This window comes from Megasphaera vaginalis (ex Bordigoni et al. 2020) (assembly GCF_900240295.1).
In the GTDB taxonomy this organism is placed as follows: domain Bacteria; phylum Bacillota; class Negativicutes; order Veillonellales; family Megasphaeraceae; genus Megasphaera; species Megasphaera vaginalis.
Map to the genome: position 1 here is coordinate 54290 of NZ_OEQB01000006.1, position 88571 is coordinate 142860.

An 88571-nucleotide genomic window follows, 5' to 3' on the forward strand; every position below is an offset into this window, starting at 1 on the left:
GCCGTTTGCCTTGTAGCTGATGCGGCAGGTCCCTCCATCGCAATGGAGCAGGCTTTTGCCGCTGCCGATAATCCGATGCTTAAGGCACGGCGGATTTTAGAAATCAATCCGCACCATGATCTTTTCAGCCGCTTGCAGCATTTGCATGAAGGCGGTAAAGATACCGACGGTTTCCGCGATTACTGTGGTCTCCTTTACGATCAGGCCCTGCTCCTGGAAGGGATCATGCCCGATGATCCCGTTGCCTTCGCCAACAAGGTGGCGGCCATGATGGCTAAATAATAAACGCGCACCCTCTTTTCTATAACATAGAAAAATCCCCGACAGAAATACGGTAGCAGTATTTCTGTCGGGGATTTTTGGCAAACAGTTGAATGTAGTAGTATGACAGTTCTATTTCTTTTGTAAAATCGTATACTTATTTACTGTTTCCTCGGACGTGTCGCCCGGTCCTGCCGTCGTTATTCCCCATTGTTGCAGGAATAAGGCCGGTGTTATCGGCTTTTGCGCCTCTCTGACAAGGGTGCTGCCCGGCGTTGTCGTTGCTCCTTCAATAGCTATCATGGGCATGACGTTTTTTGCATTCCAACTCAGCCCGTGTGGTTTCAGCTTTTCGAGGTCCGCGGCCGGTGCCGTTGCATAAATTTTTTTGTCGCTGTAAAAGACGGCTGATGTCCGATAAAAGCCGTCAAAGCAGATCGGCCCGGCCGTTGTGTCCATGACGCGCAGTTGCGCGCCGATTTCTTTGCCCGATTGGCGCAGCATGATCGTCGGAGCGAACAGTAAGGTCAAGGCGATGTAGATTGCAAAGCAGGAGGCGCCGACCGCCTTGACCGGCACGGCGGCATCTTTCCAGAGGACGGCGGACAAGATGGCGAAGGAGAACAGGGCCGGAAAAGTATACGTAGAATATTTGGTGGCGACTAATTCGAAAAAGATCAATATGACTGCCATATAGATTAGGAGCAGTCGGGTAATATCGGCGGCTTTCCGGAACTGCAGGTCATGGCGTTTCCATTTTTTATATAACGAAACGGGCAGAATAAAGCTCCACGGCAAAAACCCGACGGCATAAACGATCAGGTAAAAGTACCACTTATTTTGTCCGGGATGCTCCGAGACGGTCGCCCTGAGGACGTTGTGCACACCCAGGAAGTTTATCAGAAAATCGGCGCCGTGCAGGCAATACATCGTGCCGTACCAGAGACCGGTGAGGCTGAAAAAGAGCATCATGCCCGAAAAGAAATGAAGGCGCATGAATTCGTGCAGGTCCTTTTTGAGAAAGAGGAAGACCAAGGCGGCGAAGCCGGGCAGAAAAAGGCCGATCGGGCCCTTGGTCAAGGTCGCCAAGGCGGCGAACAGATAACAGCCGTAGTAGTAACGGGAGTTTTCCTTATAGCCCAAGTAAAAAAAGGCGATGGCGGCACTCGTGAAGAGGAAAAGAGAGGCGTCTGTAATGACGGCTTTGGAAAGCAGAAAAAATTCCGTACTCGTGCCCAAGATAACGGCGGCCCGCCAAGCGGTCTTTGCGTCGTAGGCGCGATTGGCGAACCAATATGTGAACAGAAGGGAAAGCGTTCCCATGACGGCTGAAGGAAAACGGGCGGCGAATTCATTGAAGCCGAAGAGCTTGAAGGACAATGCCAACTCCCAGTAGTAAAAAATCGGTTTATCATACCAGTAACGACCAAAAATTTGTGGAGAAATCCAATCGCCTGACTGGACCATTTCTTTTGCCGTTAAGGCGTAATTCGATTCTGACGTGTCGGTGACAGCTAGCAGATTGTTGCCCAGCAGATACAAAAAAAGAGCGAAAAAGAGCAAAACGAGATAAGGATGTTCTTGTCGTAAACGCTTCATGGGAAACCTTCTTTCACTGCGTGATGTAATGAGCATACCTGGCCTCATTAAAGAAAGGTGTACGAAAAGTTAAATAAACTTTAAACTATCTTTCCGCAGCCGGACAGATTCGCGCATACGCCGAAAAGGAGGAGGTGTACATATGTTCGCTCTTATGGTATGATACAGGTACATTTCATTGATAATTATTATTTTTTATAGCAGGGGTAAAAATGGATGTAGCAGGGCATAATAAAGATTACGACGACAGCCGCCGTTTTCGCGTCGTCGCGCCGTATGAGGCGATGGGAGACCAGCCGGAAGCCGTCCGGTCGCTGGCCCGGGGCGTGGCAACCGGGCAATGGGCGCAGGTCTTGCTCGGCGCTACAGGTACGGGGAAGACGTTTACGATGGCCAAGGTTATTGAAGCTGTTCAGAAGCCGACGCTGGTCATTGCGCATAACAAAACGCTGGCGGCGCAGCTTTGCAGTGAATTCAAAGCTTTCTTTCCCGACAACGAGGTCGGATATTTTGTCAGCTATTATGACTACTATCAGCCGGAGGCGTATATTGCCACGACGGATACCTATATTGAAAAAGATGCGTCCATTAATGATGAGATTGATAAGCTGCGCCATTCGGCAACAATGAGCCTCTTTGAACGGCGCGACGTCATTATCGTCGCTTCCGTTTCCTGCATCTATGGCTTAGGTGACCCGGAAGATTACAGTGATCTCGTCGTGTCGCTTCGCCTGGGACAGGAAAAGGGACAAGCAGAGATTCTTCGTAAGCTCGTCGATATTCAATACACGCGGAATGACATGGAACTGCGCCGCGGCACGTTTCGCGTTCACGGCGACACGATCGAGATTTTTCCGGCCGCGTTTGACAGTTCCGTCATTCGCGTCGAAATGTTCGGCGATGAAATCGACAGGCTGACGGAAGTCGACGTGCTGACCGGAGAGGTGTTGGCGGAACGCAAGCACGTCGCCATTTATCCGGCCAGTCATTATGTGACGACAAAGGAAAAGATGGAGAGGGCCATCGGCACGATCAGCCGTGAATTGGAAGAGCAGCTGAAACTGCTGAAAGAGGCCGGCCGTCTGCTGGAAGCGCAGCGGCTGGAACAGCGGACGCGGTACGATATGGAAATGATGGAAGAAATGGGATATTGTTCGGGAATCGAAAATTATTCACGCCATTTGTCGGGCCGTCAGGCCGGAGAAGCGCCTTATACGTTGCTCGATTACTTTCCCGACGATTTCCTGATCATGATTGACGAATCGCATGTGACGCTGCCGCAGTTGCGGGCTATGTACGCCGGTGACCGTTCCCGCAAGACGTCGTTGATTGAATACGGATTTCGCCTGCCGTCGGCTCTCGATAACAGGCCGCTGAATTTCGATGAATTTGTCGAACGGATCAATCAGATTATCTATGTCAGCGCCACGCCCGGCGACTACGAAATGGACGTGCAGACGAATTTGGCGCAGCAGATTATCCGACCTACGGGGCTGTTGGATCCCTTGGTGGAAGTGCGACCGATTGCCGGCCAGATGGATGATTTACTCGGCGAGATACGCCGGCGGATGGAACGCCATGAACGGGTCCTGGTAACGACGCTGACCAAAAAGATGGCAGAAGATTTGACCGATTATTTAAAGGAAATGGGAATTCTCGTCCGCTATCTTCATTCCGATATTGCGACGATTGAACGGGCCGAGATCATCCGCGATCTGCGCGCCGGTGTTTTCGATGTTCTCGTCGGCATCAATTTACTGCGTGAAGGGCTCGATATGCCGGAAGTTTCTCTCGTCGCCATTCTCGATGCCGATAAAGAAGGTTTTTTGCGTTCCGACACGTCGCTGATTCAGACGATGGGGCGCGCCGCGCGTAATGCCAACGGTCAGGTTATTATGTACGCCGACGTCGTTACGGGATCGATGGCGCGTGCCATGGAAGAGACGCAGCGGCGGCGTGAAGTGCAGGCGGCGTATAACGAAGCGCACGGCATTACGCCGCAGTCTATTCGCAAAGACGTCGTTGATCTGATCGAACTGACAAAGGTAGCGGAAGACAGAAGCGCCTATGAAGGGGAAGGCGAGGGATTGACGAAAGAGGCGCTCCATAAAGTTATCCATACCTTGACGGAACAGATGAAGCAGGCTTCGAAAACTCTGGAATTTGAAAAGGCCGCGCAGCTGCGCGACCGCTTGGGAGAACTGCGACAACAGCTTTCGGCGCTGGCTTGTGACGATACGCTGCCGAAGGAATTGCAAGGTGAAGATATGCCGCAGGCGAAGTTTGTCCGTAAAGTACGCCGTCCCGACCGCAGGCGCCTGAAGACGACTGCCGATAAAGGCGGAAAAGGGAGTAGACAACAGTGATGCCAACTGATAAATATATTGAGATAAAAGGCGCCAGACAGCATAATTTAAAAAACATAGATGTCAAATTGCCGCGCGATAGTTTTGTCGTTTTTACGGGATTGTCGGGATCGGGAAAATCGTCGCTGGCTTTCGATACGATTTACGCCGAAGGGCAGCGACGCTACGTCGAATCCCTTTCCGCCTATGCCAGGCAGTTTTTGGGGCAAATGGATAAACCTGACGTCGATTATATTGAAGGGTTGTCGCCGGCGATTTCCATTGACCAGAAGACGACGAGTCGCAATCCCCGTTCGACAGTCGGCACGGTGACGGAGATTTACGACTACTTGCGGCTTCTTTACGCCCGTGCCGGTGAAGCCTTTTGTCCGCACTGCGGCAAGCCGATCCGGCAGCAGTCGATTGAGCAGATGGCCGATGCCGTCCTGGCGCTCGGCGACGGAGAGAAGGTCATGATTATGGCGCCCGTTGTAGATGGCCGCAAGGGGACGCACCAGAAGGTGCTGTCCCGGCTGGTCAAAGACGGCTATGTCCGTGTCCGCGTTGACGGCGCCATGTATCTGCTTTCCGACGACATTCCGATGGAAAAGAACAAGAAGCATACGATAGAAGTCGTCGTGGACCGTCTGGTCGTCAAAGAACAAATCGTATCGCGCCTTACGGACTCTCTGGAGACGGCGGCCAGGTTGGGCGACGGTATTGTGCGCGTCTATCGGTTGGAAACGCAGGAGGTACTGACGTACAGTCAGCATTTTGCCTGCCCTGACTGCCATATCAGCCTGCCCGAAATCGAGCCGCACCTTTTTTCTTTCAACAGTCCCTTCGGCGCCTGCCCCGCCTGTTCCGGCATCGGCAGCACGAGAGAAATCGACGAATCCCTTGTCATTCCTGACCGGAACAAGACTTTTGCAGAGGGGGCCGTGGCGGCGTTGAGCAGTAACCCCAACGCCTGGTTCATGAGGCAGCTCGGCGGCCTGCTGAAGCCGCAGGGATTCGGTCTGGACAATTCCTTTTCCGATTTACCCGGTGCGTTGCAGGAAAAGGTCCTTTGGGGTTCTGACGATCCCTGCGTATTTGAATATGAAAACATGCGCGGTGAAGTGAAAACATTTACGACGCCCTTTGAAGGTGTCATGCCGATGATCAGACGGCGTTACCGGGAGGCGTCCTCCGATATGATGCGTGATCAATTCGAGCAGTTCATGACGGTGAAGCCCTGTTCGGTCTGCCACGGCGCCCGGCTTAAACCGGAAGCGCTGGCTATCAAGATCGGCGGTATCAATATTCAGCAACTGACGGACATGACTGTCCGTGAAATGATCGCATTTTTTGAGACGGTACAGCTGACGGAAAGACAACAACTCATTGCCAAGCAGGTTTTAAAGGAGATCAGGGGGCGTCTGCAATTTCTGCAAACTGTCGGTTTGGAGTACTTGACGCTGTCCCGGACGGCAGGTACCTTGTCCGGCGGGGAAGCGCAGCGTATACGGCTGGCCACACAAATCGGTTCAGGTCTCGTCGGCGTTCTGTACATTCTCGATGAACCGTCAATCGGTCTGCACCAGCGGGATAATGAAAAACTGCTTCAGGCCTTGCGGCATCTGCGCGATATCGGCAATACGCTGATTGTCGTCGAACATGATGAAGATACGATGCGCGCTGCCGACTATATTTTGGATATCGGTCCCGCAGCCGGTGAACATGGCGGTCAGATCGTTGCTCAAGGTACGGCTGACGACATCATGGCCTGCCGGGAGTCCCTGACAGGCCAGTATCTTTCCGGCGCGAAATATGTGCCGCTGCCGCAGCGGCGTTGTCCCGGCAACGGGATGACAATCGATATTATCGGCGCCGCAGAGCATAACCTGAAAAATATTGACGTTTCTTTTCCTCTCGGTACGCTGACTGTCGTTACGGGCGTTTCCGGTTCGGGGAAATCGACCCTTGTCAATGAAATCCTGTACAAGGGCATGGCGGAGGCCGTCTACGGGACGCCTCACCGTCCCGGCAAGTTCAAATCCTTGCAGGGAACGGAACATATTGACAAACTCATTAATATCGATCAGTCGCCGATCGGCAGGACGCCTCGGTCGAATCCGGCCACGTATACGGGTGTCTTCGATTTTATTCGCCAACTTTACAGTCAGACGGCAGAAGCCAAGATCAGGGGATACAAGGCCGGCCGTTTCAGTTTTAATATCAAAGGCGGCCGCTGTGAAGCCTGTCACGGCGACGGCATTATTCGCATAGAAATGAATTTTTTGCCTGATGTTTATGTGCCTTGCGAAGTTTGCCGCGGCGCGCGCTACAACAGGGAAACGCTGGAAGTGAAATACAAGGGGAAAACGATTGCCGACGTGTTGAATATGACCGTTGATGACGCTTGCGAGTTTTTCGCCAATTTGCCACGTATCCTGAACAAGTTGCAGACCTTGCAGGAAGTGGGGCTCGGCTATATTCGGTTAGGTCAGCCTGCGACGACGTTGTCAGGCGGCGAGGCGCAGCGTGTCAAGTTGGCGACGGAGCTGTCGAAACGGAGTACGGGACGGACGCTCTATATTCTTGACGAACCGACAACGGGGCTGCACGCGGCGGATATCCACCGGCTGATGACGGTACTCCGGCTGCTTGTTGACGGCGGCGACACGGTCGTCGTTATTGAGCATAACCTTGATGTCATTAAAACGGCCGATTATATTATCGACTTGGGGCCTGAAGGCGGCGACGGCGGCGGTACGGTCGTGGCCGTCGGTACGCCTGAACAGATCTGCCAGGCGGCGGCATCGTATACGGGAAAGTTTCTGCAACCCGTCCTGGAGCGGACGCGACGGTTGATGACCGAAGAGGCGCGCCATGGCGTTTAGTGAAGGCGTACTGGAAAAGGTACGGAATTTGACGACCGAACCCGGCGTTTACCTGTGGAAAGACGGACGGGGACGTATCCTGTACGTCGGTAAAGCGATCAATTTGCGCAACCGCGTCAAGAGCTATGTTCGCAACGATACCAACAGGGCCGTGAAGGTTGCGGCCATGCTCAGCCACGCCGTCGATTTGGAAACGATCGTCGTGGCGAACGAGATGGAGGCGCTGATTCTCGAGAATACGCTGATCAAAAAGCACCACCCCCGCTATAATATCATGCTGCGCGACGACAAGACCTATCCATATATCAAGGTGACGCTGCAAGAAGATTTTCCCCGCATGTTCATGACGCGCCGCGTCATGCGCGACGGCGCTCGGTATTTCGGACCTTACGCCGATGCCGGCGCCGTCCATCGCGTCTTGAAGGCGATGCAGGCGGCGCTTCGCCTCCGGACCTGCCGTTCCATGCGCGTGCAGCGGCCGTGTTTGCAATATCATTTGGGGCACTGCGATGCGCCTTGCGTCGGGTATATTTCCAAAGAAGCTTATCGCAAGCTTGCCCTGCGGGCTGTGGACGCGTTGGAAGGACGCAGTACGGAACTGCTGCTGCAGTTGCAGCGGCAAATGGAAGAGGCCGCCGAAAAAATGGAATTTGAGAAAGCCGCCATGTATCGCGATCAGGCGACGGCATTGAAGGTTATTCAATCCCAGCAGGATATCGTCACGCAAGGCGGGGATACGGATGTTATCGGGTTTGCCCGCTCGGCGGGACAGACTTGTGTGCAGATTTATACGATACGTGGCGGCAAGCTCATGGGACGGGAAACGTTCAGTCTGGAAAACAGCCTGGATGAAACCGACGCCGCATTGACGGAAGCGATTTTGGACCAGTACTATGTTGCCGGCGTTTTTGTACCGAAGGAAATCATCGTTCCCGCCGTCCGGGAACAGGCGGCTTACGAACATCGGCTGACCGGACAAAAGGGGCAGCATGTCACACTCGTCGTGCCGCAGCGGGGCATGAAGCGAAGATTACTGGAAATGGCGGAGAACAATGCCGCTGTGCTGATGGAACAGCGGCGGCTTCAGTGGCAACACGACCTCGATAAGACGAGCGGCGCCGTTGAAGCGTTGGCTCGCGCTCTTGATCTGCCGCAACTGCCGGAACGGATGGAGTGTTTTGATATTTCGCATATTCAGGGCAGCGAGACGGTGGCTTCCATGGTCGTCTTTGAAGGCGGCAGGCCGGCCAAAAGTGAATATCGCCGTTTTAAGCTGAAAACGGTGCAGGGAAAACCGGACGACTTCGCCGCTATGGCGGAGATCATGGCACGGCGTTACAGCGAAACGGATTGGCCCGAACCGGATCTGATCGTCATTGACGGCGGCAAGGGACAGCTGCATGCGGCCTTGCCGGTCATCCGCGGCGCCGGTGCGGCGGCGCCTGTCATCAGTTTGGCCAAGCGGATTGAAGAGGTCTTTGTTGAAGGCCGTTCCGATGCGATTATCTTTGATCACCACACACCGGAATTGCAGTTGCTTCAAGCTATCCGGGATGAAGCGCATCGTTTCGCCATTACCTATCACCGCAAACTGCGCGGCAAACGGAATCTCGTTTCCGTCCTGGATCACGTCGCCGGCATAGGGCCGAAACGGCGCAAGGCATTGTGGCAGGCTTTTGGGAGTCTTGACGAAATGAAAGCCGCTTCGCTCGAAGAATTGGCTGCCGTAGACGGCATGAATCGGCTTGCAGCGGAAAATGTGTATTACTTTTTTCGCCTCGGTACCGATGAGAAACGAAAAGCGACAAATCAAAAGTAACGTTTGTCAAGGTAATGATAAATAAGGTATAATTAAAAAGTATAGCTAAATCTATTCCATAAACGGGGAAAGGAGGGATTTACATGTCTGGTTCAGTCCAAACGACATTAGCTGATTCCGTTGCTTATGACGGCATCGGTCTTCATGCGGCGGCGGACGTGCATATGGTGCTGCGTCCTGCGGCGGCGGATACGGGCATTTGTTTCGTCCGTACCGACCTGCCCGGCAAGCCGTCTGTACCGGCACGGCTTGCCTGTGTAACGAACACGATGCGGGCGACGACCCTGGAACGGGGAGCGGCGAAGGTGTTTACAGTGGAACATCTCCTGTCGGCCTTGCAGGGATTGGGAATTGATAACTGCATCGTGGAAATGGATTCCGCCGAGCCGCCGGTCGGCGATGGCAGCAGCCGGGATTTCGTTGAGCTCATTCGACGGGCGGGCATTGCCTCCCTGACGGAGCCAAAACGGTACGCCGTCGTACGGCAGCAGCATATCATCCAGGAAGAGGACAAATTTGTCGCCGTTATTCCGTATGACGGATTTCGGATTACCTTTACATCTATCAATCCGCATCCCTTGCTGGGGCTCCAGTTTTTTGACGCAGAAGTCACGGAAGAATCCTATATCAGGGAAATCGCCTTTGCCCGTACGATCGCATTCACGCAGGAATTGGAAATGCTCCGGAAAATGGGGCTCGGCAAAGGCGGCACAATTGAGAACGTCGTTGTGTACGATGCGACGACATGTCTCTCCCGCGTGCGCAGCGGCGATGAACTCGTGCGACATAAAGTATTGGATGTCATCGGCGATTTGGCGTTGCTCGGCAGACCGCTCAAAGGGCATGTCATTGCCGTCAAATCAAGTCATAAATTGAATAATTTGCTGGCGCAGGCCATTGATGAAGAACTTGATCAGGAGGTATTGAAATGATTTTGGAAGTAACCGATATTATGGAAATTTTGCCGCATCGCTATCCCATGCTCTTAGTCGATCGGATCGTCGAATTGGAACCGATGAAATATGCCGTCGGCATCAAAAATGCGACTTTTAACGAGCTCTTCTTTCAAGGCCACTTTCCCGGCAAGCCCGTCATGCCCGGCGTCCTTCTGGCCGAAGCCATGGCGCAGGTCGGCGGCGTAGCCTTGCTGTATCCTGAAGAGAACCGCGGTCTCATCCCTTTCTTTACGGGGATCGACAAGTTGCGTTTCCGTCACCCCGTGCGGCCTGGCGACCAAGTCGTCATGCGTGCCGATATTGTTAAGATAAAGGGCATGATGGGAAAAGTCAAAGCGATAGGTAAGGTCGGCGATACGGTTTGTGCCGAAGGGGAATATCTTTTTGCGCTGATGCCTGGACAGGATTCGGAAGAATAGAAGTATTAAGCCGTATTTTTGTGAAATTCGGCTGATCTTGACGTATATATGGGATAATAATCTGATTTTGCGATCTCCTGGCAGGTATAAATGAACAGCTTGCAGGGAGTATAAGTATATACGAAATGGAAATTTTTGTTCTTTCCCATGGAAACAAAAAGTAAACGAGGAGTGACTTTAATGACCGAGGAAAAGGAAAGCCTGGTGCAGTGCATACATCCGACGGCTGTTATCGATCCGCAGGCGGAAATCGGTCCGGGCGTCAAGATCGGACCTTATGCCGTTATCGGACCTCATGTGAAGATAGGCAGGGGTACGGAGATTATGGCCCATGTGACGATCGACGGCTGGACGACGATTGGTGAGGAGTGCCGCTTTTTTCCGTCGGCATCTATTGGCTCCGAGCCGCAGGATCTGAAATATCATGGCGAGAAAAGCTTTGTCATCATCGGGGACAGATCGGTATTTCGTGAGTTTGTGACGGTCAGCAGCGCGACCGGTGAAGGCGAAGAAACGCGGATCGGCAGCGACTGTCTCTTTCAGGCATGTACGCATATTGCGCATAACTGTAACGTCGGCAATCATGTCATCATGAGCAATTGCGCCGGTCTGGCAGGACACGTTATCGTCGAAGATCGTGTCGTAATCGGCGGTATGGCAGGCGTTCATCAGTTTGTCAAAGTAGGCCGCAATTGCATGATCGGCGGTTTGGCGAAAGTCGTTCAGGATATTCCTCCTTTTGTCATTGCCGATGGGCAGCCGGCTCGTTGCATCGGCTTGAACAGCGTCGGCCTTTCCCGCGCCGGCATATCCGAAACGGTGCGGCGTGAATTGAAAAAAGCATTCCGCATTTTGTATCGTTCCGGGTTGAATCTGGGGCAAGCTATCACCGAGATGGAGCAGGAACTGGACAGTTATGAAGAGGTGGAGCATTTTCTGCGCTTTTTGCGCAATGCCGAACGAGGTATTTGCCGCGGCACAAAATGAGCGGAGCAGAAGGCTGGCAAGGCATTGTCTTGCCGGTCTTTTTTTGCTAAGGAAGGTTGCCGATACTGACAGATACGCAGTTTTTTTGTATAATGTAAAAGTAAATGCAAACTTTATTACATAAGGTGATAAAATGGAAAAGCTCGGTCTTTTAGCCGGTATCGGCAACCTTCCCGTCGAATTTATGCGCGCAGCCCAGACGACGGGGCATGAAGTAGTCGTCATTGCCGTTGTCGAAGGGACGGCGCCGGAACTGGAAAGGGAAGCGAATATATATTATAAGATCAATGTGGCCAAATTGGACAAGATCATTAAGACCATGAAAGGCGAAGGCGTTTCCAAAGTCACGATGATCGGCAAGGTGACGAAGGAAATACTGTTCCGAGGTCTGAAATTTCCCGATTTTCGGGCGATCAAATTATTGGCGGCTCTGCACAATCGCAAGGACGATACGATTATGTTGGCCATTGTTGATGAACTGGCCAAAGACGGGATTGAAATCGTCGATCAGACGGCCTATCTGAAACCGTTGTTGCCGCCGGTCGGAGTATTGACGAAACGCCGGCCGACAGCCGAAGAAGCTGAAGATATCCGTTTCGGCTTTGCGGCGGCTAAAGCTATCGGCGGACTCGATATCGGTCAGACCGTCGTCGTTAAGCAGAAGGCCGTTATGGCTGTCGAGGCGATTGAAGGGACTGACGCCTGCATCCGCCGCGGCGGCGAACTGGGACGAGGCAGAGCCGTCGTCGTCAAAGTCGCCAAGCCGAATCAGGACTGGCGTTTCGATGTGCCGGCTGTCGGCAGGACGACATTGCAGTCAATGTTGGAAAGCGGTTGTACCGTTTTGGCAATGGAGGCGGGGCGAACTCTTTTCGTCGAACAGGAAGCGGTGCTGTCTCTGGCGAATGAAAAAGGCGTCTGCATCTGTGCCGTCGACGGGACGTAGGAGCGGCGCAGATGAAAATTATGCTCTCTGCCGGAGAAGCTTCCGGCGATCTTCATGGCGCCAATCTGGCCAGCGCTTTAAAAAAACTGGAGCCGTCGGTTGAATTGATCGGCATGGGCGGCAGTCAGATGGCTGCGGCCGGTGTCGATATCCGTTACGATATCAAGAATCTCGGTTTTATCGGTATCGGTGAAATTATCAAAAAAATCCCCTTTTTCTTTCGGCTCCGTTCCTTCCTCGTCAAATTGATGGCGGAAGAAAGACCGGATGCCTTGGTCTGTATCGATTATCCCGGTTTTAACATGCGCCTGATCAAGAAGGCGAAAGCCGCCGGTATACCGGTCATTTATTACATCTTACCGACGATTTGGGCCTGGCAGAAGGGCCGCGGACCCGTTATTGCCAAATATACGGATCTGGCCGTATCCCTTTTTCCTTTTGAAGCGGATCTGTATCGGGCCATCGGAGCCAACGTTATCTATACGGGGCATCCGCTTTTAGACACCGTCCGCCCTGCGCTGACAAAAGCGGCGTCTTATGCGTATTTCGGTCTTTCTGCGGACAAGCCCGTCGTTCTCCTCATGCCGGGCAGCCGGATGCAGGAGGTGACTGGGCTGTTGCCGACGATGTTGGAAGGAGCGAAGCTGATCGCCGAAGCTGTCCCGGAGGTCCAGTTTATCATGCCGCGGGCTTCGACGATTGACGGCGGTATTTTGCGGGACCTCGTTGCGGCGAGCGGTCTGGCGGTACATATCGGAGAGGATCATACGTATGACATGATGCAGATCAGTAGCGCCGCTGTCGTGGCTTCCGGAACGGCAACCTTGGAGACGGCCTTGATGGCAGTGCCGACGTTGTTGGTTTACCGGATCGGAGCCTTGTCATATGCCTTGTCCAAGATACTGGTGCACATCGAAAGTATCGGTTTGCCCAATATTATTATGGGCCGCCGCATTATACCGGAGCTCTGGCAGGACGAAGTGACCGGTGAGAATATTGCCGCCGCCGTCGTTCCGCTATTGCAGCATGAGACGCAGCGGCAGACTGCCGTCAAGGCTTTGGCCGCAGTCAGAGCGGAAATGGGGGAAGGCGGCTCGATGGAACGAACTGCTGCCGCCATTTTACGATTCATAAAGGAGAAATCTCTGGATGGAACAATATAACAGCTGGCAAAGCTACAAAAGGCTGTTGGCCTTTGTTAAACCATATACCAAACGGCTGACTATCGCCGTTGTCTGTATGGCTTTTTCCGGCTTGAGCAACGTCGTCGTGCCGTGGCTGATCAAGGATGTTATTGACAAGGTCCTGGCAAACAAAGATGTATATACGCTGAACCTGATCGTCATCGGTATTTTGATTCTTTTTTTCCTGCGCGGTTTCTTCTATTTCGGACAGCGGTATTTAATGAGCTATGTCGGGCAGAAAATTGTCAATGATATCCGCGAAAAACTGTACCGTCACCTGCAAACCCTGTCGTTATCCTACTATGACAGGCGCAAGACGGGCGATATCATGAGCAATTTGACGAATGATGTCACGGCGCTGCAGACGGCGATTGCCGGGAATTTGATCTCTTTCGTTCAGGAAGCAGTCATTCTCATCGGCTCGCTGATCTCCATGGTTTATTTGTACTGGAAGTTGACACTGCTGACCTTGGTCATTGTTCCCCTCGTCGTCGTGACGATCAATTTTTTCGGCGGCCGTCTGCGCCGGGCTGGCCACGAGGTGCAGGGCAAGATGGCGGATATTACGTCGCTGTTGGAAGAAGCGATTTCGGGCATTCGGATTATCCGCTCCTTCAATCGTGAAGATTTTGAGATCAGGCGTTTTATGGTGCAGAATGACAATAATTTCTGGGCCCTGATGAAAACGACGAAGCTGACTTCCATGCTGACACCGTTCATCCAATTTTTTGCCGCCATTGCCGTCACCGGTATCATCTGGTACGGCGGCATGAGCGTTATTGAAGGGAAAATGACGGCAGGCGCGTTGATTGCTTTTTTGATTTATGCCATTAATTTAGCGAATCCGGTGCGGCGAATCAGTGAGATTTACGGTGATATCCAGAAATCCCTGGCAGCTGCCGACAGAGTCTTTGCAACGTTGGATACGACTGCCGACGTCAAGGAGAAGGAAAATGCCGTCACGCTGGCAACTGTACAGGGGCGAATCGAGTTCGATTGCGTATCTTTCGCTTATGATCAGGAGCACTTGGCGCTGAATCATTTCGATCTGTCCGTCGCACCGGGTGAAGTGGTTGCCCTGGTCGGGCCCAGCGGCGCCGGCAAGTCGACGGTAGCCAATTTGCTGCCGCGCTTTTATGATGTCACGGCCGGAGCCTTGCGGATCGACGGTATCGACGTCAGAGACGTCACGTTTTCATCGCTGCGCAATCAGATTGGTCTGGTGCCGCAGGAGACGATGCTTTTCAACGCCACGATACGGGAAAACATCCTTTACGGACGGCTTGACGCTGCCGCTGCGGAGGTCGTCGCCGCGGCAAAAGCTGCTAATGCGCATGAGTTCATTATGGAGTTGCCCGGCGGTTATGACGCCGTTGTCGGCGACCGCGGCAGCGCTCTTTCCGGCGGCCAGCGGCAGCGTATCGCTATTGCCAGAGCCATTTTAAAGAATCCGCGGATCCTGATTCTGGACGAAGCGACGTCGGCGCTAGATACGGAAAGCGAAAAAATCGTTCAGGCAGCTTTAGATCGACTGATGCAAGGGCGTACAGCCGTTGTCATCGCGCATCGCCTGAGTACGGTTCGCAATGCCGACAAAATTGTCGTTATCGATCATGGCCGTATTGCGGAAATGGGAACGCATGATGATTTGCTGGCGCGGCAAGGGCTGTACGCCAGCCTGTATGCCGTCCAGTTCAACAAAAGTACAGAGGAAGCAGTATGATATCTAATTTGAAAGCAAAGTCTCTTTACTGGCTTTATAATATGCTGTTGGTCATGTATTGGGCCTCGTTGATACCGGTACTGATTTACAGACTGGTCAAGGAAGAAGGCTTTTATCAGCGTATTAAACAGAGCATCGGTTATTTGCCCGCCGATTTGAAACAGAAAATCGCCAATCGTCAGGCGATCTGGATTCATGCGGCTTCTGTCGGCGAGATAGTGGCTGCCAGCCCGATTGTCCGGGAGATCCGGCGCGATCACCCGGAGGAGATTCTCATCGTATCCGTCGTTACGGCGACGGGGTTCCGCATGGCACACCAAATCATAGACAGCGCTGACGGGATTTTGTACTTTCCTCTCGATTTGCCGTATTTTACCAACAGAATATTGAATATCGTCAAACCGAAGGTTATCGTTTTGGTGGAGACGGAGATATGGCCCAATTTTCTGCGCATTGCGGCGCACAAGCATATTCCCGTCATGATGATGAACGGCCGCATCAGCGTGCGGAGCGCCAAACGATATCGCATCATCACGTTTTTTACGCGCCGTGTTTTGTCTACGATCCGCGTTTTTTGCATGCAGAGCCGGATCGATGCCGACTATATCATTTCTATCGGCGCGGCGGCGGAAAAGGTTGTTATCACGGGGAATACGAAATATGATCAGACCTACGGTATTGTGACGGCAGAAGAAAAGAAAAAACTGTTGCGCGAATTCGGGTTTCCCGACAACCCGTATCCGATCATGATTGCCGGTAGTACGCACAAAGGAGAGAACGGCGCTGTATACAAAGCTTTCAGCCGCGTGCGCGAGAATTTCCCTGAAGCGCGCCTGATTATTGCGCCGCGGTACGTATATCAGGCCGATATCATCCATGATGAAGGATTGCGGTATGGTATTTCCATGGCCAAGCGGAGCGATATGCAGAAGGGAAAGCTTCCGTCCGGACCGTATGACGGTATCCTGCTCGATACGATCGGCGAGTTGGGACGTGTGTACAGTTTAGGCGATCTGATTTTTGTCGGCGGCAGCCTGGTTCGTGTCGGCGGTCATAATATTCTGGAACCGGCAGCGCACGGCAAACCGATCGTCGTCGGTCCGAATATGTTCAATTTTGTTGAAATATTCGAACTGTTGAGCAGTCGCGGCGCCTGTGTCATGGTGCAGAATGAAACGGAATTTATCGCAACCTGTCTCGATATCCTGACTGACAGGTTGCGGGCTGACCGGATGAAGGCCAGCTGTCTCTCCGTCGTCAGGGAGAATCAAGGTGCGACGGCTCGCAATTTACAAGAGCTACAACGGTTGTTAAGTGATCTGCAATTGTGGAGATGAAAAAAATGTCTGTGCAGCAATCAATAGCGGATTGGTATCTGTCCCTGATCAACGGGGCAAATCATACGATACCGGAAAAAGCGGTGTTAACACTGCTGGAGTTCGTTTCCAAGGTATATGAGCACGGTGTTCGGAAGCGGTATGCCGCCTATGTCTCGGGAAAACGGACAACGCAGTCTCTGCCTGTTCCGGTTATCAGTATCGGCAATATTACGATGGGCGGCACAGGAAAAACGCCGATGGCCTGCTGGATCGCCAAATGGTTGCAACGGGAACGGTACCGCCTCGCCGTTCTGAATCGGGGATATCGATCTGCCGGCGAAAAAAAAGGCGCCGTCGTCTCAGACGGCAGGCAAGTTTTCCTTACGCCTGAAGATGGCGGTGATGAAGCCTGCCTGTTGGCGAGAAGTCTGCCCGGCGTCCCCGTCCTGGTCGGTAAAAACCGAGGGCAAACCGGCAGCAAGGCGATTCGCGATTTTCATGCACAGGTTCTGTTGCTTGACGACGGATATCAGCATTGGCAGCTCGGCCGGAATTTGGACATCGTTCTGATAGACGGCACCGATCCTGTCGGTAACGGGGAAGTGCTGCCGCGCGGCAGCCTGCGGGAACCGTTGGAAGGATTGGAGCGCGCCGATATTTTCATCATCACGAAAGCCGATATTGCCGACGAGGAAGATAAAGAAAAAATTTATACCCTTTTGCGTCATTACAATCAGGAGGCCCCCATTGCCGAGGCCGTGCATAAACCGAAGTGGTGCGTGCCCTTTGCGGATTGGCTGCAGGGCAACGCAGCCGGCTCGCTTTCCGAAGATAGCGGCGTCGTGGCGTTGTCGGCTTTGGGAAATCCGACATCCTTTGAAGAAACGCTTCGGGAAATGGAGTATGAAGTGCGCCATACCGTGCGTTTTCCCGACCATCATCGGTACGGGTCCGACGACCTGCTGCAGGCCGCCGCTGTTGCTGCCGAAAAAAAAGCCGTCCTGGTAACGACGGAGAAAGATGCCGTAAAGATGGACGGAACCTTCATTATGGAACACGAAATCGAGCTGTACGTGCTCGGCATTGAAATCGAGATCATCGCCGGCCGTAAGGAATTGGAAAAACTATTGAAACGTACGATGGAGGATATGTCATGAAATTTATCTGCATCATTCCGGCACGTTACGCATCGACGCGCCTGCCGGGAAAGCCGTTGCTGGACATTGCCGGCAAACCGATGATTCAGCGTGTCTATGAACAGGCGAAACAGGCGGCGTGTCTTTCGGACGTCATCGTCGCGACAGATGCTCCGTCCGTCTATGATTGCGTCGTCTCATTCGGCGGCAAGGCTGTCATGACGCGCGAAGACCATACGAACGGAACCGATCGTCTGGCAGAGGCGATCGGACACTTTCCGGACGCCGACGTCATCGTCAACGTTCAGGGTGACGAGCCGCTGATCACGGCTGATGTAATCTCTTCATTGTGCCGTGCTTTTGAAGAGGATGCGTCCCTTACGATGGCAACGGTAGCGACACCGCTGGCCGAAGAGGAGTATGACGATGTCGGCGCCGTCAAAGTTGTCACCAACTGTTGCGGAGAAGCTCTCTACTTTTCCCGATCGCTGATTCCCTACGGCAGGAACCCCTATACGGCGGGAAGCAGACCATGTAAGCATATCGGTATTTATGCCTATGGACGCGATTTTTTGCTGAAATATGCAAACATGGCGCCAACGCCGTTAGAATCAGCTGAATCGCTGGAACAGTTGCGGGTTCTCGAAAATGGTTATAAGATTAAAGTGATCAAAACGGCGCATCGGTTTATCGGTATTGATACGCCGGAAGACTTACAGCGGATTCGAGCGTATTTTGCAAAGGAGAAAAAGGCATGAAAGGTGTACATATAGGCCGTATAAACGTCGGCCATGACGGCAAGCTGTTCGTAATGGCCGGGCCCTGCGTCATTGAAGGCCGTGAACGTACGTTGAAGATCGGCAAGGCGATGAAAGCGATTTGTGAAAATTTGGGATTGACCTATGTGTTTAAAGCTTCTTTCGACAAGGCGAACCGCTCTTCGCACACGTCATACAGGGGCCCCGGACTGGCTGAAGGGTTAAGCATACTGCAAGAAATCAAAGAGGAATTGCAGGTTCCCGTCGTCAGCGACATTCACGGAGCGGAACAGGCCAAGCCGGCGGCGGCGGTGCTTGATATTATTCAGATTCCCGCTTTTTTATGCCGCCAGACCGATCTCTTGGAAGCGGCGGCTGCAACGGGAAAATGTGTAAACGTTAAAAAAGGGCAATTCCTGGCGCCGGAAGATATGAAAAATGTTGTCGAAAAAATAAGGCATGGCGGCAATGAAAATATTCTGCTCACGGAACGAGGCGTGACGATGGGGTACCATAACCTGGTCGTCGACATGCGCAGTTTTCCGATCATGCGTTCTTTCGGCTATCCCGTCGTTTTCGACGCCACGCACAGCGTGCAGCTGCCCGGCGGCGCCGGTACGAAATCGGCAGGGCAGCGCCAGTATGTAGGAACTTTGGCGAGAGCTGCTGCCGGCGCCGGCATAGACGGTATTTTTATGGAGGTTCATGATAATCCGCAGGAAGCGCTCAGCGACGGGCCGAACATGCTCTATCTGACACAGGTGGAGGATTTGCTGCGTGATGTCATGGCCATCCATGCAATTGCGCAACAAAGTAAAGAAACGGCTGAAGAATGAGGTGGAAGTAGTGGATATATTAGAAGAAGCAAAAGAGGTTCTGCGCCAGGAAGCCAAGGGGATTGAAGCATTGATTCCGACGCTGAACCAAAGCTTTGTCAATGCAGTCAATCTGATTCTCGAAGCACAAGGGCGTGTCATTGTCACCGGAATGGGCAAGTCCGGTCATATTGCGAGAAAGGTTTCGGCGACGTTATCCAGTACCGGCACGCCGGCTCTTTTCCTTCATCCCGGTGAAGGCATTCACGGCGATCTGGGGATGGTTACGGGGCAAGATATTGTCATCGCTTTTTCCAACAGCGGTGAAACGATGGAAATTTTGAATATTCTGCCGTCGCTCAAGCGGATCGGGGCAAGACTGATTGCCGTCGTAGGGAGCCACAATTCGACATTGGCCAAAAATGCCGATGTCGTTCTCGACGCATCCGTTGAAAAGGAAGCCTGCCCCTTGGGATTGGCGCCGACGACAAGTACGACCGTTGCCCTGGCGTTGGGTGACGCTTTGGCTGTCGTTCTGCTTACGAGGCACCATTTTACGAAGGATCAGTTCGCCGTCTTTCATCCGGGCGGCGCATTAGGGCGCAAGCTCCTGCTCACTGTCGATAAAGTCATGCACCAGGGCAAGGACAATCCGTTGATTTCAGCAGACAGTACCGTCAAGGATGCCCTTTTCATGATGACGGAAAAAGGGCTTGGCGCCGTTTCCGTCATTGATGACGACGGCCGTCTGGCCGGTCTCGTAACGGACGGCGATGTGCGTCGCGGTCTGGAAACGGGGTCGAATTTCTTGCAATGGCCTGTCGATGCGATGATGACAAAAAATCCGCGGTGCATCACGCAGGGGAAATTAGCCGCCGAAGCACTGCATATCATGGAAAAAAATCAGCCGCGACCGATTACGGTTTTGCCCGTTGTCGATGATGACGGTAAGGCGGTCGGTATGGTACATGTAACCGATTTGCTTCGTCAGGGAGTCGTCTGATGGAAACGTGGCGGCATATTTCTTTGTTGGCCCTTGATGTGGATGGCGTATTGACGGACGGAACGATTTATTACGGTCCCGAAGGAGATGTCTTGAAAGGGTTTTCCGCCAGAGACGGCATGGGGATTTCCTTGGCCCGTGCCGCCGGTTTGAAAGTTGTTTTTCTTACGGGGCGGAAATCGCCGATGGTGGAACGCCGGGCGGCAGATCTGCATATTGATTACCTCGTTCAGGCAGCCGGCGACAAGTACGGTGCGTTGGCGAAGATACTGGTAAAAGAACGGTTGTCGTTCAATGACGTCGCTTATATGGGTGACGATCTGAATGATTTATCGCTTTTGTCGGGCGTTGCCTTTTCCGGTGCGCCTGCCGACGCCTGCGCTGAGGCAAGGGCAGCGGCGCAACTGGTTTCGACCCGTACCGGCGGGCACGGAGCGTTACGGGAGTTTGTCGAATATATCTTGAAAAAGCAAGCGCAGTGGGATGCCGTGCTGGAGCGATACCGTTCGGGATTTTCACCGTTGCGGCAGTAATGGAAGGGGAAGCGCTATCGTGTCAAATGGTTGGCAATATCATACCGTTCGAGCCATAGGAAAATTTGTTTGTCTCTTTTCGTATTCAACGATTATCTCCTGGGGCAGAGCGTTGAGGCCGCTCATCGGCAAGGTCCTGAAAAAGCAGCGGAAGCGCGGCGTTTTTCATATCATGCGCGGGTTGCGCTGCAGCGAGGAGCGGGCTAATGAAATTATTGACGAGTTGTTCCGCAACCTGGGACAATCGTTGATGGAAATATTGTATACGCCCCGATTGACAAGGGAAACTATTTCGGATTACGTCGTTCTCGATCATCCTGAACGATTAGAGGCGGCGCTGGCCGAGAATAAAGGCGTTATCGTATTGACCGGACACATTGGTAATTGGGAATGGATGGGTGCCGCTTTGGCGTTGTACGGCTATCCGACGACGACGATCGTAAAAAAACAACCCAATGACCAGGTAACGCGGTTTTTAAATGAAAACAGGGAGCGCATGGGATTGGAGGTCTTTGCCCGCGGCGGCAATGAAATGATCATTGCCGCTAGGGCGCTGAAGCGGAAAAAACTGCTCGGCTTTTTGGCGGATCAGGACGGCGGCTTCTATGGCGTTCCGCAGGTGTTTCTCGGCAAAATGGCTTCGACACCGCGTGGGCCGGCCATGTTTGCCAAACAGTTCAAGTCTCCTGTGGTCCCCGTCTTTGTCATTCACGATGAATCGCACCGTCACCGCGTCATTATCGGTGAAGCGCTGTATTACCGCGATACAGGCGACAAAGAAGCCGATATTGCGGCATTTACGAGGCAGCTGGCGGTTTTGACGGAGTCCTTTATTACGGATCATCCGACGGAATGGCTTTGGTTCCAGCATCGTTGGAGCACGGCTCCGGAAGAGATCGTCGCGCTGCAGAAGAAAGCGGAGGAACAGAACTGAATGATTGCGTACATGAAAAAAAATAAGATGCCCCTTCTTTTCGGCTGTACAATCATTTTGTTGGGACTTGCTTGGTATTTTCTGCTGGTGACGCCGTCGTCGGACGGAAATGAAAAGAAACCGGATCACCTCGTTGAGTTTCAGGGATCGGAACTGGAAGAACAGCAGGCAGGCCAACTGGTATGGCGTTTGACGGCAGAAAAAATTCAGATTGATACGGACACGAATACTGTTTATTTGACGAAGCCGCAGGCTGTTATTGTCGATGCGGATGGGACGGAAATCCACATTCATGCCGAAACGGGCATTGTCAGACGGAATGAGCAGGTTATTGAAATCAAACCGCCCGTTGCGGCGACAACTGACGCCAATGATGCATTGCAGACAGATGGCGCCGTATATTATAATATGAGCACACGTTTAATTTCAGGCGGCAAGGTTACGATCAACCGTCACGACGGGACAACGTTGGCCGGCGATGCGTTTGAAACGAATGCGGCACTTGATAACGTCACCTTGACAGGTCATGCCAAGGTAACGAAGGAAGAAGGGACAACATGAAAAGAAAGCTGCGCGATATTTACAAGGCAATAACGGCTGCCGCGTTCCTGACGGTGCCTTTGGTAGCCGCTTGGGCGGCGGGACCGTCTATTTCGGTTACGGCCGACAGGCTTTCCTATGACGGTAAGACGCAAGTCGCTACGGCGTCGGGCAATGTCGTCATCGTTCGCGATCAGACGACAATGACGGGGGATACGGCCGTTTATCACCTGAAAACGGCTGAAGCGGATGTAGAAGGAAACGTTGCGGTAGAGCAGCCGGACATGCATTTGACGGCCAATAAGCTGCATTCGACGAATCGCAACTACGTCGTTGCGACGGGGGACGTGAAAGGCGTTTACCAGGATAAAAAAGTAAACGGCGATCAAGTGGAATATTACTTGGACCAGGACCGCAGTGTCGTTACGGGGAACGGATATTTGGAAGCGCAAGGCTCACAGATGTGGGCGGATCATATTGACGGCTGGTTCAAGAGCATTAAAGCCGTCGGTACCGGCAATGTTCATATCGAATCGCCGCAAGAACGGCTGTCGGCATACAGCGATCAGGCGACGTATACGCAGACGCCGGGTGTTAATGATGGCGTTATCTATTTACAGGGGAATGTGCAGGCAAGTCAGAACGGCAGTTCCCTAGTTGGCGATAAGGTGCAGATTCGGCTGGCAGACCACTCTGCACAGACCATGAGCCGTTCTACGATCGTCATCGTTCCTAATGAATCGTAAGTCGGAGGAGTCGTCATGTTTATTCAGACCGACCAACTCGTAAAAACGTATAAAGAACGGCATGTTGTAGACGGCGTCAGTCTGCGCGTCGAACAAGGGCAGGTCGTCGGTCTGCTGGGGCCGAACGGAGCCGGTAAAACAACCACTTTTTACATGATCGTCGGCATCGAACATCCCAGCAAGGGAACGATCACGATTGACGGCCATGATATTACCGGTCTGCCTATCCACAAACGGGCTGCCTACGGGATCGGGTATTTGCCGCAGGAAGCCTCTATTTTTCGCAAGCTGACGGTGGAAGAAAATCTGTTGGCCATGTTACAGACGACGGAACTGAGTGAAAAAGAGCAGCGCGAAAAAGCGGCGGCGCTGATGGAAGAGTTTACGATTACCAGGCTGCGTGACCGACTGGGAATCCAACTTTCCGGCGGTGAAAGAAGACGCGTGGAAATTGCCCGGTGTCTCGTCATGGATCCCGCGTTTATTCTCCTTGATGAACCGTTTGCCGGGATCGACCCGTTGGCGGTCAATGACATCCAAGGTGTTATCGGCCATTTAAAAAAACGGGGAATCGGTGTTTTGATTACGGATCATAACGTGCGGGAAACATTAAGTATTGTCGATAAGGCGTATATTCTGAGTGAAGGAAAGATCCTTCTGGAAGGCGATCCGCAGATGATCGCCGAAAATCCGTTGGCAAGGAAATTTTATTTAGGTGAAAAATTTACGATGTAATGCAGACAGGATGGTAATATGCGCATATTAGACAAATACATATTAAAAGAATTTATCGGTCCTTTTTTGTTTGGCGTCTGTGCGTTTACCAGCGTTTTTGTCGGTACGGGGACGCTATACAGGATCGCCAATTTGATTAACCAATACGGCGCGTCTCTTTGGGCCGCGGCGCGGGTGCTGATCTTAGCCTTGCCGTCCATCGTCGTCGTGACTTTTCCCATGTCCGTGTTACTGGGCTCATTGATGGCCTTCGGCAGGCTTTCCGGATCCAGTGAAATCATCGTAATGCGTTCGGGAGGACAGAATTTTATTCGGTTGGCCATGCCCGTTTTTATTGCGGCGCTTATCATCTCGCTGGGAACGACGGCGTTTAATGAATATGTTGTGCCGAAAGCCAATAATGCGTATAATACGATCATTAACGAAGAGATTACAAAAAGCGTAGCGCCGGCGACGCAAGACCACATTATCTTGAAAAATATCAAGGGTTCCGATATTTCCAGCCTGATGTATGCCCGACAATATAATGCCGAGTCAAAGGAATTGCGGGACATTACGATTCAAGAATTTGAAAATGACGTGCTCATGCGTGTTGAAAAGGCAGATCGGGCCGATTGGGACGGCGAAAAGTGGGTCATGCATGAAGGTGTCATTTACGACGTTTCCGTCGGCCAGGAGGCGGCGCGGACGATGAAGTTCCGGAATCAGACCCTGCCGATTTCGCAGAAGCCCAATAAAATCAACGCCGCGCAGCAGTCTCCCGATGAATTGACAATTCGTGAGTTGCAGGAACAGATCAGGTTGTTGGAAGAAAATGACGTCAATACGAATAAAATGAAGGTGGAAATGTACAATCGTTTTTCCATGCCCCTTGCCAGTTTGGTCTGCGCTTTTGTCGGCGCGCCGCTGGGGCTTCAGAAGCAGCGCGGCAGCTCATCGATCGGATTCGGTATCAGCGTTGTCGTCATTTTTATTTATTATACGATCATGACCCTGGGGAATGCTTTGGGAAACGGCGGAAAAATACCTGCCGGGATAGCGGCTTTTCTGCCGGATATCATCTGCGGCATTGCCGGTATTTATTTGGTATATAAAAAGTCAAAATAATGAAGAAATGTAAGATGTATCATCTTTGCACAGAGGATACATCTTTTTTCGTATAAGGGAAGAGCTTTATTATCATACATAATTAATGTATAATAAAATGCAGACAGAGACGATCATTACGCAGATTGCATGTACAGGGGGTGTATCATGGCATACGGAATTACCATGCTTTTTGTCTTGGCCGTTATGGGGGGCGTTATTGCCTATTTGGGCGATAAAATCGGTTCCCGAGTCGGTAAGCGCAAGATCAAATTATTCGGGCTTCGCCCTAAATATACATCTATTCTGATCACCATTTTGACGGGCATCAGTATTTCCGCCGTGACGCTGGGCGTTATGTCCGTATTGTCGGAAAACGTCCGTATCGCTCTTTTCGGTATGGAACAGCTGCGGCAACAGCAAGCGGCGTTGGAAGAACAACGGGATCGCTTGTTATCGCAGGCGCAGTTGCTCGGCAGGGAGATGACGGAGAAGAATGAACTGCTAGCACAGAATGAGGCGCTGTTGGAATTGCAGGAAACCCAGTTGGACGGCGCCAACGAACAACTTCGCTTGACGCTGCTCGATCTGGATCAGGCACAGACGGCTCGTGATGATATGGGCAGGCAGCTTGATTTGGTGCAGGTCGCTTACGATGAAGCGACGCGGAATCTGACGAGTTCCCGTGAAGAGATCGCCGCGTTGGAGGAGACGAAAGCGCGTTTGACAAAAACGGTACAGGCCCTGGATGAACGGAATAAACTGCTGAATCAATCGGTGACGACGATCCGGGAGGGGACGGTTCTTTTCCGCGTCGGCGAAGTTCTTTCCAGCGCTGTTTTGCCGTCCGGCGAGAGTGAAGCGGCGACGCGTGAAAAGCTGAGCAGCGTTATGAATCAGATCAATACGGGAATTCGTCTCCATTTGGGGATAACCGACGATAAGGCCGTTTTATTGTACATTTCTCAGGAAGAGTTCGATGCTGTCGTCAAACAGTTGAGTCAGGCGGAAACGGGACAGAAACTCGTCCGCGTTACGGCTGCCGGCAATATTATTCTCGGCGAACCGGCATTGGTTCATGTGGCGGTGTATACGAACAATTTGATTTACCATCGCGGCGACGTCGTTTTTGAAGAACGAATCGACAGCAGTGAGATACAGGGACAAGCGGAATACCAGGTCATTCATTTCCTTCACAATGTCAATCAGAAAGCGCAGGCAGCCGGGTTGTTGCCGGATCCGCTGACAGGCAATGTAGGTGCTCTTACGGCGGCGAAAATGTTTGATACGATAGCGCGTATCAAGGGGGCTGAAGGACGGCATGTCATTCTTCGTGCCATCGCCGCCGCCGACGTTTATACGGCAGGGCCGCTAGATATTACGATCGACGTCGATTCGGAACGTTTTTGAGTGAGGGCTGGCAATGATATTGGCAATTGATCCGGGATCTGAGAAAACAGGCATTGCCGTCGTGGGAGACGACGGCGCATTGCTGCACAAAGAGATTGCAGCGACTGTAAAGTTGCGAGAGGTTTTTGACAGGATATATACAGGTTATCGTTTTACAGCTATGGTCATGGGCGACGGAACGAATCACAGACGGCTGCAGCCCGTGGCGGAGCAGTGGATTCACGACGGCGGACGGGAGATCGCTTTTGCCCTGGTGGACGAGAAATTTACAACTGTTGAAGGGCGCGCTCTTTATTGGAAATACACGCCGCGCCGCGGTTGGCGCCGCTTCTGGCCGCTGTCGTTGCAATACCCTCCGGAACCTGTCGACGATTTCGTGGCCTGGATTATCGGACTCCGTTATCTGCGGCAGAGGGGAGAGAAACTATGATTGCATATTTGCTCAGAGCCGTCGGCTTGGCTTTCGGCGCATTGATCTATACGATCGGTCTCGATGTGTTTTTGGTACCGAATCACGTCATTGACGGCGGCGTCGTCGGCCTTGCGCTGATGGCTGCGCACCTGATGGGCATCAGCTTCAGCGTTTTCATCGTTTTGCTGAATATACCGTTCTTCGTCATCGGCTACCATAAGATCGGCGTGCATTTTACGTTGGCGTCGCTCTTTGCCGTCCTGTGTCTGTCGTTGTGGAACAATTTTTTTCATTACGATCCGCTTACGGCGGATCCCTTCTTGTCCACGATTTTCGGCGGCATTATCATCGGTCTCGGCGTCGGCCTGATTATCCGTTGGGGCGGATCACTGGACGGTACGGAGATTATGGCTATCATTGCCGATAAACACATTCCCTTTTCCGTCGGTGAAATTATTATGTTTTTCAACCTCTTTATCCTAGGCAGTTCGGGATTCGTTTTTTCCTGGGACAGCGCAATGTATTCGCTGGTCGCCTATTTTATTGCGTACAAGATGATAGACGTCGTGACGAACGGGCTTGATGAAATGAAGGGGCTCTTCATCGTGACGTCCAAGAATGATGAAGTTTCCCGCTGTATCACCCAGGACCTGCATCGTGCCGTCACCTTGTTGTATGGTGAAGGCGCTTACAGCCGGCAGAAAACGTTGATTTTATACTGTGTCGTGTCCCGATTGGAGATCATGCAGCTCCGCAATGCGGTCAATCGGATTGATGAGAATGCGTTCATTTCCGTGTTTCCGATTCAGGAAGCGCAAGGCGGGCTTTTTCGACGGCGCAGTCATCCGTGATTCTCAGTTGACAGAATTCATATATTTGCTATTATAGAAAAGAATTACAAGTTATCATACTATATATAGATTAGCAGTATACCTGGTGGGATTTAGGAGGAATAAGATGGCACAGTTGAATTTTAATATTGAAGATGTATGCGGAACCTTGTCGGAGAATAAAGACGGCTGGCGTAAAGAGCTTACGTATATCAGTTGGAATAACCGGGCGCCCAAGTTTGACCTGCGCTCCTGGGATCCTGACTATCAGGCCATGACAAAGGGGATTACGTTGACGAAAGAAGAATTGATGAAGCTTCGGGACGTATTGAATGAAATTGATTTCGACGCCTATTGAGGAAGGGATGGGTATGCTGTTGGGAAGATTCTAAATCAGAATATTCGGACAGCATACTTTTTTTAGTATTCCTTGCCAAAGGGACAGAAACATTATATAATTCAATAATAACATGTACTATTAATACTTGGTCATAAACACAGGTGGTATGATGGTTCGCATAGCTCGGGACAAGCGGCACATGCTGTTGAAAAAACGAATAGAAGAGAATCCTTTCATCAACGATGAAGAATTGGCTGATGAATTCTCCGTCAGCATTGCGACTGTACGTCTCGATCGCATGGCCCTGGGGATTCCGGAGCTTCGCATCCGCATCAAACAACGGGCTGAAGCGGCGCAGCCGCGAAAGGACGCGTCAGCGGTCATGGGCGAGCTTGTCGACTGCACTGTCGGTAAAAATGCCATTTCCATTCTCACGGCGACGGAGGATATGGTTGATGAGGCGCGTATTGTGCGTTCGCAGTATTTATATACGCAGGCCAGTTCACTGACGCGGGCAGTACTGAACTTACCGCTTTGCATTGTTGCCGTAGGCAATATCAAATATAAACAGCCTGTAACCGTCGGCGATAAGCTGGTGGCGAAAGCGGAAGTCATCCGCCGGCGGGATCAAAAGCATTATGTGTGGGTGAAAATTCGCAAGAGCGCCAAAGAAGTTTTTCGCGCTAAGTTTATCATAGAGTCTTTAGATTAATGGGAGTTGGAAGGGTATGAAAATAGCTGTAGATGCTATGGGGGGCGATTACGCGCCGGAGCAGGTTGTTCTCGGTGCGATCGACGCCGTCGAATCGTATGACTATGATGTTGTTCTTGTCGGTGATGAAACGAAGATAAGACAAGTCTTGAAGAAGTACGGCGCGAAAGAAAGTGAGCGTCTCGCTGTCGTTCATGCCGGTGAAGTCATCGAAATGGGAGAACATCCGGCGCAGGCAATTCGCAAAAAGAAAGATGCTTCCATTGTTGTAGCGACTCGCTTGGTAAAAGAGGGCGTATGTGCTGCCGTCGTAGCACCCGGCAGTACCGGCGCCGCCGTTACGGCGGCCCTTTTGGGATTGGGGCGGATCAGGGGGATTGAACGGCCCTGTATCGCGACGCCGATTCCGTCGAAGAAGGGTATTACGGTTTTGCTGGACTCAGGAGCCAATTCGGACAGCAAGCCGAAGCACCTGGTGCAGGGCGCTATTATGGGGACGCATTATGCCAAGTATATTCTGGGAATTGGCGAACCGCGCGTCGGGCTTCTCAATATCGGTGAAGAGGCTTCAAAGGGCAACGAGCTTGCCCAGGCCACCTATCCCATGCTCGAGAAAGTAAAGACGATTTCTTTTTACGGCAATGTGGAGGGACGGGATATTACCGAGGGAAAGGTCGATGTCGTCGTTTGTGACGGCTTTGTCGGCAACGTAATACTTAAGTTTGCCGAAGGCATCGCCATGTTTATCATCCAGTTGGTCAAGGAGGCAATAAAACACGGCGGTTTTATCGCCAAGCTCGGCGCCTTGGCTGTTTATCCGGCCCTGAAAAAGCTGGGCAAACGCTTGGACTTTACAGAATACGGCGGCGCGCCTTTGTTGGGAGTCGACGGCAGTTTTATTATCTGCCACGGTTCATCGAAGGCGAAAACGATAAAACGTGCTGTACGTGTAGCCGGTGAACTTGTCGATCAGGATGTCGTCGGTCATATACGCAGCAGCATAGAAGAAGAAGGAGAACAATATGATAGTGAAAGCTAGACCAGCGGGTATTCTCGGGACAGGTCACTGTGTGCCCGATCAAGTTTGGACCAATAAAGATCTGGAAAAAATGATGGATACATCTGATGAATGGATTCGGTCGCGAACGGGCATCGGTGCACGGCATGTTGCTCCGTACGGCGTCAATACGTCGGATTTGGCCGTAGGCGCGGCCAGGGAAGCTTTGACGATGGCCGGAATCGCGCCGGAAGAGATCGATCTGATCATCGTCTGCACGTTGACGCCGAACCGTTCTACGCCGTCTACGGCTTGCCTGGTTCAGGCGGAGCTTCACGCTGTCAATGCGGCGGCATTTGATTTGGAAGCTGCCTGTTCGGGATTTGCATACGGATCGACAATTGCGTCTCAATTCATTGAAAACGGGTATTATGATACGATCCTCGTCATCGGAGCGGAAGTCCTTTCCCGCGTCATCAACTGGAAAGACCGTTCGACGTGCGTTCTTTTCGGAGACGGCGCCGGCGCCGCCGTTATCGGCAGAGTGCCTGAAGGTTACGGTATCCTCAGCAGCGCTATGGGCGCCGACGGAACCGGCGGGGACTTTTTGACGGTGCCGACAGGCGGGATTGAAACGCCCATTACGGATGCCATGCGTGAAGACGGTTCGGCTTATGCCGTCATGAACGGCCAGGAAGTGTATAAGTTTGCCGTCAAGGCCATGCCTCATGCCGCTGAACTGGCGCTGCAAAGGGCGGAACTGAAAAAGGAAGATATTGATGTTCTGGTTCCTCACCAGGCCAATATCCGAATTATCGAATCGGCGGCTAAGCGGCTGCATGTACCGATGGATAAGGTATATGTCAATATTGAACGTTATGCCAACACGTCGGGAGCCTCCATTCCCATCGCCTTGGACGAAGCCAATCGCAAGGGCATGATGAAGCGGGGCGATATCGTTTGTTTAGACGGATTCGGTGCCGGCCTTACCTGGGCCAGCATCATCATGAAATGGTATTGATGAGGTGACATGACTATGAAAACTGCATTCGTGTTTCCCGGACAAGGCGCGCAGAAGACAGGCATGCTGAAGGATCTGTATGAAGCCTATCCGTTGGTCAGGGAAGTCTTTGAAGAAGCCGATGATACGCTGGGGTTTTCTTTGACGCAACTTTGCTTTGAAGGTCCTGACGAAGAATTGATGAAGACCTTTAATACGCAGCCTGCTATTTTGACGGCCAGCACAGCTTGCTGCCGCGTTTTGATGCAGGAAGGGATCCGTCCCGACATCGTTGCCGGCCACAGTTTGGGCGAATATTCCGCTTTAGTTGCCGCCGGGGCCTTGTCTTTTGCCGACGCCGTCAAGACCGTTCGGCTGCGCGGTCAGTTCATGCAGGACGCCGTTCCCCTTGGTGAAGGGGCCATGGCTGCCATTCTTGGCCTTGACGATGATACGATCAAGGAAATTTGTCATACCGTTTCGCTGCAAGGCGGAGCCGTACAAGCCGTTAACTTCAATTGCCCCGGTCAGACCGTTATCGCCGGTGCGGCGAAGGCCGTGGAAACAGCGGCCGCCGAATTGAAAAAGGCCGGTGCGAAGCGCGCCGTCATGCTTTCTGTCAGTGCTCCTTTCCACAGTACGCTCATGGAGCCGGCTGCGAGGAGACTGGCAGAAGTACTTGAAGAAATTACGATTAATGACGCCGAGATTCCTGTTGTTGCCAACGTTAATGGCAGGGTTGAAACGGCGGCTGCCGAAATCAAGCAGAATCTTGTGGCTCAAGCGGCCAGTCCCGTGCTTTGGATCGACTGTACGCGGACTATGCGGCAGTGCGGCGCCGACGTCTTTGTTGAGGCCGGTCCGGGCAAGACGCTGTGCGGCTTTAACAAGAAAATTGACAAATCGATTCACAGTGAAAACGTAGAAGATATACCGTCCTTACAGAAAACGCTTGAATTTTTCCAGGGGGTCAGATAAAATGCTTTTAACAGGTAAAACTGCCGTTATTACCGGTGGTTCGCGCGGCATTGGCAGAGCTATTGCCGTTGCTCTCGCCAGGGAAGGCGCCAATGTCGCCGTCATCTATGCAGGAAATACGGCGGCGGCGGAAGAAACGGTCCGGCTCATTGAAGCGGCCGGGGCGAGAGCGGTGGCGCTGCAATGCGATGTGGCGCAAGAAGAGGCCGTTGCCGCAATGGTCAAGGCAGTCATGGAAGCTTTCGGCACTATCGATATTTTGGTCAATAACGCCGGCATTACGCGGGACGGACTGTTGATGCGCATGAAGCAGGCTGATTGGCAGGCTGTGATCAACACGAATTTGAACGGCATGTTCTATTGTGCAAAAGAAGTGACGAAAATCATGATGAAGAAGCGCAGCGGCGCTATCGTCAACCTTTCGTCCGTCGTCGGTCTTACGGGCAACGCGGGACAGGCGAATTATGCGGCTGCCAAAGCCGGCGTTATCGGTTTTACAAAATCCCTTGCCAAAGAATTGGCAAGCCGGAATATCCGGGCCAATGTTATTGCCCCCGGATTTATCGATACGGACATGACTGCGGTTCTGAGCGATGCCGCAAAAGACGATCTGAAACGATCCATTCCACTGGGGCGGGCCGCTCGGCCTGAAGAGGTGGCGGAAGCCGTTCTGTTCCTGGTTTCCGAAAAAGCCAGTTATATTACCGGCCAAGTCCTTAATGTAGACGGCGGCATGGTGATGTAAATATAACTAAACCAATTGAAAGGGGGTGAACGGAAATGAGCGAAGAAGTTACTTTTGAAAAAGTTAAAGGTATCGTTGTTGAACAGCTCGGTGTTGACGAAAAAGAAGTCAAGATGGAAGCTGCTTTTATCGATGATTTAGGCGCTGATTCCTTGGATATCGTTGAATTAATCATGGCTTTCGAAGAAGAATTCAATATCGAAATTCCCGATGATGTGGCGGAAAAGATCAAAACTGTAAAAGATACGGTGGATTACATCGAAAAAGAAAAAAAAGCATAAGCAAGACTGAATGCCGGCGGGGGAGAGTTCATTTCCCCCTGACGGCAATCTTGATTGGAGGAAAATATAGTGAAGCTGCCGGAGTTAAAAATAGGTAAGCTTATCGCAAAAGTACCGATCATCCAAGGCGGGATGGCCATTCGCCTGTCAACGGCGCCTTTGGCGGCAGCTGTTGCAAATGAAGGCGGTATAGGACTCATCGCCGCATCCGGTATGCCTTTCGATGAGTTGCGGTATGAAATTCAATTGGCCAAAAAAATGGCTCCTGACGGAATCATAGGTATTAATGTAATGGTAGCGGCTCGTGAGTTTAAGGGCCTGGTTGCCACTGCAATTGATGAAGGAATCGATCTGGTTGTCGCAGGCGCAGGCTTTTCCCGCGATATGTTCGCATGGGGAAAAGAATCGGGCACGCCTATTGTCCCGATTGTGTCATCAGCGAAACTGGCGAAAATATCCCAATCCCTGGGTGCGGCTGCGATTATTGTTGAAGGCGCGGAAGCAGGCGGGCATTTGGGAACCAATCGTTCGAGCCGTGATATTGTACCGGAAGTACGGGCTGTCGTCGACCTTCCCGTAATCGGCGCCGGCGGTGTACTGCACGGTGAAGACATTGCGGCCATGCTCCGTTTGGGAGCAAACGGCGTGCAGATGGGCAGTCGCTTTGCGGCGAGTGTGGAAGCGAATGGTTCGGACGAATTGAAAAAGGTCTATTTACGTGCGAATAACCCGGAAGATTTTATCCTGGTTCACAGTCCTGTCGGTCTTCCCGGACAGGCGATCCGCACTCCTTTTTCGGAAAAAATACTCATGGACAAGGCGCCGAAGCCCGTCGTCTGTGATTCCTGTCTGAAAAAATGCAGTCACAAATACTGCATTATTCGGGCGTTGACACGGGCGCAGCAGGGCGATGTCGAAACGGGACTCGTCTTTTCCGGTAAACGGATGCGCGAAATTCATGAGATTCTGTCTGTGAAGGAAATATTTGCCTATTTGAAACGTGAAATGGAAGAAATTCCTGACTGAGTACAGTGTGATGATGAAGTGATGAGGTGAACAGATTGGAAAAACGAGTAGTAATTACGGGGTTAGGCGTTATTTCTCCCGTCGGCAACGGCAAGGATGCGTTTTGGCAGTCCGTTTTGGCAGGACAAAGCGGCATCGGGCCGATTACCCATTTTGATGCAGCCGAATATACGGTGCGTATAGCCGGTGAAGTGAAAGATTTTACCATTACCGATTACGGCATTGACCGGAAGGAAGCGCGTCACATGGATTCCTATACGCAGTATGCCGTAGCTGCCGCCGCCTTGGCCTTGAAGGATGGCGCCATCGATTTGGCTCAGGAAGACCGGGATCGCATCGGTACGATCATCGGTTCAGGCATTGGCGGTATGGAAACGCTTCATAATCTTTATCAGGGACTTTTCGACAAAGGACCGTCCCGAGTCAATCCTTTCGTCGTACCGAAAATGATCGGGAATATGGCAGCCGGCCAGGTATCCATTACCTTTGGCCTGAACGGCCATTGTGCCGGTGTCGTTACGGCTTGCGCTACCGGCACGAATTCGATCGGCGACGCTTATCGCATGATTCAGCGCGGTGAATTGGACGCCGCCCTTGCCGGCGGTACGGAAGCCGCCGTTTCCCCCGGCGCCGTAGCAGGCTTTGCAGCGATGAAGGCGCTCAGTACGCGCAACGATGATCCGACGCATGCATCCCGGCCTTTTGATAAAGATCGTGATGGGTTCGTCATGGGCGAAGGGGCCGGCGTTATTCTGCTGGAAGAGTTGGAACATGCCAGAAAACGCGGCGCACATATTTACTGTGAACTTGGCGGTTATGGTAGCAATGCCGACGCCTATCACATTACGGCGCCCGCTCCGGAAGGTGTGCAGCAAGCCAAATGCATGGCGTTGGCTCTCGCCGATGCCGGTGTTTCTGCTGAGGCCGTTGATTATGTCAATGCGCACGGCACCTCGACACACCTTAATGATTTGAATGAATCCAAAGCGATTTGTACCGTTTTCGGCGACCATGCCAAGGAGATGCTCGTCAGCTCGACGAAGTCCATGACCGGTCATTTGTTGGGCGCCGCCGGTGCCATTGAAGCGATTGTCTGTGCGTTGACGATCGATAACGGTCGCGTTCATCCGACTGCTAATTTTATCGAAGGAGACGATGAAATCAAAGCGATGGGTCTCAACTATGTTCCTGGCCAGGCTGTTGCCGCCGATGTTCAGGTTGCCATTTCCAATTCTTTCGGTTTTGGCGGTCATAATGCGACACTCTTATTTAAAAAGTTCGCTGATGCGTAGAAACGTGCCGGTTCATGAAGGGTGAGAGAAAGCGACAATTGGAACGGTTTGTCCTTACGCTGGGACTGCCCCGTTTTCACGATTTGAATCTCCTTGATCGGGCATTGACGCATTCGTCATATGCCAATGAAAACAAGTTTCACCATATTTTTCATAACGAACGGCTGGAATTCTTAGGCGATGCCATTCTTGATCTGGTCGTTGGCGAGTATTTATACCGTCATTATCCGAATATGCCGGAGGGAGAGTTGTCCAAAGCCAGAGCCAGCGTTGTCAGTGAAACGCCGCTGGCTTCCGTCTGCTGTGATTTCCATATGGGCGATTACCTGCTTCTCGGCAAGGGAGAGGCGGCAACGGGCGGAAAAACGCGTCCGAGCATATTGGCAGACGCCTTTGAAGCCGTCGTCGGAGCGATCTATCTTGATTCTTCCTACCAGGCGGCGCAGACCTTTATTCTCTGTCGGCTGCGGCCTTATTTGCAGCTCGTCGATTCCGGTAATTACGGCAAAGATTATAAGACGCTCTTTCAGGAATTTGTGCAGCGCAAAGGAGAGCAGTCCATCGCGTATTTTCTGGATCATGAAGAGGGGCCGGATCATAACAAGACGTTTTATATGGCCGTTGCCGTCAACGGCCGTGTTCTTGGCAAAGGCGCCGGCAAGACGAAAAAAGATGCGGAACAACATGCTGCGCATGAAGCGTTGAAAACGTTGAACGCATTGGTGTAAATTAAGCGTATACAAGGACGCAGTACATTGTGCTGTGTCCTTTTTATTTACGTAAGTATTTTCAAGAAGGGCGGGAAATGATGAAGCTATCAATCATTCCGATTTTTATTCCCCATATCGGTTGTCCTTACCGCTGTGTCTTCTGTAATCAGTGGAAAATCACCGGCAGGCATACGGTTCCTGACGGTGCGGCAGTAGAACGGCTCATTCGCCGTTACGTCGAACACGATGCCGGCAGGCGGCGTTGGGAAGTTGCTTTTTACGGCGGCAGCTTTACGGCGATGCCGGCGGCGCTGCAGGAAGAACTCCTTCGTCCGGCGTATGCGGCACTGCAGAAGGGGATTATTGAGGGAATCCGCTGCTCGACGCGTCCGGACTGTATTACGGAAGCTGTGCTCGATCGTCTGGCGCAATATGGGCTGAAGACGGTCGAATTGGGCGTTCAATCGATGGATGACACCGTATTGCAGCGGGCCAAACGGGGACATACGGCCGCAGATGTCGGGCAGGCTACGGCTCTGCTGCGCCGGCGTCGGTTTGCCGTCGGTCATCAGTTGATGCCGGGACTGCCGGGAGAAAGTTGGCGGAGTCTGGTGTTGACGACGACGGCAATCTGTCGTCTGAAACCGGATTTTACCCGTATTTATCCTGTCGTTGTCATTGCGGATACGGAGCTGGCGGCGGCATACCGACAAGGAACTTATGTGCCGCTGACCGTTGCGGCAGGCGTCGAGCGGGCGGCTTACATGAAGCAGGCCTTTGCTGAGACCGGGATTCCCTGTATCCGTACGGGACTGCAGGCGACGGAGGAACTGGATGACGGCGTACAGGTTTTGGGCGGCGCCTATGCGCCGGCAATGGGGGAAATGGTGGACACGCTGCGTTACCGGCAGCAGCTTTTCGCTGTCCTTGACACCTTGACAAAAGGCGGAGAAATTACCGTTTCCTATGGCCGACGCGATACTTCCCGGGCAAGAGGATATAAGAACAGCACGAAAAGAGCGGCGGCGCACTATGGAACTGTCCGCTGGCAGGAAGACAACGGACTGCCGGAAGGCACGCTCCTCGTTACGACGCGGGAACACTGCTGGCAGATCATCGTCGGACAAGGGAAGGCGCTACAACGCTATTAAATGACGATCATGGCCGGATCCTCCCTTTGGTGACAGAACGTGCTATAATACGGATAAGGGGCGTTTATTGTATCCAAAAGGAGGCTTGTCATGCAGGAATTAATGGTCAAACCGACGCTGCTTCGGTTTGAAACGTGCAAGGAAATGGCAGACGCGTTGCTGATCGACGATAATGACGTCATGTTGACGAACCGCTATTTGTATGAACCGTTTTTTTCCAAGTTACATTTGCCGTGCCATGTCGTGTATCAAGAAGAATACGGCGCCGGCGAGCCGTCTGATGAGATGGCGGAGGCGATTTATGCCGATTTGCCGCACGCTGCAAAACGCATTATTGCCGTTGGCGGCGGTACGATTATTGATTTGGCGAAATTCTTTTCATTACGGACCGCTGTGCCGATCCTCGATCTTTACGACGGAAAGATTGTGCCCGAAAAAGGACGGGAACTGATCATCGTGCCGACGACTTGCGGTACCGGCAGTGAAGTGACCAATGTGGCCGTTCTGGCGCTGCAGAGCAGACAGACCAAAAAAGGGCTGGCGACGGATGCGTTTTATGCGGACTGCGCTGTCCTCGTGCCGGAATTGCTGCGAACGCTGCCGTATCGTGTGTTTGCAACAAGCTCCATTGACGCGTTGGTTCATGCCGTGGAATCCGCCTTGTCACCGAAGGCCTCTACGACGACGAAATTTTTCAGCTATCGAGCGATTGAAATGATCATTCAAGGCTATCTGCAGATTAGGGACCACGGAAGGGATGCGAGGATCCCGTTGCTGGCAGATTTTCTGTTGGCCAGCACCTATGCGGGCATCGCCTTCGGAAATGCCGGCTGCGCCGCCGTTCATGCCATGAGTTATCCGTTAGGCGCTACGTATCATGTGCCTCACGGCGAATCAAATTACGCCATGTTTACAGGCGTGATGAAGCATTATATGAACATTAAGTCGGATGGAGAAATTGCCGTTTTAAATGCTTTTATCGCCGCTTTGCTTACTGTATCTCCCGGCAATGTATATGAGGCATTGGCGGATTTGCTCGATCGGGTGCTGCCGAGAAAGCCCCTTCGGGAATACGGCGTGACGGAAGCGGATTTGCAGATTTTTACGGATGCCGTCGTCAATGACCAGAAACGCTTGACGGACAATAACTTTGTTCCGTTTACAAGAGATGAATATTACACGATTTACAAGGAACTGTTTTAAACGTTTCAGCAGATAAAAATTACTGGCAAAAGCGCAAAGGCGACGCCGAAGGAGATTTTTTCAGAACAGTGAGTCCGAAAGGACTGGCTGTTCTTTTTTTTAGGCAACATCCCCCATCGGATTACCGATAGGGGATGTTGGGATCGACGAACACAAGACCGGCGATTTCCGTAAGAGGGCCTACAGACCGGCATATGAAGAATACTGCAGTGCCTTTACAGAGATGAGAAAGATAAGCTGTACGGATATGTCATTCAGTCGTGTCTTCCGTGACGGCGTCTGTTTTTTTCTCCTTTCTTTCAAAACGTTGCCGTTTTCTGACGAATGTGGAGGCTGTCATATTCAGGCTTTTTGCTGCATCCCGAACATTTCCGTAGTAATTATACGCGTGATCTAAATAGTGACATTCTATTTTATCCAGCGTGTCTTTTAAATTTGACGTTTCCGGGAGGTGTAACGTATTTCCGAGGGCGGAAGTTTCTTCTTCATTATAGACATTCAATCCTGAATGGGAGTGAAGATGTAAATCATGGGGGGCTATTTCGTCTTTTGAACTGATGATGACGGCGCGTTCGATGATGTTTTTCAATTCACGGATATTTCCCGGCCAGTTATATTCGTGAAGTAATTGAATAGAGGTAGGTGTCAGTGTCTTTTTGAAGCTGTATTTTTTGTTCAAGTTTTCCAAGAAAAAATTGGCTAGCGGCGTAATATCCTTTTTTCGGACGCGCAAGGGCGGAATATAAATAGGAAAAACGGTCAATCTGTAATATAAATCTTCCCGGAATTTATTCATTTGCACCATTTCTTCCAAGTTTCTGTTCGTCGCGGCAATGATGCGGGTATTGATTTTTATCGGCGTTGTTCCGCCGACTCGGACGATTTCCTGTTCTTGTAATGCGCGTAATAATTTTACTTGCATGTCTTTTGGTAATTCTCCGACTTCGTCGAGAAATAAGGTGCCGTTATTGGCGAGTTCGAAAAGTCCCATTTTGCCATTTTTATTAGCGCCGGTAAAGGCCCCTTTTTCATAGCCGAACAGTTCACTCTCAATCAGGGCAGGCGGAATTGCACCGCAATTGATTTTGATGAAGCTGTTTTTTGAACGGATACTGTGTTGGTAGATATATTTAGCCATTACTTCTTTGCCGACGCCCGTTTCACCTAGCAGCATGACCGTCGTATCCATAGGCGCTACGCGCCGGGAAAGCAGAAGGACGGACAGGGACGCATCGTCGTAGACAATTAACTGTTCGGTGTTGGAGATTTCCTGCAGGTGGCTCAATTCCAAGCGCAGACGTTCCATTTTTGCCGTTTTTTCCATTACTTCCTGCTTTAAATTATAAATTTCCGTCAGATCACGGACATTCGTGACGATCATGATGAGCTGGCCCGATTTGTCGAGAATAGGGGAACTCGTAATCAGTGCCTGTTTTTTCGTTTTAAAGTATTGCTGCAGCGTAACAGGCTTTCTTGTTTTCATGACAATCAACGATCCCGATTGAGAAATGACCTTGTCTTTTACGAGATCAAGCATGTTTTTCCCAAGGAGATCTTCTTTTTTTAAGCCCGTAATGTCCGTATAGGCCTGATTCATTTTCAATACGTTTGCTTCTCCGTCTGTGATAAAAATACCGTCAAAGGAATGCTCTATAATGTCATTTAAACGTTCAGCAGCCTCGTTTACAGTGGAGAAAATAGAAATTTTTTTCATAGCAACCTCGTATATTCGTTGTTCTTATTATGTATTAGTATACTTCCTGTGATAAGAATTGGGAATATGCAGTTCTGTCCTGTATTTTGCGATGACCCGCCTGGAAACATTGGCGTTGAATTCCTTTGACAGCAACGATGCCAGCGTATTGTCGCCCAAAGGCTGTAATTTATTTTCTCCTTCGACCAGTGAGAGCAAGCGCTTTTTTATGGTGTAGGAAGAGAGTTCTCCTTTTATGCTATGTTGAAATAAGTGACGTAAAGGTACCGTTTTTGTCGGCAGTTGAATGTATTTATGTTTTATGGCTCTGCTGACGGTAGAACAGTGAAGCGACGTTTTTTCGGCAATATCGGCGAGGGTCATTGCCTTTAACGGTTCATGCTTGAGGATATAGTCATATTGCCAGTTGAAAATAGCCGTCGCTACGGAAAGCAACGTTTTTTTTCTGCGTTCCACGTTTGCGAGGAGAAAGGCACAGCGATAATAGCTGTCTTTAAAATAGCTTTTTAACTCCTTGTCCGTCGTCGTCCGCATCATTTCCAAATAATGCTTGTCCAGTGAATAAGCGCCGATCCAGCTATCATTTAACGTGATTTGGACGGAGCCAGTATCTTTCTGTACGATAATGTCAGGTATGATATAGTTCGTTTCCCCGTTGGTCAGGCCTGAAAGGGGATAGGGGTGCAATTCTTTTATGACGGCGACAAGTTGTTGAAGTTTCTGTTTTGACCAGGATAAGGTCCGCGCGAGATGTGTTGTATTGCCTTTCAGAATGTCCTGCCAATGGGCGCTGATTAACAGGGAGAGTTCCGGTGTCAATTTCTTTTTTCTGCGTAATTGCTCCAGCAGGCATTCGGTAACGGAAGCTGTACAAATTCCCGGCGGATTCAGGCTTTGTAAAATGGCGAGGCAAGAATCAAACAGTCCTTCCGGAAGCGGACAGCGTGCAAGGAAAGCCTTTTTTTCCAAAACAAGAAAACCGTCTTCGTCCACTAATTCCGCTAAGTAAGACAATAGCGTCCATTGTTGGGACGAATACAGCTGGGGATTCAATTGTTCCAAGATGTAGTTTTTTATTTTTTTCTCTTCAGGAGCCGCGAGAAAGTCCCAGATATCTGCAGTGTTGTCATGATTTTTGACGGGAGCCCTGTAGTCCATCAACGGATTTTCCCGGTACGCTTGTTGCAGGAAATCTTGCAATTCTTCATTTGACAAGCTGAGTAAATGGAGCGATTGCAGCTGATAGACGCGGAGTTGCTGTTCTTGCTGCTGCGCCTGAGAAAGGGCTATTTTGGTTGTCATCGGCTTGGTTAAAGTAAGTCTTTCAATACGGTATAGGCGATTTTTCCTGTCGTAGTTTTAGGAATGTCGGCCAGCTTACGTATTGTAATCGTTGCCGGATGTAAACCGGTTTTGGAGACCAAAAAGTCTTCCAGCGTATCGGCGGAAACGGCTGATTCGGCGACAAACAGGCAGAGGTTGTCATCGAATCCGGTACAGGCACATTCAAGGCGAGGATAAGCGTTTTTTATGATACTTTCGATTTCGTCAAGATTTACCCGTTTTCCTTGTATTTTCAGAAATCGTTTTTTTCTTCCTGCAATATAGTAAAATCCGTCTTCATCTTTGTAGGCAATATCTCCGGTTAACAATCTTCCGTGACGTTGGTCGCCCAGAGCAAGGTCGGAACGGCACTGGGCATAGCCCAAGGTGACATTGGGGCCTTCGTAACAGAGTTCACCACGTACATGGGGCTGCGTGATTTCCGTTTTTTCGTCCTCCATAATCCGAAACGTTCCGCCGGGAATCGGGATGCCGATGCTGCCGATTTTGGATAAACTGTACGGGTGCGGCAAGTAGGACATGCGCGCCGTAGCTTCCGTTTGCCCGTACATGACGATGAAACGCTTGTTGGTCTTATAGGCGAAGCTGGCGAATTCTTTGTGTAGCCTGGCGGATAATTTTCCGCCAGCTTGAATCATCAAGGTCAAATCCGGCAAATGCATGTTGCAGAAGTGAAGGCGATTCAGGCATTCATAGGTAAAGGGAACACCGGCCAGGGAGGTGACGTGAAAGTCTTTGCAGAAATCCCAAAACGAAGGGTCAAATACGGTGTCTTCTGTCAAGTATTCCGCAGCGCCTACGAGGAGATGGCTGTTCAATACGGATAGGCCGAAGGTATAGTGCAGCGGTAAGGTGGACACGGGACGATCCGCTTCGGTCAAGCACAGATAGGCGGCAATAGAGGCGGCATTGGCTTGTATGTTCGCGTAGCTTTGCCGCACGAGCTTCGGGCTTCCCGTACTCCCGGACGTAGTGAGCAGCAGAGCCAAATCGGGATGAAGAACAAGCGGTGTCGATGCATAGGAAAAAACGCCGTAATCCTCAAGGGAATAGAGGGGCTGTGTGTCGGTCGGACAGATGGGGCGAAAAATATAGTGCGGCTCATATCGGTGCAGCAATTGCGCGTATAAGTTCTTTTCCAAGGCGGCGTCCAGCAACAAAGGAACAATTCCGTTTTGGAGACAGCAAAGATAGGATAACGCCGCCGCCGGTCGGTTGTGACAGATGACAAAGGCCAAGGAGCGCGGCCGTAAGACGGTTTTTAGATTTTGGGCATGACGGTACCAGTCTTGATAGGTGTAGTTATTTCCGGCATTATCGACAAAAAGAGTATGAGCTGCAAATTCGGGGTTCATGTCAAAAAAATTCATAACGCAGACCTCCTTATGAAATATTGCGCGATAAATATTCTATCATTTGGATGCCGTCCCAAAAAATGTCGAATTCTGCCGCTTCTCCCAGACTGACGATGCGATCGCCGCCTGCGGCCCCTTGGCGGCGTATTTCGGCGCGCAGTGTATCTTTATCAATACCCAACGTTGTAACGGTTTGCACTTTTTTATCTAAGAAAGGCACGATGTCGGTAAATGAAGAAAGGGAAATCTGGAAAAATTGTCCGTATGCAAGTGCCAGTAGCGCAATGTTGTCAGGTATCGCCGTTAAAGAATACACGTACAGCCTATTTGTATACCACTGGATGTCACTTAGTTCAGGACACGTTGTTGCCAGCTCCCAGAGACGGGTATATTTGCGGCTAACCTTGATTGGCGCCAGATCATATTGCACGGCCTCTTTGGCGACTGCTTGCCACCAGCGGTTGAGGATATCGTCGCGCTGTGCGGATACGTCTCCTGTCCAGACGATGAGGCGCGGGCTGGAACAGGCATTTTGATCCATTTCATAGGTATCGTTATAGAAAAGATGGGCCTGTTGTTGCAATTCATCGGCTGACAGCGACTGAAGTGTCGGAAGATCCAAGACGGCCATTGAATAACGGTCGGCAAAAGCTAAATCAATAGCCTGCGGCGGAAGCGGCGATGTACGGATTTCCTGAATGGCAGCATCACCGCCCCAAATGATCCGGCCGTCGCAATGTAAGGAAATGGCATCTGTTATCGTCTTTTCTTTGTCATAGGCAATGAAGGCGTTATGTTTTGCCAGTTCGGAAAACGGTTCCGTTTCCCAGAGCGTTGCCATCATGGCGAGGATCGGCGTCAGTTCGGCGCGTGCCCTGTCGGAGATGCGTACAATGTTATTGTTGCCGCTTAATAAGGAAACGATAAAGCTGTAAATTGCCATTAAAGGGACATTTGCCGGAGCGATGTGAAAAATCATACCCCGTCCTAAGCGAGAAGAAACGTTCCCCGTCCGGTTTTTGAAGGACTGCAGGTGCTTGCGGCGGAGCCAAAAGGCGAGCGCTTTGGCTTCCCTGTTGTTTGGCAGGGTTTCTTCCAAGGCGTCCTTGAAACGGTCAAGGAAGTACAATATTTTGGGGTCGAACGGAATTGTCGGACGCAGTCGGGCCGGAAAAGTACCAAGTAATATATTCGGCGTTGTATTAGTGAGCATCACTGCACCCCCTGATCTCAGCGGACGGAATACGGCCGTCAACTGAAAAATATTTGCCCTTGCGGCCGCAGGGACAGTCATCGTACCCTAATAATGTGCCCATGTCTTCCGTCAGGATGGAATGGCCGGGATAAGCCGTAGCCAACGGGGAGAGAACTTGAATGATCCCTTGCTTTCCGACTGGAAGAGGAGAAAAGTCGACGGGGTCCCGCATGATGACGTCGGAGAAATTACTGGCATGCAAATGGCCGTGACTGCACTCTACGTAAATAGAGCCGGTCTGTTCGGCCATGCCGTAGTAATTATGAACGCGTTCAATACCGTAGCGGCTCCGCAGACTTTCTTTAAATACCTGCGGCGAGACGGCCAGATCCTGCATCTTTTTCCAACCGCCGCCGTGAACGACGACAGCGTTGGAAAGATCAAAGGACACATGGCTGGCGGCCTTGTACAGGTACTGCCAGATCATAAATGTAAAGCCAAAAATCAGAAACGGCTCTTGGCCGTAATGGCAGAGAAAGGTTTGGATGGCGTCGGTGTTCATTTGTAACGATTCAGTCAAGGCAAAGCATTTCTTTTTGGCAAAAATGGAAAAGCCGAGGACTGCTGCGCCGCGGGCTGTAAAGCGGTCACGGTTACTGAGTATGGCCGGCGTATCGATGATCAGCATCGGCAGTCGGTTAGGTCCGAGGAGATCGCCGACAATCGCGTATAAGGCAAGCTGTTGATTCCGTGCGTTGGTTTCATCCAAATAAATTTGCGACACCTGTCCGGATGTTCCGGAAGAAACTACCGTTTTGAAGATTTTTTCATCGTCTATGCTTTTTAACGGCAGCGATTTAAACATGCGAATCGGGATCATAGGAATGGCAAAAAGCGTTTCTGCAGGAGTCGGTTTTTTTGGCAGCAACGTCGTTGCCCGTCTGTACGGTTGGCACCGGTTTTGGTGAAAAGCCGTCAGCCAGGTCATATAGGTCAGATAAAGCGCATCTTTTTTTTGCTGCGGCCAGGAATAGGGCGAATCTGCAAAAAGGGGATTATAATCCATAGTCTGTTTTCACCTTACTTGTCAGTAGAAAAGAGCTTCCGTGACCGGGATAGACCCACGTGTTTTCAGGAAGCTGACGCAGGAGAGGTTTTCCTTTCCGTTCGTAGGCCGCTGAATCACCGCCGGGCAGCCGGGTGATGACTTCTTCTCCCGGAATAAAGTAATCGCCGGTGAACAGATAAGTTTTGTCGGCCATAATGCAAATGCTGCCTGGCGTGTGGCCGGGAATACGCAACAATGAAAACTGATGAGCAGCCCAAGTAAATCGGTAGGAATCGGTAAATGTTATATCTGCGGGAGCACAGGTAAAACGGGGATATTTGGTCAGCACCTTGCCGTTGCTTTTGAAATAAAGATATGATTCCATCATGCGCGTCATGTTTGCCGTCGTACTTTGGAGACCGTCACTGCATGCCTTACTGCTGATGACGATAAGGGAATACTGCGCCCTCAATTGGTTTAAACCGGCAATGTGGTCACAGTGTTCGTGCGTTATGATGACATATTTCGGGCACAGCGTTTGTGAGATCAGCAAGGCTTGCAGAAGCGGAAAATTATTCGGATCGATGATCAAAGCTTCGCCGTCCTTGGCAATAACATAGCCGTTGCTGCCGGTTAGAGGATCGACAAGGCAGTGCAGTACGGCATCAGGGAAGAAGCGCATCAAATATCGACTCCGTAGTTTCTTAAGATTACCATGCCCTTTTCGTAGGAACTGAAAGCGAGAACATCAGGGGTATCCATGGAAATATCGAACGTGTCTTCCATGTCTTCCATCAGCTGCATATGGCCCATTGAATCCCAGGTTTTGATGCTGCGATATTTCAGGCCCGGCAATTGTTCGGCAGTCAGTTTAAAGGCATCCATAAATAATTTATCGTATTTTTCTTTGTTGGTCATGAGTAACACCTGTCCTTTATTGGTTTAAATGGTATATGTGCGTAAATAAATTTTTCATTGCCAGTTGGCGGAAGGTACCTGTGATGATGATATCGCCATGCTGATTGCGGCATTCGCCGGATAAAGAGACGATATAATATCTTTTCTGTTCCTCTACTTTTTCCAATGTAATTGTGGCGGTAATGGTATCGTTCACATATGCAGGCTGCAAAAAGGTGATGTTTTCTTCCATCAGAATTGTTCCGTCACCTGGCAGCTGCATTCCCATCACGGAAGAAAGCAGACTGGCTGTCAGTACGCCGTGCAGAACAGGAGTCCCGAAACCGTATTGCGCGGCAAAGACAGGATCGGTATGCAGTTTTCCGAAATCTTCTGTCAGGCGTGCAAAGGCGGCCAGATCTCCGGCAGTGAATTGTTTCGTCATAGATGCCTGTGTACCGATAACAAGTTCTTTTTGCGTACGCTGGGAAGAAACGGCCGTTTCTTGTTGCAAAAATGAAACAACGGGAATAAAATCCTGAGGTCTGTGAATGATAAATATTCTCTTTATGTACACTAAGTTGCTATATGCAGCGCAAGCGGTGATGCAGCCACAAACGATAAGCCAGATATCACAGATGTTTTCAGGGGTCGCTTCATACGTGAATTCGTGATCGGGAAAAGCAGTTATCAGCTTTTTTACTTCCTTCGCCCGATCATACCGGCAATTGCAGCCGCCGCAGTATTTTATGCCGACTTTCATATTAAGGCCTCGAATGATGTGCCAATAAAGACTTGGCTTGAGAAATCAGATCATCGCTGACACCGGATACTAAGATGACATCACGGATCTGCGGCAAATACTCTTTAACTTTTGCAGCGATGATTTCTTCCGTTGTCAAGAGCGCTGACGGACAGGCGCTGCACCTGCCCGTTAAGCGGATGCGCAAAACGTGGTCCGTATAATCGACGACGGCAACATCTCCGTGGTGGTTGGCCAGAATCGGTCGGATCTGCCGTTCTAAAACGGTTTCAATATCATTGAGCGTAGGGGTCATAGCAGTCACTCCTTTCAAATAGATACTATCAAATTATATGTAAAAATCGTGCCAAAAACAAATAGGAGACAACTCGTATCATTACGATAAGATGGACTGTTTTGCGTCAAAATTGGTAATATTTACAAATAAAACGAGAAGAACAATCAAAATAAAGAGAGGGTAGAAAAAACGGAATATCATTGTTTCAAAAATGGAACAAAAGATAAACGTTTTATGTTCTAAAAATGCAACAGACGAATGTTGGTTGAAAAAAATATGGAAAAAATGGACTTCATCTTAACCAATTTGAATTCAAAATTTGAAATTATAAAATTCGGCCATGATGTATTTCGCAGATAACGATACGCATATTAATGATATATATTATGTAAATATTCAAGGAAGTTCCTGGAATCCCAATCGGTTGGCACAGTTTTTGCTAGTATAAAAAGTGAGCGCACTTCTGGTGTGAAATTTGGTATACTTTTACGTTTTTATTAGAGAGGATGATTTATTATGTTAATGACCGGAGAACAATATGTTGAAAGTATGAGAAAATTGAATTTGCAAGTGTACATGTTCGGCAAAAAGGTAGAGTGTCCGGTAGATGATCCGATTTTACGTCCGTCTTTGAATTCCGTGAAAATGACGTATGATCTGGCACAATTACCTGAATACCAGGATTTGATGACGGCTGTGTCACCTTACACGGGAGAACGGGTAAACCGGTTTACACATATTCATCAAAGTACGGAGGATTTGATGAATAAAGTAAAGATGCAGAGACTTCTGGGACAAAAAACGGCTGCATGTTTCCAGCGCTGCGTCGGTATGGACGCTTTTAATGCCGTTTATTCAACTACTTTTGATATTGATAAGAAATATGGCACGAAATACCATGAAAATTTTATGAATTTCCTGAAATATGTTCAGGAAAATGACCTTACCGTTGACGGCGCCATGACGGATCCGAAAGGTGATCGCGGCCTGGCCCCTCATGCACAAGCCGATCCGGACATGTTCCTTCATGTTGTGGAACGCCGCGATGACGGTATTGTCGTACGCGGTGCCAAAGCGCATCAGACCGGTTTCATCAATTCCCATGAAGTCATTGTCATGCCGACCATTTCCATGGGCGAAGATGATAAAGAGTATGCCGTGTCATTTGCTTGCCCGACCGATGAAAAAGGTATTTTCATGATTGTTGGCCGTCAGTCGTGCGACACGAGAAAATTGGAAGGCGCCGTTATGGATACGGGGAACCCCGAATTCGGCGGTACAGAAGCTCTGGTTATTTTTGATAACGTATTCATTCCGAATGATCGGATTTTCCTGAACGGCGAATTTGAATATGCCGGCGTTCTGGTTGAACGGTTTGCCGGATACCATCGCCAATCGTATGGCGGTTGCAAAGTTGGTGTAGGTGACGTTTTGATCGGTGCCGCTGCCGTTGCCGCCGATTATAACGGTTGCCCGAAAGCTTCTCACGTGAAAGATAAGATCATCGAAATGCAGCATCTGAATGAAACGCTCTTTGCTTGCGGTATTGCTTGTTCCGCCCTTGGGACGAAAACGGAATCAGGAAACTACCTGATCGATTTACTCCTGGCAAACGTTTGCAAACAGAATGTAACGAGATTCCCCTATGAAATCGTCCGTTTGGCGGAAGATATTGCCGGCGGTTTAATGGTCACGGCTCCGTCGGAAAAAGATTTAAAGGATCCGAAGATCGGACCGTATGTCGACAAGTATCTTCGCGGTGTCAACAGCGTGACGACCGAAAATCGTCTCAAGATTTTGCGCCTTATTGAAAATCTCTGCTTAGGAACGGCTGCCGTCGGTTATCGTACGGAATCCATGCACGGAGCCGGATCGCCGCAGGCTCAGCGGATCATGATTTCCCGTCAAGGCAATTTGAAGATGAAGAAAGAATTGGCCAAGTCGATTGCACAAATCAAGGAATAATATTGTCTCCTGTATATCATAAGTCGCAGCTGCAGTTCGTTCCTCCTCCGCTGCAGCTGCAGGCTCGCAGGAAATCAGAAAGAAGGTTGTTCGAGTGAAAGATTGGAAAGAAGTTTATGCCAGTAAGATCGTCACGGCTGACGAGGCGATAAGTCATGTTAAGTCAGGTGATAAGATCGCGCTTACCCATGCTTGCGGAGAATCCCAATGTCTTACGAACGCCCTGGTTGCGCAGGCTGATCGATTGGAAAACGTTGAAATCCTGCATATGGTGGCCATGGGAACGGCGCCATACTGCCAGCCGGGGATGGAAGCGCATTTTCGCCATAACGCCTTGTTTGTAGGCGGTTCGACCCGTAAGGCTGTCGAAGAAGGAAGAGCAGATTATACGCCCGTGTTTTTCCATGAAGTGCCTAAAATGTTCAGAAACAGAACCATTCCCGTTGACGTGGCTTTTTTGCAGTTGTCTCCACCTGATGAAGAAGGTAATTGCAGCTACGGTATTTCCGTTGACTATACCCAGGCCGCCGCAGAAGCGGCGACGTTGAAAATCGCGCAGATCAATTCCCATATGCCGTATACGTACGGAAACAGCATCAACGTTAAGGACATCGATTTTCTCATTCCTTGTGACGAAGAGCTGATTGAATTGCAGCCGCCCAAGATCGGGGAAACGGAAAAGAAGATCGGTGAATACGTGGCGTCCTTGATTCAAGACGGCGATACGTTGCAGTTGGGGATCGGCGCGATTCCGGATGCCGTGCTGTCTTTTTTGGGAGAAAAGAAAAATCTCGGTATCCATTCCGAAATGTTTTCGGACGGCGTTGTCGATTTGGCGGCTAAAGGTGTGATCACCAACAGCGAAAAGGAAATCGACAAAGGAAAATTCGTTGCTAATTTCCTGATGGGAACGAAGAAGCTGTACGATTTTGTCGACCACAATTGCGATGTCATTATCAAACCTGTCGATTATACGAACGATCCCTTTGTCGTTGCTCAATTGGATAACATTGTCTGCATTAACTCTGCATTGCAAGTGGATCTCATGGGACAAGCCAATGCGGAAATGATCGGCAGCCGCCAGTTCAGCGGCGTCGGCGGCCAAGTTGATTTTGTGCGCGGCGCTTCACGGGCCAGAAACGGCCGGGCCGTCATTGCCATGCCGTCTACGGCAGGTCATGGAAAGGTCTCGAAAATTTGCGCCTTTTTGGATCATGGCGCAGCGGTGACCACTTCACGGAATGATATTGATTATGTCGTTACGGAATTCGGTATTGCAGCGCTCAAGGGAAAGACCTTAAAACAGCGCGCCAGAGCCTTGATTAATATTGCTCATCCCGATTTTCGCGCAGATTTGATTACAGAATTTGAAAACAGGTTCCATTGTACATTTGAATAATTTGATTGCGTTTTTCGTAAAGAGATGCTACGGCAATTAATCTTTTGTACGTAATCGGAATTATTGATTGATTGCTGCAGTGTCTCTTTGTGTTTTATTTGACAGGCTTTATCACTCACTGTTATGGAGGTGGAGTTCATCATGTTTGGTCCCGTTTATAAAAGGAAAGAAGGGGAAATTCAACCGGGAATTAATTTACATCTTTTTAAGTTGACGTTCCGGTTGCCTTTCATCCATTATCGTTTTGAATGGCCCGACTATGTACAGGGGCTATTACTGTGTGCCGTATGTCTCGGCATCATCCCCGTGCTGCAGGAATATTTGGGCATGCCCTTTGAAGTGGCGATTACGATTGTTATCATGAACGGTTTTCTGTATTGTTGGCATGCTCACTTAGGTGACCCTGTCGTTCCCGGCTGGATTACTCCGGCTATCCCATTATTGCTCTTGTGGCTGCAATCGTTTCCGGCAGAAGGTGTGGAACGGATGCATGCACTGATCGCGTTTGAAATGGAATTGGGGATTGTTACCTTCCTCTTGGGAGCTACAGGGCTGGCGAAACGTGTCGTCGATATGGTTCCAGATGCGCTGAAGGCAGGTATCCTGATCGGTGCCGGTATTGCTGCTGTCCGTTTGGTATTCAATACGGGAGGCAGCTTTGATAAGTATCCATGGACCATTGCTATTGCCGTCGGCTTTGCTTTCTATCTGTCCTTCAGTAATCATTTTAAGAAAATCATGAAGTCCAACAAAGCATTCCAGATCATTTCGGATTTGGGGTTATTACCGGCTATGTTGTTGGCTGTCCTCATTGCGCCGATCGTAGGAGAATTGCCTTGGCCGACGATCGAATGGGGGTTTACGCATCCGCAATTTTATGAAGTCTTTACGCAATGGAGTCCCTTTGCCGATCGCATAGGGTTCCCGGCCATGAGCTACTATGTCGCAGCTATTCCGTTGGTCGTTGCCGTTTATGTCGTTTTGTTCGGCGAGTTGATCCAGGCCGACGCACTGATTGATGAAGCGCGTGAGTATCGCGACGGTGACGAAAATGTCCATTTCGACGCCAACAGGAACAATGTCATCGTCGGCGTCCGCAATACGCTGATGTCCCTTTTTGGCCCCGATATTTCCATGTGCGGACCGCTGTGGGCGGCAATGCAAGTCGTTATTTGCGAACGGTATAAACACGGACGTGATGCGATGGACAGTCTGATTGGCGGTGTCGCTTCATTCCGTTTGGGAACGTTTACCGGTTATTGGTTATCTCCGATCGTAAGCTTCGTTAAACCGGTCTTGCCGATTGCCTTGGCACTGACTATGTTGATTCAGGGATATGTTGCTGTCCGTGTCGGCGTCTTGAGAGCCAAGACGTTCAATGATTTGGGCGTAGCCGGCGTTATAGGCGGCGTGCTGGTTTCGCGCGGCGCGGCCTATGCTTTGTGCGTAGGGATCATCTTATGCATTCTGGTATACGGCAAAAACCTGTTTAAGCGCCAGTTGAGCAAATACAATTTAAAGAGCGATCCGTTGTTCAATATATCGGCCAAGAAGGAATTGGAACAGGAAGAAGCAGCAGGTAATCGATAAGGTTTTTTCCCGGAGGTCATAGGTATGCAGTATTATGGTGATTTATTAAGAAAATTAACGAATTCAAATACGACAGAGATTTGTGAGTTTTTTGTGAAAAAATGTATGATGAATGCGCGAAATCACGCTGCTAATGAAGGCATGAAACGCTTCTTTATGGTTTGTGCCGTATCGGCCAATGATGGGATCAAAGAATTGCTGGTCAAGAATGACTTGACCTTCAGCGGCTATTGGGCGCATCGGCGATATTTCGCCAAGGTGAAAGATGCGGTGCCGGTTGTCGTCAAATCTTACCTATCCTGCTTGCTGTTGGTATTGGCGGCCCAGAAGGAATTGATCCGGGAGAAAACCGGATTGAGTGAAGCGGAGTTACTCCACTGGTGGTGTACGATTTTCAAGTATACTGACGAAGATAAAGCTCATTTTGACAAGATAGTAAAAAAAGCGGGATTCGGTGAGGCCGGTGTGAAAAGTATTTTTTCCGAGTTAAATGAGATTTGTCATAGACAATTAAACGGCGGTATGGAGGAAAATATCCCGTGTACTGAGGAAAATCGGGATTTCCTTTTATACCGGGTCGGGGAAGATGCTTATCGGCTGACCTTGCGTCTTCGGGAATGGCCTGGCTTGCAGTCTTGACTGCGGAGGGGTAAGGCGGAACGGCTACGGATTCAGAAAAGAGGTTCAGATGACAATAGGATTGAAGGGCCCCGGATTGTATGTCCAGGGCGAAGGGGAATTGGACAAGCTGGGCAAATATGTCAAGAAAATGGGAACGAAGTTCTTGCTCATTTGTTCGCCCAACAATAAGAAAAGAGTCGGTTCTCGTATTGCCCGGTCGCTGCAGGAGGCGGGAAAAGAGCTCTCCTACTACGAGTTTGGCGGCGAGTGTTCAAAAGCGGCTATCGAAGCGGCGATGAACACAGCCGAAAGCGAAGGCTGTGATGCCGTTATCGGCGCCGGCGGCGGCAAGGCGATTGATACGGCAAAAGCGGTGGGCACGAACTTGGGCGGCATACCGGTCGTCATCGTTCCGACGATCGCTTCCAATGATTCTCCTTGCGCCGGCGTCGCTGTTATTTATAATGAAGAAGGCGCAGTGATCAAGGCGCTGATGATGAAACGCAATCCGGATATGGTTTTAGTCGATACCGGCGTCATTGCTGCAGCGCCGAAAAAGTATCTGGTTTCAGGAATGGGGGATGCGTTATCCACTTACTTTGAAGCCCGTGCCTGTTACCGCAGCGGCGCGAAAACGATGGCTCGCGGTACCTGTTCCATGACGGCGCTGACATTGGCGGAACTGTGTTATCAGACGTTATTGAAATATTCAGAAGAAACTTTGGCGGCAGTGGAACGTCATCAGGTTACAAACGCGTTGGAAGCGGTCGTTGAAGCTTGCGTGTATTTGAGCGGCGTCGGCTTTGAATGCGGCGGTTTAGCGGCTGCCCATGCCATTAATGACAGCTTGGTTTTCATGCCCCAAACGCATGCCAGTTCACATGGCGAAAAAGTAGCCTTCGGTTTGTTGGTGCAACTGCAATTGGAAAAAGCTCCGCAAGAGGAGTGGGATACTGTATTGCAATACATCCGTAAAGTAGGACTTCCAGCGTCTTTCGCCGATTTGGGCGTGTCTTCCGTCAGCGAGACGGAACTTAGACAGGTGGCTGAAGCAGCTTGTGCGCCTGCTCAATTTACTAAAAATGTCCGCCCGGACATTACGGCTGAAGAGGTGTATGAAGCACTGGTCAATGCCGACGCAGCCGGAAAGGGATAGGATGAACACAGCACCTGCTGTAGGCTATTGATTGCAGCAGGGCCCGTGTTCCGACAGGATCCTTTTCAACATAGGGGGGAACGTGTATGTTCACGTTAACAGATAAGGCAAGAGCGTATGTAACAAAACGGCATGCGGATATTATCATAACGCATTCCTTTGAGCCTGCCGGCGGTGGATGTTCCTGTGTCGGCGATCGTATTTGGGGTAGCTATATTCCTCAAATTACATTGGGTGAAGTGAAAAATGAGGCAAACTATCAGTGTGAAATTGTTGACGGCGTCCGTATTTGGTATACGGACAAGCTGACTGTCAAACAAGGGTATGATTCCATTCGAATTATTCTGCGTTCCGTCATCGTCAACTCCTGGTTGGAATTGGAAGGAGCACAGGGAATTTCTGTTACACCCGATAAGGGTACGTTGGATTAGCGGTTTGCCCATAAATTAAGTCTAAGGTAGTGGTTGGCGCTGTTCCCTTATATGGGGACAGCGCTTTTACATGCGTTTATGGTATTGAGTCGCAGTTATCTATGCCTTCTCTTCTGCGTAAAATGTGGTATAATAATCATAATTATGATTTAAGACCATATACTAATAGTTGGTTGTATGCTAGGCATATTGGAGGATTTTGAATGGCAAGAGTTAAGATCACGGAGACGGTCCTGCGCGACGGTCACCAATCAATCGCCGCAACACGCATGCGGATACAACAGATGCTGCCCGTTCTGGAGGCCATGGATGAAGTCGGTTACAATGCGTTGGAATGCTGGGGCGGCGCGACTTTTGATACGTGCATGCGTTTTCTTGGCGAAGATCCCTGGGAACGATTGCGGACGTTGAAAAAGTATGTAAAAAAGACGCCGCTGCAAATGCTTTTTCGGGGACAGAACGTGCTCGGATATCGTCATTATGCCGATGATCTGGTGTACGAGTTCGTCAATCGCGCCGTTGATAACGGGATCGACATTATCCGTGTTTTTGATGCCCTTAACGATCCGCGCAATATGGAAGCGGCGATTCGTGCGGCTAACGATACCAAGGCGGTACACGTACAGGGTGCCATGGTCTATACGATCAGTCCGATCCACACGATGGAGATGTTTACGAATGTGGCGATCGAATTGCAGGAAATGGGCGTCGATTCTCTTTGCATCAAGGACATGTCCGGACTCCTGTCGCCGTATGATGCGTATAACCTCGTGCGCATGTTGAAAAAAAATCTTCACGTTCCGATTGAATTGCATACGCATTGTACCTGCGGTTTTGGTGAAATGACGTACATGAAGGCTATTGAAGCCGGCGTGGATATTATCGACACGGCGTTGTCGCCCTTTGGCGAGGTGACCAGTCAGCCTGCAACGGAATCGATGGTCATGGCGTTGCAGAACAGCATTTATGATACCGGTATTGATACGGAACGGCTCTGGCCTTTGGCGGACCACTTCAAAACGGTGCGTAAGGAATTGGCTGATGAATTTAAGCTGACCATGCCGAGCCAGATTAATCCGGCTGTCCGCAAATACCAGATTCCGGGAGGCATGTTGACGAATTTATACAATCAATTAAAGGATCAGGGGCAGGAAGATCGTTTTGATGAGGTGCTGGCAGAAATGCCAAATGTGCGCCGCGATCTCGGGTATCCGCCGCTGGTTACGCCGACCAGCCAGATTACCGGTTCGGCGGCGGCGTTGAACGTCCTGTTCGGCCGTTATAAAATGATCACGAACGAAGTTCGTGATATTGTGCGCGGTAAATACGGCCGTGTACCCGGGACGATTACCGACGAGTTCCGCAAACTCTGCATCGGTGACGAGCCGGTAATCGACTACCGGCCTGCCGATGATTTGGAACCGGAATTAGATAAAGCAAGGCAGGCTTTGGCGGCAGAGGGATTTTCCGACGCTTCGCCGGAAGACGTTTTAAGTTTCGCTTTATTCCCAGAAGTCGCGCTGCCGTTTTTCAAGGAGCGCCGGCAGAAGCTGGCGGCAGATAACGGATAGCGGGATGGCTGAGAGAGACTGTATTTTGGTAAGAAAATGCAGTCTCTTTTTTTGATGAAGCGGCGGAGCCGGCGGAAAAGTCACGGAATGTTTGTATTGACAACGCATATTTGATACGATAACGATATACTGTATTGCAGGAGGCGTGATGGCAATGACAAAGGAAGAATTGGCTTTGGCGTATAAACATCAGGGGAATAATTGCTGCCAGTCCGTATTGTTGGCTTTTAAAGAGAAAACGGGATTGTCCGAGACGATTTTACAGCGACTCGGGTCCGGCTTCGGCGGCGGTATGGCGACGACGGAAGAAACGTGCGGCGCTCTTTGCGGCGCCGTGATGGTGGCGGGATTGGCGGCGACGGATAAACGTACGGCGAGGAAACGGGCACAGCAATTGCAGCGACGGTTTAAGGCCTTGTCCGGTGCGACGGTTTGCCGTGTCTTAAAAGGTATTGACAGCGGCCAACCGCTTTGCTCCTGCGAGGAATGTGTACGGTACGGCGTGCGTATCGTTGAAGAATTGGATGATACGCCGCAATAAGGTGGAGTTCCTGTTTCGACGAAGGAAGGACATGAGGTCGCGTACGGACAGGTCGTTCTCCCCGTTCCGCTTGCGTCCGACGCTGTTTCAGCATCTATTCCAAACAAAAAAAATACGCCTCCGGCATTGCTGCCGATGGCGTAATTACTGGTCGGAACGGCGAGATTTGAACTCGCGACCTCTTCCACCCCAAGGAAGCGCGCTACCAAGCTGCGCCACGTCCCGTTAACGTTATCATTTTACTTGATTTACTAGGTCTTGTCAAGTAGAAGCCCTTCGTTCCCGCCGTATTTTCCGCGATAACCGGGGAAGACCGTAAGGTGACGATACGCTCGAGGATCGGACCGACTTGGGGCGTGTGCCGGAACGTTGTCGATGGAGAATTTTCCTGTCAGCATACGTTCCTTTACATATCGTTTGTGATGCCGCTGCGCCGGTATCATGCGCACAGCCGGCGGAGAAAAAGCCGCGGCAGTGGCGTATGCGTTACCGTGTTTTACAGGACGGGAAAAGAAAGGCTGCAGGCAGTATTTTTTGTTGAAGGAGCAAGCAGATGAGACGGTTTGTACATTTACATAACCATACACAATACAGTCTTTTTGACGGCTTGACGCGCATTCCGGAAATGGTAGCCAAGGCCAAGGAACTGGAGATGCCGGCCGTAGCGATTACGGATCATGGCAACATGTACGGCGTCATTTCGTTGTACAAGGAAGCGAAGGCGCAGGGCATCAAGCCGCTTTTAGGCTGTGAAGTGTATATGACGCGCGGCAGTCGCTTTGAGCAGAAGGGAAAGGAACGGCTCTGCCACCTGATCTTGCTGGCCAAGACGAAAGAAGGCTACCAAAATCTTGTCAAGATCGTATCGAAGGGCTTTGTTGACGGGGAAAACAGCTATCATCGTCCTCGTGTGGACTATGATTTGCTGGAGCAGCACCATACGGGGCTTTTGGCGCTGAGCGCCTGCATTGAAGGGCAGATACAGCAGGAGATCCTCAATCATAACGAAGCCGGTGCCAGACGGGTGTTGGAACGGATGATCGCCATCTTCGGCAAAGATGATTTTTACTTGGAAGTCCAGAATCATGGCCTGCCTGAAGAGGCGACGGTTCGCAGCGTTTTCCGAAATTGGTCGGAGGAATACGGTGTGAAACTGGTGGCGACCAATGATTTTCACTACCTGAACAAGGAAGATGCAGCGGCGCAGGAAGTAAAACTTTGTATTTCTACGGCCAGCACGTTGGATGATCCGAATCATTTCCGCTTTGCCAATCAGGAGTTTTACATGAAAAGCGGCGATGAAATGGAACGGCTTTTTCCGGATTTGCCGGAAGCGTTGGATACGACTTTGGAGATTGCCGAAAAATGCAATGTCGAAATTAATTTTGACGAACGGCACCTGCCGCAGTTTCCCGTACCTCAAGGCGAGACGGATGAGACGTATTTGCGCAAGCTTTGCGAAGCGGCGCTGCCGGTCAGGTACAAGCCGGTTACGGCTGCAGTGCGTCAACGTCTTGATTATGAGTTGGGCGTTATCAGTGATATGGGATTTCCGTCATATTTTCTCATTGTCTGGGATTATGTCAAATATGCCCGGGATCACGCTATTCCCGTCGGACCCGGTCGCGGTTCGGCAGCCGGTTCCGTCGTCGCCTATTTGCTGGGGATCACAGGACTCGATCCGCTGCAATATGATCTTCTCTTCGAACGCTTTCTCAATCCGGAACGGGTGACCATGCCTGATATCGATATGGATTTCTGTTATGAAAACCGCAGTCGGATTATTGATTATGTGACGCGAAAATACGGCAAAGATCATGTGGCGCAGATCATCACCTTCGGTACGTTGGCGGCTCGGGCGGTTCTGCGGGATGTCGGCAGAGTCCTGAATATTCCCCTCAGTGAGGTCAACCGTATTATGAAAATGGTACCGAACGAGCTGGGAATCACATTGGACAAGGCGTTGAAAATCAGCAGGGAATTTCGGAATGAATACGAAACGAAGCCGGAAGTACAGCGCCTCGTCAATTTCGGCAAAGCGCTGGAAGGACTTGTGCGGCATTCTTCGACTCATGCCGCTGGTGTCGTGATTTCGGCGGCGCCTGTCGATGATTATGTGCCGATGCAGTATTCGAAAGAAGGCTATTTGACGACGCAGTACGATAAAGATATCATCGAGGAACTGGGCCTGTTGAAGATGGACTTTCTCGGTTTGCGGACGTTGACCGTTATCGGTGATACGGTCAAGCTCATCAAGCAGAGCCGTCATGTGGACTTGGATATCGACGCCCTTCCCCTTGATGATCAGGCAACGTGCGCCTTATTGACGGAAGGCGATACGGCCGGCGTCTTTCAAATGGAATCGACGGGAATTACCAATTTGGTAAAAGACCTGGCGCCGCAGCATTTTGAAGATATGATCCCGCTGGTGGCGCTCTATCGCCCGGGGCCGTTGGGCAGCGGCATGGTCGACGATTTTATCAAAGGCAGTCATGGAGAAAAAACGGTTACTTACCTGCACCCCCTTCTGGAACCGATTCTGCGTGATACGTACGGCGTCATCCTTTATCAGGAACAGGTCATGCAAATCGCTTCGGTTATGGGCGGCTTCAGTCTGGGGCAGGCCGACCTGCTGCGGCGGGCCATGGGCAAGAAGAAAGAGTATATTCTGAAGGCCCAGCGCGAAGCCTTTCTGGCGGGGACTGAAACCAAGGGGATTGATCAGGAGATTGCCAACAAGGTGTTCGATCTGATGATTTATTTCGCCGGTTACGGTTTCAATAAATCGCATTCCGCCGCCTATGCCTACGTAGCCTGGCAGACAGCGTATTTAAAGGCGCACTATCGGCCGGAGTTCATGGCGGCTACGATGACGAGCATGATCAATGACGTCAGCAAGATCAGCTACTACGTTGCCGAATGTCGCCGTCACGGCGTGGCGGTCCTGTCACCGGACGTTAATGCCAGTATGGCCATGTTTTCCGTCCAGGACGGAAATATCCGTTTCGGCTTGGCCGGTGTCAAGAGCGTCGGCGAACATGCGATCCAAACGATTATTGAAACGCGGACGAAAGGAGGCGCCTTCACGTCGCTCAGCGATTTTTGCAGCCGTGTCGACGCCCATGTCGTCAATCACCGGGCCATTGAGAGTTTGATCAAGTGCGGCGCCATGGATTCGTTCGGCAAAAAGCGGTCGCAGCTGATGGCCGTCATCGATCAGGCCATGTCGCTCGGCGCCATTTGCCAGAAGGATACGGCTTCGGGACAAATGGGACTCTTTGATACCGATGAGGTGGCGGCCGTAACGGAACTGGAATATCCTGATATCGATGAGTATCCGATGGACATGCGCCTGGCCATGGAAAAAGAATATGACGGCTTTTATTTCAGCGGTCACCCGTTGAATGCGTATGAAAAGGAAATGAAGGCGGTTACGCCGTTGGCCGCATTATATGCGGAAGACGGAGAGACTTATGACGGCAAGTCGATCAGTATCGGCGGCCTGGTTACGGCGCGGCGCCAGGTGCTGACGAAGCGCAATGAGCAGATGGCTATCCTTACTGTCGAAGATTTTACGCACGCCGTTACGGTCGTCGTCTTTCCGCGTGTTTATGAACGCTGTCTGAACATGACGACTGTCGACATGGCGGTTGCTGTTCGCGGCAAAGCGGATATTACCGATGATGCCGTGCAGATCGTTGCCGATGAGATCCGGCCGCTGGCGGCAGCGAAAGACGCGGCGCGGCAACTGCCGCACCGGCAGGCGCCTTTGCCCGGAACGGAATGGAAAGCAGGTGACGGAAGCAAATTGTTCATCAAGATTCCGGCGCATTTGGAACGGACGAATTTTGCCGAAGAGGTTGCCGGCGTTTTGCGTGAATACCCCGGCAGTGTGAAGGTGTATTTTCACTTTGCCGGCAGCCGACGGACGATCCTTGCCGATAAACAGTATTGGATCACGCCGGGACGGGATTTGCAGGAACGCCTATCGGGCATGCTGGGGAAGGGCGATGTCATCTTGCAGTGACGGCAGCGATTTGCCGGCAGCCATTGACGCAGTATGCCTTGCGAAAAACGTCGCCTGATTCTTGCAAAGCGGCGACGCTTATGCTATACTATATCAGCATAGGTTTTGAATGAGTGATGAGAAGAGGTGTGAGTGGTGAAGGAAGGAATCCATCCGAAGTACGGTAAAGCCGTTGTAACATGCGCATGCGGCAATACGTTTGAAACCGGTTCAACAGCATCTGAACTGCGCGTGGAAATTTGCTCGAAATGCCATCCGTTCTTTACGGGTCAGCAGCGTGCCCAGGCGGCCCGCGGCCGTATCGAACAGTTTAATAAACGTTATGGTAAAAAAGGCTAAACAGCTGAATAGCGGCAATACAAGTGGACGGCAGAGCAGCAATGCTCTGCTCTATTTGTATGCAGAAGGGATTTTTGTATGAAGAAACCGATATATGTAGGCGGCCAAGCCGTTATTGAAGGCGTAATGATGCGTGGCCCTGAATATATAGCGACTGCCGTGCGGACGCCGTCTGGAGAAATTACGGTGAAAAAGGATCCGATCCGTTCCGTCGGTGATCGCTTTCCGATCTTGAAGAAGCCTTTTCTGCGCGGCTCCGTAGCGTTGGGTGAATCGTTGGTGTACGGCATGCGCAGTTTATCATACTCGGCCCAGGCGTCTGGAGAAGAAGATGAGCAGATGAGCGATCGGCAGATGGCGCTTACCATGCTCTTTTCCGCTGCACTGGCCATCGTCTTTTTTGTCGTCGTTCCGACGTTCGGTGCAAAATTTATTCCCGGCGTTGCGTCGGATCCTTTTCGTCTGAACATCGTTGAAGGCGTTCTGCGATTGGTCGTTTTCCTGCTCTATATTTGGGGGATATCCCTGACCGGCGATATTCGCCGTGTTTTCGAATATCACGGCGCCGAGCATAAGACGATATGGGCATACGAGTCCGGCTTGGCGTTGACAGTAGAGAATGTACGTAAACAGAGTCGTCTGCATCCGCGATGCGGTACGAATTTTCTGCTGATTGTCATGGTCGTTTCCATCTTTGTCTTCGCATTCTTAGGCTGGCCGTCTTTGCCGGTGCGGATTCTGTCGCGCGTCGTACTGATGCCGGTTGTCGCCGGTATCAGCTATGAAATGATCCGCTTGGCAAGTCGTACGGAAAATCCGCTTGTCGCGGCTTTGTTCAAACCGGGCTTGTGGCTTCAGTACCTGACAACGCGCGAACCCCATGCCGACCAGATAGAAGTGGCGATCAGCGCGTTAGAAGCGGCGAAGCCGGCGGAAAAAGAAGTGACAGAAACGGCTTTTGCCGCAACAGTGCGGGAGCAATCGATCTGATATTTGAAAGTGAGGAACCGTTGGTGTTTATTGATAAGGTACGGGCAGTAGAAAATAAATTCATCGATTTGGAGCAGCGTATCAGTGATCCGTCCGTTATTGCCAGGCAAGATGAATGGCAGCGCCTGACACGTGAACATGCCGCATTGGCGCCTCTCGTCGCGGCTTTTCGCAAGTATAAGGAGGTAACGGCGGCGATTGACGGCGATAAGGATATTCTTGCCGACAATGGCAGTGATGAAGAACTGGCGGCAATGGCCAAGGAAGAACTGATCGCCCTTGAAAAAGAACGGGATGCGCTGGAAGACGAACTGCACATGCTCATGCTGCCGAAAGATCCGCATGACGATAAAAATGTTATTATGGAAATTCGCGGCGGCGCCGGCGGTGATGAAGCGGCGTTGTTTGCCGGCGATCTTTTCCGCATGTATTCGAAATATATTGAAAAGCAGAAGGGCTGGAAGGCGAGCATTATCAGTTCCAATGCGCCGGAGCTGGGGGGATTTAAGGAAGTCATCTTTTCCGTTGAAGGGAACGGTGTGTACGGTAAGCTGAAATACGAATCCGGCGTTCACCGCGTGCAGCGCGTCCCCGTTACGGAAGCGGGCGGCCGAATTCACACGTCGACGGCAACGGTTGCCGTTTTACCGGAAGCGGAAGATGTCGAGGTCGAACTGAATATGGATGACGTGAGAACGGATTATTTCCGTTCCAGCGGTGCCGGCGGCCAGCATGTCAACAAGACGTCTTCCGCTGTGCGTATGACGCATATTCCGACGGGGATTGTCGTCGAATGTCAGGATGAACGGTCACAGCTCGAAAACCGGGCGAAAGCGGTGCGAGTCTTGAAGGCGCGCCTGCTGGACAAAGCGCAACAGGAAGCGACTGCCGAAGTAACGGAAACGCGGCGCAGTCAGGTCGGTACCGGCGACCGCAGCGAACGGATCCGTACGTATAACTATCCGCAGGGAAGGGTAACGGATCACCGCGTTAACGTGACTCTCTATAAATTGGAAAGCGTGTTGAACGGTGAAATCGATGAATTCGTCCAAGCTTTGGCGGAAGCGCGTCGTGCCGAATTGATGAAAGAAGCCGAAGCCAATGACTGAGCTTTGGACGATCGGTGCTCTTTTGCAGTGGACACAGCGTTTTTTTGCCGCCAAAGGAATTGATACGGCCCGTCTTGATGCGGAGCTTCTTCTTGCCCATGTCCTTCAAAAAGAACGCATTTACTTATACGCCCATTATGATGAACCTTTGTCGACGGGAGAGTTGGCGGCTTACCGTGAACTGGTCAGGAAGCGGGGACAGCGGTTTTCCGTTGCTCATCTTCTCGGAACCAAGTCGTTTATGGGGCTCAAATTTTCCGTAACGGAAGATGTCCTTGTCCCGCGGCCGGAGACGGAGCTTCTCGTTGAAGCGGTTTTGGAACGGGAACCGCGTGACTCTACGGCGGCCGTTTTGGACATCGGCACGGGCAGCGGCGCCATTGTTCTCAGCATTTGTCACTATTTGCCGCAGGCAACGGGGCTCGGTGTCGATATTTCGGCGGCAGCGCTGGCCGTTGCCGCAAAAAACGGCGCCTCCCTTGATTTGCCGCAAGTACGATGGCAGGAAAGCGATTTAACGGCGGCAGTCGGCACGCAGACTTTCGATTGGATACTTTCCAATCCGCCGTATCTGACGGCCGGCGATATGGCGGCGTTGGAGCCGGAAGTGAGACACGATCCGCAATTGGCGCTTTTCGGCGGCCCTGACGGGCTCGCCTTTTATCGGCGCCTGGCGGCCGTCATGGCGGAGCACTTGAAACCCGGCGGCCATTGCGCCGTTGAAATCGGCAGCGGTCAGCGCCAGGCTGTTGCCGCTATTTTCGCCGCTGTCGGGAACTATTCCGAAGTGACGGTGATTCCCGATTACGGCGGTATCGAACGGGTTCTTATTTGGCAGCGAAAAGAGCGAATATGATGAAAAAGACGAAGATAGTACGCATTACAGATGTTGAACGGGATCGGGAGAGCCTAAACGAAGCAGGGCGAATTATTCGCGCCGGCGGCCTTGTCGTTTTTCCGACGGAAACCGTTTACGGTATCGGCGCAAACGGTCTTGACAGTGATGCCTGCCGCAGCATTTACACGGCCAAGGGACGTCCCAGCGACAATCCGCTGATCTTGACGGTGCCGGATAAAAAAGGGGTCATGCAAGTGGCCAGAGAGCTGCCGCCTCTCGCCGAAGCCTTGCTGGATCGATTTTGGCCGGGGCCGTTGACCGTTATTTTTCCGCGTCGGCCCAATGTGCCGGATGCAGCTACCGGCGGCTTAGATACGGTAGCGCTGCGCTGTCCTGATCACGCCGTTGCCCGGGCATTTTTGCGGAGTGCCGGTGTTCCCGTGGCCGGTCCCAGTGCCAATCTGTCAGGCCGGCCGAGCCCGACGACGGCGGCGGAAGCGGCGCATGACATGGAAGGTCGTGTAGATATGATTATTGACGGCGGTCCCTGTCATATCGGCGTGGAGTCGACGATTGTGGAATGTATCGATGAACGGACCGTGACGATTTTGCGGCCCGGCGGTGTCACGGCGGCCATGCTCGGTGAAGTGGCGGAACGGGTTTTGGTCGATACGGCGTTGAGCGGTACTGCCGGCGTACCGAAGGCGCCGGGGATGAAATACCGTCATTATGCGCCGGCAGCAGCGATGATCGTTTATGTCGGCAGCGGTGAAGCGGTGGCGGCGGCGATTGCGGCGCAGCGCCGGGAAACGGCGGGAAAGCGTATCGGTTACCTCGTCAGCAGTGAGACGGCGGCAGTCCTGCCGCAGGAGAACTGTTATATCTGGGGCAATCGGGGCGATAAAGCGGCGTTAGCCAATCAACTGTACGGCGGGCTTCTTTTCTTTGACTCCCACCCCGTCGACCTGATCCTGGCCGAAGGCGTCGATGAAGACGGACTGGGGGCGGCTATTATGAACCGCATGGGCAAGGCTGCCGGCGGTCATGTTGTCGTGCTGTAAACAAGATGGTATAATAAAATCAATCATCATAAAGGAGGCTCATCCTATGAAATTAGTCATCGGAAGCGATCACGGCGGTTTCAAGTTGAAGGAAGAGATCAAGACATTTCTGACGGAAGAAGGGATTGCCTTTACTGACTATGGTACGTTGACGCTGGACAGATGTGATTATCCGGAAATTGCCAAAAAAGTCGGCGAAGCCGTAGCCTGCGGAACATTTGACCGGGGAATTTTGCTTTGCGGTACCGGTATCGGTATCGGTATTGCCGCCAATAAAGTGTCCGGGATTCGTGCGGCTTTGTGCCATGACACCTTTTCGGCGGAATACTGTCGCCGCCATAACGATGCCAATATTCTCACGATGGGAGAACGGGTTATCGGGCCGGGACTGGCGAAAGAAATCGTTCGTATTTTTCTGAAAACCGGCTTTGACGGCGGCCGGCATGAAATGCGCGTCAATATGATTAAAGAGATGGACAAATAAACGGACAGGTGAAAAAGGAGTTTATACATGGAAGTACAAGTAATGAATCATCCGCTGATTCAGCATAAAGTAACGTTGATGCGCAAGGTGGAAACGGGATCGAAGGATTTTCGTGATTTGCTTGAAGAGATCACGATGCTCATGGGGTATGAAATTACCCGGGATCTGCCCCTTGAGGATGTTGAAATTCAAACGCCGATTACGAAAATGATCGGCAAACAGATCAGCGGCAAAAAACTGGGGATCGTTCCCGTTCTTCGCGCCGGTCTCGGTATGGTGCAGGGCATGCTCAATCTGATTCCGACGGCAAAGGTAGGACATATCGGTCTCTACCGCGATCCGGAAACGTTGGAACCTGTCGAGTATTACTGCAAGCTTCCCGATGTCGATAATCGTGATTTTATTATCGTCGATCCCATGTTGGCAACGGGCGGCAGCGCTTCGGCCGCCATTACGCTGTTGAAAAACAGGGGGATTCAGCATATTAAGCTGATGTGTCTTGTTGCCGCTCCGAAGGGCGTGCAGCGGATCAATAACGATCATCCTGACGTCAAAATCTTTGTGGCGGCCTTGGATGAAAAGCTTAATGAACACGGCTATATCGTTCCCGGCTTAGGTGACGCCGGTGATCGTATTTTCGGTACGAAGTAAGTTGGTGTAATCGCCAAAGCAGCACTGGAATCTGTAGATTTCAGTGCTGCTTTTATACTATATTTTATACTATATACGTTGGATCTTGGTGTGCAGGCAGAGACTGCCTGTTCGATCTGAAAACGGAAAGGGGGCGTCCCTTCTCCTTTTCGCAGATAGCGCGCGACCCCTTGTGTCTACTGGTATAGAAATAATGTATGCATACAATGTATAACTTGTCCGTTGTAGAGCTGTGACGCTATTTGATATAATGGAGACAAGAGTTGTGTTCTTTCGGGGACGTGCGAATATTAATGAGTAATGACGTGAAGGGAGGATGGTTATGTTGAAAAGACAGAAACAACTTACAGCGGCAGTCGGTATAGCGGCCTTTTTACTTGCGCCTCTCAGTGCAGGCGCCTTCGGGCTCGGCGGTATCATCGGCAGTATAGGCGGCACAGGCAGTACAAACGGCCATATTTCCGGGAAGGCGGTTCCTGCCGGTGATGTGCGTGCCGTTCCGCGAATTGACAACAGCGGTTCCGACGGCGGCGGCCGGTACGATCCTACGAGTTCGGAATGCGTGACGGGAACTGTCTATGATACGTCGGGCCGGGAAATGCCCCGTTGCCGCGTTGTCCTCATGGAGGGGAAAGGATCCAGCTATTTTGTGAAAGACGGCGTTGTTCATTCGACGGGGTTTTATGTCGCCGTAACGAACGACGACGGTTATTTTTCCATTCCCGTTAAGCCCGGATACAGTTATACTGTTGTTGCCTGGGACGGCAGCCTGATCGGTATTGCCCATACGGGCGCGCAGAAAGAGCCGCTTTCGGTAAAAATGAAAGATCAGGGCATGCAGGTTATGTTCAGTAAGTAAGACCGGCATTGCAGCCGGCAACGGTTCAGTTGACTGGGTGAATTTTGTATGGTTGGAAAGCCCCTGTCCGAAGAGATTATTCTCTTCGGACAGGGGCTTTTGACGTGCCGTTCATATTGCCTTCATGTCGGTTACGATATACGGCGTTTCCTGGTAAACCAGGTTCAACCAGTTATGATAGAAAAGGTGGGCGTAGCTGCACCAGATGAAGGATGGCGTTTCTTCCGTGTTATCATTTGGATAATAATTTTCCGGTATGGCAATCGGCAGTCCTTTCTGCTTATCACGAATATATTCGCTTTCCAATGTTCGCCTGTCGTATTCGAAATGACCGAGGACAAAAAAACGGCGATAGTTTTTCGTACCGATAATGTTGATGCCGTTTTTTGAATTGCGAGAGAGTACTTCCAGCTCCGGTCGATTGTAAACGGCAGTATCGTCAATTGCCGTATGCCGTGATTGGGGAATGAAGTAGCGATCGTCAAAGCCGCGCAGGAGAGGGTGGTTTTCGGCGGTCAGCTCATATTCATAAATCCCGAACAACTTTTCTGGCAGGCGTTGTTTGTCGATATGATAGTAATGATACAGCGCTGACTGAGCGCCCCAGCAGAAAGAGAGGGTAGAGAAGACATGCGTTTTTGCCCAGTCCAGATACCGGGTCATTTCCGGCCAATAATCAACGGCGGTGAAGTCAAGGGTTTCGACAGGCGCGCCGGTAATGATAAAACCGTCGTAGTAATCATTTTTGATGTCGGCGAAGACCAGGTAATTTTCTTCCAGATACGTATTGTCGACGTGAGAGGCGGCGTGTGTTGCCGTATAACAGAAATCGACTTCCACCTGTAGCGGTGAATCGCCTAAGAGTCGCAGCAGCTGAAACTCCGTTACCTCCTTCAGCGGCATCAGATTGAGGACGAGGATGCGGAGCGGGCGAATATCCTGGTGGACGGCTCGTCTGCGGCAAATTGTGCCGATCCCTTCGTGATGCAGTTTTTCCCTGGCGCTTAGTCCGTCTTTGATCGTAATCGGCATGGCTTTATTCCCCTCTCCGGTATTTTCTAAATCGCATCTAACGCTTGTTTTACATCGTCCAACAGGTCATCGATATTTTCGATGCCGACGGAGATACGAACCGTTCCCGGCGTAATGCCGCAGGCCTTCTGCGCCTCTGACGACAGCTGCTGATGCGTCGTCGACGCCGGATGGACGAGCAGTGATTTGGAGTCGCCTACGTTGGCGAGATCGGAAAATATCTCGGCCTTGTCGATAAAGGTACGAGCGGCATGGAAGCCGTCCTTCAGTTCAAAGGAAAAAATTGAGCCCGTTCCTTTCGGAAAATACTTGTCTGCCAGCGCTTTATACGGAGAAGACGGGAGCGAGGGGTAATTTACCTTGGCCACTTTCGGATGCTGATCCAGGAAGGCGGCGATTTTCCGGGCGTTTTCGACGTGACGTTCTACACGAAGCGATAAGGTTTCCGTTCCCTGGAGAAGGATCCAGGCGTTAAAAGGACTGATGCTGGGACCGAGATCGCGCAGCCCTTTGGCACGGATGCGGGTCACGAAGCCGGCATCCGGAATATCCTTGGCAAAGTTGACTCCGCCATAAGACGCGTCAGGAGAAGCGAGTTCCGGAAAACGTCCCGAGCCGGCCCAGTCGAAGGCTCCGTTTTCCACGATAACGCCGCCTAAACTCGTGCCGTGACCGCCGATAAACTTCGTTGCCGAATGGAGGACAACGTCAGCGCCGTGTTCCAACGGGCGGAAAAGATATGGCGTGGCGAAGGTATTGTCGACAGAAACGGGCAGGCCGTGTCGGTGCGCAATAGCGGCGATGGCTTCGAAATCGGGAATGTTGACGGCGGGATTGCCGAGGCTTTCGAGATATATCAGCTTGGTTTTAGCCGTGATGGCGCCTTCAAAGGATGTTGGCTGATCAGGATCGGCGAAATGCGTCGTAATGCCAAGATGCTTGAAGGTTTCCGTAAACAGTTCAATCGTACCGCCGTATAACGTCGGGGCGGCGATGAGTTCGTCACCGGCGCCGGCAAGGTTCAGGATGGCAAGCGAAATGGCGGCGGCACCGGTTGCCGTAGCCAAGGCGGCTGTGCCTCCTTCCAAGGCGGCAATGCGTTTTTCGAACACTTCCTGCGTCGGATTGGCGAGACGCGTGTAAATATAGCCCGGCTGCTTTAAGGCGAATTGATCTTCGCCGTCTTGTGTGTTTTTGAACACATACGACGTCGTCTGGTAAATGGGTACGGCGCGGGCGCCTGTCGTCGGATCGGCAGATTGACCTGCATGTTGCTGTAATGTTTCAAATCGGTACGTTTTGCTCATGATGAATTCCCCCTAGATATCGTTTTAACCAACAGAATAACCAGCTTAATAGAGGCAATAAAAAAACTTCCATCCCCTGTAGGGACGGAAGTACCGTGTTACCACCCAATTTCGCTCGCCCTTTACAAGGCAAGCCTCTTCAGGTACGCAGGCGAAAGCCTTTAATACCATAGCGCTGTAATGGGCGCACCCAGATAACTTAACGATTCGGTTATCCGCTCAGAGGCCATCTTCCACGAACTTCCCCGCTCTCCCTTGCACCGATATGGGAGCTCTCTGTGCCGATTCCGTTCATGTACTCTTCTCTTCATTGCCGGGCTATCAAGTTGTTGACGTAAGTCTAGCACGATATATTTTCCTTGTCAACAAAAAACTGTCGGCAAACAGACGGCGACATGCGGAAAGTAGGCCGGATCGGCGTGTGCCTTTTATGATACAGTAAATAAAAGAGTAGTCGCAAATTATTTTTGAAATACCTTTGACCGCAGCATTGAAATCGCTGAAAGGTAAAAAATCCTTGACAATGACAAGGCAAATCTATAAAATAAATTAGTAAGCTTTTCACTTGGACTCCACAGCCCCGGAGAAAGAGGACCTAAAGCTTAAGGTAGCGTTGTATTAGGGAGGAATTGCAAGCATGAAAACTACATTTATGGCTAATGCAGGCAACATCGAACGCAAGTGGTTTGTTGTTGATGCAGAAGGCCAGACATTAGGCCGTCTTGCTGCCGAAGTGGCTAAAGTTCTTCGGGGAAAACATAAACCAACATTTACCCCGCATGTTGATACCGGTGATTTCGTCATCGTCGTCAATGCAGATAAAGTTGTTTTGTCTGGTAAGAAATTGATTCAGAAGACTTATTTCCATCATTCCGGTTATCCCGGCGGATCCACGTTTACGCAAGCCGGCCAGATGTTGGAAAAATATCCGGAACGAGTTGTTGAAATGGCAATTCGCGGCATGTTGCCGAAAAATAAATTGGGTGAACAGATGTATCGCAAACTGAATGTGTACGCTGGTGCAGAACACCCGCATCAGGCTCAGAAACCTGAAGTTTTGACGTTGGATATTCGATAATACCGGGAGGAAGATTTCATGGCAGTAGCACAATACTACGGCACTGGCCGTAGAAAGACATCCGTTGCCAGAGTTCGTCTGGTTCCGGGTCAAGGAAACATTACAGTCAATAAGAAGGAATTGAATGAATATTTCGGTCGGAAGACGCTGGAATTGGTTATTAAGCAGCCTCTCGTATTGACAGGCGTAAGCGAACAGTATGATATTATTGCTGATGTCAAGGGCGGCGGCCCTTCCGGTCAGGCCGGTGCGATCCGTCACGGCATCAGCCGTGCTCTCTTGGAAGTCGACGGAGATTTTCGTCAGGCTTTGAAGAAAGCCGGTTTTCTGACTCGTGACCCACGCGAAAAAGAACGTCGTAAATACGGTTTGAAAAAAGCACGTAAGGCATCTCAGTTCTCGAAACGTTAAGAACATTACAACTTTATGCAAGTACAAAACCGCATTGACACTATGTCTATGCGGTTTCTTTGTTTTATAGTACTTATAAATTTGAGTAAAAATAAGTAAAAATTTAACTGTAATACACGAACAATATACTTACAGTATACAATTGATTCCGTCGATAAGCTGCGTCAGTGTCTTGTGCGTATATACACGGTGCGTAATATCTCTGCTCTTGTGACCAAGAATTAATTGTATTACTTTTTTATTAACCCCGGCATCATCAAGTAGTGTCGCACAAGTATGACGTCCGTCATGCGGCTTGTGATCCATAGCCCTCAAGATTGGCGATCGTTGCCATACATACATCCGCAGTCGGTCATAGTTTAACATCGGTTTACCATCCGAGCTGTTCATGACAAGATATTCGTTGCTGTCGTTATACCAGTCTTTGATAAAAGGACTAATCCGATTATGTATGGGGATGGCACGGTTAATACCTGCGGCTGTTTTCATTCCTCCCATCATATAGCTCTCGTTAAGATGTACGTCTTTTATTTTTATCTTGAGCAGCTCTGTCGGTCTCATGCCGGTATAGATATAAACGAGTGCAAAGCGAGCGCCGATGTCATCGATATGCTGCCATAGTAGATCAATTTCATTGCGAGTAAATGGTTTATGTACACGGCTTTCAACGGCTGGCGGCAGTTTTGTAAGCTTGGCATAATCGGTATTGCATATCTCGTGTATAATACAAAACTTGTATAGCTGACTGATTAATATCCGGATATTTTTCTTGGTTGAATATCCTAATTTACAAGTATCAATTACGTCCTGGATATGATACGCGCGGATATTGGTAAATTGCATATCATTTAATGCTGATGCGTGCTTAAATGCGGACGTATACGTATTAGGTACCGGATCATCTTTATATCGTTCCTGCGCCCATTTTTGATAAATATCAGCAAAAGTAAGTTTATGTGTTTCCAGGTCATACGGTGATTTATTATAGATCTGCAATGCTTCCAGCGCTTCCTGCCGTGTTTTGTAGTACCCAAGGTATTTGAATACTTGCTTGCCGTCGTCTGTCCAGTACACCGTTATTCGGGCGCCGTATGGTTTTCGTCGTTTGCCGGCTAGTTTTACGACAGAGCCATAACCGTTTGGTAATCGCATAAAAAAATCAGCTCCTTTATTGTAAATGAGGGGCTGATTTGTGATATACTTATAGCGTAATCAGCCCTTGGTTAGGTGGATTATATTGCCGGTGATATTGGTAGTATCTCCGGCGCTCTCCCTCATTCTGTTGGTAGCAGAGTGGGGGAGTTTTTTTTATTGTAAAATTACTTTATCGAATGATTCTATCTGTGTATTTGGACTACTATATAAATACTCTTTTTCTTTTCTCGTTATTCTTGCGGAATATTGTAGGGTATATGTATGGGCAGGTAAATCGCTATATATTTTAGCAATTTCATCACAATGATCATATGTGGTAATCCAGCGGTATGAATCCATTTCTCTAATGGCATTATATAAGAAAACATGATCATCATGTTTAAAGGAGTTTTTGTATAATAATTGCCCTTGCCTATAATACGGGGGGTCAAAAAAGGTAAATAAACACTTGGGAGATATGTTGAGTAATATATTATGAATTAATTCTTTGGCGTCTAACATATAAAGTCTAATCCGATCCCGTTGAGTAGAGATATCAGCAATCTTTTTGACTAGCGCCTCTTTGTTAAACCTGCAGTTAAGTTTATATTTAGAATTTTGTTCATACCCACCAATAGGGCCTCCTGTAATAATACCAGCTCTGTTTGTCCTATTCAAAAAGAGGGTAGAGAATGCCAACCTATAATCATATGTTTGATTTTCACGTAATTTGTCATATATGCTTTTTTGATTGATCCATTCAGTCATTGTAATGGGAGTTGTGAGGATGTCATGAATTAGACGTTCAGACTCATGTAAGACCGCATACCAAACTGAATATATAGCAACATCATAGTCATTTAAAATGATAGAATCTACTTTATTAGAAAGCAATAACTCCATGGATACTCCGGAACCGCCAGAAAAAGGCTCGCAGTATATCGTAGAGTTTAAGTCGTTAAGGTGGATTAAGTGTTCAACAAATTTAGCAAGCTGCGTTTTTCCCCCGGGATATCGCAATATAGATTTAGTTCTTGGCATAGCCACACCTCCTTTTAATAAGTGTAAATCATTATAAATGTTTTGGCCAATATAACTTTTATATAATTAATTTAAAGGGGGTAATGCCTTTTTCGCTCTGCGAGAGTTTATTAGTTCAAGTAATTCTGTTCGGAATGACAGGAATATTTGGGGATTTTCTTTTATGTATTGACGAAGAGCTTTTGTGTATAAGCGTTTATTTTCATCTTTCCAATTTTTAAACGGGCTGATAGAAAGACTATTTTTATCTGAAAGATTAGAACTAAATATGTGGAATCTTGTTAGATCCGATTTTATGGCATCTTTTTCTCTATCATTAAATAATTGATTGGCTCCATCTAAATAATAGATATAATAAACAATTCGACGCTCTAATGGGAATAGCTTATTATCCGGCTCTGGTATTTTTATAATATAATTACTGTCAATATTGGATTGAGAAGACAAATTTACATCTGGATCAACAACAATAATAGAGTCTTCTAATAATTTTTTGCCATTTTTTGATAACGATACTAATCCTTTCCAAGGTGTTCCCTCTGCTCCTGATATATTGGTTATAAATTCTAGATTATGACAAACTGTTGGTTTCAGAATAATTCTTAAAGCCTGTACAGCAACATCATCTTCACATATGATATTTATTTTATAAGGACTAGGAGTAGAGCTGTCATTATATGTTAGTTCCTTATAAATGGTATTAAATCCTGGATTGATCATAATATTAAAATTATGATCATCCCCGACTTGTTGAGTGCTTAAATTATTGATGACAATTTTTTCTAGAAAAGAAGTATCTTTCAATTGTAATCTCAAGCAATGGTCAATTAGGTAAAGAGAGTGTGTTGTGACAACTATTTGAACATGGGTGCGTTTACTCCAATCAAGAAAAAAGTCTATTAGTTGAATTTGGGCAGATGGGTGCAAAGATGCTTCGACTTCATCAATACACAACAATCCTTGTAAACAATCAGTATTGGTAGAATCCTTTTCAAAAGCGAGCATTTTGCAAAGAATAATTCCTAAGTTGTCTTCTCCTGATGAAATAGAGTTGAAGTCGTAATAACTGTTTAGAGGCGCTAAAGTGTTCTTACTTTTCCCGTCTGAAATAGCTTCTGAGTTTTCATAAGTGCTTCTTTGCATGATACGTTCATAAGATTTTGCGATCCACGCCTTGTCTTCCAGTGTGATTTCAATATCTGTTTTTTGAGCATTAGTGTCAATTATGGGAAATAGTCGTTTTAAATTAAGATAAGAAGTATTTAGTGAGAAATTTCCTTGTCCCTTCTCATTTGTTGCGCCTACGGTTAAACGATGCCTCTTTTCTGATTGACGGCGATATATGCGTACGGGTTCAGATATTTCTTCGTTTTTAATAGTGGTTCCTTGAATATAGTAAAGATATAATTCCGTATCTTTTTCTAAGCTTAATCGAAAAACATCCACCCAAGAGGTTTTTAACTCATTACCATACATATCTTTTGCATTATTAGGCGCGCTAAAAGGATGAGCAATTAGTCCTAAAATAGATGACTTCATTGTCCCATTTTTACCTGTTATAACAGTAAGATATTCACCTAATTTTAGAGTTCTCTTTGATAAACTGCGGAACCTATCAATATAGAGACCCGTTATATACTCGAATTTAACATCCTTGTTATTGACGTATCCATAGGACTTAGATGTTTTAGAGCGATCGTATTTATTAGTAGTAGATGTAACGTTCATAGAGGAATCTTCATTCATGTATGATGCCCTTTCCCTATAAAGTGGACGATAAGTGAACGATAAGTGAACGATAAATAAACAGCAAAACCCGTAAAAGTAGCGGATTTACAGAGGGTAATAAACGATAATTGCACGATAAATTTGAGCTTAGATTGATAAAAATAATTTCGCATGGAATAGCCTCTATTCTCTCTAGACAACGTGATAGAAGAACTCCATATCTTTCGTATCGTCTATAAATTCACTGCGACGAATCATTTCTTCAATGAGGGTTAATAAAAAAGAAGAGAACTACTAGGCATTGGCCATAGTAGTTCTCTTCGCATCATTAGTATGTGCGGGTAAACCGCTTATGGCCATATTATATAGTGGTTAGCTTAGCATGTCAAGGTTATAAGTAGTAATTATGTAATGCTTGACTTATTTTATCGAGTGTTTTTGAATCGACTCGAATGTTGTATAGTGGATCGAATCGATTTAACGGAAACTTAATTCGGATTTTGCTTAGTGTTCTTATTTGAGATGTGATGCCAATACTTTGTTTTTTAAATTTTTTTGATTCTCCTGCAATGACTTTCACGTTGTTCATGTTGCGAAGTATGCGATCTTGCATTTTCTTTAACTCATCGTCTGGGATATTACGTGATTCTTGTAGGGCAGTTTTCAGTGTCGCACTACCGTGAAAAATTGCACCTAATAAATCAAAAGAATCTTTTTTTAATGAAAATCCTTCCTTTGCGGCTTGGGTAAAAAGGCTTTCTATACGCTTGTTGTGGTCTCGCAAAAGGGTTTTAAAGGTTTTTATTCTGTGACGACGAATGCTTTTGGCTACCAGTAAATGACTACGAATTGCTTGATATATTTCATCGTCAAATAGAATGTCCGTTTTATAGTAATTATTATCTTTATAGCTTTTTATGGGTAATACAGATACAAGAGGATTGAATGTGTTAGAAGAGTGAAGCACTATTGCATAATGAAGTCCACCAAATTCAGAACCTAACGGTAAGCCAAAATCTATTTTTATAATAGAACCCCTTTTTAGAGAAATAAAACGCTGGTTATTCATCTGATGGAATTTCTTTTCATTTTTTAGTTTTGATAGTTGTTCAGATAGCCCATAATATAAGACCGCTGCCCGATGATAATCCAATTCTGTTTCATCCGTTAAATACTGGCGTTGATTACATGATAGTGTGGCTATGTTTGCAAGGAGAATTGGCTTATTTTGTATATTTTTTAGGTCAGTCTTTTTTCTTGTTTTATTATTATCTCCCATAAAGAACAGCTTCATTCCTTTCTAAAATGATCGTCTTAATTCAATAACTTTGCCAATAATCTTTACGGGGAGCTGCTGAATTTCTTCGTTTGTATAGAAGACCGGCAAGAAGGAAGAGACATTATCACCAATAAGTGTGATACCTGCAGAGGATTTTTTAATTCTTTTTACAGTTCCTTCTGCGCCATTAACTAATACGACAGCAATTTCATTTGATTCAACATCAGGTTGCTGACGAATAACTAAGACGTCACCTTCTGTAAAAGTTGGTTCCATAGAGTTTCCTTTGACTTTTAAACAAAAGAAGTCGCCGGTAGCAGCTAGTTCTGCAGAAATCTCCTCATAGTCAAGGATATCTTCGATAGCATCAATGGGTATACCGGCTATGACATATCCTAGTACAGGAATGCGAACGCCTTTTGCTGAATTTGATGCGGATAATTTGTTTTCAATTAAGTCTGATTTTTCAATGCCAAAGTATAGAGCTAATTGTTCAACTTTATTCATTCGTGGCATCTTAGTCCCGTTTATCCAAGTCGATACAGTGGATTTATTTAATTTTAAATCAACAACTAAGTCACTTTGTGTTTTGTGGTGTTTAGCGAGTTGATAGCTTAAATTTTTTGCAAATACTTTTTTAAAATCGTCTGACATAAGAATAACCTCCTTATAATCATGATATTACTTTAAGTAGATAAAAGTCAATACTAAAAATAAAATAGTTCACTTTAAGTATTGACACTCTACTAAAAGTAAACTATAATAAGCGTTGTAAGGGAGGTGAAAGCCAAATGCCGAGATTAAAAATATCACTAAAAGCCGCAAGATATAATGCAGGATTTTCTCAAGATGATGTTGCTAAAAAGATGAGAAAGTCTAAGTCAACCGTAAACAACTGGGAAAACGGAAAAACTGAAATTGATTACAATAATCTTGCGGCGTTGTGCAAATTATATTCGGTGACTATTGATGATATTATTTTGCCATTTTAGTTTACTTAAAGTAGACAATAAAAAGAGGTGAGAGGAATGGAAGATAAAGAAAAAGAACCCTGCGGGAACAGGGTCCGGATGACCGGGAAGAAGCAAATAACGCTTCGTCTGCCGGATGAGCTGTACGAAGCGTTGAGAGCGGAAGCGAAAAAAACAGGTATAAGTGTGAATGAATTGATCTTAATAAAAATTAATCCTTTGGAAGCGAATTTTTTGGATCACGAGCCATAATGTATCGCCTGAGAGCGTATTCAATTTCTTTGTTTACCGACCGACCATTTTCTTTGGCCAGCTGTTTCATCTTCGCCATTATCGCCTCGTCAATCCTTAGAGGATAAGGGTTTGCTTGTGCCATAATATCACACTCCTTTTAGATATCAAAATTATATCATTACACGACATCACTAACAAGATTCTAAAAGATATCAAATAGATATTTACAATGGGCGGAATACGACGTATAATATCTAACAGATAGTAAAAAGATATCAAAAAGGAGAGGAAAATGAAAGAATCTTTTTTGTTGCGAATGCCTGAAGAGATAAAGCGATGGCTTACTGATGAAGCAGTCCGCCGAGGATTATCACTGAATGGGTTAATTATGGCTATTTTAAGTGAGTATTGCAGACAGAGACAAGAAAAGGATACTGGTACATGAACCAAAGAGGGAAGGAGACAAGGAGAATGGAAGACAAAGAAAAAGAACCCTGCGGGAACAGGGCTCTGAAAATTATCCGTATGATTTTTACCGATTGTGCTAAGGTGTCAATGACTGATATGCAGCAAGCTACCCTATACCGTTTGTATTTTGTCATAGGATGGAGCGTTTTTATTGGGATTGTCCAAGTGTCAATTCTCATAGGTATTTGGGTATCAAGATACTAGCGAGGATGCTTACTGCACCGCATCGTGATGGCGACATACCTATCTGGTTTGCGATAACCTTCGTACCGATTTCAGTGATTATATCAGGAAAGGAAGGTACCTATGAAAATATCTATTGCTGAAGCAGCAAAACGCATGGGCAAGAGTATGCCGTTTGTCCGTATCGGGCTGCAAAGAGGGCTATTACCCTTTGGGGAAGCATTTAAAACGGACGAAAAGAATACCCGGTATAACTATCATATCAACGCTGCAAAATTTGAAAAGTATATGAGAGGAGAGTTATAAGTCATGCACTGTTGGTATTGCGGCAAGGAGCTAGAGCCGTATCAGTGGTGCTTTGTTGTAACTGCGACGGGCCGACTTGCTCCGGTTTGTAAAGATGATCGGACTTGCTGTCCGAAAAGTATTCAGGGGCATGGTGAGAAGCCTAGGCTAAAAAGGCAGCCTCGTAATAGTAAATTAAGAAAGGAGACTACAACATGAAATATCAAAAGATTCCGGCGTGGGTCAATCACGAAGCATCGTATCCGAGTATTCCGGACTGGGTTAATCAACTGCCGGCAGAGCAGGAAGCGGGGCACTAGGAGGCGAGCACATGACGAGCAAGGAAAAGCTGGCCATTGTATTGCAATTAATAAATGGGCTAAAAGCGAACGAATGGCGACGCATCAAAACCATTATTGACCGTCAATATGAAGAAAAGGCCACCAAGCTGGCACTTGATGACCTTTCCTGCGAATCCATAAAAAGATGGTTTGATATGGAATATTCAAAAAATTAATTATCTGGAGGCTAAAATGGAAAACTATATTTTTATTTGTCTAATGATTTTAGTTTCAACCATTATTAATGTTACCGTTGCAGGATGGTTGGCAGTAAAGATGGGAGAGTTTATGTGGGAAAAAATCCAAAAACTATAGGCAAATCTTTTTAAAGACATCTCCAAAAGGTGTAATAGAAAACGACCCACTGGAAACTTCCATACTACTGTAATTGTCTGGATGCTCTTGAACTATCTTTGTACCTTGTTTATATTCATCAAAAGCTTCGTAGGCCTTGTAAATAGTTTCGTCAACGAGGGATGAAATATGGCTCAACTCAACAATTCCAAGGCGGGATAAGTTATTGATAGAAATTGCATTGTTTTCGAAGTTAGTTTCTATCAAACCTGGAATGTAGATAATGTCTTTGCCTAGAGAAGTATAGGACTTACGATCATTGGCATATAGTCTGAATTCAGCCAATGGGCCTACTTTAGGTAATATTTTCAATAGTTTAGCGTCGTTGGCAGACATTTGCTTAATGATTTCTACAAAAGCAATATGAACTTTATCAGAACTTCGTGCATCGAATTCAGCTGCTATTAATTTAGCAAACATTTTTCGTACATCCGTTTTTTCTACGTAATATTTTGATGCCTCTAATGCAGGCCCGATAACACTAATGTCGGGATTATTATTAATTGAGTCGTTTGGGATTTTACTTACTTCATCATCGATGTCTTTTGCATAACGGCGAATATTCGCTTCAACAGTTTGCTTGAGTTTTTCATCCCATCTACCAAAGGTTGCTTGCCAAAGCAGATTTAGCGTTTTTGCAGGAGCGTCAGCTCCTTTGCTAGCGAGTGAGGTCAGAGCTGCTGTTGCTACTGATACGGTGATTGGATCCATTAGAATCTCTCCTTTTTTTTAAATAAACAGAATTAGAAGTTTATGAGCAAAAATTAATGCGCATAGTCATCACTCCCCTTCATGGTCATTATACCAGAACGGGAGAAGAAAGGAGGAAATCATGAATCAAGACATTTACAAGGGATTACCCCCAATTTTAACGGCTAAAGATGTGGCCGAATTCTTAAGGATTGGCATGAACCAGGCTTACGAAATCATTCATGAAATAGGTTTCCGGTATGGGCGTACCGTCCGGTGTACGAAAACTCAGTTGATTGGCTTCGTGGAAGGAGGTGGAAAAAACCATGAAGACGATGAAAATTTACGATCATGGGTTGACCAGGTCAAAGCGTAAGCCGCGTTTCCGGGCCGTCCGGAGTGCGATGGCCATCGTGGCCGCTTTCGGAGTCGGGCTGTATCTCGGTAGCACGACGCCCTGGTCCCAGGCCGAAACCATTGCGAACGACACAGCTATCATCCACGTCGTCGACACAGACGAAACGCTGTGGGAAATCGCCGGGCCTATCGCTGACAAGACCGGGCAGGACGTCCGCGAAGTAATTTATGAAATCCAAATCAATAATGATTTGGGCCCGGATCCGACACTGAAACCGGGGCAGCGGCTGGTCATCAGATACTAAAAAAAATGGCTGCTGCCGGCAAACGCCGACAACAGCCACATACCAAAATACTCAAATTTATTATACCAGATGGAGGTAACTTATGGAACTGCAAAATCAGAATAAAGAAAAAATTATTCATGCATTTGAAGAACTGACATTGTTTTTAATACAGGATGCAATGCATAGTTCTGTAACTACAATAAACCCTGATACCATCAGGGAAATCAGAGAAAATGTGGTACTAATTACCGCGCATCTTTAACGGTCGAGCATATTTCCCTAAACGCTTTAGATATTAACTGAATTCGTTCATCTGTTCGAGTTGTTTGATTGTGATTGTCAGTACATTGGTGAAAGTATCCTTTTTGAATCATTGCTATTACGATTTCCTTTGTTATTTCTTCCACGCTCATTAGGATCACCTCCTTATGAGTGTGATTATACCATAGAAAGGATGAAATATATGTCAGTAAAAATTAATAGTTTTGAAGTTGAAAATGTAAAACGAGTAAAGGCGGTTTCCATGGAATTAGCCCCAAATGGGTTAACGGTAATCGGGGGCCGGAACGGCCAAGGCAAAACGTCCGTCTTGGATGCCATAGCCTGGGCATTAGGCGGCGATAAATTCAAGCCGTCTAATGCGGCAAGAGATAGCAGCACGATCCCGCCTGAAATTCATATTGAACTTTCCAACGGCCTTATCGTCGAACGAAAGGGAGCGAAGAGCTCCCTTAAGGTCATTGACCCGACCGGTGAGAAAGCCGGACAAAAGCTCTTGGACAGCTTCATCGAGAAACTGGCTCTAGACTTGCCGAAGTTCATGGGTATGAACTCAAAAGATAAGGCTAATACATTACTGCAGATTATTGGCATTGGCGACGAATTGGCCGAACTCGACGCAAAAGAAGCACAGCGATATAACCGACGCCTTGAAATCGGCCGTATCGCAAAGCAGAAGAAATCCTACGCCGATGAGCTCGAGTATTATCCCGACGCTCCTGCAGAGCCGGTAAGTGCTTCGGATTTAATTAAGCAACAACAAGAAATTTTGGCGCAAAACGGCGAGAATCAACGTAAGCGTGAACAGTTAACTAAGATGACGGAAGAACACGAAACGCTTATCGCCCGGATTGCTCAGCTTAAAACCTCTTTAGAAGAAGCCCAGGCAAAGCAAGAGTCGCTGTTAGCCGATATGGAGACGGCTCAAAAAACAGTTAATGAGCTTATTGACGAAAGTACCGAAGAATTGGAAATGAATATTGCTCACGTTGATGAGATCAACCGTAAGGTGCGAGCCAACCAAGAAAAAGAAAAAGCCCAGGCCGAAGCCGATGAGTTGGCGGCTGAATATAACGGACTGACGGCAGAAATTGAAGCCGTCAAGGAAGCTAAGAACGATCTTCTTAACAAGGCTGATTTACCCCTTCCGGAACTTGGCGTAAAAGATGGCGAGCTTATTTACAAGGGGCAGCAATGGGACGGCATGAGCGGCGCCGAACAGCTCATGGTGGCTACAGCGATTATTCGTAAGCTAAACCCCGAGTGCGGATTTGTTCTCATGGATAAGCTCGAACAAATGGATCAGGAAACACTTAAAGAGTTCTCTGATTGGCTCACCCGCGAAGGACTTCAAGTTATTGCTACGAGAGTCGGAATGGATGATAGCTGCAGCATCATTATTGAAGACGGTTACATTAAAGACTCGACACCGCAGCCTGTAGAAGCAAAGAAATGGGAAGCCGGTAAATTCTAAAGGAGGTAGCTATGAAAATAATTACAGGAAAGCAAGAGCGATACCAGAAAGTCGTTGTATATGGTCCTGAAGGAATAGGGAAAAGTACATTTGCCGCACAATTCCCCGATCCCTTGTTTATCGATACAGAAGCAGGAACGGCTCATATGGATGTAGCCCGATTGGAACGGCCGACGTCTTGGGCGGTACTTATGGAATACGTTCAAGAGCTTACGAAAGACCACCAAGGATTTACAACCTTAGTCATCGACACTATCGACTGGGCGGAACAGCTTTGCGTACAGCACATTTGCTCGAAGTACCAGGTAAGCGGTATTGAAGATATCGGGTATGGCAAGGGATACGTCTATGAGAAGGAAGAATTCGGACGGCTGCTTAATAAGCTCCAGGATTTAATTGAAAGCGGGATGAACGTAGTTCTCACGGCACATGCTATGGTGCGAAAATTCGAACGGCCTGACCAACCCCCGTACGATCGGTACGAACTGAAGCTCAATAAAGCCGCCAGTCAAAAAATTTCCGACATGGTCAAAGAGTGGGCGGACATGCTACTTTTTGCCAACTACAAAGAGGAAGTTTTAAAAGTCGATAGCAAGGACGGTAACAGTAAGAAGGTCCGTGTCTCAGGCGGACAACGTGTGATGTATACAAGTCACCATCCGAATTGGGACGCTAAGAACCGGCACGGATTGAAGGAATGCTTACCCTTCGAATTTACTCAAATAGAAAATTGTATACCTAAAAATATTCAAAAATCGCAAGTTGAAGAGAAACCTGTAGAGGAAATGAAAACCCCTCCGAAAGAAGAAACGCCGAAAGCAGAACCTGTTGTAAAAGCCGAGCCTAAAAAGAAGGCTAAGGAAGACGACGGGATCCCGAAAGACCTGAAGAAGCTTATGGAAGCACGAAATATCACAGAAGCTGAAATACAAGCCGTTGTAGGAAGTAAAGGGTACTTCCCGGCTGATATGAGAATTAAAGACTACCCGAAAGAATTTATAGACGGTTGCTTAATTGCCGCATTCGACACTGTAGCTCAGGCGATAGAAGCAAACCGAGACGAAAATGTACCGTTTTAATAATAAGGAGGATAACGATCATGGCAGAAGAAAGAGCATTTAGTTGGGACGAAGAAATTGAAGCAGTGGAAAACGAGTTTGTCGACATACCCGCAGGAGATTATGACTTTAAGATTACCAACTTCGAGCGAGGCTACTTTGAAGGCAGCGAGAAAATGCCTGCATGCAACGAGGCGAAAATAACATACGAAGTAAACGTGAACGGCCAAAAAGGTCGCATTAAGCAGAACCTCTTCTTACACAGTAAATCACAATGGCAACTCACCGGATTTGCCCGTGCCATCGGACACATGAAGAAGGGCGATGACAAGTTCACGATCCGCTGGAATGAAGTCCTCGGATCTATCGGTCGCTTTAAGATTAAACTTCGGGAATATAACGGAAAGACTTACCCGAACGTCGACCGGTTCTACGACAAGGAAGAATCGGGTAAAGAGTGGACTCAAGGAGCCTTTTAATCGTGGGCATTGAGCTTCGTCCCTATCAGCAGGAGGCGGTCGACGCCGTCCTGCATGAATGGGACATAGGCCATAACAAAACATTACTCGTCTTGCCCACAGGATGCCATGCTATCGGAGAAAAAGTATTGTTAGCGGATGGAAATATAAAAAAGGTGGAAGATGTCCAGCTAAAAGATTGCCTATTGGGAAGCGATGGTACTCCCCGGCATATCCTTCAAATCATCCACGGAGAAGGATATTTGTATAAAATTTGCCCGGTAAAAGGCAAGCCTTTCGTTGTAGATGAAAATCATATGCTGACATTAAAACGAACCAAAGAATCGAATCATCCCGTATATCCAAGTGAAAAACATGGTGGTGAAATTATTGATGTTTCTGTAAAAGAATGGCTTACCTGGAGTAAATGGAAAAAACATATCCACAAACTGATTCGAGCAGACGCTATTACTTTCTATCATTCCCACCAAAACGATTACCCTATTGATCCTTATTTCTTGGGGATATTATTAGGGGATGGCGGGTTAAATGGTTCCTCTATCAGTATCACCACCATGGATGATGAAGTGGTGAAGGTCATTCACCAACAAGCGGAATTATTGGATTTGCGGATTCGTACAGAACCGGCTGGGAAGGCGACAACCTATATTTTTGCCAGTAAAAAAGCATACACTCGCTCCGCCTTTATTCGTTCTTTAAAAGATTTAGGCATGAGAGGAAAAACATCTGCTACAAAACAAGTACCTGATATCTATAAAACAGGCCCTATAGGGGTACGTCTTAACGTTATTGCTGGATTGTTAGATAGTGATGGCCACTTTACATATAACGGCTATGATTTTATTTCTAAATCCGAACGCCTTTCTAATGATTTGGCCTTTATGTGTAGATCGGTTGGGCTCGCGGCCTATGTTACACCCTGTAAAAAGGGGTGCAATAATTTTGTAGGAACATACTACCGGGTTAGTATTAGCGGGAACTGCGATAAAATCCCTATGAAAGTTCAGCGAAAAATGGCTACTTCACGAAAACAAAAGAAAAATGTTCTTGTTACTGGATTTACTGTAGAACCCATCGGAACAGGGGCATACATTGGATTTACTGTTGATGGAGACAACCGTTATTTATTAGATGATTTTACAATCACCCATAATTGTGGAAAGACTATTTGCTTCGCTAAGATTGCCGAATCTCAAGTACGAGTCGGTAATAGAGTTTTAATCCTGGCACATCGTGGAGAACTCCTGGAACAAGCAGCCGATAAAATAGCGAAAGCCACAGGCCTAAAATGTGCTGTAGAAAAAGCCGAGCAGACGGCTCTTCAATCTTGGTATCGAATTACCGTCGGCAGTGTTCAAACGCTTATGCGTGAGAAACGACTGTCTCAGTTTTCTCCTGATTACTACGACACGATCATTATCGATGAAGCTCATCATTCTATTTCAGATAGCTACCAGAACGTTTTAAACTACTTCTCTAACGCGAAAGTCCTGGGCGTTACGGCAACGCCTGACAGAAGCGATATGCGTAACCTCGGACAGATATACGACAGCTTAGCGTATGAATACAAACTTCCGCAAGCTATTAAAGCCGGATACCTCTCTCAAATCGTCGCACAGACCATCCCTCTGCAATTGGACATTGCACATGTCGGCATGGCGGCAGGCGATTACAAAGTAGGGGAACTCGGAACGGCTCTTGAGCCGTATCTTGATAAGATTGCAGAAGAAATGGTGACATACGCTAAAGACCGAAAGACCGTCGTATTCTTACCTCTTGTAGAAACGAGTAAGAAATTCTGCCGATATCTTCGTAAATACGGCTTTAAAGCCGCCGAAGTAAACGGCAATAGCCAAGATAGGGCAGAAGTCCTTAAAGACTTTGAGGACGGGAAATACGATGTTCTATGTAACAGTATGCTTCTGACTGAAGGCTGGGATTGTCCGTCGGTGGATTGCATTATCGTTCTGCGAGCAACCAAATCCCGAGCTTTATATAGCCAAATGGTAGGCCGTGGCACTCGATTACACGAAGGAAAAGAGAATGTATTGCTGCTTGATTTTTTATGGAACACGGAACGGCACGAGTTATGTCGACCGGCACATCTCATCAGTAAAGATGAAGACATCGCAAAGAAAATGACGGAAAAACTTGAAGACTCGGCGGTTCCGATTGATATTGAAGAACTCAAAAAAGAATCTGAATCGGATGTCGTGGCTGAACGGGAACAAGCCTTAGCTGAAAAGCTTAAGGAAATGAAAAAGCGCAAGCGTAAGCTTGTGGATCCGCTACAGTTTGAAATGTCCATACAGTCTGAAGACTTATCGGGATATGTGCCGTCGTTTGGTTATGAAATGGCGCCGCCGTCTGTAAAACAAATTCAAGCCCTTGAAAAATTCGGTATCTTTGCCGATGAGATTGAAAACGCTGGCAAGGCTTCACTTCTTCTAGACAGATTAAAGAAACGTCAGGATATGAGCCTGTCAAGGCCGAAACAAATACGCTTCCTGGAGTCCCGTGGTTTCCAGCACGTCGGGACATGGACGTTTGACCAGGCCTCTTCTATGATTGCCCGAATTTCCATGAATAATTGGAGAGTTCCGAATGGCGTAACGCCTGAAACCTATATCCCGGCGTAGTCCGATAAAGGAGATGAAAAAGCAATGCGTAAAATCAACTTAATACCTTTATTGGACTACATCGACCCCGCCTTTTGCGATTATCAGGAATGGCTGCAGGTCGGAATGGGGCTTAAAGAAGAAGGCTACGACATTAGCGACTGGAAATCCTGGAGTGCCAAAGACATCACTCGTTATCACGCCGGAGAATGTACGAAGAAATGGGCAACGTTCACAGGACACTATAACGGAAGTCCCGTTACGGGAGCTACTATCGTAAACATGGCCAAAGAAAACGGCTGGACCGTCGCACCCCATTTACCCGATCGGGCGTATGGATGGGATGATGAAATCATTGCCGACGAAGAAGTCATTATCGATAAGAACTGGGTGGAAGGCCGAGAAATTGAAGACCCCGGCGATAATTGGAATCCCGCCAAAGATTTAATTACTTATTTAGAGCTTCTCTATGACAGTTCCGATTACGTCGGCTACGTGACTGAATCTTGGGAACAGGACGGGAAATTCTTGCCGTCTAAGGGAAAATTTAAGCGTACAGCAGGGGAGCTTATTCACGCCTTATCAGAGTGTGACGGCGATATCGGGGCCGTCCTGGGCGATTATAATCCCGACGTAGGCGCTTGGATTCGCTTTAACCCTTTAGACGGCCGAGGAGTCCGTAATGAGAACGTGACGGAGTTTAAATACGCTTTGGTTGAATCGGACTGTATGCCCATCGACAAGCAAAACGAAATCATCCGTAAACTGGAGCTTCCTGTTACGTGCATGGTTTACAGCGGTGGCAAATCTGTTCACGCCATCGTTAAAGTAGACGCTGCCAATTACGACGAGTATCGCAAACGGGTCGATTATCTTTACAACATATGTCGTAAAAACGGCCTTGAAATAGACGTTCAGAATCGAAATCCGAGCCGCCTCAGTCGTATGCCCGGCGTTACTCGTAAGGATAAAAAGCAGTTCCTGGTTGATACGAATATCGGTAAAAGCAGTTTCGCCGAGTGGCAGACATGGATCGAATCGATTAACGATAATCTACCGGAGCCTGAAAGCCTTCGGGACTTCTGGAATAATCTGCCGCCGTTAGCCCCGCCGCTTATCGAAAACGTACTTCGTAAGGGTCACAAAATGCTATTGGCAGGACCGTCTAAATCGGGTAAGTCCTTTGCCCTTATAGAACTTGTTATCGCCATTGCCGAAGGGCGTAAATGGCTGAATTGGGATTGCTCCCAGGGACGGGTCCTCTATGTGAACTTGGAGCTTGACGCAGCTTCTTGCCTACATCGATTTAAAGACGTATATACGGAGCTTGGTTGGGAAGCCCGCAGCCTTTCTAATATCGATATATGGAATCTTAGAGGAAAGTCCCTACCTATGGATAAGCTCGCTCCGAAACTTATCAGGCGAGCCGTTAAGCAAGAGTACACGGCGATTATCATCGACCCGATTTATAAAGTCATTACGGGCGATGAAAACAGTGCTGAACAAATGGCTCATTTTTGCAATCAGTTTGACCGTATAGCGACGGAACTTAATTGCTCGGTCATTTATTGTCATCATCACTCCAAAGGCGCTCAAGGCGGTAAGCGAGCCATTGACAGAGCCTCAGGCTCAGGTGTGTTCGGTCGGGATGCTGACGCACTGCTTGATATGATTGAGATTGATGCTGAACAAGTCGGGTCCTCTCGTTCGGCTTGGCGTATTGAAGGAACGCTTCGTGAGTACGCTTCATTCAGGCCGGTAAATGTGTGGTTCGATTATCCCGTTCACCGTATCGACGACACGGGAACGCTTGAGACGATTAAGCTAGACGTCGAGATGAAGCTCAACGAGAAAGGACAACGGACTCGGCAAAAGCAACGGCAGTCCCGAATTCAGAATCTTGAGGCGGCATATAATGCGTGTCTCATCTCGGGCGAGGTAACCGTAGGAGATATGGCTGAATATCTTGATGTGAGCGTTAAGACTGTCGGTCGAGATATCGATAGTAGCGAAACCTTCCGAAGAGAGCAAGGAAAGGTATTTAAGAATGAATAAATATAAGTAAAAAACGCCGTATACGTATAAATATAATCGGACAAACATCGGACATTTCAACTATATATATAGAAATGTCCGACTGTATAAAAGTCCACAATTGCCATGGACGGACAAAGTGTTAAAAAAACGGCTTTAGCTTCGCCGTTTTTTCTTAACACACTTTGACCGCCTCAGGGCAATACGTGCCCTCGGCGTTTCCCTAGAAAGGAGTATGCAATGAAATTAAAGTTTTTCTTGCCGATGATAATCCCTTCGGCGACTCATCAAGAAAAGAAAATTATGGTAGTAAACGGTAAGCCTGTCGTGTATGAGCCTCAGAACGTAAAAGACGCCCGCCAGAAGTTTATGGCAGCCCTTGCCCCTTACGCTCCTAAAGCTCCGTTTGCGGGTCCTGTAAGGCTTTCGACGACGTGGATATATTTAGCGACTACTGCCCACCCTATAAAGAGCTGGAAAACAACAAAGCCCGATACGGACAATTTGGTGAAGCTCTTAAAAGACGTGATGACGGATTTGGGCTTTTGGACAGATGATGCTCTTGTCGCTTGTGAAGAAATTCAAAAATTTTACCTTGATAAGCCCGGACTTTATATCGAGATAGAGGAACTTACCAATGGCTAATCAAGAGGTCGTAAAACGAGCCAGAAGTGCTTTTAAGGAAATTCTAAATGAAATGGAACACCCCCAGTTTGATTTACTCAGACGTGATCCTGAAATTAAGAACCTCGTTGAACGCCTTGTCCGCAAAGTAGAAGAGGCCCGTAATCCGGAAAGCTGGCCGATTGAAGAATACCACGACGAGTTTGAAAAGTACCATCCGGAAGATCATCAGTTATGGATTTGGCTATTTCTCCGAGCTGCATTGATTAATCCGGAGTTCGCCGATGTACTTTGCTTTCTGCGCACTCGTGGGTGTCAATTAATCCCGGATAAAGAATTTGGATATGTGATTCGTCCTATTATTCATGCAGCATACGGATTTAAGTCTCAGGCTGAATACAATCAAATGAAAGAACCGCTGCAAGATTATAGTGATCAACTGGTATCGTTGTTGCGCGAAATGCGACTGAGAATGAAAAACGGTGGTTTATTGAATTCCAAGGAATTTGTGCAAGGTAGTTTAATGGATTATGTCGATAAAAATGGATAAAGGAATGATTCGATTGGCAAAAGCATACAAGGACCCGACGGCAGAGCTTGCCATCGGCAGAATCTGCAAGACGTAACGGACGAAAAAACTGCTTTTCAAGAAAGCCATATTGATACTGGCCGAAGTGTGCGGCTATCGGATTCGGGTGGAATTTCTACAGAAAGGGGAGAAATAATGACGGCTAAAGAGTACCTGAGCCGCATCCGGCGGCAGAACCAGATTGTTAAGCAGGTG

General features: G+C 48.9%; 92 protein-coding genes, 1 tRNA gene and 1 other annotated feature (1 of these 94 cut by a window edge). Of the genes, 72 read left to right on the forward strand and 21 right to left on the reverse strand.

Annotated elements, in window-relative coordinates:
- Positions 1–282: the final stretch of a molecular chaperone HtpG gene (htpG, locus tag C0977_RS08510; RefSeq protein WP_101913090.1), read on the forward strand. It extends 1674 nt beyond the left edge of the window; the window shows 282 of its 1956 coding nt (coding positions 1675–1956); the start codon falls outside the window, past its left edge; its stop codon occupies positions 280–282.
- A gap of 111 nt (positions 283–393) precedes the next feature.
- On the opposite strand, the gene C0977_RS08515 is transcribed toward htpG, so the two are convergent.
- Positions 394–1860, reverse strand: a complete 1467-nt coding sequence (locus C0977_RS08515) for an ArnT family glycosyltransferase (protein WP_101913091.1) — start codon at positions 1858–1860, stop codon at positions 394–396.
- 212 nt (positions 1861–2072) lie between these two features.
- Here C0977_RS08515 and uvrB point away from each other — a divergent pair, with 212 nt between their 5' ends.
- The 35 genes from uvrB to C0977_RS08690 all read left to right on the forward strand — a co-directional run bounded on the left by uvrB (position 2073) and on the right by C0977_RS08690 (position 37816).
- Entirely contained in the window at positions 2073–4226 is a 2154-nt protein-coding gene (gene uvrB, locus C0977_RS08520; RefSeq protein WP_101913092.1) for an excinuclease ABC subunit UvrB, read from the forward strand.
- Positions 4226–7090: an excinuclease ABC subunit UvrA gene (uvrA, locus tag C0977_RS08525; protein ID WP_101913093.1), complete on the forward strand. Its 2865-nt coding sequence runs from the start codon at positions 4226–4228 to the stop codon at positions 7088–7090. Before uvrB ends, uvrA begins: the two co-directional genes overlap by 1 nt.
- Positions 7080–8909, forward strand: coding sequence for an excinuclease ABC subunit UvrC (gene uvrC, locus C0977_RS08530; RefSeq protein WP_101913094.1), 1830 nt, complete (start codon positions 7080–7082; stop codon positions 8907–8909). Before uvrA ends, uvrC begins: the two co-directional genes overlap by 11 nt.
- An 83-nt stretch (positions 8910–8992) precedes the next feature.
- Complete coding sequence (lpxC, locus tag C0977_RS08535) at positions 8993–9841, forward strand: UDP-3-O-acyl-N-acetylglucosamine deacetylase (protein WP_023053394.1); 849 nt, start codon at positions 8993–8995, stop codon at positions 9839–9841.
- Positions 9838–10284, forward strand: coding sequence for a 3-hydroxyacyl-ACP dehydratase FabZ (fabZ, locus tag C0977_RS08540; RefSeq protein ID WP_023053385.1), 447 nt, complete (start codon positions 9838–9840; stop codon positions 10282–10284). The genes lpxC and fabZ overlap by 4 nt, the downstream gene beginning before the upstream one ends.
- Before the next feature lie 180 nt (positions 10285–10464).
- Positions 10465–11271 (forward strand): acyl-ACP--UDP-N-acetylglucosamine O-acyltransferase, encoded by an 807-nt coding sequence (gene lpxA, locus C0977_RS08545; RefSeq protein ID WP_101913095.1) that lies wholly within the window; start codon positions 10465–10467, stop codon positions 11269–11271.
- Positions 11272–11404: 133 nt separating this feature from the next.
- Complete coding sequence (locus C0977_RS08550) at positions 11405–12217, forward strand: LpxI family protein (RefSeq protein WP_023053388.1); 813 nt, start codon at positions 11405–11407, stop codon at positions 12215–12217.
- Between the two features lie 11 nt (positions 12218–12228).
- Positions 12229–13380, forward strand: a complete 1152-nt coding sequence (gene lpxB / locus C0977_RS08555; protein ID WP_101913096.1) for a lipid-A-disaccharide synthase — start codon at positions 12229–12231, stop codon at positions 13378–13380.
- Positions 13367–15124, forward strand: a complete 1758-nt coding sequence (locus C0977_RS08560) for an ABC transporter ATP-binding protein (protein WP_101913097.1) — start codon at positions 13367–13369, stop codon at positions 15122–15124. The genes lpxB and C0977_RS08560 overlap by 14 nt, the downstream gene beginning before the upstream one ends.
- Entirely contained in the window at positions 15121–16461 is a 1341-nt protein-coding gene (locus tag C0977_RS08565; RefSeq protein ID WP_200814255.1) for a 3-deoxy-D-manno-octulosonic acid transferase, read from the forward strand. The genes C0977_RS08560 and C0977_RS08565 overlap by 4 nt, the downstream gene beginning before the upstream one ends.
- 5 nt (positions 16462–16466) lie before the next feature.
- A complete protein-coding gene (gene lpxK, locus C0977_RS08570; protein ID WP_159459053.1) occupies positions 16467–17600 on the forward strand; it encodes a tetraacyldisaccharide 4'-kinase in 1134 nt (377 codons plus the stop codon).
- A complete protein-coding gene (gene kdsB, locus C0977_RS08575) occupies positions 17597–18337 on the forward strand; it encodes a 3-deoxy-manno-octulosonate cytidylyltransferase (RefSeq protein WP_101913099.1) in 741 nt (246 codons plus the stop codon). The genes lpxK and kdsB overlap by 4 nt, the downstream gene beginning before the upstream one ends.
- A complete protein-coding gene (gene kdsA, locus C0977_RS08580; protein WP_023053361.1) occupies positions 18334–19173 on the forward strand; it encodes a 3-deoxy-8-phosphooctulonate synthase in 840 nt (279 codons plus the stop codon). The genes kdsB and kdsA overlap by 4 nt, the downstream gene beginning before the upstream one ends.
- Before the next feature lie 10 nt (positions 19174–19183).
- Positions 19184–20155, forward strand: a complete 972-nt coding sequence (locus C0977_RS08585) for a KpsF/GutQ family sugar-phosphate isomerase (RefSeq protein ID WP_023053392.1) — start codon at positions 19184–19186, stop codon at positions 20153–20155.
- Positions 20155–20688 (forward strand): KdsC family phosphatase, encoded by a 534-nt coding sequence (locus C0977_RS08590; protein ID WP_023053366.1) that lies wholly within the window; start codon positions 20155–20157, stop codon positions 20686–20688. Before C0977_RS08585 ends, C0977_RS08590 begins: the two co-directional genes overlap by 1 nt.
- Before the next feature lie 19 nt (positions 20689–20707).
- Positions 20708–21622: a lysophospholipid acyltransferase family protein gene (locus tag C0977_RS08595; RefSeq protein WP_101913100.1), complete on the forward strand. Its 915-nt coding sequence runs from the start codon at positions 20708–20710 to the stop codon at positions 21620–21622.
- Positions 21623–22183, forward strand: coding sequence for an LPS export ABC transporter periplasmic protein LptC (gene lptC / locus C0977_RS08600; protein WP_101913101.1), 561 nt, complete (start codon positions 21623–21625; stop codon positions 22181–22183).
- Positions 22180–22908: an LptA/OstA family protein gene (locus C0977_RS08605; protein ID WP_101913102.1), complete on the forward strand. Its 729-nt coding sequence runs from the start codon at positions 22180–22182 to the stop codon at positions 22906–22908. The genes lptC and C0977_RS08605 overlap by 4 nt, the downstream gene beginning before the upstream one ends.
- 15 nt (positions 22909–22923) lie before the next feature.
- The gene (gene lptB / locus C0977_RS08610) at positions 22924–23643 is read left to right on the forward strand and encodes an LPS export ABC transporter ATP-binding protein (RefSeq protein ID WP_023053371.1); all 720 of its coding nucleotides are present in this window, start codon (positions 22924–22926) and stop codon (positions 23641–23643) included.
- 18 nt (positions 23644–23661) lie between these two features.
- The gene (locus C0977_RS08615) at positions 23662–24750 is read left to right on the forward strand and encodes an LptF/LptG family permease (RefSeq protein WP_023053373.1); all 1089 of its coding nucleotides are present in this window, start codon (positions 23662–23664) and stop codon (positions 24748–24750) included.
- 147 nt (positions 24751–24897) lie between these two features.
- On the forward strand, positions 24898–26139 hold the full coding sequence (locus tag C0977_RS08620) for a DUF3084 domain-containing protein (RefSeq protein ID WP_023053663.1): 1242 nt from the start codon (positions 24898–24900) through the stop codon (positions 26137–26139).
- Positions 26140–26152: 13 nt separating this feature from the next.
- The gene (locus C0977_RS08625; RefSeq protein WP_101913103.1) at positions 26153–26569 is read left to right on the forward strand and encodes a hypothetical protein; all 417 of its coding nucleotides are present in this window, start codon (positions 26153–26155) and stop codon (positions 26567–26569) included.
- Positions 26566–27402: a YitT family protein gene (locus C0977_RS08630; protein WP_101913104.1), complete on the forward strand. Its 837-nt coding sequence runs from the start codon at positions 26566–26568 to the stop codon at positions 27400–27402. Before C0977_RS08625 ends, C0977_RS08630 begins: the two co-directional genes overlap by 4 nt.
- A gap of 106 nt (positions 27403–27508) precedes the next feature.
- Complete coding sequence (locus C0977_RS08635; protein WP_023053707.1) at positions 27509–27739, forward strand: YdbC family protein; 231 nt, start codon at positions 27509–27511, stop codon at positions 27737–27739.
- 151 nt (positions 27740–27890) lie between these two features.
- Complete coding sequence (gene fapR / locus C0977_RS08640; protein WP_023053669.1) at positions 27891–28433, forward strand: transcription factor FapR; 543 nt, start codon at positions 27891–27893, stop codon at positions 28431–28433.
- Positions 28434–28449: 16 nt separating this feature from the next.
- Positions 28450–29472, forward strand: a complete 1023-nt coding sequence (plsX, locus tag C0977_RS08645) for a phosphate acyltransferase PlsX (RefSeq protein WP_101913105.1) — start codon at positions 28450–28452, stop codon at positions 29470–29472.
- Positions 29456–30451, forward strand: a complete 996-nt coding sequence (locus C0977_RS08650; RefSeq protein WP_023053705.1) for a beta-ketoacyl-ACP synthase III — start codon at positions 29456–29458, stop codon at positions 30449–30451. Before plsX ends, C0977_RS08650 begins: the two co-directional genes overlap by 17 nt.
- Before the next feature lie 15 nt (positions 30452–30466).
- On the forward strand, positions 30467–31408 hold the full coding sequence (gene fabD / locus C0977_RS08655) for an ACP S-malonyltransferase (protein WP_101913106.1): 942 nt from the start codon (positions 30467–30469) through the stop codon (positions 31406–31408).
- 1 nt (position 31409) lies between these two features.
- Entirely contained in the window at positions 31410–32153 is a 744-nt protein-coding gene (gene fabG, locus C0977_RS08660) for a 3-oxoacyl-[acyl-carrier-protein] reductase (RefSeq protein ID WP_101913107.1), read from the forward strand.
- Between the two features lie 35 nt (positions 32154–32188).
- Positions 32189–32434 carry an acyl carrier protein gene (locus C0977_RS08665; protein WP_023053709.1) on the forward strand — a complete coding sequence of 82 codons (246 nt, stop codon included), beginning with the start codon at positions 32189–32191 and terminating at the stop codon, positions 32432–32434.
- A 69-nt stretch (positions 32435–32503) separates the two neighbouring features.
- Positions 32504–33460 (forward strand): NAD(P)H-dependent flavin oxidoreductase, encoded by a 957-nt coding sequence (locus C0977_RS08670; protein WP_200814256.1) that lies wholly within the window; start codon positions 32504–32506, stop codon positions 33458–33460.
- 35 nt (positions 33461–33495) lie between these two features.
- On the forward strand, positions 33496–34752 hold the full coding sequence (gene fabF, locus C0977_RS08675; RefSeq protein WP_101913109.1) for a beta-ketoacyl-ACP synthase II: 1257 nt from the start codon (positions 33496–33498) through the stop codon (positions 34750–34752).
- Between the two features lie 14 nt (positions 34753–34766).
- Complete coding sequence (gene rnc, locus C0977_RS08680; RefSeq protein ID WP_101913110.1) at positions 34767–35480, forward strand: ribonuclease III; 714 nt, start codon at positions 34767–34769, stop codon at positions 35478–35480.
- 77 nt (positions 35481–35557) lie between these two features.
- Positions 35558–36613 (forward strand): elongator complex protein 3, encoded by a 1056-nt coding sequence (locus tag C0977_RS08685; RefSeq protein WP_234987626.1) that lies wholly within the window; start codon positions 35558–35560, stop codon positions 36611–36613.
- 90 nt (positions 36614–36703) lie between these two features.
- The gene (locus tag C0977_RS08690; RefSeq protein WP_101913111.1) at positions 36704–37816 is read left to right on the forward strand and encodes a 4-hydroxybutyrate dehydrogenase; all 1113 of its coding nucleotides are present in this window, start codon (positions 36704–36706) and stop codon (positions 37814–37816) included.
- Positions 37817–38066: 250 nt separating this feature from the next.
- On the opposite strand, the gene C0977_RS08695 is transcribed toward C0977_RS08690, so the two are convergent.
- Genes C0977_RS08695 through C0977_RS08735 form a run of 9 tightly spaced genes read right to left on the reverse strand, consistent with a single transcriptional unit; the run spans position 38067 to position 46427 of the window.
- Positions 38067–39530 carry a sigma-54 interaction domain-containing protein gene (locus C0977_RS08695; protein ID WP_023053661.1) on the reverse strand — a complete coding sequence of 488 codons (1464 nt, stop codon included), beginning with the start codon at positions 39528–39530 and terminating at the stop codon, positions 38067–38069.
- Positions 39531–39557: 27 nt separating this feature from the next.
- Complete coding sequence (rpoN, locus tag C0977_RS08700) at positions 39558–40832, reverse strand: RNA polymerase factor sigma-54 (RefSeq protein WP_101913112.1); 1275 nt, start codon at positions 40830–40832, stop codon at positions 39558–39560.
- An 8-nt stretch (positions 40833–40840) separates the two neighbouring features.
- On the reverse strand, positions 40841–42244 hold the full coding sequence (locus C0977_RS08705; RefSeq protein WP_101913113.1) for an AMP-binding protein: 1404 nt from the start codon (positions 42242–42244) through the stop codon (positions 40841–40843).
- 13 nt (positions 42245–42257) lie between these two features.
- Positions 42258–43442, reverse strand: a complete 1185-nt coding sequence (locus C0977_RS08710) for an acyl-CoA reductase (RefSeq protein ID WP_023053682.1) — start codon at positions 43440–43442, stop codon at positions 42258–42260.
- Complete coding sequence (locus tag C0977_RS08715) at positions 43432–44490, reverse strand: acyl-protein synthetase (RefSeq protein ID WP_101913114.1); 1059 nt, start codon at positions 44488–44490, stop codon at positions 43432–43434. The genes C0977_RS08710 and C0977_RS08715 overlap by 11 nt, the downstream gene beginning before the upstream one ends.
- Positions 44480–45154, reverse strand: coding sequence for an MBL fold metallo-hydrolase (locus tag C0977_RS08720; RefSeq protein ID WP_101913115.1), 675 nt, complete (start codon positions 45152–45154; stop codon positions 44480–44482). The genes C0977_RS08715 and C0977_RS08720 overlap by 11 nt, the downstream gene beginning before the upstream one ends.
- Entirely contained in the window at positions 45154–45390 is a 237-nt protein-coding gene (locus C0977_RS08725; protein ID WP_023053696.1) for a hypothetical protein, read from the reverse strand. Before C0977_RS08725 ends, C0977_RS08720 begins: the two co-directional genes overlap by 1 nt.
- 16 nt (positions 45391–45406) lie before the next feature.
- Complete coding sequence (locus C0977_RS08730) at positions 45407–46132, reverse strand: MaoC family dehydratase (protein ID WP_101913116.1); 726 nt, start codon at positions 46130–46132, stop codon at positions 45407–45409.
- 1 nt (position 46133) lies between these two features.
- Positions 46134–46427, reverse strand: a complete 294-nt coding sequence (locus C0977_RS08735; protein WP_023053677.1) for a NifU family protein — start codon at positions 46425–46427, stop codon at positions 46134–46136.
- A 498-nt stretch (positions 46428–46925) separates the two neighbouring features.
- Between C0977_RS08735 and C0977_RS08740 the strand changes: the two genes are divergently transcribed.
- The 8 genes from C0977_RS08740 to C0977_RS08775 all read left to right on the forward strand — a co-directional run bounded on the left by C0977_RS08740 (position 46926) and on the right by C0977_RS08775 (position 55683).
- A complete protein-coding gene (locus C0977_RS08740) occupies positions 46926–48374 on the forward strand; it encodes a 4-hydroxyphenylacetate 3-hydroxylase family protein (RefSeq protein WP_023053685.1) in 1449 nt (482 codons plus the stop codon).
- A 94-nt stretch (positions 48375–48468) separates the two neighbouring features.
- A complete protein-coding gene (locus tag C0977_RS08745; RefSeq protein ID WP_101913117.1) occupies positions 48469–49773 on the forward strand; it encodes an acetyl-CoA hydrolase/transferase family protein in 1305 nt (434 codons plus the stop codon).
- A gap of 141 nt (positions 49774–49914) precedes the next feature.
- Positions 49915–51363 carry a hypothetical protein gene (locus C0977_RS08750; protein ID WP_101913118.1) on the forward strand — a complete coding sequence of 483 codons (1449 nt, stop codon included), beginning with the start codon at positions 49915–49917 and terminating at the stop codon, positions 51361–51363.
- Positions 51364–51387: 24 nt separating this feature from the next.
- Positions 51388–52002 carry a hypothetical protein gene (locus C0977_RS08755; RefSeq protein ID WP_023053690.1) on the forward strand — a complete coding sequence of 205 codons (615 nt, stop codon included), beginning with the start codon at positions 51388–51390 and terminating at the stop codon, positions 52000–52002.
- 49 nt (positions 52003–52051) lie between these two features.
- Positions 52052–53140, forward strand: coding sequence for a glycerol dehydrogenase (locus tag C0977_RS08760; protein WP_101913119.1), 1089 nt, complete (start codon positions 52052–52054; stop codon positions 53138–53140).
- A gap of 86 nt (positions 53141–53226) precedes the next feature.
- Entirely contained in the window at positions 53227–53571 is a 345-nt protein-coding gene (locus C0977_RS08765) for a hypothetical protein (protein WP_023053684.1), read from the forward strand.
- Positions 53572–53774: 203 nt separating this feature from the next.
- On the forward strand, positions 53775–55142 hold the full coding sequence (locus C0977_RS08770) for a pyruvate carboxylase subunit B (RefSeq protein ID WP_023053689.1): 1368 nt from the start codon (positions 53775–53777) through the stop codon (positions 55140–55142).
- Positions 55143–55290: 148 nt separating this feature from the next.
- The gene (locus tag C0977_RS08775; RefSeq protein WP_101913120.1) at positions 55291–55683 is read left to right on the forward strand and encodes a C-GCAxxG-C-C family protein; all 393 of its coding nucleotides are present in this window, start codon (positions 55291–55293) and stop codon (positions 55681–55683) included.
- 148 nt (positions 55684–55831) lie between these two features.
- Here C0977_RS08775 and C0977_RS08780 read toward each other — a convergent pair.
- Positions 55832–55908 (reverse strand) — tRNA-Pro (locus C0977_RS08780).
- A gap of 328 nt (positions 55909–56236) precedes the next feature.
- On the opposite strand from C0977_RS08780, the gene C0977_RS08790 reads away from it, so the two are divergent.
- The 9 genes from C0977_RS08790 to C0977_RS08830 all read left to right on the forward strand — a co-directional run bounded on the left by C0977_RS08790 (position 56237) and on the right by C0977_RS08830 (position 66041).
- Positions 56237–59710, forward strand: a complete 3474-nt coding sequence (locus C0977_RS08790; protein WP_101913121.1) for a DNA polymerase III subunit alpha — start codon at positions 56237–56239, stop codon at positions 59708–59710.
- A 135-nt stretch (positions 59711–59845) separates the two neighbouring features.
- Positions 59846–60049, forward strand: coding sequence for a 50S ribosomal protein L31 (gene rpmE, locus C0977_RS08795; RefSeq protein WP_023053693.1), 204 nt, complete (start codon positions 59846–59848; stop codon positions 60047–60049).
- A gap of 78 nt (positions 60050–60127) precedes the next feature.
- The gene (locus C0977_RS08800; protein ID WP_101913122.1) at positions 60128–61039 is read left to right on the forward strand and encodes a DUF1385 domain-containing protein; all 912 of its coding nucleotides are present in this window, start codon (positions 60128–60130) and stop codon (positions 61037–61039) included.
- A gap of 23 nt (positions 61040–61062) precedes the next feature.
- Entirely contained in the window at positions 61063–62148 is a 1086-nt protein-coding gene (prfA, locus tag C0977_RS08805) for a peptide chain release factor 1 (protein ID WP_101913123.1), read from the forward strand.
- Positions 62141–63004 carry a peptide chain release factor N(5)-glutamine methyltransferase gene (gene prmC / locus C0977_RS08810; RefSeq protein WP_101913124.1) on the forward strand — a complete coding sequence of 288 codons (864 nt, stop codon included), beginning with the start codon at positions 62141–62143 and terminating at the stop codon, positions 63002–63004. The genes prfA and prmC overlap by 8 nt, the downstream gene beginning before the upstream one ends.
- On the forward strand, positions 63004–64047 hold the full coding sequence (locus tag C0977_RS08815) for an L-threonylcarbamoyladenylate synthase (RefSeq protein WP_101913125.1): 1044 nt from the start codon (positions 63004–63006) through the stop codon (positions 64045–64047). The genes prmC and C0977_RS08815 overlap by 1 nt, the downstream gene beginning before the upstream one ends.
- A 46-nt stretch (positions 64048–64093) precedes the next feature.
- Entirely contained in the window at positions 64094–64531 is a 438-nt protein-coding gene (gene rpiB, locus C0977_RS08820; RefSeq protein ID WP_101913126.1) for a ribose 5-phosphate isomerase B, read from the forward strand.
- Positions 64532–64558: 27 nt separating this feature from the next.
- On the forward strand, positions 64559–65182 hold the full coding sequence (upp, locus tag C0977_RS08825) for a uracil phosphoribosyltransferase (RefSeq protein WP_023053687.1): 624 nt from the start codon (positions 64559–64561) through the stop codon (positions 65180–65182).
- 322 nt (positions 65183–65504) lie between these two features.
- Complete coding sequence (locus C0977_RS08830) at positions 65505–66041, forward strand: carboxypeptidase-like regulatory domain-containing protein (RefSeq protein WP_101913127.1); 537 nt, start codon at positions 65505–65507, stop codon at positions 66039–66041.
- Positions 66042–66152: 111 nt separating this feature from the next.
- Here C0977_RS08830 and C0977_RS08835 read toward each other — a convergent pair whose 3' ends face one another.
- Both C0977_RS08835 and C0977_RS08840 read right to left on the reverse strand, forming a co-directional pair.
- Positions 66153–67073: a homoserine O-succinyltransferase gene (locus tag C0977_RS08835; RefSeq protein WP_101913128.1), complete on the reverse strand. Its 921-nt coding sequence runs from the start codon at positions 67071–67073 to the stop codon at positions 66153–66155.
- Positions 67074–67099: 26 nt separating this feature from the next.
- Complete coding sequence (locus tag C0977_RS08840) at positions 67100–68380, reverse strand: O-acetylhomoserine aminocarboxypropyltransferase/cysteine synthase family protein (protein WP_101913129.1); 1281 nt, start codon at positions 68378–68380, stop codon at positions 67100–67102.
- Positions 68381–68457: 77 nt separating this feature from the next.
- Positions 68458–68700 (reverse strand) — a binding site (T-box leader).
- 317 nt (positions 68701–69017) lie between these two features.
- On the opposite strand from C0977_RS08840, the gene rplM reads away from it, so the two are divergent.
- Together rplM and rpsI are read left to right on the forward strand one after the other, a co-directional pair.
- A complete protein-coding gene (rplM, locus tag C0977_RS08845) occupies positions 69018–69458 on the forward strand; it encodes a 50S ribosomal protein L13 (RefSeq protein WP_101913130.1) in 441 nt (146 codons plus the stop codon).
- A gap of 18 nt (positions 69459–69476) precedes the next feature.
- Positions 69477–69869 carry a 30S ribosomal protein S9 gene (gene rpsI, locus C0977_RS08850; protein WP_023053665.1) on the forward strand — a complete coding sequence of 131 codons (393 nt, stop codon included), beginning with the start codon at positions 69477–69479 and terminating at the stop codon, positions 69867–69869.
- Positions 69870–69998: 129 nt separating this feature from the next.
- Here rpsI and C0977_RS08855 read toward each other — a convergent pair whose 3' ends face one another.
- The 5 genes from C0977_RS08855 to C0977_RS08875 form a co-directional block, all read right to left on the reverse strand.
- Entirely contained in the window at positions 69999–71021 is a 1023-nt protein-coding gene (locus tag C0977_RS08855; protein WP_023053712.1) for a tyrosine-type recombinase/integrase, read from the reverse strand.
- A 156-nt stretch (positions 71022–71177) separates the two neighbouring features.
- Entirely contained in the window at positions 71178–72044 is an 867-nt protein-coding gene (locus tag C0977_RS08860; protein ID WP_101913131.1) for a DNA adenine methylase, read from the reverse strand.
- A 66-nt stretch (positions 72045–72110) separates the two neighbouring features.
- A complete protein-coding gene (locus C0977_RS08865; protein ID WP_101913132.1) occupies positions 72111–73790 on the reverse strand; it encodes an AAA family ATPase in 1680 nt (559 codons plus the stop codon).
- Positions 73791–74163: 373 nt separating this feature from the next.
- The gene (locus C0977_RS08870) at positions 74164–75051 is read right to left on the reverse strand and encodes a type II toxin-antitoxin system PemK/MazF family toxin (RefSeq protein WP_159459054.1); all 888 of its coding nucleotides are present in this window, start codon (positions 75049–75051) and stop codon (positions 74164–74166) included.
- 21 nt (positions 75052–75072) lie between these two features.
- Positions 75073–75705: a LexA family transcriptional regulator gene (locus tag C0977_RS08875; protein WP_234987627.1), complete on the reverse strand. Its 633-nt coding sequence runs from the start codon at positions 75703–75705 to the stop codon at positions 75073–75075.
- A 137-nt stretch (positions 75706–75842) separates the two neighbouring features.
- Here C0977_RS08875 and C0977_RS08880 point away from each other — a divergent pair, with 137 nt between their 5' ends.
- Positions 75843–76043: a helix-turn-helix transcriptional regulator gene (locus C0977_RS08880; RefSeq protein WP_101913134.1), complete on the forward strand. Its 201-nt coding sequence runs from the start codon at positions 75843–75845 to the stop codon at positions 76041–76043.
- Positions 76044–76079: 36 nt separating this feature from the next.
- A complete protein-coding gene (locus tag C0977_RS08885; protein WP_023053714.1) occupies positions 76080–76274 on the forward strand; it encodes a ribbon-helix-helix protein, CopG family in 195 nt (64 codons plus the stop codon).
- Here the strand turns inward: C0977_RS08885 and C0977_RS11385 are convergent.
- Positions 76234–76398 carry an Arc family DNA-binding protein gene (locus tag C0977_RS11385; protein WP_145995087.1) on the reverse strand — a complete coding sequence of 55 codons (165 nt, stop codon included), beginning with the start codon at positions 76396–76398 and terminating at the stop codon, positions 76234–76236. The genes C0977_RS08885 and C0977_RS11385 overlap by 41 nt on opposite strands.
- A 132-nt stretch (positions 76399–76530) precedes the next feature.
- Between C0977_RS11385 and C0977_RS10790 the strand changes: the two genes are divergently transcribed.
- From C0977_RS10790 to C0977_RS11240, 5 genes are all read left to right on the forward strand, one after another.
- Positions 76531–76701 carry a toxin-antitoxin system HicB family antitoxin gene (locus C0977_RS10790; protein WP_268802366.1) on the forward strand — a complete coding sequence of 57 codons (171 nt, stop codon included), beginning with the start codon at positions 76531–76533 and terminating at the stop codon, positions 76699–76701.
- A gap of 26 nt (positions 76702–76727) precedes the next feature.
- Positions 76728–76928: a hypothetical protein gene (locus C0977_RS08890; RefSeq protein ID WP_101913135.1), complete on the forward strand. Its 201-nt coding sequence runs from the start codon at positions 76728–76730 to the stop codon at positions 76926–76928.
- 102 nt (positions 76929–77030) lie between these two features.
- Entirely contained in the window at positions 77031–77213 is a 183-nt protein-coding gene (locus tag C0977_RS08895) for a hypothetical protein (protein WP_023053706.1), read from the forward strand.
- Positions 77214–77523: 310 nt separating this feature from the next.
- On the forward strand, positions 77524–77709 hold the full coding sequence (locus tag C0977_RS08900; RefSeq protein WP_101913136.1) for a hypothetical protein: 186 nt from the start codon (positions 77524–77526) through the stop codon (positions 77707–77709).
- Positions 77710–77725: 16 nt separating this feature from the next.
- On the forward strand, positions 77726–77848 hold the full coding sequence (locus tag C0977_RS11240; RefSeq protein ID WP_023053627.1) for a hypothetical protein: 123 nt from the start codon (positions 77726–77728) through the stop codon (positions 77846–77848).
- Here C0977_RS11240 and C0977_RS08905 read toward each other — a convergent pair.
- On the reverse strand, positions 77843–78598 hold the full coding sequence (locus C0977_RS08905) for a DUF4393 domain-containing protein (protein WP_023053628.1): 756 nt from the start codon (positions 78596–78598) through the stop codon (positions 77843–77845). The genes C0977_RS11240 and C0977_RS08905 overlap by 6 nt on opposite strands.
- Positions 78599–78719: 121 nt before the next feature.
- On the opposite strand from C0977_RS08905, the gene C0977_RS08910 reads away from it, so the two are divergent.
- From C0977_RS08910 to C0977_RS10895, 3 genes are all read left to right on the forward strand, one after another.
- Positions 78720–78953: a hypothetical protein gene (locus tag C0977_RS08910; protein ID WP_036242797.1), complete on the forward strand. Its 234-nt coding sequence runs from the start codon at positions 78720–78722 to the stop codon at positions 78951–78953.
- Positions 78892–79239, forward strand: coding sequence for a LysM peptidoglycan-binding domain-containing protein (locus C0977_RS08915; RefSeq protein WP_234987628.1), 348 nt, complete (start codon positions 78892–78894; stop codon positions 79237–79239). Before C0977_RS08910 ends, C0977_RS08915 begins: the two co-directional genes overlap by 62 nt.
- Positions 79240–79321: 82 nt before the next feature.
- The gene (locus C0977_RS10895) at positions 79322–79483 is read left to right on the forward strand and encodes a hypothetical protein (protein ID WP_159459055.1); all 162 of its coding nucleotides are present in this window, start codon (positions 79322–79324) and stop codon (positions 79481–79483) included.
- Here C0977_RS10895 and C0977_RS10900 read toward each other — a convergent pair.
- Positions 79467–79634, reverse strand: coding sequence for a hypothetical protein (locus C0977_RS10900; RefSeq protein WP_159459056.1), 168 nt, complete (start codon positions 79632–79634; stop codon positions 79467–79469). The two genes, C0977_RS10895 and C0977_RS10900, sit on opposite strands and share 17 nt — an antisense overlap.
- A 50-nt stretch (positions 79635–79684) precedes the next feature.
- Between C0977_RS10900 and C0977_RS08920 the strand changes: the two genes are divergently transcribed.
- From C0977_RS08920 to C0977_RS08950, 7 genes are all read left to right on the forward strand, one after another.
- Complete coding sequence (locus C0977_RS08920) at positions 79685–80974, forward strand: AAA family ATPase (RefSeq protein ID WP_101913137.1); 1290 nt, start codon at positions 79685–79687, stop codon at positions 80972–80974.
- A gap of 11 nt (positions 80975–80985) precedes the next feature.
- Positions 80986–82053, forward strand: a complete 1068-nt coding sequence (locus C0977_RS08925; protein ID WP_023053659.1) for an ATP-binding protein — start codon at positions 80986–80988, stop codon at positions 82051–82053.
- 20 nt (positions 82054–82073) lie between these two features.
- Entirely contained in the window at positions 82074–82511 is a 438-nt protein-coding gene (locus C0977_RS08930) for a DUF669 domain-containing protein (RefSeq protein ID WP_101913138.1), read from the forward strand.
- Between the two features lie 2 nt (positions 82512–82513).
- Positions 82514–85150, forward strand: coding sequence for a DEAD/DEAH box helicase family protein (locus C0977_RS08935; protein WP_200814257.1), 2637 nt, complete (start codon positions 82514–82516; stop codon positions 85148–85150).
- A 24-nt stretch (positions 85151–85174) separates the two neighbouring features.
- Positions 85175–87184 (forward strand): AAA family ATPase, encoded by a 2010-nt coding sequence (locus C0977_RS08940; protein ID WP_101913139.1) that lies wholly within the window; start codon positions 85175–85177, stop codon positions 87182–87184.
- Positions 87185–87403: 219 nt separating this feature from the next.
- Positions 87404–87808, forward strand: a complete 405-nt coding sequence (locus tag C0977_RS08945; RefSeq protein ID WP_036242984.1) for a RusA family crossover junction endodeoxyribonuclease — start codon at positions 87404–87406, stop codon at positions 87806–87808.
- On the forward strand, positions 87801–88337 hold the full coding sequence (locus tag C0977_RS08950; RefSeq protein ID WP_101913140.1) for a hypothetical protein: 537 nt from the start codon (positions 87801–87803) through the stop codon (positions 88335–88337). Before C0977_RS08945 ends, C0977_RS08950 begins: the two co-directional genes overlap by 8 nt.
- The last annotated feature ends 234 nt before the right edge of the window (positions 88338–88571 follow it).

Bases quoted from the DNA above. Each gene is read 5' to 3' on its own strand.
- C0977_RS08515 (WP_101913091.1), bottom strand. From the start codon at position 1,860: ATGAAGCGTTTACGACAAGAACATCCTTATCTCGTTTTGCTCTTTTTC.
- uvrB (WP_101913092.1), top strand. From the start codon at position 2,073: ATGGATGTAGCAGGGCATAATAAAGATTACGACGACAGCCGCCGTTTT.
- uvrA (WP_101913093.1), top strand. From the start codon at position 4,226: ATGCCAACTGATAAATATATTGAGATAAAAGGCGCCAGACAGCATAAT.
- uvrC (WP_101913094.1), top strand. From the start codon at position 7,080: ATGGCGTTTAGTGAAGGCGTACTGGAAAAGGTACGGAATTTGACGACC.
- lpxC (WP_023053394.1), top strand. From the start codon at position 8,993: ATGTCTGGTTCAGTCCAAACGACATTAGCTGATTCCGTTGCTTATGAC.
- fabZ (WP_023053385.1), top strand. From the start codon at position 9,838: ATGATTTTGGAAGTAACCGATATTATGGAAATTTTGCCGCATCGCTAT.
- lpxA (WP_101913095.1), top strand. From the start codon at position 10,465: ATGACCGAGGAAAAGGAAAGCCTGGTGCAGTGCATACATCCGACGGCT.
- C0977_RS08550 (WP_023053388.1), top strand. From the start codon at position 11,405: ATGGAAAAGCTCGGTCTTTTAGCCGGTATCGGCAACCTTCCCGTCGAA.
- lpxB (WP_101913096.1), top strand. From the start codon at position 12,229: ATGAAAATTATGCTCTCTGCCGGAGAAGCTTCCGGCGATCTTCATGGC.
- C0977_RS08560 (WP_101913097.1), top strand. From the start codon at position 13,367: ATGGAACAATATAACAGCTGGCAAAGCTACAAAAGGCTGTTGGCCTTT.
- C0977_RS08565 (WP_200814255.1), top strand. From the start codon at position 15,121: ATGATATCTAATTTGAAAGCAAAGTCTCTTTACTGGCTTTATAATATG.
- lpxK (WP_159459053.1), top strand. From the start codon at position 16,467: ATGTCTGTGCAGCAATCAATAGCGGATTGGTATCTGTCCCTGATCAAC.
- kdsB (WP_101913099.1), top strand. From the start codon at position 17,597: ATGAAATTTATCTGCATCATTCCGGCACGTTACGCATCGACGCGCCTG.
- kdsA (WP_023053361.1), top strand. From the start codon at position 18,334: ATGAAAGGTGTACATATAGGCCGTATAAACGTCGGCCATGACGGCAAG.
- C0977_RS08590 (WP_023053366.1), top strand. From the start codon at position 20,155: ATGGAAACGTGGCGGCATATTTCTTTGTTGGCCCTTGATGTGGATGGC.
- lptC (WP_101913101.1), top strand. From the start codon at position 21,623: ATGATTGCGTACATGAAAAAAAATAAGATGCCCCTTCTTTTCGGCTGT.
- C0977_RS08605 (WP_101913102.1), top strand. From the start codon at position 22,180: ATGAAAAGAAAGCTGCGCGATATTTACAAGGCAATAACGGCTGCCGCG.
- lptB (WP_023053371.1), top strand. From the start codon at position 22,924: ATGTTTATTCAGACCGACCAACTCGTAAAAACGTATAAAGAACGGCAT.
- C0977_RS08615 (WP_023053373.1), top strand. From the start codon at position 23,662: ATGCGCATATTAGACAAATACATATTAAAAGAATTTATCGGTCCTTTT.
- C0977_RS08620 (WP_023053663.1), top strand. From the start codon at position 24,898: ATGGCATACGGAATTACCATGCTTTTTGTCTTGGCCGTTATGGGGGGC.
- C0977_RS08625 (WP_101913103.1), top strand. From the start codon at position 26,153: ATGATATTGGCAATTGATCCGGGATCTGAGAAAACAGGCATTGCCGTC.
- C0977_RS08630 (WP_101913104.1), top strand. From the start codon at position 26,566: ATGATTGCATATTTGCTCAGAGCCGTCGGCTTGGCTTTCGGCGCATTG.
- C0977_RS08635 (WP_023053707.1), top strand. From the start codon at position 27,509: ATGGCACAGTTGAATTTTAATATTGAAGATGTATGCGGAACCTTGTCG.
- fapR (WP_023053669.1), top strand. From the start codon at position 27,891: ATGGTTCGCATAGCTCGGGACAAGCGGCACATGCTGTTGAAAAAACGA.
- plsX (WP_101913105.1), top strand. From the start codon at position 28,450: ATGAAAATAGCTGTAGATGCTATGGGGGGCGATTACGCGCCGGAGCAG.
- C0977_RS08650 (WP_023053705.1), top strand. From the start codon at position 29,456: ATGATAGTGAAAGCTAGACCAGCGGGTATTCTCGGGACAGGTCACTGT.
- fabD (WP_101913106.1), top strand. From the start codon at position 30,467: ATGAAAACTGCATTCGTGTTTCCCGGACAAGGCGCGCAGAAGACAGGC.
- fabG (WP_101913107.1), top strand. From the start codon at position 31,410: ATGCTTTTAACAGGTAAAACTGCCGTTATTACCGGTGGTTCGCGCGGC.
- C0977_RS08665 (WP_023053709.1), top strand. From the start codon at position 32,189: ATGAGCGAAGAAGTTACTTTTGAAAAAGTTAAAGGTATCGTTGTTGAA.
- rnc (WP_101913110.1), top strand. From the start codon at position 34,767: ATGAAGGGTGAGAGAAAGCGACAATTGGAACGGTTTGTCCTTACGCTG.
- C0977_RS08685 (WP_234987626.1), top strand. From the start codon at position 35,558: ATGATGAAGCTATCAATCATTCCGATTTTTATTCCCCATATCGGTTGT.
- C0977_RS08690 (WP_101913111.1), top strand. From the start codon at position 36,704: ATGCAGGAATTAATGGTCAAACCGACGCTGCTTCGGTTTGAAACGTGC.
- C0977_RS08695 (WP_023053661.1), bottom strand. From the start codon at position 39,530: ATGAAAAAAATTTCTATTTTCTCCACTGTAAACGAGGCTGCTGAACGT.
- rpoN (WP_101913112.1), bottom strand. From the start codon at position 40,832: ATGACAACCAAAATAGCCCTTTCTCAGGCGCAGCAGCAAGAACAGCAA.
- C0977_RS08705 (WP_101913113.1), bottom strand. From the start codon at position 42,244: ATGAATTTTTTTGACATGAACCCCGAATTTGCAGCTCATACTCTTTTT.
- C0977_RS08710 (WP_023053682.1), bottom strand. From the start codon at position 43,442: ATGCTCACTAATACAACGCCGAATATATTACTTGGTACTTTTCCGGCC.
- C0977_RS08715 (WP_101913114.1), bottom strand. From the start codon at position 44,490: ATGGATTATAATCCCCTTTTTGCAGATTCGCCCTATTCCTGGCCGCAG.
- C0977_RS08720 (WP_101913115.1), bottom strand. From the start codon at position 45,154: ATGCGCTTCTTCCCTGATGCCGTACTGCACTGCCTTGTCGATCCTCTA.
- C0977_RS08725 (WP_023053696.1), bottom strand. From the start codon at position 45,390: ATGACCAACAAAGAAAAATACGATAAATTATTTATGGATGCCTTTAAA.
- C0977_RS08730 (WP_101913116.1), bottom strand. From the start codon at position 46,132: ATGAAAGTCGGCATAAAATACTGCGGCGGCTGCAATTGCCGGTATGAT.
- C0977_RS08735 (WP_023053677.1), bottom strand. From the start codon at position 46,427: ATGACCCCTACGCTCAATGATATTGAAACCGTTTTAGAACGGCAGATC.
- C0977_RS08740 (WP_023053685.1), top strand. From the start codon at position 46,926: ATGTTAATGACCGGAGAACAATATGTTGAAAGTATGAGAAAATTGAAT.
- C0977_RS08750 (WP_101913118.1), top strand. From the start codon at position 49,915: ATGTTTGGTCCCGTTTATAAAAGGAAAGAAGGGGAAATTCAACCGGGA.
- C0977_RS08755 (WP_023053690.1), top strand. From the start codon at position 51,388: ATGCAGTATTATGGTGATTTATTAAGAAAATTAACGAATTCAAATACG.
- C0977_RS08760 (WP_101913119.1), top strand. From the start codon at position 52,052: ATGACAATAGGATTGAAGGGCCCCGGATTGTATGTCCAGGGCGAAGGG.
- C0977_RS08765 (WP_023053684.1), top strand. From the start codon at position 53,227: ATGTTCACGTTAACAGATAAGGCAAGAGCGTATGTAACAAAACGGCAT.
- C0977_RS08770 (WP_023053689.1), top strand. From the start codon at position 53,775: ATGGCAAGAGTTAAGATCACGGAGACGGTCCTGCGCGACGGTCACCAA.
- C0977_RS08775 (WP_101913120.1), top strand. From the start codon at position 55,291: ATGGCAATGACAAAGGAAGAATTGGCTTTGGCGTATAAACATCAGGGG.
- C0977_RS08790 (WP_101913121.1), top strand. From the start codon at position 56,237: ATGAGACGGTTTGTACATTTACATAACCATACACAATACAGTCTTTTT.
- C0977_RS08800 (WP_101913122.1), top strand. From the start codon at position 60,128: ATGAAGAAACCGATATATGTAGGCGGCCAAGCCGTTATTGAAGGCGTA.
- prmC (WP_101913124.1), top strand. From the start codon at position 62,141: ATGACTGAGCTTTGGACGATCGGTGCTCTTTTGCAGTGGACACAGCGT.
- C0977_RS08815 (WP_101913125.1), top strand. From the start codon at position 63,004: ATGAAAAAGACGAAGATAGTACGCATTACAGATGTTGAACGGGATCGG.
- rpiB (WP_101913126.1), top strand. From the start codon at position 64,094: ATGAAATTAGTCATCGGAAGCGATCACGGCGGTTTCAAGTTGAAGGAA.
- upp (WP_023053687.1), top strand. From the start codon at position 64,559: ATGGAAGTACAAGTAATGAATCATCCGCTGATTCAGCATAAAGTAACG.
- C0977_RS08830 (WP_101913127.1), top strand. From the start codon at position 65,505: ATGTTGAAAAGACAGAAACAACTTACAGCGGCAGTCGGTATAGCGGCC.
- C0977_RS08835 (WP_101913128.1), bottom strand. From the start codon at position 67,073: ATGCCGATTACGATCAAAGACGGACTAAGCGCCAGGGAAAAACTGCAT.
- C0977_RS08840 (WP_101913129.1), bottom strand. From the start codon at position 68,380: ATGAGCAAAACGTACCGATTTGAAACATTACAGCAACATGCAGGTCAA.
- rplM (WP_101913130.1), top strand. From the start codon at position 69,018: ATGAAAACTACATTTATGGCTAATGCAGGCAACATCGAACGCAAGTGG.
- rpsI (WP_023053665.1), top strand. From the start codon at position 69,477: ATGGCAGTAGCACAATACTACGGCACTGGCCGTAGAAAGACATCCGTT.
- C0977_RS08855 (WP_023053712.1), bottom strand. From the start codon at position 71,021: ATGCGATTACCAAACGGTTATGGCTCTGTCGTAAAACTAGCCGGCAAA.
- C0977_RS08860 (WP_101913131.1), bottom strand. From the start codon at position 72,044: ATGCCAAGAACTAAATCTATATTGCGATATCCCGGGGGAAAAACGCAG.
- C0977_RS08865 (WP_101913132.1), bottom strand. From the start codon at position 73,790: ATGAATGAAGATTCCTCTATGAACGTTACATCTACTACTAATAAATAC.
- C0977_RS08870 (WP_159459054.1), bottom strand. From the start codon at position 75,051: ATGGGAGATAATAATAAAACAAGAAAAAAGACTGACCTAAAAAATATA.
- C0977_RS08875 (WP_234987627.1), bottom strand. From the start codon at position 75,705: ATGTCAGACGATTTTAAAAAAGTATTTGCAAAAAATTTAAGCTATCAA.
- C0977_RS08880 (WP_101913134.1), top strand. From the start codon at position 75,843: ATGCCGAGATTAAAAATATCACTAAAAGCCGCAAGATATAATGCAGGA.
- C0977_RS08885 (WP_023053714.1), top strand. From the start codon at position 76,080: ATGGAAGATAAAGAAAAAGAACCCTGCGGGAACAGGGTCCGGATGACC.
- C0977_RS11385 (WP_145995087.1), bottom strand. From the start codon at position 76,398: ATGGCACAAGCAAACCCTTATCCTCTAAGGATTGACGAGGCGATAATG.
- C0977_RS08890 (WP_101913135.1), top strand. From the start codon at position 76,728: ATGGAAGACAAAGAAAAAGAACCCTGCGGGAACAGGGCTCTGAAAATT.
- C0977_RS08895 (WP_023053706.1), top strand. From the start codon at position 77,031: ATGAAAATATCTATTGCTGAAGCAGCAAAACGCATGGGCAAGAGTATG.
- C0977_RS08900 (WP_101913136.1), top strand. From the start codon at position 77,524: ATGACGAGCAAGGAAAAGCTGGCCATTGTATTGCAATTAATAAATGGG.
- C0977_RS11240 (WP_023053627.1), top strand. From the start codon at position 77,726: ATGGAAAACTATATTTTTATTTGTCTAATGATTTTAGTTTCAACCATT.
- C0977_RS08905 (WP_023053628.1), bottom strand. From the start codon at position 78,598: ATGGATCCAATCACCGTATCAGTAGCAACAGCAGCTCTGACCTCACTC.
- C0977_RS08910 (WP_036242797.1), top strand. From the start codon at position 78,720: ATGAATCAAGACATTTACAAGGGATTACCCCCAATTTTAACGGCTAAA.
- C0977_RS10895 (WP_159459055.1), top strand. From the start codon at position 79,322: ATGGAACTGCAAAATCAGAATAAAGAAAAAATTATTCATGCATTTGAA.
- C0977_RS10900 (WP_159459056.1), bottom strand. From the start codon at position 79,634: ATGAGCGTGGAAGAAATAACAAAGGAAATCGTAATAGCAATGATTCAA.
- C0977_RS08920 (WP_101913137.1), top strand. From the start codon at position 79,685: ATGTCAGTAAAAATTAATAGTTTTGAAGTTGAAAATGTAAAACGAGTA.
- C0977_RS08925 (WP_023053659.1), top strand. From the start codon at position 80,986: ATGAAAATAATTACAGGAAAGCAAGAGCGATACCAGAAAGTCGTTGTA.
- C0977_RS08930 (WP_101913138.1), top strand. From the start codon at position 82,074: ATGGCAGAAGAAAGAGCATTTAGTTGGGACGAAGAAATTGAAGCAGTG.
- C0977_RS08940 (WP_101913139.1), top strand. From the start codon at position 85,175: ATGCGTAAAATCAACTTAATACCTTTATTGGACTACATCGACCCCGCC.
- C0977_RS08945 (WP_036242984.1), top strand. From the start codon at position 87,404: ATGAAATTAAAGTTTTTCTTGCCGATGATAATCCCTTCGGCGACTCAT.
- C0977_RS08950 (WP_101913140.1), top strand. From the start codon at position 87,801: ATGGCTAATCAAGAGGTCGTAAAACGAGCCAGAAGTGCTTTTAAGGAA.